Source organism: bacterium SCSIO 12844, assembly GCA_024397935.1.
Classification (GTDB): Bacteria; Pseudomonadota; Gammaproteobacteria; order Francisellales; family Francisellaceae; genus M0027.
On sequence record CP073743.1, the window covers coordinates 2477474 to 2592816 of the forward strand.

The following is a 115343-nucleotide window of genomic DNA, read 5'->3' on the forward strand; positions in this document are numbered from 1 at the left end:
AAAAACCAATATATCTTTAATTAAGGCAATAATATCAATCTCTCCCATTCGAGAATGAAAGTTTTCTTTTATAATTTGATAATGATTCTTTTCAAGCAGTGCTTTAGCTTTTAGTTCATAGGTTTTTCCTGCTTGAAGACTCATCGTTTAATAAAGCTTATAATGTTAGTTAACGCCAATACCACTATGACGTAAAAGCGCTTGAATATCTGGCTTACGTCCACGATAGTTAATAAATAAATCTAATGCTGGTTGTGAACCACCTTTTTCAATAATTGAAGTTAAAAAGTGTAAGCCCACCTCACGATCAAATACATTACCACTTTCTTCAAATAAACTAAAAGCATCACTGGATAAAACTTCAGCCCATTTATAGCTGAAATAGCCTGCAGCATAGCCACCTGCAAAAATATGTGAAAAACTATGTGTAAATCGATGATAATCGGGCGGTATAACGACTGCAACTTGATTTCTTACCTGTTTTAATAGTTCTAAACAATAATTCGTATTATCTTTATTTGCTTTATATTCTAAGTGTAATCTAAAGTCAAAAATGGCAAACTCAAGCTGTCTAACCATATGCATTGCCGAGTGGAAATAACGTGATGCGACTAGTTTATCAAATAGCTCTTCTGGTAAAGACTCACCTGTTTGATAATGCTTTGTCAAGCGCTTCAAACCCTCTTTATGCCAAGTATAGTTTTCCATAAATTGGCTTGGTAACTCAACAGCATCCCATTCAACACCATTAATTCCAGCAACTGGTAAATAATTAACTTGTGTTAAAATATGATGTAATGCATGACCAAATTCATGAAATAGAGTCAATACATCATTATGGGTTAATAATGCTGGTGCTTCATTTGTCACAGGCGGTGCAAAATTACATGCGATATAAGCTATCGGGGCTTGTAAATCACCATTATCTTTTAAGTAACGCGTTGTTATATCATCCATCCAAGCGCCACCACGTTTAACTTCTCTAGCATATAAATCGACATAAATAAGCCCACGTAATTGACCATCTAAGTCAGTAAAGCGGTATAATTCAATCGAATCATGATAGCGATCAAACTGATCAACTCTTTCAACATTTAGTCCATAAATTTCATTTAATATACTAAATAAGCCACTTAACACATGATCAACTGGAAAGTACTGGCGTAACTCTTCTTGTGTAAATGAGAATTTTTCCTTTTTAAGTTTTTCTGCATAATAATTCAAATCCCAAGGCTTAAAATCATCTAGCCCTTGCGCTTTTGCAAATTGACATAGTTCAGTATATTCTTTTTCTGCTTGTGGTTTAGCACGCTTGACTAAATCCTCAAGGAATGAAATTACTTGATCAGTTGACTCTACCATTTTAGGTGCAATTGAGACTTCTGCATAATTATCATAACCTAAGACTTCTGCCATCTCTTGACGTAGTTTTAATGTCTCATTAATAATCTCTGTATTATCCCATTGACTAGCATTACTACCACAATCTGATGCTCTTGTGGCATATTCATAATACATCGCCTCTCTTAAAGATCGATTTTCAGCTGTTGTCATGACACTAATATAAGTTGGTGCATCCAAACCTAAGATATACCCTTCCTTATCTTTAGCTTGTGCCTTAACTTGTGCAGCTTTTATCACATGCTCAGGCAAACCTTCTAATTCACCATTATCTTCTGTAAAGTAATGCCAAGCTTTTGTTGCATCTAATACATTATTTGAAAATGTTGTGGATAATACGGTTAAGCGCTCAGAAATTGCTTTAAAGCGAGCTTTTTTCTCTTTCGCTAAATGCACACCTGATAATTTAAAACTCTTTAATGCTTCGTCAATAACACGTTTTTGCGCCACATCATAATGATTTTGATATTCATCAGATTGACTAATTTGACAATAGGCTTGATATAACGCTTGATCTTGAGAGACTTCTGTTGAGTACTCTGATAGTTTAACAATACAACAATCATAGACTGCTCGTATATCATCATCACTTAAAACCGCATTTAATTGTGAAATGGGGGCAAATAATTTATTTAACTGGTCTTCACAGGCTTCTAATGGGTCAATCAAATTAGCCCAACTATAACTTGTATTATCCGATAATAATTTTTTGCGCAAATCGCGACAAGCACTTAATTGATGATCTAATTGTGATTCAAATTGCTTAATATCAATTTTTGAATACTCTGGCAATTCAATTATTGGCTTATGTATATTTTGTGTCATTTCTACTGTTGTCATATTTAAATACCATTACTAATCTTTAGCTACATATTCATTTTAGTGTATATAATTATCATGTAAGATTAAAGTATAAACTAGCTTATTTTAAGGCATACAATGACACAAATTCAATTTCTATTATTAGCAGCAATCCCGATTTTATTTGCAATTACTTTTCATGAAGTTGCCCATGGCTTTGTCGCTAAATTAAGAGGTGATAATACAGCCTATATGATGGGACGATTAAGCCTTAATCCAATTAAACATATTGATTTAATTGGTACAATTATCGTACCTGCGGTACTTTTTTTAATGGGTGGCTTTTTATTTGGCTGGGCAAAGCCTGTACCTGTCAATGAAGGGCATTTAAAAAAACCTAGATATGATAGCGCACTTGTTGCCCTTGCAGGCCCTTTTGCTAACCTTTTAATGGCCTTTTTTTGGGGCTTAATTGCTAAAATTGCTTTAGCTTTATCACAAAGCTCACCTGAAGTATCTGAAATTTTTACCTATATGGGCTATATTGGTGTCCAAGTTAATCTTGTATTAATGATCTTAAACTTAATTCCAATTCCACCTTTAGATGGCAGTCGTGTTGTCAGTGCATTTTTACCACTACATGCTGCAATAAAATATAATCGTATTGAACGCTTTGGCTTTTTTATTTTATTAGCTTTAATTATTATTCCAATCGGTGGTCGACCTATTCTTTGGTATATTATGGGACCATTTATCGCATTTTTTAACAGTCTAATTTTTTCATTATTTGGTTTACCTCACCTAGGGTAAGCTTGCTTTTTTTTATTATTTTTAGCATGATTGATTGAGGTTAGATTAATCACAGATGAGGTTTGAATAGCTACCATGAACAAATTTACTCAACTTATTGTAGGGTCAATGATTATTTTACCCATATCTACTTATGCCAGTACATTTTATGGTCCTTGTAATATAAAAAATGAAACTCAACAAAGCCTTACCTGTAATGGTCCAGCTAAGATTGAACAATCAACCATTACAGGTGATGTGACAATTAATGGGCCTGCTGAAATTGATGAAGTAACCATCGATGGTACATTAACCGTTCATGGCCAAGTATCACTCGATAAAACATCGGTTAAAGGTGCAACCATTGTTAATGGGCCGATTAAAGCCGATGACTCTAAATTTGCAGATTTAAAAGTTCATGGCCCTTTAAATATTGATGAAAGTACTGTCACTGGTAAAACAGTAATCTCTGGATTAATTGATGCAGATGAAACTACGTTTAATAATTCTGTAACAGCATCAACTAATATTATTAAACTTGAAGAATCAACTATTCGTGGCGATTTAGTGGTATCATCTGATGAAGCACCAATGGTTACTTTATCAGAACAAAGTGTTATTACAGGCAATGTCATTTTCAAAAAAGTTTCAGGTACTGTCTTAACAAAAGACAGTCAATCTAAAACAGGTGATGTTAAAAACGGCAGTAAAATTCAACATAATTCATAATCAAGTTAAAGATTAATTATGAGTGTTCAGCTATTCCCGCTTAATTTTTCATTTAATTATTAATTCCATTAGCATTCTCATTGACAATACTTACCGCTACAGCATATGCACCGTATATTAGATTTTTATGTCTCATTAATAAATAACCGGGTATAGTTAAAAACACGATGTTCATGGCAAAATATAATTAACCAGTGTCGATGATCAATTGGGCTTTAACTTTTCCTGATAGGTGTAAATATAGCGCTTCCCAACTATTAATCTGTGCTATAAAAAAAGCACTTCTTATTCTGTCCCATAAACGACTTCTTGTCTCTAATTTTTTTAATGCCGACTTAAATAATGGACAGCATAGTTCTTGAATTTGATCTACCAAAAATGCCAATAGCATCAAAAAGCCAAATACTGTACATAAGTTGTTTGCTCCATGACCAAAATTGTGTTCAAAATTATACCCTTGATTTTTTAATGTATTAAATGTCTCATTTTCAATTTTCCAGCGTGCACGTGCTCCTGTCATTATTTTAAATACATTGTTTGAATTAAGATCAAGGTCTGTCACCCAAGTAAAATGCTGTACTTTACCTTTTTTATTTGTCTGTTTATAAGACAAAAAGTTAACCTTAATATCACTTCTAGTTTCATTTAATTCAGCTTGATTAACCCACTCAAATTCATGTTTAACACCCTCTAGTGACATCGACAAAAACTCGGATTTACTTGCTTTAACCCAGTCAAAAAGCCAGGTATGATCACTTGGTTTTACTCCTAGAATATAATGAATATTATGTTTGTTTAGGTCATCAATATGAGGGCCATTGGCATATAAGGCATCTTCAACAAAAATCATTGCTAAGTGCGGGTGTTCTTGGCGAAGACGTTTAATTAAACGTTTCGCTGCATTTCGCTCACAATCATTTTTCTTTGTTCCATCACTTTTAATAATTGGCTCAGGCGCTAATGGAATCACTTGCTTTATATCAGGATGTACAATCGAAGCACACAACATTTGATGATAATAAGTTTTTGTTCCATTACGGTGATGTTTTACACAGCAATTATCACAATGCACTTCATGTGATGAAAACATCCCTGTGCCGTCACTGGAAATCAAATAATAATCATTATAAAAACAATATTGCTCTAGAACTTTACCTCTTTGTAGATTGCTTAGTAATGCATTAAATGACTGACGTAATTGAAGATAATCAATTTCATCTAAACGTTCACGTAAATATGTATCACATGGCACTTTTTCAACTTTATATAATGAGCTAATATTATTTTTAACCAAACTGCCCTCTGATCGCATATCTTTATCAAATTTAAGTAATGAAGGATACTTCATTCCAAATACTGCCATGCCACACATCAAACAATCAACAAGTGAGTAAATGCTGGATGACTTCCTATCAGTAGCTTTTGCAAAGCTATTTCTTAATGTGTGTAATAAACCTGGTATAGATAGATGTTTTTTAAATTGATTGTTCATTGTAAAATAACTAGGTTACGAAAAATAAATATATGATCGGTCTAAAAGTCTTTATTTGCAACCCGTGTCATTAATAGCGGGAATTGCTGTTGGTCTCATTAATAGTAAGCATCTTATATCTTATACAATAGATAACGGATTTTGATTATAACTTGCTTCTTAGATTTAAACGCATTAGAGTATCTTTTTCTAAAAAGTTCAAATGACTAGAGGTTACATATGCGCATTTTTAAAATTTTATCACTTATTTTTATTAGTAGCTTTATGCCACTATATGCCAATATTCAAGTAATTGCTGCTGAAAATTTCTATGGTCAAGTTGCTAAGTCAATTGGTGGTAAATACGTTGATGTGACAAGTATCATATCAAACCCTGATAGTGACCCGCACTTATTTACAACATCACCAAAGACGATGATGGCATTTTCTAAAGCCCAAGTTATTATTTACAATGGTCTTGATTATGACCCTTGGATTAATCAAATGCTTCAATCACAACAAACTAAAAGTACAGTTGAAACCATTAATGTAGGAAAATTAATGGGTATTAAATCAAGTAGTAATCCACATATCTGGTACAACCCATATACTTTTCCAACGCTTGCAAAAAAATTGACAAAAATTTATGCAAAAATTGAACCTGAAAATAAAGACTACTTTAAAGAAAATTTAATTAGCTTTATGAAAAATTATCATGTTGTATTTAAAACTATTCATCAATTAAAAATAAAAACTAATAAGCTACCTGTTACTGCAACTGAGCCTGTGTTTGGTTATATGGCTGATGCACTGGGTATGAATATGAAAGGTAAAGACGTTCAGTGGCAGATTATGAATGACACAACGCCTTCACCAAAAATGATGGCACAATATGAAGACTTACTCACTCATAGAGAAGTTAAACTACTTTTTTACAATAACCAAGTAAAAGAACCTGCAACAGAAACAATCAAAGCCTTGGCAGAAAAAAATCATATTGCTATTATTGGAGTAAGTGAAACCATGCCACCAAATGATACAGTAAGTCAGTGGCTACAAACAACATTAAATCAAATAAGTACAAAAGTTAAACAATGAATGAAACTGTTATTGACTGTAAAAATGTCGTACTTGGTTATGCAAATAAAAAGCCTCTGACAAATCCTTTTTCTTTCTCTATTACACCAGGTAGCTGGATTGGTATTATTGGTGATAATGGCTCAGGAAAATCAACATTTTTCAAAAACATACTTGGCGACTTAACGCCTAGATCAGGGAAGTTAACTGTCTTTAACCACCCTTGTGGTAACAAACATAACAATCGACAAATTGGTTATATTCCACAGTCAAGGCATACTGATATCCCTGATCATTTAACTGCTTTTGAATTACTTAAAGCAACACTGAATGCTTATCAATTTGGTATTGCATATTATAGCCAAAAAAAAATAAATAAAATTAAGCAGTATATTGATTTAGTTGGTGCTAATGACTATGCACATGCTACGTTTAAATCCTTATCAGGTGGACAAAAAAAACGAATTTACCTTGCCCAAGCTTTGATTAATCAACCAAAATTATTACTACTTGATGAACCATTAGCAGATCTTGATTTACAGGCTAAACATAACTTTATCCGCTGTTTGCAAAAAGTACATGCTGAAATTCCAATTACAGTTTTAATGATTACCCATGAGATGAATGAAATGCATCAATATTTATCTGATTTTATTCACTTTCATAACCAAAATGTTATATTAACGCCAAACTACCCATTCAGTAAGGCTTTTGAGGATCATTGCCACCATGTTTAATTATGTATTTATGCAATATGCATTTATTGCTGGCACATTAACTGCCTTAACCTGTGGCGTGATTAGCTTATTTGTTGTGACAAGAAAAGCTGCTTTTGCAGCACATGCATTAAGCCATATTAGTATTACAGGTGCTGCATTAGCACTACTTGTTGGCTTTTCTGCTATAACAGGCCAATTAGTTATCAATCTTATCTCAGCCATTTTAATGGGCTTAATTGGTGAGAAAACTGTCAAAAATGATCAAACCATTGGTATGGTATTAACCTTTTTTCTTGGAATTGGTGCATTAAGCTTATTTTTATATCAATCTGGCTATGCTGGTTCTGTTATGAGTATTATGTTTGGTAATTTACTCGCCGTATCATTACAACAAATTTATTTATTGATCATATTAAGTGTAACTTTATTAGCTATTCTTATTAGCGTTTTTCGCCCTTTATGGTTTTCAACATTAGAACCTGACTTAGCAACTGCAATGCGCTTACCAGTTAAATTATTAACGGTTATTTTTTTCTGTCTCGTTGCAATTACTGTCACAATGGCTTGTCAAGTTGTCGGTGCACTTTTAGTTTTTGCATTATTAATTGGTCCTGGGGTTATTGCAAATCAATGGGCAAAAACATTAACAAGTAACCTAATCACTAGTATTACAGTTTCAATTATTAGTGTATGGCTATCGCTTTATCTAGCCTTTTATTTGAATTTACCAATCAGCTTTTGTGTAACGTTTTTAATTACGTTATTCTATATCGCTGGCTTAACTAAAAACTGTATCATTAAGCAATAATACTACTGACAACTAGACGGGCTTAATTTACATTTTAAGCTATTTAATGAGTCTTTAATCTGATCAGTTGTTGAGTTGATACCTTCTTTTAATTCAGCTTGAGCAAATGCAGAGACAGCCTTTGTCGCTATAACCTTTAAAACTTGCTGAATAATCTGTCCTGTTGTTTCACCTGTTCCTGATTGTCCAACATCTGTCATCTGAATCTCATCAATGCTAAAAGTTAACTCTTTATTTGCTAAAGCAGGTATTTTTGCATTAACCGCTATATCATTAATAATTAGATTTTTTATGACAACTTTTTTCTTTGATGCTTCATCTGTTTGACTATCTGTCTGATTCGTTTGTGATTCATTTTGATCACTCTGATCATCTTCAGTAGAGGCTGTATTATTTTCAATATTACTTTGAAGTACACTTAAATTAGATTGATTATCATCATTTTGTTCATAGTATAAATGAGGTGCATCAATAATAAGTGACTTAATCACAACTGTATCACTTTTTATTGTACTTGTATCAACAACAATAGATATATTATCTAAAGTTAATATATCTGGATAAGTAAACCCTTTAGGGTTGCCTACTTTCAGAGAATTAATCGATGCCTCACCCCGAAATGCACTAATATCAACCCCACTGACTGTTATTTGCGTACCTGTAACTTGTGAACCATATTTTTCAATTAGGTAGCCTGCAACATAATTAATTGATAACCAAATAGCAACTACAACAACCACAAGAATTGCTATAATAACACCTAAAAACTTTAATCCCTTTCTCCTACCCATAAGTAATCTACCCTTATTAAGATTTTTGCCTATCTCTGATCTGTAAGTTTAGTTAATAATAAACATTTATAAAATAAAGACAAAAAATATAATTTGCCAAACTTAATTAACTGCACTGATAATTTTTTCATGCCAATTTAGTTGGGTTTGATAAAGCTTATTCTCATTAATCGTTAATAATACTCGATCTTTCATCAAACATTGCCCGTTCACCCAAGTATCATTAACTTGATTTCTACTTGCAGCATAAACTACCTGAGAAACTGGATTATAAACTGGTAATGTTTCAGGGTAAGCTAGGTTAATACTAATACAGTCAGCATGCTTACCAATTTCAAGTGAACCAATGCTTTTATCTAACTTAAGTGCTTTTGCGCCAGAGATTGTTGCCATTTCTAATACGGTTTCTGCTGATAAATCTTCAGGATCTAAATTTGCTACTTTAGCTAAAAAGGCTGCTGAACGCATCTCTGAAATCATATCAATATCATTATTACTAGCTGAGCCATCCGTACCTAAAGCAACATTAATACCTTGATCGATGAGTTTTTGTACAGGTGAAATACCACTAGATAATTTCATATTTGACTCTGGGCAATGTACAACATTGACAGCATGTTTAGCTAATAAATCAATTTCTTCATTATCTAATGCTGTCATATGCACTGCAATAAACTGATCACTTAACCAACCTTTAGATGCGTAGTGTTTTACTGGGCTTTGACCATAAGTCTGGATAAACTCATCAATCTCTTTTTGTGTTTCATGTAAATGAATATGTATTGGTAAATCATATTCATTGGATAATAAATGAACTCTCTGCATAATCTGGTCATTAACACCATAAGGAGAATGTGGACCAATTGCAACTGATAGTAAATCATTATCATTTAATAAATCAATCAACACCTCTTGATGATTAAAACATTCATCAGCGCTTGTTGCCCATGGTGTTTGAAAGTGATAAATACAATGAGCCAAACGTCCTCTAACACCTGCTTTCGTACAAGCTTTTGCCACTTCATCCATATGGAAATAATGATCATTAACACAGGTTACACCACCCCGAATACATTCAGCTAATGCATGTAATGTTGCATCATAAACATACTTAGCAGAAATGGTTTTTCTCTCTGCTGGCCAAATATAATCACTCAGCCAAGTTTGTAATGCGACATCATCTTTAAGGCCTCTATAATAGCTCATTGCAAGATGCGTGTGTGCATTAACTAGCCCTGGCATTAATACATGATCATGACGATTAAAAACTTCCGTTGCTAGATATGCTTTTGCTGCTTCAGCTTGAGGTAGTAAATCAATAATTACACCATTACTAATTACGAGTGCATAATTTTCTAATACTTCATTTTCAGGCCTAATTGGTAAAACCCAACGGGCATTGATAATTGAATCTACAGGTTTCATAACTTCACTTAACATTAACAAAATCAATTAGCTATCAATTTAACTGAAATTGTTAATGCGTCAAGTTTTATGTTTGAATAAATTATTTAACAACAAATTTAGCCATTTCACCTTTTGCGCGATACTGGTGATATTTAGTAAAGTTTTTCTGATCGTTGCTACCATAAGCTAAAATCACAGACATATTCTCACCTTTTGGGTTCGTCGTTGTAAAATCCTTACCATATTTTGTATCTTTTGGTTTTAGAGGTATGGTGAACTGAATAGTTGTCCAACCATCTTTATACTCCCCTGAAATTACTTTGACTTCACTTGTAGCACCTAATTTTGATAGTGATTTATGTCGCCATTTACTTACACCGTATTCATTTGAAATAACAACTTTATTATCCTTCTTATCTTGCTTAATATACCCCATAATAATATCAGCATCTTTCATATCATCTGTTGCACCAAAGCCAACAGCAACCCAACCTGAAGTTTTTGCAGATAGCGTTATCAATAACTCATTTGGATTTGATGCTTTTTGATAGGTAAAGTAAATATTCTCAGCAGAAACTTTGCATACATTACCACCATTTTGGCAATTAGTTGTTGCATTGGCTGCAAATAAATAACTACAACCACTTAAAAAAATAACGAGTAAAAAGCTAAATATCTTCAGTTGTTTCATTTTGTTTTTCTTATCCCTTAGGTTTTGTTTCATAAACACTTTTTGCTTTAACCGAACTTTTACCCGGTGGCTCATCCCACCAGCCTTCAAGTTTCCATTTTGCTATAATAATCTGTTTTACTGCATCACGTAAATGAACTTCTTTGATTAAATACCATGCATCTGCTAGGCCTCCTCCTCTTAATATTTCATCTACCGAATGGATATGATTATGTTTAGCTATATCTGCAACTGTATGCTTAAGCCAATTTAATGCTTGTTGTTTTACTTGTGCTTCATCCGCTGACGCCTCTGGCGCAACAACTTCTTCTGTTTGCTGAGTTTCTTTTGTCTGTTCATCTTCATCTGCCATAGTTCATCTCCTGATGTTCCCATCATTGACTATTAAACTATAGTTTGACTTAATCGACATTGCAATTTAATCATCGCTTTGATAATTAGCTTCAGTTACAATAAAATCCAATAAAAAAAGGATCAAAAGGTTTAATATCAATGCAGATTAGTTTAGATACGCCTGATACTGAAATTTATGTCAGATCTTATAAACCCACTGAGTATATCCAACTAAACCAACAGCAATATGAAAAATCATTAATAATTTCATCCAAGTGTATTTTATCATCTGAAAATTTACCACAATCATTTACTGAGTTAAGCATTAAAGATATTGAACAATTTTTATCTTTTGATGCTGATATTTATTTATTAGGCACAGGAGCTAGCCACCAAATTCCAAATCAAGATTTATTAAAGCTTGCCGCAAAGCAAAATAAAACACTCGATTTTATGGATACAAATGCTGCCTGTCGTACATTTAATGTATTAGCATCAGAGTATCGTAATGTAATTGCATTTTTATGCCTAAAATAAATATAAAATTTGCTGTAATTTAATTGATATTTCATTAGGTATTATTTTAAATATTTGTATTACTAAAAATATTTAAAGGTATCTCTCATGTCAAAAGAATCAATAAAAAAAATAGTAAATAATTTTTTAAAATACTGTGAAGCAGAAGCAAGTGATGCTTTAACTGGTGAAACCGTAATCTACTTCGAAAATATTTATCATAATATCCCACCAGCTGCAGCAGAAATTGTTCATAAAATAAAATGGCATGATTATGAAAAAAATGATTTAGAATTTAAAACCATGCTTTGTAATGAACTGCATAAATATAATGAAACAATTTCAGCACAAATTTATGACTTTTTTGGAATTAATAAACCATTCCAAAAGATTTGCAGTAATCCTGAAAAATTATTTGGTATGGAAGGACCTCTTGTTAAAGCAGCTAAAAGTCATAGTCCTCAGTAAGTTCAAATAAACCCTCTTATCATTAAAAATAAAAAAATTTGCACAAAATAAATTCTATCTACTATATTAAAAGTTACCTGATCAAAAAAGGGGGTTGCTATGAAATACTATAAATTAACACCAAGAGACGAAATCTTAGATAATGAACTGTGGAAAGCAAATAGTACGCATTATGAGCCAGCATTAATTCAAGCAACAGATGAAGATGAAGCACGAGAAATTGCTGAAATGTATTATGGTATTTGTTACGGTACATCATTAAGGACAAGTGGACTTTGGTTAGATGATGATTATGTTGAAGCGATTGAAATTAATGATTATCAATTTAAGCTTTTAAGTAAACAATTTAAAGTGCTAAGACAAGAGCCAATCACTAGTATTACAAGTCAGAGCTATCATTAAATGATCAGCTCTGATAATAAATATATCAGTTATATTCGTTCCGACTTAATCTGACACCTATAACAAACTACAAGAAATTAATTTTTTATACTGCTTTGCTTGACTAGAATTCATCATTAATAATGGCGCTTCTTTTTCTTCGATTTTTAGCTGCATAAATGCTGTGTTAACCTCATTTCCACCATTTTGAGAACTTAAAATAATGTCACATTCACTTGGCTTATCTAACAATAATTTTACATTTTCAGACAAATCTAAATTTAAATTTTTTAAGGTTTCAAGATTATTTAAGAAGCTTTTAGATTGAGCAGCCTTTGACAAATAAGAATAACCTTGAACTTGATAATGTTGCATAATTTTTTGAATGCCTGCACAACTCTTTTGGTTTATCTCACTTTTTATATCATTTCTATTAGACATGCTTTGATTATGGATAAACTTTTCATTCGCGGCTCTATGATCGTTATCAGTTAAACAAAACTGATTTAAATCATCACAAGGCGTGCCATTACTTTCAACAACTCTAGCAATATCTTTGAAAAAAGCTGATCGTTGTCTATAACGTTCTGGATGCTTACTTTTTCTTGTCTCTGTATAACTTCTAATTGCATCAATTGTATTATATGTTTTTAAATAGCCAACTGAAATACTTCGCCCATCTTGATCGCTTTTATGATTACAAGTTGTTTCTGACATATCCAGAATTTGCTTGTATACTTCGAAATGCTCTATTTCATCTGTTTCTGAGTCATATAAAACAATACCTCTTCTAAAAATACCTGGTTTGTTACAGTTTAGAAAATTATACTTTTCATTAAAGGAATCAATTTCATCTTCATTGTCTTTTGTTAGCATCACTTGTTCTTCAATAGAAATCGGCTTACCTTCAGCTAGATGTTGGTTTATTTTTTCAACAATAGCATCAAAGTCCATATCTTTAGTAAATGTATTTCCAGTGCCTTCAACACCATCAGTCTTAATCACGACTTTATTACTATATTTTTCTAAAAACGCTCTTATTGTTTCTTTTTCATCATGACTTAAGGGTGCTTTAGAGGTTCTATCTATAATCATAAAGTCAGGATTATATTTAGCAGTTTCCTGAAAGCTTTGTAACAAATATCTTTGATCTGTTTTACAATTAATTCGTCTTGGATTAATATTACCTAGTGGCGATGGTAAAGATTGATAGAATCTAGCTGTAATTATGCCATTATCTAACTCATTTTCAATTGTTTTAAACAAATTAGAATCTAATAGATTCTGGATTTCATAAACTCTAAAATCACCATTATCATTTGTAGTATAATCGACAATAAAAGCTCTTTTCATAACTAAATAACCCCATAAACTGATTAATAAGTCTGATTATATTATCAGCAAAATCGTTAGATTATGTAAAGCAAAGGTCAAATCATTTGACCTTAAAGTGCTAGAATAACTGGAAATTAGTAACCGCTGGTATTTAACTTTTAGAAAAGCTACTGTCCAAAAGTCTCAAAATTTGAAAGTGAAATAACAACAACAAACAACAGAAAAGCTTTCAAACTTTGTACCAGCGGATAGAACAATCAGCAAAGCTTGATTATATCTACTTTTATAAGCCTAGTAGAAGGCGTATATATTTGCGAGTTTAAATGATTTAGATAATACTAAAAAATCAAGCATCATATTTTTCACATTTTGATAATTCATCAGAAAGCCATACTTCAGCTGGTATGATTATATCATCATGCCTATGAATACTATGCACACAAAACTGATGCTCTTTCGCTGCTAATTTCCTTGCCTCTTCTTCACTACTTGCTTGTACTTTACATATTTTATCAGCGTCATTTACGAGTCTTTCAATAACTTCAAGATCAAGAATTGTTAGCTTCCAATCAAGCATATTTATAACCTATATTTTTGTTTAACGTGTTATTTTTTAGTTTAGCTAAAACTTAAATTTTCTCTAGCTACAAAAAAATCAATTAAATGAGACATGTTAAAAAATTATCGTTAAACAATAATTAATTATTGACTTAGGATAATTAAATTACTATATTGATTTTGGTTTACTGAATAATTTAGGAGATAAAATATGATAAATATAACAACAACAAGCCATCGATATAGGATTATTTTTCAGGCTCTTTTTTACATAACTGTTATTGGTTTTATTCTTTTTTGGCTAACCTATCAAACACCTTATGACATCTTTAGCCCATTTGGAGTTGCAACTCAATTATCTAATCTAGCTCAATCCCCTTTAACCCCATTGACTAGATTTTTAGCTTTTTTTGTCTCAATGATTCCTTGTTTGATTATACTTTATGGTCTTTATCAACTGATTAAGCTTTTTAAAAATTATGAAAAAGGTGATGTATTTAGTATCAAAAATGTCCTATGTTATAGAAAATTATGTTATACACTATTTGCATGGGTTATTGGAGGCCTAATCTATGATCCATTAATGTCACTCGTATTAACCTTTAATAACCCACCAGGTCATAGAGTAATTTCCATAAGCTTTGGCAGCTCAGATATTGTTGCATTAATTGCCGGCGCTATTGTATTAATCATTGCACATATAATGTATCAAGCTCATCAAATATCAAATGAAAATCAGTTAACAATCTAAAGGATTAGATACATGATAGAAGTAAACTTAAATGTTATGATGGCTAAAAGAAAAATTAAAGCCAAAGATTTAGCTGAAAAAATTGGAATTACTGAGCAAAATTTATCTATTTTAAAAAATGGTAAAGCTAAAGCTATTCGATTTTCTACTTTAGAGGCAATATGTGAACACTTAAACTGCCAACCTGGTGATATTCTTGTCTATACTTGCAATCAATCTCTATAAGCCTTAGCTTAGAGCTTAGATCAATTGAAATTATAGGCACATAAAAGAGTACTACGACTGACTTTCAGCTAAAATAAACTTCCTTACTTTTCTTGACTTAAAAGCAATAATAATTGTTAATAAAATAACTGATGTACTGATTATTGCTATATTTAAACCTGTTAAAAAAGTGTGATAGCATCTATCTGTAGATAGGTCAATCGCGCTAGTAGTAATAGCGATGGGCCACATCATAGATAAGACAAATAGTAAAGCATATAAATATGTACACAAGCGCCTTATTGCTTTATAACTACTATAATGCTTATATTGTTTTTTCAATGTTTGCGCTAAAACAAATAAAGAGGTAAATAAAAACAATGTCCCAACAAATGGTATTAAAGCCATCCAAATCAACCAGTTAGGCATTATTTTATCTTTTATACATTTTAATAACTCATATAGGTTATAAGTACAATAAACACTAATTAAAAATGCAATAATGAAAAATATAACAACGATAGTAATAAAGATAGCAGTTAAATTACTATTCAATTTGTTGATATTTTCTTTAGCTTCAGTATAACCATGATCAACTGCTTTTTGAAAAAAATACTGTGCTTTTTGATCATCTTGCGTCACGCCATGTCCATACTGGTATAAAACACCTATATTATTAAATGCCATGGCATTATTTTGCTTTGCCGATTTTTGATACCAATAGAGCGCTTTGGCATAATCTACATTAACGCCTATAGCAAACTGATACATATAGCCTAAGTTAAGCTGTGCAGTTGAATTACCTTGATTTGCAGCATCTTGATAATACTCTAGTGCTTTAATATAATTCTTTTTAACCGCTATACCATTATAATAAAAATCAGCTACTTGCACTTGAGCTTCATCATAGCCTTGTTTTGCTGATTTTAAGTAGTATTCAAAAGCTTTCTTATTATCTTTTTGAACACTAATCCCATATTGATAAAAACTGATCTGTCAACCTTTTACTAGACACTTGGCTATGGGATATTGTGGTTGATTAAAATAATTTCTTTCAAACTCCTCTGGTGATAAATAGTTTAACGTTGAGTGCATCCTTTGGCGGTTATAAAAAACTTCAACATATTCAAAGATACAGCGCATTGCTTGATTCCTAGTTTGGTATTTCTGATCATGTACAACTGCTAATTTCAAAGTATGGAAAAAACTTTCAGCTACAGCATTGTCATAGCAGTTACCCGTACTACTCATGCTTAATCTAATTCGATGCTTTTTAGTTAATTGATGATAAACTCGGCTTGTATATTGAGATCCCCTATCAGAGTGTAATATCAACCCTGAATCAGGCTGTCGCCTTTTAACTGCTTGATTAACTGCCCTTAAAACTAAATCAGCTGTAATACGCTGACTCATAGCCAAGCCAACAACTTTCCTTGAAAATAAGTCAACAACAGTTGCTAAATATAACCATCCTTCATTAGTTGGCACATAAGTGATATCACTCACCCATACCTCATTAGGAGCTTCTACCATGAATTTTTGTTTTAACAAATTAGGTGCAACATAATAAGGTCTTTTACTTTGATTGGTGGTTACCTTAAACTTTCTTCTTGCTTTAGCATAAAGCCCCAATTCTTTCATTAGCTTAGCAATACGTTTACGACCGACATAGATATCTAGTCGTCTAAGTAAAAGCTGTAACCGCCTTGTGCCATATTCTCCCTTTGAGTTTATGAATGCTTTGATTAACAGAGGGCGTAACTGGCTATTTATTATCTCTTTCTTAGACAAGTTACCACGACTGTACTGATAGTAAGCGCTACGACTAACACCAAAAATCTTTGCCATTCTCTCAATTGAGAAATCTCGCCGATACAAATTAATAAATTCATAAAGCTCGGCTCTTTTTACTTTTTCTTTGAGAAAATGGTTAACGCCTTTTTTAATATATCACGCTCCATGCTAACATCAGCTAATTGCTTTTTAAGCGCAAGTAATTCTTTTTCTTGTGCCGAGAGTTCTTTGGGTTTAAAGCTTTCATCTCCTCGTTGACGATACTCACTAACCCAGTTGTATAAAGTAGATTCTGCTACTCCTAATTGCTTTGTTAATTCTGATAAGCTTTTTTTACCATTAACATATAACGATGCTGCATTACGTTTAAATTCAGCATCATAAGAATGACGTTTTCTAGTTGTCATAAAGTTCTCCTGGTTTGTTGATAAGATGATAATTCATCCCATAACAAAGTATCTACCTAATGGTAACCAGATCATCATACTGATGTTATTAAAAAAATGGAAGATAGCTTAAGTAGAAAAGACAAAAGATATCTGATGAATATTCAGAGCATAACTTACCTAGTAGAAGAAGACAAGATATTGATCCATTACCAATATTTTGTATATCTTCTCAAACTTCAGCAGATAATGTGGATAATACTACTATATCTCATCACTAATATACATAGTTAATTTTTACAAAAATTTTCATAATGACGTACCCTTAGAAATTCGGACAATGCTACATATGAGAGATTTTTTTGATTTTTTGATGAAAATTATCAAACAATTGAAAAAGTCAAATCATCTATTTTTGAATATATTGAGGGCTACAGCTTCTAAGCTAATTCAAATAAAAACTAAAAATACTCAAACTTAAGATAATTCTTAACTTTCATATCAAGGTATTTAGCAAATAGTTTTGAATCATCCTCATTTAAAGGTTTTTTACCTTCTATGTCATAATTGATAATAATTTCTAGGATTTTTTTCTTAAATTCCATATCAATATCAGGCATATCACAAAATATAATATTTTCTGCATTACCATCTTTCACTATTTGTTTTCCCAACCCTAATATAAATTGACCAAAAGTAGAAATATTTTGATTATTATCAACATCACTACTAACGTTATTAGTTACTTCATCTATTGCTATCATAATAGTTCATCCCACCATTTGAATTAATATTGTTATAAGATATAACAATTGAAGATATTTAATATCGTAAGATTTACGTCAATTTTAATAGATGTAGTTATAGTAGTTTCAGTAACTAACTATAAATATCCCCCACATTAACATTTGATGCTGTATTACCCTTTTTGTCTGTTACCCAAGGGCATTCAGATTGACCTTGACTTGTTTGCTGACACGAAAATATAATTTCATTATTCAAATAAGTATAGCCAATACCTGGATCACAAGATAATAAGCGCCCATTTAATTGGCAAGTTTGTGTCGTTTTACTGAAATGTACAATATAAGGACCTTTATTTAAGTCTATATTACTTGAGTTTTCAGACTTACCGTAGCCATTTGTTAATTGTATACTACCTAAAGCAATACTTTTCATATCAGCAGATGAAATCTCATTTTGTAAGCCAATTGTTAAATTGTAATTAAAATCACCACTGATATAATACCAAAAATTCAAGCAGCTATTATCATTACACGTTGCTGATGTTAATTGAAAACCACCATAAGCTTCAGAAGTACTTACTTTACTTGCCCATTCATCATTATTACCCTGCTCTTGATGTGCTAACTCTATATTAGCACCAGCATTACCTGTATTATTTGATGTCACATAATATGCATAAAGTGTTAAGTTTTTAGGATCTCCATCACAATTATAAGGTAGCAAGCCATCAAGATCTTCAAATGTAAAAGAAGCCTGATCATGTGGCGATATGGTCATTGGTAATCCACTAACACTATCAATACATTTCTCACTTAACGATTGAACGTTAAGCTTTAAATTTGTATTATTTTTTATATAAACTACATAATCTGCTGAAGCATAAGATAGCTTTACAAATCCTAATAATCCACAAAGACTAATTAATATAATACGTATAATTTTCATTATTTCCCCCCACTTAGAATAGTCTACAATTTGGTTTTTTAATGATTAGCTATAAATATGACCCACATCAATATTTGATTCTATATCACCATTTTTACCCACTGTAATCCAAGGACACTTACTTTGGTTGGATGTAGTCTGACTACAAGCAAATACTAATTTATCACTACCACTGTCATCATCATTGATATAAGTATAATCAATCCCTTTATCACAACTAAGAAGCCCACCATTAAATCGACACTCAGCTTCTGTCTTACTAAAATGAATCACAAAGGGACCTTCACTTAAATCAAGGCTACCATCAGAATCAACCGATTTTCCATAACCATTTGTAACAGTTGCTACTCCAAGTCCTAATGTTTTAATATTTGTAGTTGAAATACTCCCTGCATTATAGTTAATTGTAAGTCTAATGGTAGAGTCATCATCAATATCTACCCATTTATTGAAACAGTTATCTCCTCCACAAGTAGCTGCATTTAAAATATAATCATTTGAGTCTGACGTTGAAGTTTGAGTTATCTCACTTTGCCAGATTTGTCGACCATTTATCATATTATAATCATGGTCCCATTTGATTGTAACGCTTTGATCTCCTGAAACAGCATCGGCATATATTGTTAAATACTTTTCACCAAAATAACAATGCGTAAATGCTGTATTTTTATCAGCAAAGGTAAATGATGTTTCTTGTTGTGCTTTCAATACAATAGGCATATCTGGATATGCATTAATACAATCAGATCTGTCTTCTGAATAATTCATTTTCATATCAATATTTGTATTATTTCTAACATAAACTGTATAAGTAGATTCGGCATAAGCTAAACTACTTAAGCCAAAAATAACAACTAATAAACTAATAAAACCTAAACGTGCTGTTTTCATTTTCTCCCCCCCAAATAATCTAATCGGAGGAAGAGAATAAACAACAAGCTAAATTAATATAAATCATTAACTCCCCCCGAATCTTTCAAGAATGATTATAAATCACCCTAAGCACAATATAAAGCATTTTTATTCAACGATACTTAAATTAACCTTATAACCAGAATATTTCCTAATATTAATCACTCCAGTATCTAATAATAAATACTGCCCCTTAATCCCCAATAGTTTTCCAGAAAATGTTTGATCTTTATCTAAATTAAACGTTTTAATTTTCTCAGGATAGACATCAACTGGATAATGAATATTAAATGCTTTTTCATCAAGTAACTCAAGCGCATCATTACCATGATCTTCTTTAATTTTAGCTAATTCATCTTTTGCTGAGACTAAGATACTATCTCGTATAACATCTAATGGTTTAGATTCTGGACTACCTTTTAGCATCTTTCGCCAATTGGTTTTATCAGCAATATGCTTTTTTAATGCTACTTCGACTAAGCCTGAAATTAAACGTGTTTTTACTTTTATAATCGGTAATACCTCAGATGCACCTTGATCAATCCAGCGATATGGCGTATTGGTAATACGCGTAATGCCAACTTTAACATCTCCAGTATTGGCCAAATAGATAATATGTTCCTGAAAGCAATGTGTTAAACCCCATTGAGGTTCACGACAAGTGCCTAAATGATAATGACATAATTCAGGTTTCATCAAACACATATCACATTGTGCTAATGAACGAAAACAAGGGAAACAATAGCCTTGACCAAAGCTTTTAGCAGTTTTGCGATTACAGTTGATGCAGTTAATTTCATTTAAATAATCAAAACGAATGGTTTTACCTAAAAAATTGCAAAGTAATACGGATTCATCACCTAATGGTAAATAATAATGTGCCTTTTCACCTTCAAGTGATGTTTTCATTTTATGTAGTGTTAATTGATATGAAGTCATTTTTATTTAATCTTGATTTAATATAGAAACTTTTACATAGCTTCCTGGTGCATCCTCAATGGGCTTAAGCTTTTTATTACCTGGTGATAATGCTTTAATTTTTTTACCAGAATGTTGCTTTAACCATTTCTCCCAATAAATCCACCAAGAACCCTCATGTACTTTGGCACTATCATACCACTGATTAGCTGTGCTAGCTAATGATTGGTTGGTTTTAAAGCCATATTTTTGTTTTAATGGTGGATTGATAATACCAGCAATATGTCCAGAACCTGCTAAGATAAATTCTGTTTCACCTGAAAATAATTTTGCACCATTATAAGTTGCCTGCCATGGCGCAATATGATCTTTTTCAGTTGATATAAAAATAGAGGGCACATCAATATCTTGAACATTAATCGTTTCACCATTAAATGTTAACGCATCTGGCTTTGCTAGTAAATTATTTAAATAGCATTGACGTAAATAGAATCCATGTGACTTTGCTGCCATATTGGTTGAGTCAGAATTCCAATACAATAAATCAAGCGGAAATGGCTCTTTACCACATAAGTAATTATTAATAAAATAGTTCCAGATTAAGTCATTACTTCTTAATAGGTTAAATGTAACCGCTAAGCGTCTACCATCTAAATAGCCTGTTTTTGCCATTTCTGCTTCTAGTAGTGTTAATTGTTCATCAGATAAGAAAATACCTAAATCACCGGAGTCTGAAAAATCAATTAGCGTTGTGAAAAATGTGGCTGATTTAAAATAGTCTTTCTTCTTTTTCTTAAGATAGGATAAGGCAACTGCTAATACGGTACCACCAATACAATAACCAATCACATTAATCGTTTTCTCACCTGTAATTAATTGTACTTGTTCAGCTGCTTCTAATACCCCTTCTGTCATATAATTTTCAAATTCAGTATCTTTATAAGAAGCATCTGGGTTAACCCATGAAATCATAAATACGCTATAGCCCTTATCAACAACCCACTGCACAAATGATTTTTTCTCAGTTAAATCCAAAATATAATATTTATTAATAAATGGTGGAATAATTAATAATGGCTTTTGATAAACTTCTTTCGTTGTTGCATTATATTGAATTAATTGAAAGAGCCGATTTTGATAAACGACCTTTCCCTTTGTTCTTGCAATATTCTCACCAATTTTAAATTGATCTAAATCTGTCATTTTAATATTTAGTACGCCAGAGCCTTGATTACGTTTTAAATCCTCTAGCATATTTTCAAAACCTTTAACTAAGTTCTGCCCATGTGAATCATAAGTTTCTTTTAGAACATCTGGATTGGTTAATACAAAATTACTTGGTGATATTGCATCTAAAAATTGACGTGTATAAAACTCAACTTCTTTAGTCGTTTTATCATCTAAACCTTCTATTTGATTAACTAGCCCTTGAACTCTTTCACTTGTATGTAAATAACAATTTTTTATAAATGAAAAGAAAGGCTGCTCTTGCCAGTTATCTGAATCAAATCGCTTATCATGCTTAATAGGTGTTTGCCCATTGGAAGTCGCATTATTTTGGTTTTGTTCAAAAAAGTCAAAAACCGCTTCTTGCCAAAGCTTGGTATAATCTTGCCATAAACTAATTTGTGTTTGCCATAGTTGCATTGGATCTCGACTTAATAGCTTTAAAAAAGCGCCACGCATAGTTTCTGCAACTTTAGTGATATGATCAAACTTCAAATCTTCTATTGGATAATCTTGATTCGCCAACTGCTCACTCCACTGTTGTAATTGTTTGCTCATCATCTGAAAATAAGCATCATTAGACTGAAAATATTCATTGAATTTTTCTGTGTCTGCTTTTTTATCTGAATCCTGCAACATCCTATCACCTTTATCACCTATAATTAGGTAATAGTTTCCGCTGTTATGCACAAAAAAACAATGGACAATTACGTATTTATTCGCATAAATTATCTTTTGCCTTGCATGTTACCTAAAATCTGGTTATAAACTCCTATACTTAAGCCATAAAAAGCAATTGTTTTAAAAACATTGGTGATATATTACAATGAAAAAAAATAGTCGTTATGCCGCTGGTGTCTGTTTTTTAGGTGGATTGTTTGTACTATTTCAATTTCTCCTTCAAGGCTCAGTTAGCCTTATGGTTCCTGAACTAAAAACTGACCTTTGCATTGATCAAATTGGCATTGGTTTTCTTTCATCAAGTTTTTTATATCCGTATATTATCTTACAAATTCCAGCCGGTATTATTGTTGATAAATTAGGTATACGAAAGACATTAACTGCTTCAACATTACTACTTGTTTTTGCAACTTTTGGTTTTGCTTTATCTTATAATGAACCAACTGCTGATTTAGCTAGAATCATTATGGGTATTGCCAGTGCTCCCGGTGTCGTTTGTGCCATGTGTCTTGCTGCTAATTGGTTTTCCAAAAAATACTTTGCCCTAGTTGCTGGGTTTATCGAAATGTTAGGCATGTTTGGTGGTGCCTTAGGTGATATGCTATTAAGTGCATCAGTTAGAGAATATGGTTGGCGTCATAGCATACTTTTTTGTACCATATTTTCAATTATTCTCTTTTTATTAATTGTATTTTTTGTAAAAGATAATCCCAAAAGCCATACCCATGAACACGACCTTAAAAATGATTGTGAGATTGCTAAAGAACAGAGTAAACTCTATTTTGCAGCCATTTTCAAATCTAAGGATATCTGGTTAAGCTGCCTATATGGTGGTGCCATTTTTGCAATTATTACAGCCTTTGCTTCCCTTTGGAGTATTCCATTTTTTAATCACCTCTATGGTAGTAAAGTTGCTGCGCATATTACAGCTTGTGTCTTTTTAGGTGCAGGCTTTGGTACAGTCTTTAGTGGCTGGTTAAGTTCAAAACTAGGTGCTATAAAACCAGTGATGATCTTATTTTCTATTGTTTCACTGATATTATTTTTACTTATTTTATATATACCATTAAATGCCATATTAGCAGGTTTAATCTCTTTTCTTTTAGGGCTTAGCATTGGTGCTTATGTGTTACCCTTTGCCTTAATTAAACGACTTGTACCTGAATCGGCTCGTGGCGTTGCCATGGGTTTTACCAATATGTCGGTTATTATTATTGGTGCTATTTTCTTACCATTAATTGGTAGTCTTTTAAAAACACTAACGGCAATTAACGATCATGGCTGTGTCATTGCCGATACGTCTATCTACCAAATTGCCTTTATCCCATTAACTGTTGGCTTATTAGCTGCTATTATCTTGGCATTATTCATTCGGGAGAAATATTAACGTACTATGTCACTATTTAATCTTAATCAGCGATTTCGAGGATTTTTACCTGTTGTTATTGATGTTGAAACAGGTGGCCTTGAACCTGATAAGCATGCACTACTTGAATTGTGTGCTATTTTTATTCACCTAGATAATCAATGCCATTACCGAGCATCTGAAACCATTCACTTTAATATAAAAGCCCACCCAAAAACAGAAATTGTACCTAAAGCACTAGAGATTAACGGCATTAAGCCAGGCCATCCTTTCAGAGCCGAAGTTGAAGAAGAACAAGCACTTAAACAAACTTTTACTTATATTAGGAAACAAGTAAAAAAACATAATTGCTCACGTGCTATTTTAGTTGGTCATAATGCACCATTTGATCTTACATTTATCCAAAAAGCAGCTCAAAGAAATGGTATTAAGCGCATTCCATTTCATTCGTTTAGTACCATTGACACTGTTAGCTTAAGCGCACTACTTTATGGAGAAACCGTTTTAAGTAAAGCACTTGAAAAAGCTAAGATTGAATTCGATGAAAATCATGCCCATTCTGCCCTTTATGATACCGAAAAAACAGCTGAACTATTTTGTCATATTTTAAACCATACGCCGTTTTTTCCGTTGAATGCGAATCAATAGTTGAATTTTAGCCTATTGACATAGCTAACGTGTTTTTATGTGGAAATATTAATATATTAGCAAATGTATTGGCAGTTATCTTAATTATTTTTTAACCCTTGATTTGCATTATAGTCACAGATAATGACGAAATTAATGAAATTGAATAGCACAGATATAAATATTGGTAAGATTTACTAATGATATTTAACATGATAATAAATATCATCAAATATTCAAAGATAAATTAGGGATTGCAATTATGAAGTCACCAAAAAGATTTAAACAGATCAAAATATTAAATAAATATAAAGGAAAACTATATGCTTCTTCAGCACCAGGTTATTATGGCAGCAATGAATCAAATATATTAAAAAATAAGAATTTTAATGTAGATAATGAATTACAAAAACAAATGACATTTTTAAAAGGAGAAGGAATCAAACAAATAGTATGTGTTGATAATACTAAAAATTTAGCAGAAAAAGGAGAAAAAATATGGAATGAATATGGTGATAAGTTTAAACATATTACAAAGATAAATTCAAATTCAATTATTGTAAGTGATTGGCAATCACCAACAATAAGTCAGTTATATGATGTTGCAGTTTTGATTAAAAAAGGATTGCAAAAAAAAGAGAATATATTGCTTCACTGTGGTGCTGGCTGTGGTCGAACTGGTACATTCTTAGTTGCAGCTATAATGTTGTTAGAAGATGATTATGACTATAAATCAATAATTAATAGGATTAGATGCCAATATGATAAAGATGCAGTTGAAACTACTGAACAAAAAAAAACACTGCGTCAATTTGTCCTTAAAATTATTGACGCAAAGATAAAAAAGCCATTACTAAATCTGAATGAAACGTATCAAGAAAAAGCACTTGATAATATTGATGCCTTTAAAAAAATACTATCACTAAAACTAAATCAAAAGTATCAAGAAAAAGCACTCAATAATATTGATGCATTTGAAAAAATATTATCACTAACACTAGATAAAAAGTATACCGAAAAAGCACTTGATAATATTGACGCATTTAAAAAAATGCTATCACTAAAATTAAATAAAAAGTATACCAAAAAAGCACTTGATAATATTGATTCATTTGATACGTTTAAAAAAAAGCAATCACTAAAACTAAACCAAAAGGATATCGAAAAAGCACTCGATAATATTGATGCATTTAGAGAATATTTAATTAAAAATACAGCCAAAATTAAAGTAAATGATGAAAATCAATCTAAATTAGTTGTTGACTCAATTGAAAAATATATTCTTTTCAAAGAAATGAAAAAAATAAATTTTACAAAGGACAATTATAATTTAGCTTTTGATTCAATAGCAAACCTTAAAACTTTTAAAGAAATGCAAGAAATTGGGTTTAATGAAAAGCAATTATCTCTAGCTTTTAATTCAACAGAAAACCTTAAAACTTTTAAAGAAATGCAAGAAATTGGGTTTAATGAAAGGCAATTCTCTCTAGCTTTTAATTCAACAGAAAACCTTAAAGCTTTTAAAGCGATGCAAGAACTTGGGTTTAATAATAATATATTACGTCTAGCTTTTAATTCAACAGAAAACCTTAAAAATATTAATTCAAAAGAAAGCTTTGGAGATTTAAAAGTAATGCAAATAATTGGTTTTACTAAGAAGAGTTCAGAGTTAGCTTTTGAATCAACGGAAAATCTTAATGCCTTTAAAAAAATGCTAACAAGTGGTTTTAATAAAAAGCAATTATGTCTAGCTTTTAATTCAACAGAAAACATTAAAGCTTTTAAAAAAATGCTAACAAGCGGTTTTAATAAAAAGCAATTATCTCTAGCTTTTGATTCAACAGAAAATCTTAAAGATTTTAAAGAAATACAAGAAATTGGGTTTGATAAAAAGCAATTATCCCTAGCTTTTAATTCAACAGAAAAACTTAAAACTTTTAATGAAATGCAAAAAATTGGGTTTGATGACAAACAATTATGTCTAGCTTTTGATTCAGCAGAAAATCTTAAAAATTTTAAAGAAATGCAAAAAATTGGGTTTAATAACGAGATATTATGTTCAGCTTTTAATTCAACAGAAAACCTTAAAGCGTTTAATTCAACAAAAAACATTAAAGCTTTTAAAAAAATGCAAAAAATTGGGTTTAATGAAAAGCAATTATCTCTAGCTTTTAATTCAACAGAAAACCTTAAAGCATTTAAAGCGATGCAAAAAATTGGGTTTAATAATGAGCAATTATCTCTAGCTTTTGATTCAATAGAAAACCTTAAAGCATTTAAAGCGATGCAAAAAGTTGGGTTTAATAATGAGCAATTATCTCTAGCTTTTGATTCAATAGAAAACCTTAAAGCGTTTAAAGAAATGCAAGAGACGAAATTTAATATAGATCAATTAAAATTAGTTTTTAAAGTAGATGATTCTTCTGATAAATTTATACAAAATGATGACGAATCCGATGATGACGAATCCGATGATGATGAATCTGGGGAATTTGCACCAGATGATGATGAATTAGAGTACGAATTAAATCTAAATCTTACAACTTTTAAAGCAATGCAAAAAATTGGGTTTAATAACGAGCAATTATCTCTAGCTTTTGATTCAACAGAAAACCTTGAAGCGTTTAAAGAGATGCGAAAAAAAGTTGGTTTTAATGACAAACAATTATGTCTAGCTTTTGATTCAATAGAAAACTTTAAAGCGTTTAAAGAAATGCAAGAAATTGGGTTTAATGAAAAGCAATTATGTCTAGCTTTTGATTCAATAGAAAACCTTAAAGCATTTAAAGAAATGCAAAAAATTGGGTTTAATGAAAAGCAATTATGCCTAGCTTTTGATTCAACAGAAAACCTTAAAAAATATACTTCAGAAGCTAAGGGATTTTATGATTTCTATAATACTTTAAAGAAATTATCTCAAGAAGGAAAAGAAAAATTTATTTTAAAAAACATAAAAAATAATCAATTAATAAGATTTGTTAATACAAAAGAGCAATTTAATCAACTTATTAACAACGTAAGTGATGAAATAAAACTATTTGCCCTTATTAATTTAACTGCTAAAGATTGGAATGTTAAGCTAGAGGATTACCAAAGCTATAATCAATTATATAAGAAATTAAAAAATTCAAATAGCTTTAAATGGTGTCAAAATAAATTTAATGAACTTAAATCTGTAGAAAACTTAAGATCATTAAAAGATAAATTAGATAAGGTTTCCTTTGCATTTTCTGAAAAACAAACATCACATTTAAAATATGAGCCAATAATTGAAGATGATGATGATTTAGATGAGGAAAGATTAGACGAAAATACTTCCTACGAAATAAAATTACCTTTCTATGACTTAATGAAGAATGCATCTAAATTAGATCTGCTTGACATAGAGAAAATAGGCGAATTAAACTAACAGGCTCTATCTAATGAGCTTGTTGCATATAGTTAACACGAAAAAAATTACAAATTAACATTTTTAAAAATATTAAGACGAGAAAATGAAAATAAACTCTATGGTATTCCATCTTCAAGCTTAGGTGCTGGTAATAAATGCTCTCGCTTTAAGCCAAATAATACTGCTAATACACCTGCTACATAAATTGAAGAGTAAGTCCCAACTGCAATCCCAAGCATTAATGCAAGTGAAAAATAATGAATACTTGGCCCACCTGCGATAAATAAAACTAATACCACAACAAAGGTTAACCCTGAAGTAATAATCGTTCGTGATAAGGTATCATTAACAGAACGATTTACAACTTCAATAACTGACGCTTTACGCATTTTTCTGAAGTTTTCACGTACCCTATCATAGATAACAACGGTATCATTTAGTGAAAAGCCAATGACAGCTAAAATAGCTGCTAATGATGTTAAATCAAACTCAAACTGAAATGCCGCAAATACACCTAAAATAATAATCGGATCATGTAAAAGCGCAATACCTGCTGATACAGCAAAACGAAACTCAAAGCGAAAGGCAATATAGGCAATAATACAAATCATTGCAATAACAATTGCTAATAAGCCATTAGTCGCTAATTCAGCACCTACTTCAGGACCAATATAATTAACCGCAGTAATACTCGCATCACTGCCAAGTGCTCTTTGTATTTTCTGCTTAATTAATTGTTGCTGTGATTGACCATCAGCTGAAACAATACCTTTCTGAGCTTCATTCATTTCTTTGGTTGGCATTAAACGAATCATTACTTCTTTTGCAGAACCAAAGGTAATCACTTCAGTTTGATTAAAGCCTGATTTTCTTAATTGTTGTTTAATTTGACTTAAATCAGCGGCCTTTGCATATTCAACTTGAATTTGATAGCCACCAGTAAAATCAAGTCCCCAGTTTAAACCTTTAATAAAAATAAAACCAAACGAGACAACGATCAGTAAAATAGAGATTACCGCAGTTATTTTGCGAATCCCCATAAAGTCAATATTGGTTTTTCGTTTGAAAAACTCCATACAAATAGCCTCTTAAATTCCAATTGAAAGTTTTTTAATTTGACGACGTTTGCCATAAATTAAATTTGTCATCGCTCTTGATGCCATCACTGCTGAAAACATTGATGTAATAATACCGATCATTAATGTTACGGCAAAGCCTTTAACAGCACCTGTACCAATGGCAAATAAAATCACTGCAACAATTAAAGTCGTTACATTTGAATCCACAATCGTACCCCAAGCACGCTCATAACCCGCATGAATTGCAGCTTGTGGAGTGGCGCCATTACGTATTTCTTCTCTAATACGCTCAAAGATTAAGACATTACCATCAATCGACATACCTAAGTTCAGTACAATACCGGCAATACCTGGTAAAGAGAGTGTAGCACCTGGAATAATCGACATTACAGCAACGATTAATACTAAATTTAAAATCAATGCAAGATTCGCAATCACACCGAATAAGCGATAGTAAATGGTCATAAAGATAATAACGACAATCAGCGCAATAATAACCGAGATCGCACCCATTTTAATATTATCAGCACCAAGTGAAGGACCGATTTGCTGTTCTTGAACAATCTGCACAGGTGTTGGTAATGCGCCTGATCTGATTAATAAGGCCAAGTTTTGCGCCTCACGCATATCAAGGCCAGTAATAACAAAGTGATTACCTAGTTGGCTATTAATCGTTGCAATACTAATAACCTCTTTAGTTGTACGCGGAACAGTGACTTCTTTACCATCAACAATCTGTTTTTGAAAATTGGTCTGTACCAATACAGTCGCCATTGGTTTACCAATATTTTTAGCCGTTGCCTCAGAAAAATAACTAACTCGTGGGCCACTTAAGCTAACTTGAACTTCTGGTTGTGCCGTATCTTGACTATAGCCTACACGTGCATCAACCACTGAATTACCATCGATTAATACATTATTTTTTAATATAACCGGCTGACCTTGAGAATCATAATAAAGACCAGAACCAATTGGCACGACACCTTTTTGTGCACTTTGGACATCAGCTTGTGTATTGACAAGCTGAAAACGTACCGTTGCTGTACCACCTAGAATCTGTTTTGCTCTCGCTGCATCTTGGACACCTGGAAGTTCAATCACAACACGATTAGCACCGGCTCTTGCAACTGATGCTTCTGCGACACCTAGCTCATTAACACGATTTCTCATAACCGTAATGACTTGTGAAAGTGCATTATTTTGAATATCTGCTAGTTGTGTATCTGATAAGCTAATTGTTAATATATGATCATTATTTCCTTTAGCAATCACAGCTGATTGAAAATGTGATTTTAAAAGATCTTCAGCTTGCTCTACTTGTGCTAATGAAGCTTTAGAAAAACTAACAACAATTTGATCATTTTTAATACTAATATTATCCGCACGTAAGCTACTTTTTCTTAATTGATCAACAACCTCACCACGGATTGATTCTAGGTTATTTTTGACCACTTGATCAATATCTGCTTCTAAAACAAAATACATACCACCACGTAAGTCCAAACCAAGACTCATTGGATTAGCGCCAATAAGTCTTAACCAGTTTGGCGTATTCGGAGCTAAGTTTAAAGCGACTGTTAGTGACTTATCATATTTGTCATCTAATAGCGTTTGTGCTTTAATCTGATCATTAACATCTTTAAAACGTATTTGTAATAAATAGTCTTCTTTTGTGATACCACCTGTTTGAATATTGGCTTTATTTAAAGTTTGTTCGATATTATCAACTAACTGAGTTGTAATTTTATCATTATTTTTAGGTGTAATCTGTAAAGAAGGTGTCTCACCAAAGATATTCGGCAATGCATAGACAATTGCAATCAATGTAACCACTAAGACCAATAAGTACTTCCACAATGGGAATTTATTTAATGGTACTTTATTTCGATTTTTATACATAAGATAACCTTTGTTTAAGATGCTTTAGTTGATCCTTTAGGTAAAATAGAAGTAACCGCATCTTTTTGAATTTGAATCGTAACATTTTCAGCCACTGTCACATCAATAAATGTTTCACCTACCTTAGAAACTTTACCAACAATACCACCATTAGTAACAACTTCATCACCTTTTGATACTTCAGATAACATTTGTCGATGCTCTTTATTACGCTTCATTTGTGGACGAATCAATAAAAAGTAAAAAATGGCAAAAAATACAACTAAGATAAGTATCATTTGTAAATTACTGCCTTCGCCTTGACCAGATGCTGAACCCTCTGCTAACGCATAAGAGCCAATAAATGGGGTCATTGATAAAGCTACTAACAATTTATTGATTAGTTTCATTTTATGTATCCTTTTAGTCTTTTAATTAACCTTTTTCAAAATCCAGCTATACCTTAAAGTTCTGGTATCATCATGTCACGCTTATGATAAAAGTTTGTGACAAACTGATCTAATGTACCTGAGGCAATGCTATTTCGCAAATTTTTCATCAGCCTTTGATAATAGGCGATGTTGTGAATGGTGTTAAGCCTGGCACCTAACATTTCTTTCATTTTATCTAAATGATGCAAATAAGCTCGTGAATAATTTTCACAAGTATAACAATCACACTCACTATCAATAGGTGAAGTATCATCCTTATGCTGACTATTTCTAATCCGAATCACACCAGTTTCAGTAAATAAATGTCCATTTCTTGCATTACGCGATGGCATAACACAGTCAAACATATCGACACCTCGTCTAACGCCTTCTACAATATCTTCAGGCTTACCTACACCCATTAAGTAACGCGGCTTATCTTTAGGCATAATGGGTGCTAAAAAATCCAAAATACGAATCATTTCATCTTTTGGTTCTCCCACAGATAAACCACCAATTGCATAACCATCAAAGCCAATATCCTGAAGCTTTTCTAATGATATTTCACGTAAATGTGTATACATCCCACCTTGAACAATACCAAATAATGCATTTGGATTATCACTATGCGCTTCTTTTGATCGCAGTGCCCATCGCATTGATAACTCCATTGAAACCTTTGTTTCATCTTCTGTTGCAGGATAAGGCGTACATTCATCAAAACACATGACAATATCCGAACCTAAGTCACGTTGAACTTGCATCGATATTTCAGGCGATAAAAATACGTTAGAGCCATTAACTGGCGATTTAAAATAAACCCCTTCTTCCTTTAATTTTCTTAACGCGCCAAGACTAAATACTTGAAAGCCACCTGAATCAGTCAAAATAGGACCTGACCAACGATTAAAATCATGTAATGTACCATGTGTTTTAATAATTTCCGTACCTGGGCGTAGCATTAAATGAAATGTATTACCCAAAATAATTTCTGCGCCAGTCGCTCTAATATCTTCTGGCGATAAAGACTTAACAGCACCATAAGTCCCGACTGGCATAAATACAGGTGTCTGTACAATACCATGTGTTAACGTTAATTGCCCACGGCGAGCAAACCCTGATGTCTGCGTTATATCAAATTGCATTCTAAATTATTCAAAAACCGTCATTCATTAATATGGCTTGACATTATGAGTCAATCAGTGCAAATCGTAAATAATTAATTTTATCTTCGATTAAAGATTTTACTTTATTACCTCCACAAGCATTTATTTTGATGCTTAGCAACATCTCTAAACTTAAGTTTTTTATTATTTTAAAGAATTAATATATCATTATCATAAATATTTGATTATTATCATATATATCAAAATTTATCTTATCTTACTTTAACTTAAATAAGTTATTGAATTAACACAAAATGCATAAAATTTGCACAAACAATCAATGCCAACTAACCTTAACGTTGAAGCTAGTAACCGTTAAGGAGACAATACAATGTGTAAATTACTCGATGTGATTGCCGTGGTACTAGTTATCATTGCAGCACTTAATTATGGCATTGGTGTGTTTGGTGTAGATGTGCTTGCTATGATCTTTGGCAAAATACACTGGCTTAATATGTTAGTACAAATTGTAATCGGTCTCTCAGGTGTCTATATGATTTTTCGATGCCCAAGGCTATGTAAAGGTGTCGCTTGTCCAACACAAAATGAGCAACCACCTCAAAAACATAATCATCCTCATGATGGTGGTGGCAACCAATAATATAAATATAGTGAATTCATTTTATCACTAGGGGGCAGTCTGCGCCGTATCTTTTTAGGTACGGCGTTTCTTATTTATTTGCTTCTAATCAATTAGCATCTAAACTTAATTTATATGATTTGATGTTTTATATTGGGGTATCAAGCATGCTTAATAACAAATATTTTTTAAAAATTATTATCTTATCAATAAGCTTATTATTTTATCAATTTGGCTACGCTAAAAAAGTAATCTATGTTGATATTAATGAAGAAATTGTTAAAGGCCCTACTGTTTTCTATGATGAAGATATTGCTTTTACAGAAATTGATAATATAACCAATACATCTAAAAAACCTGTAACATTATTAGATGTTCCTGAAAATGCACAACTTAATATTCAAAAGAAATTGAAAAATTTTGACCAAGAAATGGCTCAAGATAATGATGTTACCTATAGTATTTATGATAACTTTGATGTTAAACAAGACTATACAAGACTACCACTTAAAGTTGTTAGGCTTCAAGCATTAATGAGTAAAATGCCTGTTTTAGACCAAGGACCCGATGGGGCTTGTGTTACATTTGCATCAACCGGCGCTTTAAATATCTTATATAAAGGCGCAAATGATTCAATCTCACAGAAATGTTCCTTAAACCTTGGTCAGTGGCTATCTAATAAGGATGAAAACTTCTTTTTATCGAATAAACAAAAATACCCAAACCTTTTTAAAGCTGCAGAGTTTATCGATGAGATTGATGAAGAAGAATATTCATCAGGCTGGGATGGTTCTTATGGCTATATTGTCTTATCACAAATCAGTGAATTTGGAACAGTCGCTAAAAACCAACAAAATAGCCAGGTTTGTGGTAAAGGCCCCAAAAAGGAAAATGATAAAATTGTTAAACAAGCTGACAGCATTGCACCTGAAAAATATCAAACGTTAGTTGGTCATGCAAAAGATTATCAATGGCAAAGCTTATGCAACCCAATTAAGCCTTGTCAAAGACAAGTTATTGAGCAGATAAAACAAGCTTTAAATCAAGGTCACTTAGTCGTCTTTGGTGTCACTTTACCTGAAATTGGTTCTAATGGTACATCTTATAAATACTATCCAAACCTTCAGGCTAAAACGAATTATAACCTCAATGACAATGCTCAGTATGTTAATCTTGAAAAGAATGTCTTTGCTTATACTGATAAAGTTCACCAATGTATGAAAAATAAACAATGCGAAAAAAATTCAGGTGGTCATGAAATGTTTATCTATGGCTATCAAGAGAATCCAAATCAACCAGGTAATGGTATTTTTTATGTTAGAAACTCATGGGGTGATGATGTTGGTGATTATGGTGACTATTATATGACTTATAACTTTGCCGATAAAATGATGATGGAAGCTTATGAGATTAAGAGGCCATAATTTCTTTATCTACCTACTTCTGTCCCTAAATTTTCTAATACTTTTTCAGTAGCAGAAAGGTCATACCCACCACTAGTTTTATAAAAAATACTTAGACTTCTTGAAGTTTGACTTTCATTATGCCTATATGCTCTAGCACGCGTAATAAGGTCAACATCACAATCATACTGATGCCCCATCTTAGCTACCTCTCTAAGATGTAAAATAGTATCTGTAGCGCCACTAAAAGGGCTATGACGCCTAAAAAATCCTTTATCTTGATTATATTGATCATTGACAATTGTTGAAAATTGGCCGTTATCAATTTGAGTCTTATTTGTATACGCTAATCTATTTAACTGAACTGCATCATCTAGTGTAATTAAATCTGAATTAAATGCTTTAACCAAACGCTCAGTATAGTATTTTTTATTTTCTAAATAAAATAACCCTTCAAGCTCAGCACTTAAGTGTTCAAGTCTTTTAATTTGATTATAAATTCCTGACGCACCATATGAAGCACCTCCTGACTGCCCTAAAGCATTAATAAATTTATGATAACCTGCTATTTTTCTATCTAAAAAGTCTTTTACTTGTATGCCTGGTAACGGCCCATTGAGGTGTTGTGAGCATTTTCCTGTTCCAGCTAATAATTGACCTTGATCAACCGTAAACTGTTTATGATTAATAAAATCATTAACAGTAACTTTTCCATCTGCATGAAAAATAGATTCTGTACTTTTTAACAATGGAGTATTTCTTGTCGGGTTTGCCTTAGCAAACCTTAGTTGTGTATAAACTGGTTCTCCATCACTACTAAACCCCCATTCACCATAGCCTAATCGTACATAAGCTCGATCTTCTTGTTCACCTCTATAATCGTCAACACCATATACTTTATGTTTGCTTATCCCTGAACGTACATAAGGTGAATAAGCTTGCTGTGATTTAGCACCAAATAAACCATTCCTTTGGAAGAAATTATTCATTCCTTCTTGAGAGCCATTACCCTGAATAATTGCCATTGGTTGATTTTTTTGTGCTGCTAAATGTGCAAAGTGATCATGACCACTTTGGGTTGCAATTACACGTAGTTGGTCATCACATTGTTTTCTAACTTCTGAATAAATATATTTCAAACTTTCAGATATACGCTCATTCCAATTACCTTGGCTCGGAGCATACCTTCTATGTGGCTTGCTACTTGATATTTGATGGCTGTGATCTATATCTAAGCTAACAACATCTCGCTCATGCCTTTCATACTTACGTGAGTCTGAGTCTTTTGTTCTACGTTTATTATATGTTTCAGGTGCATGATGAAGACTAACAACAATATTACATTTATTATCAAAGCCTTTTTGAAGCTTACTAATCATTTCAGCGACTTTATCTTGATAAGCTTTATTTCCAGGTAATATATCACTATCTAAATGAAGCATAATAAAGGGCTGTTTCTCCCCAGTCTTATCAACAAAAATATCAACAAATGGCTCTGCAACGCCATCCTCATCAACCTGGTGCGTCATAAAACGCGGATCAACTCGAGATAAATTTTTTGATAAATAATCTATTTGCCTTGTATGACCGCGATCACTTCCTTCAACACCTCGCTCATGATTACCAAATTCCATTGAAATTGGAAGTTCTCCAGGAAACTTATCTCTTAAAAATGTTCCAATACGCTGATCATTTTGAAAACCACCACTAACCTCATAATCAAGATCACCTCCAAGTGTTAAGTGATCACAACGTTGAGATACCTTATAGCCCACAAAAGAACCTTTAGACCCACCACCATCAGCACTATATGCTAACACAGGTGATTCAGTATAAGAAAATGCTCTTAAATTAACACCTAAATCTTCAGATACTTGTTTTGTTAAACTTTCATCAATTTTTAATTTACCTGGCATATCTGCAACCTCCACAGCAAATGCAATTAAGCTTAACACCAATAATCACACTCTTTGTGTTATAATCACACATTTAATTATCTAATAATGAAATAATCACGCCTTAACTGTGCTGGTTATTCAAATAGATTTATTTGATTTACAAAAACTATTTCTTTGAAAAAACTGTAATATAATAAATGGTCGTTAGATTAATTATCTCTAATGGATAATTTTTAGCTATCTTTAGAAACACTTTTCTTTTTAGATTTCTTCGCTTGGGTTGATTTTTTCTTCTTTTTAGTTTTCTTAGTCTTTTTAGAATCTTTATCAGAGTCAGCTTGATAAGATTTTTCTCTTTCGGCAATTGCTTGTAGTGTATTACCTTTCGTTGATTTTTTAGATTTGGATTTTTTTGTTTTTGTTGTTTGATCAGTCACTTTGGATTTAGAGGATTTTTTAGACTTAGATTTTTTAATTGGAGTTGCTTCAACTAATTCAAAATCAATTTTTAAGCTTGTCATATTTACTGAAATAAGCTTAACTTTAACTTTTTGACCTAATGCATAAACTTTTCTTGTTCGCTCACCAATTAAAATTTGGCGCTCTGAGTCATAGTGATAGTAATCACCTTCCATTGTTGCAACATGAACCAATCCTTCAATTTGATTTTCATCTAACTGAACAAAAAAGCCAATGCCGATAATACTAACTATCTTTGCTTTAAATATTTCACCGGTTCGATTACGTAAAAAAGAACACTTTAACCAGTCTTCAACACTTTGGGCTGCATTATCAGCTTTTCGCTCAGCAATTGAAGCATGATCGCATAAGTCAACCAACTGGTGTATATCATAACGATGACCACCTAAATTTTGTTCATTTAAAATTTTACGAATAATTCGATGGGTTAATAAATCTGGATAACGGCGAATAGGAGAAGTAAAGTGCGAATAAGCGTTATATGCTAGACCAAAATGCCCTTCATTATGTGGCGAGTAAACTGCCTGCATCATACTGCGTAAAGTCATAAGCTGGATATTATGAAAGTCTTTATGCTCCTTTGCATCCTCTAACATTTTAGAAAACTCGATAGGGCCTGGATCATCTGCTCCTGACAAGCCCAAACCATGTGTTTTTAAATAATCCCTTAAACTGGTTATTTTTGCAGATGAAGGACCACCATGAACACGATATACACCATCATACTTATGCTTTAAAACAAAGCGTGCTGCAGCGACATTCGTTAATAACATACACTCTTCAATAAGACGATGAGCATCATTTCTAACTCTAGGTAAAATTGCTTCAATTTCACGACCTTCATTTAAAAGAATTTGCGTCTCTTCCATATCAAAATCAATGGCACCACGCTCTTTTCTACGCTCTGAAAGTATTAAATACATGCCATATAGATTATACATATGTGATACAAGCTTAGGATATTTTTTTTGAAAATCTTGGTTATTTTGATTCAATAAATCAGATACTTCAGTATAGGTTAAGCGCGCATGAGAACGAATTACAGCTGAATAAAACTGATAACGTGATAATCTACCATTAGCACTAATAGACATCTGACAAACTAATGCTAGACGATCTACATCTGGCTTTAATGAACATAACTCATTCGATAATGCTTCTGGCAGCATTGGAATAACATGCCCTGGAAAATAAACTGATGTTGAACGACTTTGTGCTTCTTTATCTAAGGCTGACTCAGGTCTAACATAATAAGAGACATCTGCGATAGCAACATACAAACGCCAACCGCCAGATTTTTTTGGTTCACAGTAAACTGCATCATCAAAGTCTTTTGCATCTTCACCATCAATCGTAACAAAAGGTAAATTTCTTAGATCTTTTCTATCTTGGCGATCAGCTTTAGTCACCGTATTTTTAAATAGACTAACCTGCTGTAATACTTTATCCGACCATTGATCATTTAAATCATATGATTTAACCGCCATATCAATGGCTTCATCAATCGATAACTGATCACCAATAATTTCAACGACATTCCCTAATGGCTGGGTCTTATACGATGGTTGTGAGATAATTTCAACCGTTACAAATTGGCCAGGTTTTACATCTAATTTATCTTGTGGCCATATCAATACATCATGTTTTAATAAAGGATTGACTGGCTCAACGTAACTGACACCAAACTCTTGTTGATAGCGACCGGTTAAACGAGATGTATTTCGCTTTAAAATTTCTACAATTGTCCCTTCTAAATGCCCTCTGCGACTAACACCTGAAGGTCTAACTAAAACCCAATCACCATGAAATACACAGCGCATTTGCTTCTGTGGCAAATAAATTAAACGTCCATCATCACCTAGTACTTCTCCTGGTCCATCTCGTGATGCAATTACAGTTCCCTTAATAAGATCCATTTTTGAAACAAGGCCATAATAGCCACCACGATTATATAATAATTGCCCATCACGCTCCATTGCCTTTAGGCGGCGCTTTAAAGCAACTCTATGTGCTTGTGTACTTAAATCAAGTGCCTCAAATACAATTTCAAATGTTGTTGGTATTCCCTTATCTTTAAAAAATTGTAAAATTAACTCTCTTGAAGGTATTGGATCTTCATACTTCTGCATTTCGCTTTCACGATTTGGATCCATTGAAATATCATATTTTTTTTCAATAATCGATGTATCTTCAACCTTCTTGTTACCTTGACTGAGAGATTTATCTACACTACTTTGCTTTGACATTTATACATTCCTAATCTATCAAAAGCTTTCTTGATTTCAAATGACCATGACTAAATTCACCAATACCTATAAATTTTTGATTCAATTTAAATACATGCCAACCATTTAACTGAGTATTTTCTCCTATCCAACGACCTGAACGCCTCAACTCTCCTATTTCTATTTCATTAATTTGATAGACAGGCCAATGATTAAAAATCGTGCCTGTTTCTATTAGTGTAGTTGATTTTTCAATCTCTGGTTTAGCTAATTGTTCTGAAAGCTTTTCTAATGTTATCATTTGATGTTGCTGATTAAACTGACCACAACTAATACGTCGCAACTCAATTAAATGAGCGCCACAACCAATTTGTTTGCCAATATCTTCAGCTAGTGTTCGAATATAGGTCCCTTTACTGACCTTAGTAAAAATTTTAAGTTGCTGAGAATTTAAGTCATATCCTTGATTTACTAACTCATAAATTACAACTTCTCTTGGTTTGCGTTCTACTTCAATACCTTCTCTGGCTAATTGATATAGAGGCTTACCTTCTCTTTTCAATGCCGAATACATCGGTGGAACCTGCTTAATTTGACCACGAAACGGATTTAAGTAATCTTCAATTAAGTCATCATCTAACTTAACCACTTCTTTTTTCTCAAGGACATTGCCTTCTTTATCTGCTGTATCTGTCGTGATACCTAATTGAATTATTGCCAAATAAGCCTTATCTGAATCCAACATATATTGTGAAAATTTAGTTGCTTGATTAATAAAAATGGGCAGCATGCCTGTCGCCATAGGATCTAAACTACCACTGTGCCCTGCTTTTTTTACATTTAAAAGACGCTTTACTTTCTGTAATGCGCTATTTGAGCTTATACCGTATGGTTTATCTAACAAAATTATGCCATTGGTAATTGAATCTTTATTTGAGCGACTCTTAGAATTTTGATTTCGTTTTAATGTCATTGATTAACTATTCTTTATTATTTTCAATTAATTTTTTTAGCGCTTTATCTGCTGCTTTTTGCTCCGCTCTTTTGCGAGAAGTATCTTCAGCCTGCTCATCTATATCTAAGGCTTTAATAATACAAGCAACATAGAAAATTTGTTCATGTGCTTGACCTTGTGTTTTTAACAACCGGTATTCAGGAAGGTCAATTGCTTGAGACTGTAAAGCTTCTTGCAATCGTGTTTTATTATCTTTAGGAACTTCCGTTAATCTTAATGCTTTAGTTTCAGTATCAAACCAATTTAAAATACATATTCTGACATCATCAAGCCCAGAATCAAGATAAATCGCACCAACTAATGCTTCTATTGCATCTTCTAAAATAGAAGCACGCTTTGCGCCACCTGATTTAACTTCACCTACACCCAATGCTAAAAAATCGCCCAAATTAAAAGATGCTGCCTTATCCGTTAATGTTTTACCCTTAACAATTGATGTTCTTAATAAAGATAACTGACCTTCTTTCGCCTCAGGAAACTGATGATAAAGTGCTTCTGCTATTACCATTCCTAAAATTGCATCACCTAAAAATTCTAAACGCTCATTATGCTTTTTACGTAATGAACGATGTGTTAATGCTTGAATTAACAATGCTTTATCTTTAAATTGATAGCCAATAATTTTATATAACTGATTATAATCTTTCATTTAATTAATATTACTACTTATCTTTTTTATTACTTAATAGGGCCTAGCTGGCTCCAACGAATGGAATAAGATGAATCATCAAAACTTAACCAAACGAAAAATGCTTTACCAACTAAGTCTTTTTCTGATACAAATCCCCAATAACGACTATCTTCACTATTATCACGATTATCCCCCATCATAAAGTACATACCCTTAGGCACAACCAAATCTTTAAAACTTAAACTGTTTTTAAATGGCATCGTTAAAATATCATGTTTAACGCCTAATAAACTTTCTTGGTACTTATTCGATTTTTGTGTTAGTGAATTAATTGGTTCAATTAAACTTGCTAATAATTTTTCTGGAATTTCTTTTCCATTAATTGTTAATCGCTTATTTTGATAACTAATTTTATCACCTGGCACACCAATAACGCGCTTAATAAAATCAACATTTGGATTAACTGGATAATGAAACACAACCACATCACCACGTTTTGGTTCACCCGTTGCAACCCATGTTTTATTAGTAAACGGATTTCTTATGCCATAAGAGAACTTATTGACTAAAACAAATGCATTTGTTTTTAATGTGGGATACATTGAGCCTGTTGGAATACGAAAATTCTCAACAACAAATGCACGCAGTAAAAATACAACAAAAAACACAACAAACAATGACCTAGCATAATCTGCTAAAAAAGGCGCTTTTAATAACTTTTGTTTCTCTTTTTTTGATAACCCTTCTAACTGGTCTTTATATTTGGCTTTACGTTTTTTTTCAAAAAATAACCAATCAACCATCATAATCACAAATGAAACAACGGTTAAAAATAACAACCAAAAATTAAAATCAATATTCATTTATAAATTTTCCAAGTGTTTGTAAAATTATTCACTTTAGGCATTATAAAATCTTTTTTAGTATTTGAATATAATAAATAATGGCTTCTTTTAAGCACAAGCTAATTGCTTCTTATCATTTTTAGTCTCCGCATAGCGAATCATTGCACTTTTACTAATAATTAAAGCACGGCTAACTGTATCATTTTTATCTTTATGGCATAGAGTTAATGTACCGTTACTACTAGATAATAAACTAACTGGTTTAAACTGAAGATAATTACCTCGAGGAAAGCCCTGCCACCTTAAAATAAACCCTTTTGGCAACCTTAGATGATGATTAATAAGCTTATCATCTCCATCAAAACGTTTATTGGCATTATGATCTATAAATACAAGTAATTGATTTTGCCATAAGCCATCAATACACGTTTTATTATCAACACTTGAACAAACAATAACTGGCAAACGACTCTGATATGATTTAGCTTTTGCATAGGTTAATAACATATAAACTTTATCTATTGTAACTGTTGCCTGATTTTTTTTAAAAAACAGATTCCAACTAATTATTGTTCCACCAACAAGTAAGGATAATATAGTTAATACAATTAACAATTCGATCAATGTTAAGCCAATCTGACCTTGAATCGATACTTTTTTTATTTTTTCACCGCCAAGTACTTGCATTTTCGTTTTTTCAAATTACAATAACGCCTCATACGGGTCGTTAGCTCAGTCGGTAGAGCAGCTGGCTTTTAACCAGTTGGTCATAGGTTCGAATCCTATACGACCCACCATTTATGTTTTAATTTATAAGATTCAATAATATATTTAAAGACTATTATAGTAGATTATAAAATTCATATTATTTTTTACGAATCAAATATAAACCATCACCAATGCTTAATAAACTTGCATCTACTCGATTATCAGATGCAACATACTGATTAAACTCACGTGCTAATTTTGCTCTTTGTTTTTGCTCCCAATCAAGTGCCACATTGCCTTTGTCCAATACATTATCTACTGCAATGACACCCCCTGTTTTTAGTAATTGAAGTCCCATCTCATAATAACGCTTGTTATTGCTTTTATCAGCATCAACATAAATAAAATCAAAAGTTCCTTGAAGGCCGTTAGCAATTAACTCACTTAAAGTCTCTGTAGCAGGTGCAACTCTTAAATCTATTTTATCAATAACCTGAGCTTCTTGCCAATAATGTTTAAAACCCTCAACATATTCATCAGTTACATCACATGCAATTACTTTACCATCTTGTGGTAGACTACTGGCAATTGTTAATGTTCCAATACCACGAAAAACACCTATCTCAATTGCATTTCTAGCGCCAATTACTTTAACTAAAAAGCTAATAAATTGTAATTGATCAAGTGCAGTATTCATTTGAGCATGTGGTTGCGAAATTGCATCATAAACCATATTTTTTTGAATATCTGACCAATTTGTTTGTGCCTGGTTGATAACATATTGATGTAGGACTTTACTTTCTAATAGCGTTGAAATGCTCATATTCATTACTCCTTTATATAAAGTGACCCTTTTAAAATACTTGATCGCTTTTTATTGCACAACACTTGATTATATAACAACCCTCTACTAATAGTATTTATAATAATGGGATTTTTTTAATCACAAGGACAGTGAGCAATGAATATTTACAACGCAAAAGAGTTATTCAAACTTTATATCCAGGAAAAAAATAAACCTAAAAAACATAAAATTATTGTTAAACATAAATTTAATCATATTATTCACCACACTTGGAATAAAAGCCCATTTTATCGTAATTTATGGCATGAACATGGCATTAATGAAAAACATTTAAACGACTTAGAGATTAATGATTTACCTTATGTTGATAAACCATTATTAATGGAGCACTTTGATCAAGTTGTTACTGATTCTAAAGTAAAAAAGTTACCCCTATCTAGCTGGATTAATGACAATAAAAACTACAACCAACTTTATTTAGATAAATATCACATTGTACATACTTCAGGCACTTCAGGTGAGCAAGGTATTTTTCCATGGAATAAAACCAGTTGGTCCAAAGCCTGGGCTGCATCTGTCATTAGAGCATTAAGGCCCAAATTAAGAACAAGTACAACTCGTGCAGCTGTTATCCTAGCAACTGATGGACGTTTTTGTGGTGCTGGATTCTCAAGAAGTGGAGAGAATACTTTTTTTAATGTTAAACTTTACTCTGTTTCAGATTCTTTAGAAAAAATTGCTAATGAGTTAGAAATTTATCAACCACATCAACTAGGTGGTTATGCTTTAATGATTGGGAATTTGGCAAGAATGCAATTAGCAGGTAAATTAAATATTAAACCTGAACGTATTTTCACATCAGGAGAGCCATTATTTGAAAGTGATGCAAATGTCATTGAAAAAGCCTGGCAAATTAAACCCATTAATTTATATATGGCTTCAGAAGGCTTACTAATAGGAGCACAATATAAACAAGGCCCATTTGATATTTTTGATGATTTAAACATTGTTAGTATTTGTAATGAAAATCAGCCTGATAAAGATATAGGTACTATTTGCTTAACCAATCTATCTAACCATATCTTTCCAATTATTAATTATAAAATGGGAGATTTAGGACGTTTAATTCCTGCTGATAGATATGACAAGTATCCTAAACTTGAATTATCAGACTGCCGTTTAAACTATGCTGTAGAAATTATTAACAATCATGGCAAAACAGATACAATTCATCCTTCATTATTTGAAGAATTTTATGTTCCAGATATGATTTCATTTCAATTTAAAATACAAAACAATCAAATTAATATCTATTATACAGCTAAAGAAGATATATCTTATCATATTATCAATAACTTTCATGATATTTTAAAGATAAAAGAAGCAGATATATCTGTCGATGTCAAAGCACATAAAGTTGAACAACTTCAAAGAGATGCAAAAGGTGAAAAGTTTCAATTAATTGAAGTTATTAACTAATATGATATTACAGTCAAAAAATAGCTAATTAATACCTACCTCTAAAATCAAAACCAATTGCATTTAACAACAACTTATGGTTTATTAATATGGTTAAAAGATAAAATCAATTGAATAATAAATTTCAAACTAAGGTACTTCTAACTATGTTTAAAGATTTAACTTACCCACAAGTATGGTCCCTATTTGATCAAATTAGACAAATTCCACGCCCATCATTCAAAGAAGAAGCCATTCGCCAATTTATTTATCAATGGGCCCAAGCTCATGACTTTAAAATCGTTGAAGATAAAGCACATAACCTTGTAATTTACATACCTGCAACTGAAGGTTATGAAAATGCAGAAATTATTGCAACACAAGGCCATTTAGATATGGTTTGTGAAAAACACTCAAATATTGAATTTAATTTCGAAACAGATGCAATCGATATCTATCGTGATGGTGATTGGATTAAAGCTCGTGGCACGACACTTGGTGCTGATAATGGTATTGGTGTTGCACTTGCTATGGCTGCTGCAACTGACCCTAGCGTTATTCATGGCCCTATGGAAATCCTATTAACTGCCACTGAAGAAAAAGGCCTTGTTGGTGCAAGAAACCTAGACCCTAATATCCTTAATGCTCATTATATGATTAATATTGACTCAGAGAGTTGGGGTGAGTTTTGTATTGGCTGTGCTGGTGGTGGTGATAGTATTGTTGAATTACCCGTTGAATCAGTAAAAAGTAATTTAAATGATCAGGCTTATAATATTAAAATCAGTGGTCTTAAAGGAGGTCATTCTGGCATTGATATTCATAAAGGACGGGGTAATGCATTAAAAATATTAACGCGTATTTTATCTTCAATCCCACATGCAAAACTTGTAAGCTTTGAAGGCGGTAATCTAAGAAACGCAATTCCTCGTGAAGCATTTGCTAGCATTTTACTTGAATCAACTCAGAAAGATAAAGAAATTCACATAATCAATGAAGCATTTAGCCTGACTCAGAAAGAGTTAAGTGCAATTGAACCTAACTTGTCATTAGAGATAACAGCACAAGATACAATACCTCAAAACTACTTAAAATTATCCAGCCAAATGAAACTTTTAAATTTAATTGAGGCTTTACCTCACGGTGTTGTATCCATGGATTATCATATGCCTGACTTAGTTGAAACATCTTCTAATCTTGCATCTGTCAAATACAACCAACAAAATAAGCAATTTATCATTACACTTTCTACAAGAAGTTCAGTTAGCTCAAAACTTGAAGCACAACGCCAACACATTACAAGTATTACTAAGCTTGCCAATGCAGCGATTGAACATGATGAAGCATATCCTGGTTGGCAGCCTAATCCACATAGTGATATTGTTAAAAAGTCAGCTAAAATTTATCAACAAACATTTGGCAATGATGTTAATATTGCTGCAATTCATGCAGGCCTTGAATGTGGTATTATTAATGGTAAATACCCTAATATGCAAATGATCTCATTTGGCCCTGATATTCGCGGCGCACACTCACCTGATGAAAAATTAAATATCTCTACAACCATAAAGTGCTATGATTTATTAAAAAATATACTTAAGGCATTAGCTGAAGAAAAAAAGTCGCTAACTCAAAATCAAAAAGAAGTTGCGCTCGCTTAAGTTAAATAACTTTCATGGAATAGAGAATGGACAAACAAAATACCTTAACACCTCTTTTACGCCATATTTTAATTGATAAAGGCACAGAACCCCCTAATAGTGGTAAATATAATTTATTTGATGCGCAAGGCACCTATATATGTAGAAGCTGTGGATTAGGATTATTCAGATCAGATGCTAAATTTATTTCAAGCTGTGGCTGGCCAAGTTTTGATGATGAGCTACCTGATGCAATTAAACGCCAATTAGATGCAGATGGCAGACGTACTGAAATTTTATGCAACCGTTGTGATGGTCATCTAGGTCATGTATTTCATGGTGAACAATATACCGATAAGAATTTACGTCATTGTGTTAATTCACTCTCTGTTGAGTTTGTTGAAGATACGGAAGTTACTGAAACGGAAGAAGCTATTTTTGCAGGCGGTTGCTTTTGGGGCGTGGAACATTTATTAAAACAACAAAATGGTGTTTTAATTACTGAAGTTGGTTATACAGGTGGCAATACAGATAACCCAACTTATCAAGATGTCTGTAATGGTAAAACAAGCCATATAGAAGCTGTGCGTGCTGTTTTTAACCCGAATAAAACAAGCTTTCGCAAACTCACTAAATTATTCCTTGAAATTCATGATCCAACACAAAGTAATGGCCAAGGGCCTGATATTGGTGATCAATATAAAAGCGTTATTTTTTACTTTAATGAAACGCAACGCCAGACTGCTGAAGATTTATTGAACATATTAAGTAATAAGGGCCTTAATATAGCAACAGAACTAGTTGAAGCAACTGTTTTTTGGCCAGCTGAAGACTACCATCAAGAATATTATATCAAAACAGGCAAGACACCTTATTGTCATCGTTATACTAAACGTTTTGATTAAGACTTTTTCACTTTACTAGCATAAAATTCTAACCTTTGTTTTACCCAACTTCTAGCTGGCCAAGCCGCAAATATAACTCCTGGTATTGCTGATATTGAACTAATTGAAATTAAGAATGATAATTGACCATAATTCGACAAAATACCTGGTAATGCAAAATAGCCAAATAAAAGTGCAATGCATAATATGCTTAACATTAGCTTAATAGTAAAGCTTTCACTAAAATTTAATACTGTAACTGTTTTCATTAATGTTCGAGTAAAAAAGAACCAAATCAACATAAAAACAATATAGCCGCCAATAAGATATACCCACCAAGGCGATACACCTAAACCAGTAGAAAAATGAGCTACATCTCCATGATTAGTTAAAGTACGAATTGGAATATAATCATAAAAATTACATAGATTCATAAAATTAAACCAAAAAATAAAATAATAAATAATTTTATGTTTATACAGGGACTTTAAGTTTAAAAGGATTAAAGAAATAACATACAATAAACCATTAGCTAGCCCTGGCCCTGCAAATGCAATTAGTGCCATTGCATATAGATGCCCATGACTAATTAAAAACTGGTAATTAACGTTTTCATCGATATTGATTAATAACAATATATTTAGCCAACTTGTGCCACCAAAATCAATTGCAAGTGGGTTATGCTTAAAACCTAACGCCCATGCCATAAAAGAATGTGAAAACTCATGTGGATAAACCGCTAAATAATGGCTTAATAATACAAACACTGGTGTTATCAATATAAAACCAATTACTTTTCTACAACTCACAATAGCTCCTGAAATAACAATCAAATAATCGGACACACTATAATTTAGTTAGGCGCTATAATGCAAATAGATTAGTTTATTTCTTTTGGTATCTCCTCACTTAGATATGGGAAAATTATTTCTTAGACACAATAAATCGATACCTCTACAGAAGATCTTAATTTACATAAAGTTTTTCCTATTAAATAACCAGCATCAATTGAAATGTCAACAGCCTCTGGCCTCCCTACATATAATAAAACAAACTATAAATATAGATAACATAACTGATTAGAAAAATAGCGCCTTGATAACGATTAATCTTATTCTTTCCAATCAAAGCAAATAAAAATAAGCATAAAGTTAAAATAACCATATAAAGCGCATCACGGTATAAAACTAATTGATTTAGAATTGTTGGTGAAATCAATACAGCAATGCCAACAACCATCAATGTATTAAATATATTTGAACCAATAATATTGCCTAATGCTAGATCATGCTGTTTTTTTAATGCCGCAACAGCAGAAGTAGCTAATTCTGGTAAAGAGGTACCAATGGCAATAATCGTAAGACCAATTGCAAGATCACTCATTCCTAGTCGCTTACCAATACTACTAGCACCCCATATCAAAATTTTAGCGCTGATAATTAATAAGATAAGCCCCAAAATAATATAAAGTATACTTTTGACTAAACTATGCTTAGAAGATTCATTTGATTTATCTTTCAGTTTAGATGCAGTCACTTTACTTCTATAAAACTTCACAGCCATTATAAGGCTAAAAATAACAAGTAAAATAATACCATCTAATCTTGATAAACTAAGATTCCATAGCATCCAAACCAACAATAAACTAATGGCAATTAGAATCATAAAATCTTTATAGAGTACATTAGAGTCTACTTTAATCGGTCTAACAACTGCAGTAACACCAATTACAAGGCCGATATTAGCAATATTCGAACCTATTGCGTTACCTATTGCCATAGAAGACTTATTTTCAAAGGCTGCAAAAGCTGAAACAACTATTTCAGGTAATGAAGTGCCAAAACCAAGAATAAAGATACCAATGACTAATGGCGATATTTTGAAAATCTCAGCTAACATAGATGCACCACTTACAAAGCGATCAGCACTCCATATAAGTAAAACAAAGCCAGCAATAATAGATACTATTTCTATAAACATATGGTTTCTTTATTACAAATTAAATTATTTATACTAATTTTCCCATCTCCTTGAGCGCTCAAGTGCTTGATGCCAACGAGATAAATACATTTTAGCTTGCTGTTGATCCATCTCTGCTTCAAATTTATGATCTAATTGCCACATTGCTTGTAATTCATCAACATCTGACCAATAACCTACAGCTAAACCTGCTAAGTAAGCAGCACCTAATGCTGTTGTCTCAAGTACCTTTGGCCGTATAACATCTAGCCGTAAAATATCTGCTTGAAACTGCATTAAAAAATTATTTTCAACAGCACCACCATCAACACGCATCTCTGATAATGACAACCCGGTATCATCGCTCATGGCATTAACAACATCGGTTACTTGATAATCAATTCCTTCCAATGCTGCACGCACGATATGTGCTTTTGTAGAGCCTCGAGTTAATCCAACAATAGTACCTCTAGCAGATTGGTCCCAGTAAGGCGCTCCAAGCCCTGTTAATGCCGGCACGATATATACATCGGCATTATCATTAACCGATAAGGCAAGTTTCTCAGTCTCTTTTGCATTTTTAATTAATTCTAAGCCATCACGTAGCCACTGAATAATAGCACCACCAATAAATACGCTACCTTCAAGCGCATAATTAACCTTATCACCAATTTGCCAAGCAATGGTTGTCAATAACTGCTTATTTGATACTTTTGGTTTATCGCCTGTATTCATCATTAAAAAACAACCGGTTCCATAAGTTGTTTTAATCATACCTTCTTTAAGACACATTTGACCAAAAAGTGCTGCTTGCTGATCTCCTGCAACACCTGATATAGGTAATTTACTTGAAAATAACGTCGTACGAGTTTGAGCAAAAATACTACTAGATGCTTTTACTTCTGGTAACATTGACTCAGGAATATCAAATAGTGCTAATAACTCTTTATCCCATGTTAAGCTATGAATATTAAAAAGCATGGTTCGAGAGGCATTTGTTACATCCGTTGCATGTACTTTTTGATTGGTAAATTTCCACATCAACCAACTATCTACTGTGCCAAAGCAAAGTTTGCCTTGAGATGCTTTTTCTCTCGCACCTTCAATATGATCTAAAATCCATTTTATTTTAGATGCTGAAAAATATGCATCAATAACAAGTCCTGTCTTATCTCTAATTAACTGAATAATCGATGAATCTTTTTTAAGTTCATTACAAAATTCAGCCGTTCTTCTGTCTTGCCAAACAATCGCATTATAAATCGGATTGCCTGTTTCTCTATCCCAAACTATTGTTGTTTCTCGTTGATTGGTAATACCAACTGCTGCAACTGATTTTCCATTAATATTCGCTTTTGAAATTACTTCAGCTGCAACTGAGGCTTGTGTATACCAGATTTCATTAGGATCATGCTCTACCCATCCAGGTTTTGGATAATGCTGCTTAAATTCTTTTTGGGCAATATCTACAATCTGGCCTTTATAATCAAAAATAATGGCCCTTGAACTTGTTGTCCCTTGATCTAAAGTAAGAATATAGTGGTTCATTGTATTATATAACTAAACTTTTTAATTTAGCTTTCAGTCTAGCAGTAATATTATAGTCACATCAAGCTAACCAAGCTATCAAGTTAAAAGTAAAATACATCATAAAAACAATAGTCGATTAAGTTATAAAATTGCACTGCTTCTTAAAATCAGTTAGAATACAATATTACGACTGGTTAATTTTTTTTAGGGGAATTGCATTATGCCTGATCAACCTGATGATCATAAAGAACTATATGCGCGTTTAAGGCAATTAAATTCCCTTGAAATCATTCAAGCAGACCTTATAAAGAAATACCCTGGTATACCTGGTAATATATTAACTAGTCATGCAGAGAAACTATATAACTTCAAGCAAAAACATATCACCTACCAAGCAGACAACGATATTGAATCTAAATTCAAGATGTTACCTGAATTAACCAAATTAAGTGAAGATATTCAACGTAAAACAAAAACATTTGATCGTTTACAAAACGCTTACCAAGAAGCTAAAATTTACTGCAAAGAACGTATGATGAGTGAAGAAGATAGCCATACAGCTGCAAAAGAAGCAATTACAGAGCTTATTCAATCACATAAAGGAGATCCTAAAAAGAAATTACCTATCTCAGAATTCATTAATCAGTTACATGAAGCAAACATTGATAAACTAAATGCAGGTGATCATCAGATTGTAACTAAACTTAAAAGTAAAGCTTGGGAGTGTGCCAAAAATACTGGCCTTAGTCATGAGAGTTTAATGGATCTATCAAAAAAAGTTAAAGATCACCACTTTGGTCACAGTGAACATGAACACTCAAGCCACCAGTCAACAAAACCTCAAAAAGAAAGCCAACAATCCTTATCATCTGCACGAATTAAACACGATCAACATACACGTAGAACTGGTAATAATCGTGTCCTTGAATTTATAGAAGAAGTTACCGCTGAAGTAAATAAAACTGTCAGCATGTATAATACATTATTAAGCACAAGGCCCCAGAAATCACCTGGTGTATTTAAAAGCATACTTGATAGTGTGAAAAACTTTTTTGGTATTGGTAGTAAGAAACTAATTGCTTCACAGCCTTCAGCATTATTTTTCCAAAGTGGGCAATCTGAAACTCAAAAACAACGAAGCCTTGAGCGATAAATAAACATTAAAAACTTATTTTGTCCCAAATATTTTATCACCAGCATCACCAAGGCCTGGAATAATATAACCATGATCATTTAAATGATCATCAATCGATCCACAATAAATATCAACATCTGGATTTTCACCATGTACTGCTCGAATACCTTCAGGCGCTGCAATTAAACATAAGACTTTAATACTTGAAGTACCTTCTTCTTTAACTAGTTTTATTGTTTCATTCATCGAGCCACCCGTTGCTAATAACGGATCAACAATAATTGCCATACGCTCATCCATTTGATGGGCAAATTTTTTAAAATAATTGACTGGCTCTAAGGTTCTTTGATCTCGATAAAGACCAACGACACTCACTCTTGCTGTAGGCAGGCATTCCAAAACACCATCTAACATACCAAGGCCAGCACGTAATATGGGTACAACGGTCAATTTTTTCCCTGATATTCGCTTAACTTTAGTATTACCTTGCCAAGAATCTATTTCTACACTTTGCAGTGGTAATTCTTTCGTTGCTTCGTATGTTAATAATGTCGCAAGCTCTTTTGCTGCCTCTCGAAAGTCTTTTGTACTGATATTTTTCTGGCGTAAAAGGCCAAGCTTATGCTGTACTAACGGATGCGTTACTTCAAGTACTTTACCCATATTTATTTAGTATCCTTTTCATATACTATTTTGAAGATTTAAATGACAAATAAGCCGCTTTTAAATAAAGCCACATTGAATAAATTGTTAAAACAACAGCGGCATAAAGTAATATTTTTCCTATTAATACCCACCACCAATAAGTTGTTTGAGTCTGATGGAATAATAATAAAATTAAAATCGCCAACATTTGTGTTGCGGTTTTTACCTTGCCAATAAATGATACTTGAACAACTGCACGCTTGCCTAATTCTGCCATCCACTCCCTTAGTGCTGAAACGACAATCTCTCTAACAATAATTGCAGCGGCAGGAATAGCAACCCATGCACTTGGATAAACATTAACAATTAAGACTAAAGCCGCTGCTACCATTAACTTATCTGCAACAGGGTCTAAAAAAGCACCTAATTGAGTTGTTTGTTCAAAATAGCGCGCAATAAAGCCATCCAGCCAATCTGTAATTGATGCGAATAAAAATAATAAAGCAACAACCCACTGGCTTCCATCAAAGTCAAGATAAAAGAAGACAACAAAAACTGGCACCAATATGATACGAATAACTGTTAATATATTCGGAATAGTCCAAATCAATTGCCTTACCTTCCCATACAGAACTAAACAACTTATTTTAGAGAACTATAGCATGTAATTATCTAAAACTAAACAGTTAATTATAACACCAATTTAAACCCCACTATGGCCAAAGCCACCACCACCTCTTTGACTTTGATCACTGAAGTTTTCAACGACTTTAAAGTTTGCTTGAACAACAGGAACAACAATTAACTGTGCGAAACGCATTCCTGGTAAAATTTCAATAACATCATCACTACGATTCCAGCAAGAAACCATTAATTCGCCCTGATAATCTGAGTCAATCAAACCGACTGAATTACCTAAAATTAAACCTTTTTTATGTCCTAAACCAGAGCGAGGCAAAATCATTGCTGCATAGAAAGGATTTGCAATATGAATTGATAATCCAGTTGGTAATAATTCGGCTGTATTTGGTCTTAAATGAATTGTCTCTTTAACATTGGCTCTTAAATCAATACCTGCTGAGCCTTCTGTAGCATAAGTAGGCATCTTACCCTCATATATGCTACTTTCACCAATAAAACGCAATTCAATTTCAGGTTTTTCAAACATAAACAATCCTCTTTTTATCCAAGTATACAGATTAACTCCAATCAACTTTATGATATAATACAGCAAATTTAAAACAACCATAAAATCATTATTATTTAAACTGCTTAATAATTAAGGAGCTTCCAAGTATATGAGTTCTCAAAATCATTTCGACTTAATTAGTTTTGGTGGCGGAAGTGGTGGCCTTGCTTGTGCTATTGCTAGTGCTCGCTTAGGTAAGCGTGTTGCTATTATTGAAGGAAAAGCACTGGGCGGCACTTGTGTTAATGTTGGTTGTGTACCTAAAAAAGCTATGTGGTATGCAGCTAATCTAGCTGAAAGTTTACACTTTGACCTAAAAGGTTACGGCTTTGATGCCGAGTTAAAAAATTTTAATTGGTTACAACTTAAAAACCAAAGAGATAAATATATCAGTAATATTCATAAATCTTATGACGATACATTAAACTCATTAGACATAACCCACATTCAAGGCTGGGGTAAATTTATCGATAATCAAACAATTGAAGTTGATAATGTACAGTATAGTGCTGATCATATTGTTGTTGCTCCTGGTGCTAAACCACAAATTCCTACATTTATTGAAGGCTATGAGCATGGGTTAACATCAGATGATTTCTTTAGCCTAGAAAAGCAGCCAAAGCGTGTTGTGATTATTGGCGGTGGTTATATTGGTGTTGAAATCGCCCAAGTTTTTCATGCTTTAGGCAGTCAAACAACCTTACTCGTTCGCAAAAGTAAACCACTTAGATTATTTGATCAAATGATTTCTGATGTATTAACTGAATGTATGGAAAAAACCAACTTTGACTTAAGAGTTAATACTCAAATTGACAAAGTTACCAAACATGACAATGGGCAATTAACACTTAGCTTAAATAATGGTGGCTCAATTGATCAAGTTGATGCTTTATTTTGGTGTACTGGCCGTATTGCAAATACTGATAAACTAAATTTAAGCGCAACTGATATTGAAATAAATTCAGATGGCACAATCAATGCAGATGCCTATCAAAATACCAATGTTTCTGGTGTTTATGCCATTGGTGATGTTACAGGCAAAGCCCAATTAACGCCAGTTGCAATTGCTGCTGGGCGACGATTAGCTAGGCGCTTATTTAATGGCGAAGACAATTTAAAACTGAATTATGATTTAATTCCTAGTGTTGTATTCTCTCACCCCCCAATAGGTAGTGTTGGCTTAACTGAAGAACAAGCTATTGAAATTTATGGTAAAGATAATATAAAAATTTACCAATCTAGGTTCTCATCACTTTACTCTGCTATCTCTGGATTTCGAATGCCAACAGTCGTTAAGTTGATTGTTACCCAAGATAATGAGAAAATAATAGGCTGTCACTTAATTGGTACAGGGGCTGATGAAATGTTACAAGGCTTTGCTGTTGCGATTAGTATGGGTGCTACAAAAGCTGATTTTGATAATACCATTGCAATTCATCCAACCAGTGCTGAAGAGCTAGTAACACTACGCTAAGATATGAGAAACTTTTTAAAATAGGTAGTTTAAAATCAATGAGTCAAGTTAAACCAATTAGAACTGTCAACGGACATACGCCAATGATGGGCCAAGGTGTTTTTATTGACCCTTCAGCAGTTGTATCTGGTCTTGTATTACTTGAAGATGATGTTTCAGTTTGGCCTTGTGTTAGTATCCGTGGTGATTTAGAAAAAATTACAATTGGTAAACGCTCCAATATCCAAGATAACACAGTTATACACACAACTCGACGCAGTAAGCAATACCCTGAAGGTTTCCCTGCTCATATTGGTGAAGATGTTACTGTTGGTCACGGTGCAATTATTCATGGCTGTACACTTAAAAATCGAATATTAGTTGGTATGGGTGCAATTATCCTAGATGGTGCTATTATAGAATCAAATATTATGATTGCAGCTGGCGCATTAATTCCACCTGGCAAACAATTAGATGAAGGTTATCTATATGTAGGCTCACCAGCAAAAAAAGCACGACCATTAACAGAAAATGAATTACAATTTTTAAAAATAAGCTCAAACAATTATATAGAAACTAAAAACCAACACCTGGAGGCTTCCAAATCATGGTAATGAAACAACTTAAATATTTAGCTATATTGATTATTGGAGCAGCTATAGTGCTTGTCACTGGCTGTGCAAGCAATCAAGCAACTAAATTAGCCCCAATACCAAACCCATCAACACAAAACATTCAAACAGCATGGAAAACAAATCAATCTATTCTTGAAAATGTCCACAGCTGGGAAGTATCCGGTGTTATTGGTATTCGCCTAAAAGACAAAGCTCAAGGTGCAAACCTCTTTTGGCGTCTAACAAATAAAAATGAATATATTATCCAAATCTATGGTACAGCTGGCTTAGGAGCCATATCAATTAAAGGTCGTAATGACGGCAGCATTATTTTTAAAGACTCTAATGGTAAGCAAACCTATGCAAAAGATATTCAAGCGTTAATGCAAGAGCGTTTAGGGTGGAGTGTTCCAGCTGTCGATATGTATTATTGGGGACGTGGCTTACCTGCACCAATTGCATCAAAAGAATTAAGCCTAAATCGCTTTGGTTTAATGTCTTCTATAGAACAATCTGGATGGTATATTCAATACGATAATTTTCATATGGTTCAAGGTAAATATCCACTACCTTTTAAACTCATTATGAAACGTGGCGATTTAACAATTAAAATTATTATCAAGTCATGGCTGATCAACTAATCTTACCTGCCTATGCAAAAATTAATCGTTTTTTGCATATTACTGGACGTATGCCTAATGGCTATCATCAACTACAAACTTTAATGCAGTTAATTGATTTAAAAGATATACTTACATTCACTCTACAAAATGATGATCAAATTACTATTCAATCCAATCGATTTATTTCACACTTAGAAGATAATTTAGTCTATAAAGCTGCACAGTCACTTAAACCTTATGCTGAAAAACCTTGTGGAATTAATATTTATATTGATAAACAAATCCCAATGGGTGGCGGCCTTGGTGGTGGCTCAAGCAATGCAGCAACTACCTTGATGGCTTTAAATCAGCTATGGCAATGCAATCTAAATCAAACTGAATTACTCAATTTAGGTGCTAAATTGGGTGCCGATGTACCTATTTTTATTTTTGGTCAAACAGCTTGGGCTGAAGGTATTGGCGAGATACTAACGCCTTTTGAACAAGAAGAGTCATTACTATTGATCTGCTCACCTAATATTCATATCTCAACTAAATCTATATTTCAGCATCCAGATTTAAAACGTAATTACCAACCGATCACACCCAAAGCATATCACTTTAATAACACTGAAAATGCATTTGAAAAAATCGTTAAAATACTCCACCCTCAAATGAAAGTGATAATGGATGAAATTGCGCAAGAAGCACCGGTACGCTTAAGTGGTTCTGGCTCATGTTTTTATGTGATCTGTCAAGATTTTAACCAATTAGAAAAACTTCAAAAAAAATTCGACAAACGTCTTGACACCATACCCTCTAAAGCCTTAAACTACGCCGCAGTTGCTTACGATGATCTCATAGAACGAGGGAATCTAAAACAATGTCAATAATTGGGCTGTCGCCAAGCGGTAAGGCAACGGGTTTTGATCCCGTCATACCCAGGTTCGAATCCTGGCAGCCCAGCCAAAAGTTTAAGATCAATTTTTTAAACAACAAACAGATTATATTGTATGACTATTTGTTTTTTATTACATACCCTTTTCACTCAACAACCGTATTTAAGGTGATCAACTGTGTCTGATTTAATGATTTTCTGTGGAAGCGCTACGCCTGAGTTAACTGAAGAAGTAGCTGACCTTTTAGGTATAGAAACTGGACGAGCTATCGTTGGTAAATTTAGCGATGGTGAAACACAAGTTGAAATTTTAGATAATGTTAGAGGACGTGATGTATTTATCATCCAATCAACTTGTCCTCCTACCAATGATAATTTAATGGAGTTAATTATTATGGTAGATGCATTAAGACGTTCATCAGCAGGTAGAATTACCGCAGTTACACCTTATTTTGGTTATGCACGTCAAGATCGTAGAGTACGTTCAATGCGTGTTCCAATTTCAGCTCGCGTAGTTGCTGATATGCTAACTGGTGCAGGTGTTGATAGAATATTAACCGTTGATATTCATGCCGAACAGGTCCAAGGCTTTTTTGATGTACCATTAGATAATGTTTATGGGACACCAATTTTGCTTGATTATATCCGTCGCCGGCATATTAAAGCCCCTGTGGTTATCTCACCTGATATTGGTGGTGTTGTTCGTGCTAGAGCTATGGCTAAAGCTTTAAATACAGACTTAGCCATTATCGACAAACGTCGACCGCGCGCGAATGAATCAGAAGTTATGAATATTATTGGTGAGATTAAAGGACGCCACTGTTTAATTATTGATGATATTATTGATACAGCAGGCACAATGTGTAAGGCTGCTCAAGCACTAATTGACCATGGTGCTGCAAAAGTATCCGCCTACTGTGTTCACCCTGTATTATCAGGCAATGCACTTGAGAATATACAAAGCTCTTGTCTTGATGAACTTGTTGTAACAAATTCAATTTCAGCGACTAGTAAAGCATTGAAGTGTGACAAAATCAAAGTTTTATCACTAGCGCCAATGTTATCAGAAGCAATCAGACGGATTAATAATGAAGAATCTATCAGCCTTATGTTTAGTGATTTAAAAGCTTAATGAATAGTTAACATTTAAATTTAAATCTGTTATAATCCATCACCGCGCTGTAGTCAGGGTCGCATGACTATCGTGGTAATTATTTAACTAAATATTGAGGATATATACAATGACATATCAATTAAACTCAGCCACTCGCACTGAGAAAGGTACGGGCGCGAGCCGCCGCCTTCGCCACCAAGATAAGGTACCGGCAATCGTTTATGGTAAAGATGTAAAGCCAATTTCTATTGTTTTAGAACATAATGAAATTTTCCATGCAATTGAAGATGAAAAAATCTTTTCATCCAATGTTGAATTAACAATTGATGATAAAAAAGAAACTGTTCAAATCAAAGCATTACAACGCCACCCTTATAAGCCTAAAATTACACATGTTGATTTTATGCGTGTGTAACAATTAATTATTATTACTAATAAAATGATTAAACTAATTGTTGGCCTTGGCAATCCTACAGATGAGTATTTAACTACTCGACATAACGTAGGCCAATGGTTAGTTAGTCGTCTTGCTGATTTCTTTTTTTCACCACTAAAACTAGAAAAAAAATTCTTTGGTGAATATGCTCGAGTTCAAAATAATCATTTCAATGGGCATTTATTATTTCCTACGACTTACATGAATCGAAGTGGGCTTTCTGTACGAAGTGTAAGTGAATATTTCAATATTAAGCCAAATGAAATATTAGTAGTGCATGATGAACTAGACATCCCGTGTGGCAACATTAAATTAAAGCATAATGGTGGTCATGGTGGTCACAATGGCCTAAGAGATATTCAAAGTCAATTGGCAACGGATCAATTCCACCGCTTGCGTCTTGGGATTGGCCACCCAGGTGATAAAACTAAAGTAACCTCTTTTGTCCTATCTTCACCCTCAAAACAAGAACTAATACTTATTAGTGATGCAATTGAAGAAGGTATAAATCATATTGATGATATTATCGCTGGACGATTTGACCAAGCAAAGCAAACATTACATACTAAACCAAAAATATAAATCAAAGTATCTGGAGAAGATCAACTATGGGATTTAAATGTGGCATTGTTGGCTTACCAAATGTAGGAAAATCAACACTTTTCAATGCATTAACAAAAGCTGGCATTCAAGCTGAAAACTATCCATTTTGTACTATTGAACCGAATGTAGGCGTTGTTGCAGTACCCGATCAACGCCTTAACGCCCTAGCTGATATTGTTAGCCCTCAAAAAATTCTACCTGCTACAATGGAATTTGTAGATATTGCAGGCTTAGTTGCTGGTGCTTCAAAAGGTGAAGGCTTAGGTAATAAGTTTTTAGCCAATATTCGTGAAACAGATGCCATTGCCCATGTTGTGCGCTGCTTTGATAATGATGATGTTGTACATGTTGCAGGCAATGTCTCTCCATTAGACGATATTGAAGTAATTAATACTGAATTATTACTTGCTGATATAGAAAGCGCTGAAAAAGCAATTACCAGAGTTAGTAAAAATGCTAAAAGTGGCAATAAAGATGCCAAAGCTCAAAAAGCATTCTATGAAAAACTAAAAGTACATCTTGAAAATGAAAACCCAGCTAGAAGCCTTGATGCTACAGATGAAGAAAAATTATGGTTGAAACAAATTCACCTATTAACTGCCAAGCCTACATTATATATTGCCAATGTTAATGAAGATGGTTTTGACAATAACCCTTACCTTGAACAAGTTACAGAACTTGCTAAAAAGGAAAATGCTAATATTGTTGCTATTTGTGCTGCTATTGAAGCTGAAATTGCAGAGTTAGATGATGATGAAAAGGATGAGTTTTTAAATGATTTAGGTCTTGATGAACCTGGCTTAAACCGCGTTATTAGAGCTGGCTATCAACTATTAGATTTACAAACTTATTTTACGGCAGGCGTTAAAGAAGTACGCGCCTGGACAATTCCTGTTGGTGCCACAGCACCTCAAGCAGCTGGCAAAATTCACACTGACTTTGAAAAAGGCTTTATTCGAGCTGAGGTTATTGCTTATAGTGACTATATTGCTAATAAAGGGGAACAAGGTGCTAAAGACCAAGGTAAATGGCGCTTAGAAGGCAAAGAGTATATTGTCAAAGATGGTGACGTTATTCATTTCAGATTTAATGTTTAAGCTTACTTTTATAAATATTTATAATATTTAATTATTAAAATAGTTTGATATTTGCGTCAACTTCTATAAAATGATCAAGATATTAACAAAAAATTATTTTCCTTAACGGTGAGGTTGCAAAAGTTATACATGATCAATACGACTAATCACAGAGATAATAACTTTGATTTTCTAAGATTTATTGCCGCATTATTAGTTATTATGACACATGCAGTTGTACTGACAGGTACTGGCATTCATCCACTGAAAATATTTTCAGGTAATCAACTTCGAGTCGGGGATCTAGCAGTTGATGTATTTTTTACTATTTCAGGCTTTTTAATCACTGCAAGTTTTCTAAGATCTCAAAATATAAAAAGATATCTTTATGCTCGAATTCTTCGTATTATGCCAGCGTTATTTTTTATGCTAATAACTGCAGCTTTTATTGTTGGTCCCATTATAACAACACTTTCTTATAAAGAGTATATGAGTTCTTCAGAAACATATACTTTTGTTTGCTCTGTATTTTTATATACCTTGCAATACCATTTACCTGGAGTTATATTTTCAGATACATCATTAACTTACCCTACAACTGTAAGTGTTTCAGTTTGGAGCTTACCTTATGAGTTTACATTTTATCTGTTAATTCCTGTTTTTAGTTATTTTAAACTATTGAAAAAAGAGATTTTACTATTTCTATTTGTATTTGTGATTTTATGCTATTCATTCGAACAAACAATCATACCTGACGCAAGATCTTTGGTCCTTTTTCCAAATATTAACCTATCTCTTTTTTTAAGAGTATCTAGTATGTTTTTATCTGGTATGTTATTTTATTACTATAAAGATGTAATTATTTATCGCTTAGAATACTTTTTAATTAGTATTCTTTTGTTAATTGTTAGCTGTTATTTAGGCATTGGCCTAAGGTTATTATTACCAATTTGTGGCACCTATTGTATTTTTTATATTGCTTATTCACCAAAATTAAAATTTTTAAATCACTTTGGAAAATATGGTGACTTTAGCTATGGGATGTATATTTATGGTGCTTTCATCCAACAAGTTGTTATTTGGTTTTTTGGTGGCAATATGAACTATATCCTAAATATTATTATTTCTATGCCTTTAGCAATAGTATGTGGCATTTTATCCTGGCACCTTGTAGAGAAAAAATTCTTAGCGCTGAAAAAAAGAAAACTTATATCGACTAAATTACTAGCAAAAACTGCATAGAAATTATAACTCTAAGGTGTAAATACCCAGCTACTTTTATCAATAGGCCCACTAGGAATATCCCATTGACTTAAACTTTGCCAAATAGCATTTGAAATCGTTTCAGGATAAAATCCTAAACATTTTTTATAAAGTGAAGGTGTCTCATAAATTGAATATGAATTTTTAGCACAGATTATTGCATAAAACCCATTAGGCTTTTGATTATATAATACTGTTCCTAATAATTTTTTTTGATTATTTTCACTTGCTTGGTAGCCAAGTATAATGGCTTTTAAACTGGCATTAAAATAATCAATTTGCTTAATATCATGAGGGTTTTCGTAAGCCTTACAAGCATTAATAAAGTTAGTAACCGCACTTGGTGAATGGCTACCATCAGCTAAAGTTAAAAACTGATTTAATATACTATCAGGTACATTATTAGTATCACACTCTGTAGGTGTTAACTCTAAACCTGGATTAACGCCTTGAGTAAAATTACTATTATAGACATCTAAATTTTCCCACAATGTTGTTGTAGCAGCTGCAGGTGAGACAAATAATACAGGGATATCTTTTCCATAGCCACCAAAGTAAGCTGCTACTGCATGATCTTGAGTATATTGTTGATATCTATTAACTCGAATTGGATTATAGGGTAAAGCTGGATTTAAGCCATAATCATATAAAGCAACTAAAGCAATGACATTCTGATACTGCTCACTTATTGAGGCTAATGCTTCTAAGTTTGCATCAAATATTGCAACTGCTTTATTACTTTGTTTAAGTTTAGCAGCTAAAGGTCCAATAAACTTTGTAATAACTGCTTCTGACATAGATGGGTTTTCTAAATCAAAAGATACTCCTGAAGCATTTGGATCATCATTAATTGCTTTAGCAATAATATCAGCTAATTGAACTAATTGTGTAGTATTTGCTGAATTTAATAATTGAGCACTTCCATTAATCATCGGCATAATAATACGATTTTGACTATAATTATCTAAGTTTCTATATAGTTTTGTTATCGTTAATCCACTGATACATTTACCTAATTGAGGCATACTCAATACACTTGATTTAATTAGTGGCAATGAATTGTAATTAAGTACATATTGATTCGTATTTAAGTCACAATTATCATTAATATTAGATAACCCTGATTTATGTAGCTGAACAATATTTGCAAAGTCAGGGAAAATATATAACGTTTTATTTTTACTTTTATAATATTGATTTACATCATCAATTAAACTTGAGTGACATTCTGATTTTTGACTATTACATAGCATATCTTGCGCTACATCATCTATAATCACTCCATTACCTTTTGGTAAAACTACCCCATCTGCCATCACAGCAAATGGTAATATAATAAATATCAAAAATACTAATAACTTATCCATTGATAATATACCTTATGAAATCACATATTAATTTAACTATAGTACAAAGTTTATTGCTTCTTTGATCATATTTAATTAACAACTTCGGCAAATATCTAGTGCAGTTATCCAAAATAATTTAAGTAATAGCCATACAAAAAAAGCCCAACTTAAATTAATCTGTTATTGTTTCCACAGAAACGAATTGACGGTTCTTCTCACCACCTTTATGAAATTTAATAACGCCATCAACTTTTGAATAAAGTGTATGATCTCGACCTAAGCCAACATTAACGCCATTGTGAAATTTAGTACCGCGTTGGCGAACAATAATCGAACCTGCTTTAACAAATTCACCACCAAAACGTTTAACACCTAAATACTTAGGGTTTGAATCACGACCATTACGGGTGCTACCACCTGCTTTTTTATGAGCCATTATAAATCTCCTTAGGCTTGAATTGATTTAATTTTAAGCGCTGTAAAATACTGACGATGACCTTGCTGCTTCATATGATGCTTACGGCGACGAAACTTAATAATTTTAATTTTCTTCGCTCTAGCTTGCTCAACAACTTCAGCAACGACTTTAGCACCCTCAATAAACGGTGCACCAACTTTAACTTCATCACCAGTAGAGCACATTAACACTTGATCAAACTCAATTGTCTCACCAATGCCTTTTTCAATTTTTTCTACTTTCAATGTATTACCTTCGGCAACTTTATATTGTTTACCACCGGTTTTAATTACTGCATACATCATGTATCTCCAAAACTTTTTTTCTATACGCTTTTAATGTCCACCATGACCGATATATCTCATACAAAATCATAGGGAAATAGGATTATATTGAAATTAGGCCCAAAAGACAAGTTTTGCTTATAATTAGTTAGCTATTTTAACTATTGATAGGTTAAATTTCCAATAACAGCATAATGATCAGATAGATCAGGTGCTTCTAACATTAATGATCTTAATGCTACAATCTCGGTTGATGAAGCATTTAAAAGTGGGCAAACATAACCATTAAAACATAATACATGATCTAATGTTTTTCTCTCACTACTTAAATTCATTGTATTGGTTATACCATCAAAACTAAAAGCTAATGTATTTTCTGAATAGCCTGCTGCTTGTTTTGCATCTAGCGCCATTAATAAATATTGATAATATGGATAGCGTATACTCGGCGATGTTATTTCACCAGCTGCTGATATACCACTATTTGCATTGACATCACCCGCTAAAACTAATGGTTCATCTGCTTTTAGATTTAAATTGGCAATCCATTGATTAAGTGCATTGACTTGTATTCGCCAGTGTAATGTTTGCTCTTCTTTATTTTCAGAATTAGAGTCAATACTTTGTAAATGTGCTGAAATGACATTATAAACTTTATTTTCTTTTTTAATTGCAGCAAATACAGCACCTTTATTTGAAATTGCCTCCCAACCATATGATTTAGGTAAGACAAAATATTGTGGTGGCTCTGCAAATGGATAGCGACTATAAATAATGACACCACCATTTAAAAGATTAATATGTTCAAAATCCCAACTACCAACAACATCTGTTTTATATTTAAAACCAACGCGCTTCATATGCTTATTTAAAATATAATACATAATTGGTGCAATATCTTCCTGAAAAACTACCACATCCGGATCATATTTAGCAATTTGATAGGGAATTAACCTTGCACGCTCATATGGGTGATTTAAATTCTGAGTTAAAGGTGAAATAGGAATATTAGGTAATAAATTCACATTATACGTCATTACTTTTAAACTAGATAACCCATAGCTTGTATTTACGTTAGCTAGGATTAAAGTTAATGTAGATATGAATATCAATCTTATCCATTGGTTTTTAAAAATTATACTCATTCGTTCACTCTCCTTGCTTTAAAATGAATAATAGTAGTTTATACATTCATTTAAAAAAGTGTTAATCATACATATAGCTAATTAATAGGTAATTCCTGTTGAAAATAAATAGAATTTTTGATTATCTAATTATTAAATACACTTTAATTTTTGGATTAACTAACTATGAAATACCCTATCGGTCGTTTAATAAAAATTCTAATCGCTATTACTTGTTTTTGTCTATTAACTGCCTCATTATTTGCTGATGAAAAAGCAACTACTGACACAGTCAAAAAAACGCCAACAGTCAATCTCAATAAGCCAATTGTTGTTGGTGATGATCAGTGGACAATCAACGTTAAACTACCTGCTAACTCAACAACAGGCTACCAGTGGTATCTAAAATCATACAATAGCACCCTTGTTCGTCCAAAATCGTACCGCTATGTTTTAAATAATGCAAAAGATACCAAACTTGTTGGTCAAGGTGGTAGTGCAGAATTTAAACTAACCATCTCAAAACGTTTTAAGACAGTACCACAAATGACACAGTTAACTTTCATCTATGCACGCCCATGGGATTTATCTGATCAAAGCTCAACTCAGGTAATTACTTTACTATCTAATTAAAAATTATTATTGTAGATATTGTGAAATGATTTTAGTTTCTTCATTTCTAAGCGTTAAAATATCACAACCTGTTTCAGTTACAAGGATAGTATGTTCAAATTGAGCAGATAACGATCTATCCTTAGTTATCACAGTCCAGCCATCATTTAGTTGTTTAATATCTCTTTTACCTAAATTTAGCATTGGTTCAATCGTAAATGTCATCCCTGCTTTAAGCTCAGTGCCTTTGCCTTTTTTACCAAAATGTGTAATTTGTGGCTCCTCCCACATCTGATAGCCTATGCCGTGACCACAAAATTCCTCAACAACACTTAAGTTATGTTTATGTGCAAATGTCTCAATAACATAACCGATATCCCCTGTGGTATTACCAGGTTTTACAACTGATATACCTTGATATAAAGCTTGTTGGGTTAAATTGATTAAGCGTATTGCATGTGATGCTACTCTATCACCAACTAAATACATTTTACTGGTATCACCAATCATACCATCCTTTTTAACCGTAACATCGATATTAATAATATCGCCATTTTTAAGCTTCTTATCTGATGGAATACCATGACAAATAACATGATTAATAGACGTACAAATACATCCTGGAAAACCATGATGATTCAATGTAGAAGGTATTGCCTTAAGTTCATTAACAATATATTGATGACAGATTACATCTAACTGTTTTGTAGTTACCCCAACTGTAATATGATCTTCAATCATTTCTAGAACTTTAGCAGCTAATCGAGAAGCTACTTTCATTCGCTTAATTTCATTACTATCTTTAATCTTAATCACTTATTAGTGCCTCTTTTTCTTTAAAGAGTAATCGTATTATTTCTCTATAAGTTAACTCTGGATTCATTTCAGCCATTTCACCAATTTTAAGCCAATGCTCACTTTGTTGGTTAATCGAGCGATCCATCACAGATGCCATTTCTTTGACTTTTGTATGTAAGTTATCTGAAATTTTAACAATGCCCATACTTATTGCCTTTTGTATATGTTTTGCTATATATCATATATAAATAATCAATTATTGCAATCAATTTTCTTTGCCATCATTAACCTACTTAACCCAATTAAATTATGTTATGATACAGTCACTTTAAGACTTAAAAAATTAATAGACATGGCAAATAAATCCTATCTTTTCTATGATTTAGAAACGACTGGTCTGGATGTTTCTTTTGACCAAGTTGTACAATTTGCAGCAATTTTAACGGATGAAAATTTGAATGAATTAAAGCGCTATAACTTTCTTATTCGTTTAAATCCAGATACCATTCCTTCAGCATATGCGCAAATAACCCACCAAATTTCGATTAATCAAGCCAATTCAAATGGCCTTAATGAATATGATGCAATCAAAAAAATACATCATCTTCTTAACCGCCCTAATACCATAAGCCTTGGTTATAATACACTTGGATTTGATGATGAATTTTTAAGATTCTCATTTTATCGTAACTTGCTTGATCCATATACGCATCAATATAAAGATGGCTGTCGACGTATGGATATTTATCCTATGACCATTATGTATTATTTGCATGATGAAAAACGTCTTAAATGGCCTAAAAATAATGATGGCCACATAAGCTTTAAGCTTGAAGATTTAAATAATGAAAATCAACTTGTCGCTGATGGACGTGCCCATGATGCCTTAACCGATGTTGAAGTAACCTTAGAACTTGCAAGAATATTAAAGCAAAATCAACCTATGTGGCAATATCTTGAAAATTTATTTATCAAACAAAATGACCAACAACAATTAGATAAACTAAATCATACCATCACCATTAATAATACGGCATATAGCCAAGGCCTTTTAACCAATGGAAAATTTGGTGCTAGAAATCAATATCAGTCACTTGGTTTATTGCTTGGTCAGCATCAGTATTATAAAAATCAAAGTGTCTGGCTTCGTTTAGATCTTGATCATTTTCCAGAAGCAATTAATCAATTTTTAACACAACAAAACCTTAATGAAGAAAATCAACAATTAATCACTGATAATTTTCATGAAAAACTAGCATTACCCTATGTTAATAAAAAGTTAGGTGAAACACCTTTTCTCTTACCATTATTAGATCGATTTACTGATAAATTAAGCACTAAAAAGATAGAAAATATAGAAAAAAATATAGAATGGTTACAACAAAATATATCGATATTTGGGCAAATCAAAAATCATTTACTTAACTATCAATATCCTACTTATGAGCATGTTGATAGCCAAAGTGCATTATATGTCGATGGGTTTTTAAAACCATTTGAAAAGGATCAGTGTAATCTCTTTCATCAAAAAAAGCTTGATGAAAAATCAAAAATGCTTAATCAACTTCATGGCAACTTAAAAACACGTGCTTTGAGAGTTATTGGTAGGGTTAAACCAGAATTACTAAACCCACATGAACTTGAAACTTTTCAGCAATACCTTGAGAGTATTATTGAATATGAACCATCTAAACGACCACTAAACTTTCGTGGTCAATATGCCAGGGGCCTTGATGAAGTCTATAATGAAATTAATATACTTAGAGATGAAAATAATTTAACTGATAAGCAAATACAACTACTAGATGAGTTAAGTAGCTATCTTAATATTTAAGGAATGAATAATGAAACCATCTTTTAGAAAGCGCTCAATGGGATTAACCCATGCTTTAATAGCCGTATTTTATTTAACAAACCCTACTGCAACTGCTAATACACAACCTAAATACCAGGCTGTTAATTTCAATCAACTACCTGGCTGGAGTCATGGCGATCAATCTAATACAATTACTGCACTTAAAGCATCATGCAAAAAAATGCTTAATGCTAAATCAATTTCAACAAATGATAAAACATGGGATAAAGCTTGCCAGTCAATTATTAAGCTACCCAAAAAATTATCTAATCAACAAGCTCGCCAAAGCTTAACACAGTTTTTTACACCGTATCAGGTTACTTTCAAAGGCTCAAATAATGGCTTATTTACTGGCTATTATGAGCCCTTGTTTAAAGGCAGCCCCACAAAAACTAATTATTATAAAATTCCTATTTATAAACGCCCTAAAGACCTTGTGGTTCGTAAAAAGCAATCAGGGAAATACCAATATGGCAGAGTCGTTAATGGAAAGTTTCAACGCTACTATTCCAGAGAAGAAATCGCCAAAAATAATTATTTTACTAAAAATGATATCATCGCTTGGGTACATAGCCGAGTCGATAGAACATTTTTACAAATTCAAGGCTCAGGACGAATCGAATTTCCAAATGGTTCAAATATATTAGTTAGCTATAATGGTCAAAATGGCTGGCCTTATCGTCCAATTGGTCGATATTTAGTACAACAAGGTGAGCTAACTACCAAAACTGTTTCTATGCAAAGTATTCGAAAATGGTTAGATCAACACCCTAATCGTGTCAATGAAGTATTAAATTATGACCCATCATTTGTCTTTTTTAAAGTTATGGGTCACGGCAATTTAATTGGCGCTGAAGGCACATCTTTAACACCAGGCTATTCAATTGCTGTTGACTGGCGTTATATTGACTATGGCACGCCTATTTGGCTTAATTCCTATTATCCAACACCAAAAGGCAATCAAACCTTAAACAGATTATTAATTGCTCAAGATACCGGTGGTGCAATACGAGGCCCAATACGAGGCGATATATTCTGGGGAAGTTCTGCTAATGCAGAATACACTGCAGGCCATATGAAATCTCAAGGCAAAATCTGGGTTTTACTACCCAAAGGCTATGAAATCTAATAAAAACGCCTTTCACCTTCAGGTCTTGTTTTAAAGCGACGATGTTGCCATAAATACTGATCTGGATATTGCTTGATCACTTTTTCTAAGTGTTGGTTATATCTTAATGCATCTTGATAATCATCGCCTGAAGCAAAATGCTCATCATATTCATCTAAGACGCCAATATAGCCTGAATAATCTTCTTTACGTCTAAAATGCCCCATTGCCATGACTGCATTACTTTTTTTAACAAGCCATGAAGTTGCTATTAATGTGGCAGCCGGTATATTAAAAAATGGCACAAAAATACTACGCTCATTACCTAAATCTTGATCAGGCGCATACCAAAGCGTCTCACCTCTTTTTAAAACCTTTAAAATACCACGTACATCTTTTCGTTCTACACCTTGACTATATTTTGCACGTGATGAAGACATAATATATTCAAAAAATGGATTTTTATGTTTCTGATAGACTAAGTTTAACCCCGGATAACACATCCCAACATGGCGACCAATCACCTCCATACACGTAAAGTGCCCACCCATAATGATCACTGGTTTATTTTCTTTATAATAACTTTCAAACTGCTCAAAATTAACTAAGGTAAATGGGATTCGCTTAAAACGCCAATCAGGTAAAAACCAGGCCATTAAGGTTTCTATGGCACTCATGCCAATCGACTCAAATGATTTTTTTGCTAACTTTTCAATTTCATCATCATTTTTTTCAGGAAAGCATAATTTTAAATTGATTCTAGTTATGTTTTTTCGTCTTTTTAAAAATGGATAAGCCACTCTTGCTAAAAGACGTCCTAAAGCTAAGGCAACTTTAAAAGGCAATATAAGAATGATCGTTTTTGCTAAAAAAACTAACAACCAACTAAACCAATAACGTGGATGATAAAGTGATTTAGTCTTGGTGTTCTTTTTACTCATAGTTGATGTGCCATAATACTAAAATAGCCACTATTAACCCACATATGAACCGCAATACTGACAAAATAACCAATTAATATAACCCATGACCATTTTAAATGACCAATAAAGGTATACTTACCTTTTGACTGTCCCATCACTGCAACACCAGCAGCAGAACCAATTGATAATAAACTTCCTCCCACACCTGCTGTAAGCGTTACTAATAACCACTGACCAGCTGACATATCTGGATTCATTGTTAAAACAGCGTACATCACAGGGATATTATCAATAATTGCAGATAAAATACCGACAAAAGCATTCGCTTGTGTTTGAACATCCATTAATGATGGTAGTATTAAAGGCGCATTTTGATAAATATAATCTGATAAAATAGCTAAATAGCCAAGCGTTGCTAAACCTTGAACAGCCAATAAAATTCCATAGAAAAATAACAGAGTATCCCACTCAGCATTGGCAATTTTTCTAAAAATCTCAAAACGTCCATTATCTGACTGATTTTTAGGATGCGCATGCTTAAACTCTCTTAAATAATAACTAAAGAACATTAAATAAGATAAGCCTGTCATCATACCTACCGCCGGTGGCAGATGAAAAAAGTTCTCAAAACTAACAGCTGTGGTGATTGTTAACAAAAATAAAATGATAACCCGTTTAGCACCAAGCTTTAGTTTTACATCCTCTCTTGCAATTTGTGGTTTTTCTTTAGGAACAAAGAAGTGAAATATAACAGCTGGTATAATAAAATTAACAGCAGACGGCAAGAATAAAGTAAAGAAATATTTAAATGGAATAATACCACTTTGCCAAACCATTAAAGTTGTAATATCACCAAAAGGACTAAAAGCACCCCCCGCATTTGCTGCAACAACAATATTAACACAGCTAAGTGACACAAAACGACGATTTGTACCACCAATTGCCATAACTACTGAACACATCACCAATGCTGTAGTTAAATTATCTGCAATGGGGGATAAGAAAAAGGCAACAATACCGGTTAACCAGAATACACCGCGATAACCAAAACCACAATTAATTAGAAACGCCCTTAATACTCTAAATACATTGCGCTCTTCCATAACATTAATATACGTCATCGCTGTTAATAAGAATAAAAATAACTCACCATATTCTAATAAGGCGTGTTCTAAGTTAGTTTGTACAATATCACTTTGGTTTTTGCTAACGGCAACAATTGCAACAACAATCCATATAAGGCCCGCACCTAGTATCACAGGCTTGGACTTTTTTAAATGTGTAACTTCTTCAATCATCACCAATAAATAAGTTAAAACAAAAATTACTAGTGCAACAATTGCCCAATGACTAGATAGTGCATCTAAATGCGCTTGACCAACTGGTGCAGATGCTGCAAATAATGAAGCTGGAATAAGTAGAATTCCAAACACCATGATAATTAAAGACAATAATTTTTGTTTCTGTTTCATCTATCAATAATCCTAATTTTTTAGCTCAAACCTTGTTTGACGATACAATTACCTCTAATTATACTACGAGATAGTGATGACAAATTGCAAATGGTAAATAGAAATGAATTATTTAGTCCTTTTTATTGGTGGTGGTTTAGGTACACTTTGTCGCTATTTAGTTTATCAGTGTTATAATCGTTTAGAAATTATTTTTCCACTCGGCACAATTACAGTTAATATAGCGGGTTCATTTATTATTGGATTTCTCTCTGTACTACTAATACAAAAACTTCATCTACACCAATTATATCAAAATTTGATATTAACCGGTTTTTTAGGTGGTTTTACAACTTTTTCAACCTTCAGCCTTGATACATTAAGCCTTATGCAACAAGGATATTATATGCGTGCACTTATTTATATCTTATTATCACTTGCTCTAGGTATCATAGCCGTTACAATTGGCTATGTTTTAGCGAAAAATATTTAACATCTTATACGTGACTTCTTTTAATATTTGGATTACACTGGCTAACTTTTAAACTAAAAATATCAAAATATTTTTAGTTTAGCATTTGATTTATGATTAATAAATATAGATTAGGGTAGCAAAAGTAAAGATGATTAACTCTATTAAACATTTTTTAATGCCATTTGGTGGTAAATACCATATTGATTTTTTATCTGGGTTAACGGTCGCATTAGCACTTATTCCTGAAGCCATTGCTTTTGCTTTAGTGGCCCATGTTTCACCTTTAGTTGGGCTTTATGCTGCATTTTTTATGTGTTTAATTACGGCTATTTTTGGTGGTAGGCCTGGTATGATTTCTGGTGCAACTGGTTCTATGGCCATTGTGATGGTTGCATTAGTCAGCCAACATGGCATCAATTATCTATTTGCAACCATTATCTTAACTGGAATTATACAGATTTTAATTGGTGTATTAAAATTAGGCAAACTCATTCGTATGATGCCTAAGTCAGTTATGGTTGGCTTTGTTAATGGACTTGCCATTGTTATTTTCTTAGCACAATTAGAGCAATTTAAAATAGGGCCCGTTGATCATAGAGTTTGGTTAGAAGGTTCTACATTATATATCATGATTGCTTTAGTAATCTTAGCAATGCTAATTACTCAATATTTACCAAAACTCACTAAATCAATTCCTTCAGCATTAACTGCAATTATTGTTGTTACACTCATTGCACATCTTAGTGGTTTAGATATTCGAGTCGTTAAAGACATGATGCAAGGCACTAGCCTTAGTGCAGGACTACCTGAATTTAGCATTCCAAGTATTCCATTTAACCTTGAAACCTTAAAAATTATTTTTCCCTATGCTGTTATTTTAGCCATCATTGGTTTGTCTGAATCATTAATGACCTTAGCATTAATTGATGAGCAAACCAAAACCCGAGGTCATGGTAATCGTGAATGCATTGCCCAAGGTTCTGCAAATATTGTTTGTGGATTTTTTAAAAGCATGGGTGGCTGTGCAATGATTGGCCAAAGTATGATTAATATCACATCAGGTGGTCGAGGTCGTTTATCTGGTATTACCGCAGGCATCTTTTTAATTATTTTCATTGTTGTAGCCTGGCCATTAATTCAAATGATTCCTTTAGCTGCATTAGTTGGCGTTATGTTTATGGTCGTAATTAAAACATTTGAGTGGGCAACTTTTAAATTTATTCGAAAAATTCCATTACATGATGCATTAATTATTATTACTGTGACAATCGTTACGGTATTAAGCGATCTTGCTATTGCTGTTATTGTTGGTGTTATTATGGCCTCACTTGTCTTTGCCTGGGAAAGTGCTAAAAATATTTATACCGAAGAAAAAATTAATAATGATGATAATGGTGAAAAACAAAAAGAATATATTTTGCATGGACCTTTATTTTTTGGTTCAACCACACACTTTAAAACCTTATTTAAATATGATGAAGATCCTAGTGAAGTCATTATTGATTTTAAATACTCACGTGTCTGTGATCACTCTGCAATCGATGCAATTAATAGTATTGCAGATACTTATACCAATTTAGGTAAAAATCTACATCTTAGACATCTAAGTTCAGAATGTTTAGAGCTTTTAGGTAAAGCCAAAAACCTTGTTGAAGTCAATGTATTAGAGGATCCAGATTATCATATCGCTTCTGATAAGCTTGGGTAATTTATTCACATTTTTTATCTGTTTCTTTCAGCCCAGGAAACTCCTTATAAAATGAAGGCGGTAAGATATCAATTTTTAACTTTTTAGCTGCATATAAGACTAAGGGTAAGGTTACAACTGTACCTGGAATTAAGCATAATGCACCTAAGCCCGCAGCTTTTAACAACTCACGAAACTTTTTGTTTGCTTGGTTCATATCTTCAGAACTTGCATGACCAAGCATATATTTGCCATAAATTTCAAGTACTTCTTTACTATTTTCACTTTCATTAACAAAGATGTTTTTTATTTTCAATAGCGTTGATTTTGCTGATAATCCTACCGAACGAATATGTTCAATAATATTTATATTAGGTTTCATATCTAACCATCTAAAAGTAATTACTTTACCCTTCTAGTTTAATGGCAGTCACTTTTAAATAGCAAGTTACATTTTATTGTATAAATATAGCTTATTAATATCATATTTAAAATATATTTTATTTATTTAAAAGCGCTTTGATATAATAAGCTTATTGAACAAATAACAATAAAACTGTAAGTATTAAGAGGGTCGTCGAATGAAAAATACAAAAAAAGCTTATATTAATGGTCAATGGGTTGATTCAATTACACAAGAGACATTTGAAGTTATTAATCCTTCAACTTTAGAAGTAATCGCTCAGGTAGCAGATTGTAATGAACAAGACACAAAAAAAGCAGTTGATGCCGCATCAGAAGCATTTAAAATTTGGTCTGTAACACCTGCTAAAATTCGTGCTCAGTATTTAAAAAAAGCTGAAAAGTTAATGCTTGAACAGGTTGATGAAATCGCAAAAATACTCAGCCTTGAAAATGGTAAACCTTATGAAGAAGCGAAACAAGAAGTTATTTTTTCAAGTGGTTATTTAGGCTTCTTTGCTGAACAAGCAAGAAATATTACAGGTAAAACGATTCCTTCACCATTTACACACAAACGCTTACGTACTGAATATTCACCGCTTGGTGTAGTTGGTGCTTTTACGCCATGGAATTTTCCAGCTAATATGATTACAAGAAAAATTGCCCCAGCATTAGCTGCTGGGTGTACCGTTGTCTTAAAACCAGCACCTGATACGCCATTAACTGCATTATATTTAGCGAAAATTTTTGATCAAGCAGGTTTTCCAAAAGGCATATTTAATATTATCCCTGCTTTAGATCCTCGCCCTATTTCAGAGACGATGCTTGCTGATAGACGTGTAAAAATGATTGGCTTTACTGGTTCAACTGCCGTTGGCAAAATGTTAATGGCTAAAAGTGCTGAGCAACTTAAACGACTATCTCTTGAATTAGGTGGCAATGCACCTGCAATTATATTACCTGATGTGGATATTGAAAAGGCAATAGATCGTACTTTAGCCATTAAATATTTACGTGTTGGCGGTGAATCTTGTATCTGTGCAAATAGAATTTTTGTTCATAGTAGTATCTATGATAAGTTTGTTGAAAAGTTCACAGAAAAAGTCAAAGCTTTAATTGTTGGTGATGCATTTACTCAAGGTGCACAAGTTGGCCCATTAATTAATCAAGCAGCCTTAAAACGAGTGAGTAAACTAGTTGATGATACAGTTAAACTCGGTGGTAACGTATTAACTGGTGGTAAAGCATATAACGACGCTAACTTAAATGGCCACTTTTATGAGCCTACTGTAATTGTTAATTGCCAAGATGACTGGCCTATTGCTCAAAATGAAACTTTTGGCCCAGTGGCTCCGATTTTTAAATATGACACAATTGATGAAGTCATTGAGCGCGCTAATAATACAGTTTATGGTTTAGCAGCTTATATCTTTGGCAAAGATATTAACCAAGTCAATCATGTATCCGAAAGTTTAGAATTTGGTTTTATTGGTATTAATGATGGTGATGGATATAGTCATGAAATACCTGTCGGTGGCTTTAAAGAAAGTGGCATTGGTCGTGAAGGCGGTAAAGAAGGTGTTATTGAGTATATGGAAGTTAAATCCATTCTCACAAACTTAGATTAACTTTCTTTTAATATACAATCACTTACTCCCAATAAATATACTACATAGCATCATAAAACTAACCATTAGTGCTAATATAATTAAAGAAATCAGATGACTGATATAATTACTAATTAAAGCGCCAGTAATTGCACCAATGACAAAACCAATAAAAACAATTAAAGGATTTAGCACTAATTTTAAATTCTCTCTACTAACATACGCTTTTGCAATTGCTTGCCCCAAACTTACCAATGTTCCAGAAATATAAGTTTTAACCAATAAGCTATTTTCTTTATATAATGAAGTATTATGTAATCCCATTGCAAAAGAAAAAATAGGTAAAAAGAAAAATTTTGAGCCACCTAAAAAGACAAATATAATCACTAACCACAATGCTATACTTTCAAGCAATAACACAATAAAAGTGAATCGCTTTTTAACCTTATGTCGAACTATCTCTCCTATAATTACACCGAAAACAAAACCTGTAATTACCACTATCATTGTTAAAGTAATAATTAAATTATTTTGAACCAGAGCAACCATTAATTGTGTGCTATTACCACTCATAAATGAAACAAACACATGTGCAACAATTAAAAATCCTGCTGTATCAGCCCAGCCAGCAACAGCAGTAAAAATAAATTGTACTATAAGGTTGGTAATTAAATCATTTCTAAACAATGTAATTCCTTTTACCTTGTAAGGATAAGCTAACCTAAGTCACGTTACAGTATTAATTTAAACTGGCTGCCTGATAAGAACCTAGTACTCTTAGTAAAGGTGTTTGAGCCTTTACTGCATTCAGTGCTTCTGCAATTAATGGCTGATTTTCATTACCCATAATATCGACTAAAAACATATATCGCCAAGGTCCTTCCCTAGATGGTCGTGATTCAATTTTTGACATATTAATATAACGTGATGCAAATTCTTCTAATACTTTAACCAATGCTTGAGGTTGATGCTCTACTAAAAATGCAATCGATGTTTTGTAAATACCATGTTCATTAAACGGTATCGTATCATTGCCTAATACAAAAAAACGCGTAAAGTTAAATTCTTCATCTTCAAAATCACCTTTTAAAATCTCTAAATTATAAGTCTCAGCCGATAAGTGTGATGCAATTGCGCAAGCTGTTTCATCTCGACTTTCAGAAATAAATTTTGCAGCGCCTGCTGTATCATAGTACGGTTCAGGCTTTAGGCCATGTTTTAATATATTATCATGACACTGCGCTAATGCTTGAGGATGTGACAATACGGTTTTAACATCATCAATACTAACGCCTGGCAATGCCAATAGATTATGCTCAATTCTTAATATTACTTCAGCTTGAATAGACAATGAATGCTTTAATAATTCATCATATGCTTGAATTACTGAACCTGCTAATGAGTTCTCAACTGGTAATATTCCATGCGTTGCATGCCCTTTAGTCACCATATCAAATACCTCAGCAAAGCTCTCACAGGGTAAGCCCTCAACGTCATTGCCAAAATAATGTCTTAATGCTTCCTCTGAATAAGCACCATGCGCACCTTGAAATGCTATCAATTTATCTATCATGAATTTGCCTCGAGTTTTTTTTCTATTAGACAATCTGTAACTGTATACTCCTGATAATATAGTCCCATCATTCGATTAAAGTGATCTATCAAATTTTGGCACTTTAGAGTAAACGCTTTTAATGGATAATTCCAAGTAACACAAATAATAGAACAAATAAAGGCATACAAACAGTGATCCATTAATGTTGGCACACTACCAAAACAAAAATCACGCCCACCTAAAAAATCTGCAACACTTCTGATATCATCTTGAGCTAATGCATATAAATCTGCTTTATTATGACGTCCCATACCTTGAGATTGCAGGCTTTTTTCAATATTTTTTCTAACACCTGAGAAAATTAATTTAAATGCAAGTTTTGATAATCCCATGGCTTCTTGTATTTTATCAGCCCAAATAGCAGTACCTTTATCATCAATCCATCTTGAATATAGTATTACCCAGTATAAATGCTCTTCCATTAAACGAATGAAAGCTAAAGAAATTGCTTTTTCAGTCGTAGATAAACTAGCTTGCATTGGTGATTGTGCTTGAGCTTCTAATTTTGAGATAATTAAACCACTATCTGCGATAATTTTACCATTTATATCAACAAATGGTATTTTACCCGTTGGTGACTTTCTTGGGTCAAAGGTCTCTATTAATTGATAAGATATATCCATTGCCTTTAGATAGCTTTCCAACTTCATACTAAATGGGCTGATACTTGGCATATTATCAACGCGTGGAAACTGATACAGTTTCATTATAATTTATCCTTTTTCTGTTCCGAACGAGGACGAAATACAATAACATTATCTTCTTTCATACTCGCATCAGATAAATTAGATTTATCCTTAAATAAACGTTCTGTATGATCAATGGCTTTATCTTCAAGATAGACATCTTTCAATAAGTTACCATTAAATATAATAACACCATAAATTCGCTCTATTCCTTCGCTACTACATGCAAATTGATAAATACGTACCATAATACGTTTGCCTGATAAACTCTTACTCATATACCATGACTTTAAAACAACAGAATCATCTAAAAATTGTAAGTTATGTTTATGGCAATAGCTTCTGGCAACATTAACCGCATACTCACGTCTTTTTGCACTTTTTAGCCAAATCAAAGCGATGACAATGACTAGTAAAATGATAATTAAAGTTAAATACCACATGTATTTTTTAAACTTGTTTATTCGTTAGCATAGTTGTTTTGGTTATCATAACGTGTATGTTATGATATGCCAATGAAATTTAGTAAAGGATGTGTTAATTAGATGTTAAAGCACTTACGTTATTTTTATGGGTCGTTTTTTGTCACCCTAGTCGGTATCATTGCTGCGATCTATTATGTTGAACGCCCTACATTGCTTGTGCTTTATCTTGTTGTTATTTTAGCGATATTAGAGATATCTTTAAGCTTTGATAACGCGGTAATTAATGCCAAAGTATTAGAGCAAATGCCTCCTTTATGGCAAAAGCTATTTATATGGATTGGACTACCAATTGCCGTTTTTGGTATGCGTCTTGTTTTCCCAATTATATTAGTTAATCTGACAACCACTATGTCATTAACGAAAGTCATTGATGCAGCGCTTAATCATCCAGCTGTATACCAACAAGCTCTAGAAGAAGGCTTTCCTATGATCTCTAGCTTTGGTGCTGCATTTTTATTAATGGTGTTTATCCGCTTTTTACTCTCTGATCATGAATATAAGTGGATTAAACCAATTGAAAATAGTTTTATTATTAATTACCTTCGCCGTGTTAAAGGCGCAAGTATTACTATTGCTGTTATTATTGGTATTATTTTATGCGCTATATCTTACCTTGATGGCTTAGATATTTATCGAATTATGATGGCTTATCTTATTGGTATTATTGTACATGAAGCACTTCATGTCATTAATCATTTAGTTGGTGGCAATGTGACAGAAGGTGCAATGCGTAATGGTTTAGCTGGATTTATCTATCTTGAAGTTTTAGATGCTTCTTTTAGCTTCGATGGGGTTATCGGTGCATTTGCTATTTCTACAAACATTATTATTATTATGATTGGTTTAGGCATTGGTGCTATGTTTGTGCGCTCTTTAACACTTTATCTTGTTGCCCATAAAACCTTAAGTCGTTTTCGCTACCTTGAACATGGTGCTCATTATGCCATTGGCTTTTTAGCTGTTATCATGCTAATTAAAATCTTTATGCATGTCCCTGAATGGTTAACAGGCCTTGTTGGTATTGGCTTTATTATTATTGCTGTTATTCACTCTTGTAAGAAAATTCCATCTCAATCTTAACCATTAAACTCTATCTGAACCTGCTTTTGACTATGGCTTGTTTGTTCTGAAAAATGCGAAGGCGCATGAGCTGATTTGACACAATTAGAATGCTTATGATTAAGTATCGCTTCACACTTACCAAGCTGACTTTCTAAATATTGAATATTTTTTCCCTGATTTTCAAAAGCTACAGGATTATAAAATTTCATATTGACAAAACATAGCATAAGAATTTTAGCACAATCACACAAAAAATTAAACATAACTTGCTGATTTTAATATCAGTAGTACAATTTTTTCATGTCTTTATACTCCGCAATTACTACTTTCAACATAAATACTAAAGGAAATTTCATGCCTACAATTAACGAAAGGACAGAGAAATTTAAAAATCAATTAAAACAGTTACATGCCATGATTAAAGATAATAAATTAACTGATAAACAAAAAAAGACAATTGAAAATATAATTGATTCGTCAATTACTAATTTTCTTCAAACGACTGAAAAAAATGACATGTCTGAGTTAGATTATTATCTTCTTGACACAACATGGCCAATTAATCAGAATTTAGAAGCAAACTCATTAATCAACAAGCTAACTGCCACTTTAGTATATGCTGCATTAATACACAATAATGGAAAAAAATGCATAAGCGAGCTTGCAGGATTAAAAAAACAAGAAACACCTAAAATCAGTAAACTGTTTGAATCTCTTGAAAATACTATCAATAACATCTTAATTAATGACAAAGACATCTCAGTGATAGTTAATCACTACTGTGACACTCCTCAAAAACAACCAAAAATTATAAACCCGATAAGAAATATTATTGCAGACTATTCAATGGATATGAAAGACACTACAGTCAAATCTGGTATAGAACTCTAATCATTTAATCTCAACTAATACTTCTCTAAACCTTGTCGTACCAATATTTTTTGCTGAATGAGTCTCACCTGCTTCTAACCAATAAGCCCCACCAACTTCAGTTTCTATAATTTCTTTTTCTCCATCTTGGCTAATCAACTCTAGTGGAGCAGCTTCATAAACATAAACCAAATATGGTAGGCGGTGATAGTGTTCTGGAAAAATTTCTCCTGGCTCAAGCGTCATTTCCCAAACACGGATCTTTTCATTTTCAAATATAATTTTTGTTGCAACTTTTTCAGAAATCATAATCAATTACCTCACAAAATAATACTAAGTATTATCTTAAAAGTATACCAATAGTAAAACTGAAAAATAAAAAAATAATTTTGGTGCGGAAGGAGAGACTCGAACTCTCACGGGGGTTACCCGCTGGAACCTAAATCCAGTGCGTCTACCAATTTCGCCACTTCCGCGTATTTGGGGTGATCGATGGGACTTGAACCCACGACAACCGGAATCACAATCCGGGGCTCTACCAACTGAGCTACGACCACCATCGTATCTTTATAGATGGCACGCCCGGCAGGATTCGAACCTGCTACCCTCGGCTTAGAAGGCCGATGCTCTATCCAGATGAGCTACGGGCGCATTGTTATTCTGCCGTTAAAGCCTTAACTAAAAAGACTTTAGATTGGTCGGAGCAGAGGGATTTGAACCCCCGACCCTCTGTACCCAAAACAGATGCGCTACCAAGCTGCGCTATGCTCCGCCAACGAAGCGTAATCTTACGCGCTCTGCTTGCGCTTGTCAATAAGCTTAAGGCGCATTTTTTAAAGAATTTTTTTGCGCTTCCAATAATTGGATAATTTTTTGATTTTGATTGATGATTCGTTGATTCTGAAGAATAACCATCTGGTTTTGACGAGCTTGGATAGCATTTAATAATAAGGTAACTTGTGCCACATCCACTTTTTTACCTTTTAGCTCTTTTTCTAAATTGACAAGCCCACCCTTAAAGCCTTTTAAAGCCTCAACAATAATTTGATTCGATGTATATTTTTCTACTTGGTATTGTGCATCAGGCTCAAATTTTGGTTGTGGTGTTGGTAATTTTGTTTCTGATGCAAAACTTACTGAACTAAAGGCTAAAACGATAAGCCCTAATACTAGTTTTTTTGTTTGTTTCATTATAATGCTCCCCTAGTTGCTCTATTTTTAATATTAACCTTACTCAAGCTCTAAATTATTTAAAACATTTTGTGTTTGATTCAATCGGTAATTTTTAATTGCTTCTTTAATATCCGAATATGAATTTGACAATATACTAGCGCTTAATAATGCTGCATTTACTGCACCTGCCTTACCAATTGCCAATGTCCCAACTGGAATACCTGCAGGCATTTGCACAATAGATAATAAAGAATCCTGACCACTTAATGCTTTTGACTGAATTGGCACCCCCAATACAGGTAAATGTGTTTTAGCGGCCAACATCCCTGGTAAATGAGCGGCACCCCCAGCACCTGCAATAATGATTTCTATACCTTTATTTTCTGCATTTTCAGCATAATCAAATAACAAATCTGGTGTTCTATGTGCTGATACAACTTGCACTTGATACTCAATGCCTAATGCTTTTAACGTCTCTGTTGTATGCTTCATCGTCTCCCAGTCAGATTGAGAACCCATGACAACACCAACTAATGCTTTTTGCTCACTCACAAGTATTTCCTATTTTAAATTATATTTACAACGCACATTATCATATTTTAGTATTATTGCAAGCATTTGCTGCAATTAATTTGGCTATATTACAGCCAAAGCTTATGATATACTCTCAAAGCTAGTAATTTTAAGTAATAGAAGGAATATTAATTGATGTTTACTCCTAACGTTATTTTTGCAATTGTCATTGTCATTGCAATTGCATTTGTTATTGTATTCGCTGTTAGAGTTGTACCTCAAGGTTTTGAGTGTGTTGTTGAGCGCTTTGGCCGCTATCAAAAAACACTAAAGCCCGGCTTAAATATAATTATTCCAATTATGGATCGAGTTGCGAACAAAATGAATATGAAAGAATGTGTACTGAATGTCTCTCGACAAGAAATTATCAGTAAAGATAATGCTAGTGTCGAAGTTGATGGTGTTGCTTTCTTTCAAGTATTAGATGCCAAACGTGCAACTTATACGATTAACAATCTTGTTTTCGCCCTTGACAATCTAATTATCACGAACATCCGTACCGTTCTAGGTGCTATGGATTTAGATGAAATGCTTTCCAATCGTGATGCTATTAATGCAAAGCTATTACGTGTATTAGATGAAGCAACTGATCCATGGGGTGTAAAAATTGTTCGTGTAGAAATCCGTGATATTCAACCACCTAAAGACCTACTAGATTCTATGGCAAAACAAATGAAAGCCGAACGGGAAAAACGTGCTGAAATTTTAAAAGCCGAAGGCATAAAGCAATCTAATATTTTACAGGCTGAAGGACAAAAACAATCTGAAATTTTAAAAGCTGAAGGCGAAAAGCGCTCACTTGAATTAAATGCTGAAGGTGAAAAGGCAGCTCAGTATAGACAAGCAGAAGCTAATGAACGTTTAGCTGAAGCAGAAGCCGCAGCGACAGGATATGTATCAAAAGCCATTAGCGAAGGTCGTCTTGAAGCAATTCAATTTTTTATTGCTCAAGATTATATTAAAGCTTTAGGTAATATTGCATCTGCTGATAATTCAAAAACCATCATGATGCCGGTTGATTCTAGTGGTATTATTGGCTCTGTCGGTGGCATTAGCGAACTTTTAAAACAAATTAATCTACAATCTAATGTAACGAACATCACAAAATAATATAGGATTAACATATGATATTTTGGCACTGGCTAATCTTAGGCGGCATATTTTTAATCGTTGAATTATTATCATTTACAGCCTTTTTCTTATTTTTTGCTATCGCATCGGTTGTAATGGCTGTAATTACTTGGATTTATCCAGGTCTTGATACTTGGGCTCAGGTTATTATTGCGGCCATTTTAGCTATCATTAGCTGTTTAATTTGGTATAAAATTTATCGTAGCTATAAAATGAGCAAACAAAATAAAGCTGCCCTAAATTTAAATGTCCGCTTAAGTCAATATGTTGGCAAAGAAGCAACACTACTAACGGATGTTACCAATGGCTATGCTAAAGCTAAAATTGGTGATACTCAATGGCGTGTTGAAGTCAATGCGTCATTAAAATCAGGAAATCGCGTTATGATTACTGCTTTTGATTCAACAACACTAAAAGCCAAGCCACTTGATAAAGATATCCAAAATAACCGATAATTTCATTTTAAATTTGCTTTTTGAGCTTTTCAATTGATTAAATTTTATAAATCAGTACAATTTAGCTACATTTTAAGTAAGAGCAATCAATTTAACAACTTATTATCAATTTTTATAGATTAAGGCATATCCTTATGGTAGATAAATTACGCAATATTGCCATTATTGCCCATGTTGATCATGGTAAAACAACATTAGTCGATAAACTATTACAACAGTCTGGCACGTTAAATACACGCAATCAACCCGTTGAACGTGTAATGGATTCCAATGATCTTGAAAAAGAACGTGGTATTACTATTCTAGCTAAAAATACAGCCATTCAATGGGGTGAATATCATATTAACATTGTTGACACCCCAGGACATGCTGACTTTGGTGGTGAAGTTGAACGTATTTTATCAATGGTTGACTCTGTTTTACTATTGGTAGATGCGGTTGATGGCCCTATGCCACAAACACGATTTGTTACTAAAAAAGCCTTTGAACAAGGTTTAAAGCCAATTGTTGTTATTAATAAAATTGACCGCCCTGGCGCCCGTCCCGACTGGGTTATGGATCAAGTTTTTGATTTATTTGATCGCTTAGGTGCAACAGATGAGCAGTTAGATTTTTCTGTTGTTTATACTTCAGCATTAGAAGGTTTTGCAACAATGGATCATGAAAATAAAACCGATAATATGGATGCATTGTTTCAGATGATTGTTGATGAAGTACCACAACCTCAAGTTGACTTAAATGGGCCATTTCAAATGCAAATTACCACATTAGATTATTCTAATTATGTAGGCACTATCGGCATTGGACGTATTACTCGTGGTGTTGCCAAAACCAATATGCCTGTTAGCATTATTAATGCTGATGGCAGTAAACGTCAGGGGAGAATTCTACAAGTCTTTAGCCATATGGGATTAGAAAGAAAAGAAGTAGCTGAAGCATTTGCAGGTGATATTGTTTGTATTACTGGAATTGAAGAGTTAAAAATCTCAGATACCTTATGTGATCCAGCGACACCTGAAAGCTTACCATCATTAAGCGTTGATGAACCAACCATTACCATGACATTTCAAGTCAATGATTCACCGTTTGCCGGAAAAGATGGTAAATATATTACTTCACGTCAAATTGCAGCACGCTTAGAAAAAGAGTTATTAACTAATGTTGCTTTACGAGTTGAACCAACAGATAACCCAGATAAGTTTAAAGTCTCAGGGCGTGGTGAATTACATCTATCGATTCTTTTGGAAAATATGCGTCGCCAACAGTATGAAATTGCTGTGTCTCGACCTGAAGTAATTATTAAAGAAATCGATGGCGCACTTTGCGAACCTTATGAACATGTAACTATTGATGTTGATGATACCTATCAAGGTTCTGTAATGGAAAAACTAGGTGAACGCCAAGGCGAATTAAAAGACATGGTCCCAGATGGAAAAGGTCGAGTTCGACTAGAGTATATTATCCCATCACGAAGCTTAATTGGTTTTCACACTGAGTTTTTAACGATGACATCAGGCACCGGCATTTTGCACCATGTATTTGATCATTATGGCCCAGCAATTAAGGGCTCTATTGAATCTAGGCGCAATGGTGCTTTAATCTCTAATGGTGCAGGCAAGGCCTCTGGCTTTGCTTTATTTAATTTACAAGAGCGTGGCAAATTATTTATTGACCCACAAACTGAAGTTTATGAAGGCATGATTGTCGGCATGAATTCTCGTGATAATGATTTAACCGTTAACGTTACCAAAGAAAAACAACTAACTAATGTTAGAGCTGCAGGCAAAGATGAGAATATTATTTTAACACCACCAATCAAAATGACCTTAGAAGGTGCACTAGAATTTATCAACGATGACGAATTAGTAGAAATCACACCAAGCTATATTCGCCTTAGAAAAAAACATTTAAGTGAAAGTGATCGCAAACGCTTATCTCGAAAACCCAAAAACGAACGCTAGAATAAGCATTCTATTTATTGATATAATCTCTTAATTGCTATATAGAAGGATTTAAACACTTTATGAGTTCTAAACAAATTGTATTAACTGGCATCACACCTTCAGGGATTCCTCATTTAGGTAATTATATGGGTGCAATTAAACCTGCACTTGATTTAGCCAATAATCCAAATTACCAAGCACGATATTTTATTGCTGATTATCACTCTTTAATTAAATTATGGGATCCTAAGTTACGTCAAGATTATATTTATGGTGTTGCTGCAACTTGGCTTGCTTGTGGCTTAGATCCTAAAAATGTAATTTTCTACCGTCAAAGTGATATCCCTGAGATTCTTGAATTAACCTGGATATTAAATACGGTTGCTGCTAAAGGATTACTCAATCGCGCTCATGCTTATAAAGCATTAGTTGCACAAAATGAAGAAGCTAATAAACAAGATCTTGATGCTGGTATTACCATGGGCTTATTCAACTACCCCATCTTAATGGCTGCGGACATTTTAGCTTTTCATACTAATTTAGTTCCTGTTGGTAAAGATCAAATCCAACATATTGAAATTGCAAGAGATATTGCCAATAGATTGAATCATATCTATCAAAAAGAGCTACTAACAGCGCCTGAAGCACTTGTTGAAGAAAAAACACAAACACTACCCGGATTAGATGGCAGAAAAATGTCAAAAAGCTATCAAAATACGATTCCCATCTTTATAGAACCTAAGAAGATGCGTAAGCTAATTATGAAAATTGTAACCAATTCCCAACCACCTGAAGAACCTAAAGAAACAACAGATTGTACCTTATTTAACTTATATCAGGCATTTGCCAGTGAAAGTGAAGCACAGGCAATTGCTAAGCGTTATGCAGAGGGTATTGGTTGGGGTGAAATGAAGCAAATTTTATATGAAAAAATTTCTATTAACCTTGCTGAACCATATAAACACTATATTGAATTAATCAATGATAAAAAAGCAATTGATGCTGTTTTAAAAGAAGGTAGTGAAAAAGCACGTGCAATTGCAAGACCATTATTAAATGACATTCGAAAAACAGTAGGAATTTAGATAAAAATGCATGTCATAATTGCAAATTTTGGTGATGATTCAATTGCTTTAATACAATGGGCATCTAAACAAAACTTATCTAATCTACAGGTTCTATATGTTGATACTGGTTGGGCTGCCTCAAATTGGCATCAACGAATATCACTCGTTCAAAATTGGTTAAATCGACTAGAAATACCACTTCATATCTTAAAAGCAAACGCTGGATTTGAAACACTTGTTAAAGACAGAAAACAATTTCCAAGTATCCGTTTTCAATGGTGTCCTGGATTATTAAAGGGTATCCCTATTTTAAATTGGTTGGAAGAAAATGATGAAGATGAGTCTTCAATTATCTTATTACCGCATCGACGTAGTATGTCTCAATCACAAGCAATGTTAGAAGAGTATGTTTATGAAAGTGAGCATTATGATGATAGAGTAATCTGGCAACCACTTTTTCAACATTCCCAAAGCGAACGTGATTACTTAATTAATGAAACATCAATTCCCTTGTTAAATCATCGATCATTAGAGTGTCAACCTTGTATTTTTAGTACTAAAAAAGACTTAATTAATTTAGAACATCAAGATATTCAAAAAGTTAAAACACTCGAAGATAAAATACAACAACGAATGTTTAATCCAAATGATTATCAAGGTGCTCAATCGATTAACGAAGTTGTCGTTAGTCTAAAAAATTCACAACCTGATGATAATGAAAACTATTATGAAAAGTTTGCTTTAGGCTGTGCCTGGCCCTATGGGTGTGGCTTATAGACCTTTTTATTATTAGCTTCACTTTTTCTCTTTCTTAGCTTGATACATTCTCTGATCAGCTACCTTCAATAACTGATCGACATCTTCACCATCAGCTGGGTAAACTGAATAGCCAAAACTAGCTGAATATTCAATGGCTTGTTGCTCATATTTAATTGGCATAGAAATTACTGCCTTATAAAGCTTCTCAATAATACTTATCGCATCATTTTTTGTTGCATGTGGTGCAAGTACGACAAATTCATCACCACCTAAACGTGCAACTTTATCTTCACATCTGATATTCTCTTTTATGCGGTTTGTAAAAGTCTGTAATAAGATATCACCAGCTTTATGGCCATATTGATCATTAATGGGTTTAAAATTATCAAGATCAATATAAAGTACAGCTAAAGATAAGCCATGACGTTTCGCAAGTGATAATTCATTTTTGAATGCTTCTTTAAACCCTCTGCGATTTAGAACTTGAGTTAAAGGATCTATAATAACTAAATGATTTAACTTTTTATTAGCTTCTTCCAGTTCTTTTTGACTCTTCTGAATTTGCTGTTTTAATTCATTTGTGTTCATTATGATTCGACCTGATAATGGGCGTAGGCATAAACTTAATCCAAGAACAAACAAAATTACAATAATAATGATAATACTTATAATAACCCATAATATAACTTGTATGGATGCAAATAAAGTTGACTGCTTAATAATAACGCCCACGGCCCACTTTGCTTGATGAAGTGGTGCATAAGCAATAAATACATTTTGATTATTAATATCTTTAAGTTCAACTCCCACAGCTTTAGTTTGCAGTGCGCGCCCTAATAAACTCTGTAATTTATTATCTGACGAATCACTATTTACCCATGGTGTTTTAATCGGGAAAAACACATCAATTAGCTGATTATTATCAATACGTGCAATTACGATTTCTCCAAGTTTATGATGTATTTCTTGATAAATATTTTCTTGAAGAGAGTCGATATCAAACAAAGTAAGGTCAATACCAATTGGCTGATTATTTTGGTTAAATATAGGCGATGAAAGTAAAACATAATAATGATTATCTCTTACAAAAGGCCCATATAAATATAACCTATTTTCTTTTAGGTCATATTTAAAATCAGAAGTAATGGGTTGGCCAACGCTTGCCATAACTTCATTTTTAAGATCAATTCTTGTAATACCAACTAATTGTCGGCTACCTTTTAATGCTGCTTCTAATATCGTATTTAAGTACTTTTGCATATCAGCTTTTGTAATTTTACCTTTTTGATAATCTTCTAATAACTGTTTTGCTTTAGTACGACTTGAAACTTGTCGAGCAATATCCTTAATTCGAGATAAGTATTCATTAACAATTAATACGCTTGTATCTCTTGCAAAAATAAGGCCTTGTTGTTCTGTTTGTCGTAACTTAGAATATAAAGGATAGATTGAAATACAGGCAACAATCACAGAAACCAATACAATTGCTAAAATCGAGTAACGCAAAATTAATTTCTGAAGTCTATGTGTACCATTTTTCATCAATTACCTTCCTCTAAGTTTAAACTATTAATTAAAATAGCTAAAAACTACCTACTTTCCACAGCTTATAATAAAATTGCAGAGAGAATCTTTTTAATTATAGACTAGAATTATTGATAAAAAATTTATTTCACTTAAACATATTGAACTTGTGAAATTTCATACTCTGTAACACCCGCTGGTGTTGTCACTTCAACAACATCTCCTTCAAACTTACCAATTAATGCCCTTGCAATCGGCGAAGAAACTGAAATTTTATTTAATTTGAGGTCGGCTTCATCATCACCAACAATTTGATAAATTTTTTCTTCATCATTATCTAAATTGAGTAATGTAATTGTTGAGCCAAACACCACTTTATCATTTGCTGGTATGTTAGCTACATCAATTACCTGTGCATTAGCAAGTTTAGACTCAATATCACGAATGCGCCCTTCTACAAAACCTTGCTGCTCTCTTGCTGCATGATACTCTGCATTTTCTTTTAAATCTCCATGCGCTCGAGCTTCAGCAATCGCTTCAACAACTTGAGGACGGACTTCAAATTTTAACTTTTCCAATTCATCTTTTAATTGTTTTTCACCATTGACTGTCATAGGAATGCGTTGCATCTCCAATTAACTCCTTTACTTTGAGCCTTTATCTACATACTAATAAAACAAAAAAGCAGCCATATAATAAGCCGCTTTTACCGATCATTTATCATACTCGCTTTAGCAAATAAAATCAATTAGCATCTTAAGCACGAATCTTTGTAATTCAATGGACAAATCTTAAGGATAATCACAATAAAATGATATCTACTCTAAAATAATAAAGCGAGATTACTTGACCTTCATGGTACACTTTCATATGCTGTAGGCAATCCATTTAAGTTGATGTTGATAATAAAAAATGACACTTGAAGCAATAAAATCTTTAATAACTGATGATATTCGACAAAATAACCGTGAAATTATCAAACATTTAGAATCAGATGTGGTGCTAATTAACCAAATTGGCCATCATATTATTCAAAGTGGCGGCAAACGTTTGCGTCCCTTAATTACAATGCTAAGTGCCAAAGCTCTAGGTTATCGTGGTGATAAACATATACTTGCTGCAACGATTATAGAATTTATCCATACAGCAACATTACTACATGATGATGTGGTTGATAACTCGTATAAGCGCCGTGGTAAAGACACAGCAAACGCCTTATTTGGTAACTCTGTTAGCGTCTTAACCGGTGACTTTTTATACTCCAGAGCATTTGAACTTATGGTCAGGCTTGATTCTATGGAAATTATGCAAATACTATCTTCAGCAACAAATAAAATTGCCGAAGGTGAAGTTCTACAGCTGATGAACTGTCATAACCCCCAAGTCACTGAAACGAACTATTTTGACGTTATTTACTGTAAAACAGCTAAATTATTTGAGGCTGCATGCCATATTTCTGCCGTTATCAGTAATACTTCAGATCACCATGCAATGATTGAATATGGCAAAAATTTAGGTATTGCATTCCAACTAGCTGATGATGTACTCGATTATACCGCATCTGAAGATGAACTAGGCAAAAATCTTGGTGATGATTTGGCAGAAGGTAAACCAACATTACCGCTTATTTATACAAAAACTAAAGCTGATAATGATGCTGTTGCATTAATAGATTCTGCAATTGAAAATGGTGCACTAGAACAAATAAATACAATTACTAACCTGATTAAACAATACCAAGGTATTGATTATACACTTAACTATGCGCTGGAATATGCACAAAAAGCCAAAGATGCAATTAAAGACTTAACACCATCACCTTATAAAGATGCACTAATCTCTTTAGCTGAGCTTGCTGTTAATCGATCAAACTAGACTAAACTTTAAAGAAAGTAGGTAAGAGCGATATCAACATCCTTGTTTGATTATTCTTTAATTCCTTAAGAAATTCGCTCTTTCCTAATTTTAGGGGGTTGCAAGTATATTTTCACATAGGACTTAATTTAATCAAATAGAAAATATCTCTTATTTATTTGAGAAATCACCCATAAAAACATTAAGCTTAAAATACTATAAGCAATTTTCGATTTATTTTGATATAATTAAATACACAACTGGTGTGATGAGGGAACATTACCAACACAAGGGAATCTATATTATTACACTGGCGTGCAAGCTCATCGTAAATTGAGAAGCCCAAAGTGTTATTGCGATTTGCCGTCTTAGCATACTATCCTCTTCAACCAGTTGTTTTTATCAAAAAAATATTATATTACTACCCGAATAATCTATTGCTTAGATCCCTTACACAAAAACAAATGAAATGTCAATTTAAAAAATCAAACATTATGTAAATAGCCAGCTCATTTTATATGTCTAATAATTATACCACTTATTTTAATTATCAAAGGTAAGGGGATAATCATGAATATAAATATGACAACTGTAACACCATCAGCATTATTTGATACCAGAAAACAACTATTTAAGTTAAAAGATTACGCTCATCTTGCTATTAAAAATCAAGGTGATTTTGAACAAGCTAAATTATTTTTACAATTAAATTCAAGAAGTGAAGGTACCTATACCTCATATAGAAGAGAAATTGAACGATTATTACACTGGAGCTGGTTAATTGCAGATAAAGACTTAGAGAAGTTATCATTGAATGATTTAATTAATTATATTGAGTTTTGCAAAACACCTCCAAAATCATGGATTAGCACTAAAAAAGTTAATAAATTCATTAGTGTTAATGATGCTAGAATACCTAATCCACACTGGCGTCCATTTGTTAGTATTTTATCAAAAAGTGAACATAAAGAAGGTAAAATGGCTTCTATTCATTCATTTAAAATTGGCCAAAATTCAGTTAAAGAAATCATTATGATATTAAGTACATTTTTTAATTTTCTCATTAAAAAACAATATATTAAACAAAATCCAACCATTCTTTTAAGGCAAAATTATAACTTAAGTGCAAAAACAACTAGTAAAAATATTAAGCTTAATCAACAAGATTTAAATGAAATTTTATCATCTAGTAAATACTTAGCAGATAAAAATCCAGCACTGTATGAACGCGCTTATTTTATTTTAAATTTAATGATTAATATGGGTATTAAACCATCAGAGTTAGTTACTAAGCACTATCGCACACCTTTAATGAGCGATATTACTAAAGATAGCAATAACTACTGGTATATTACACTAAATAATAAATATAAAAGAAGGCTTGATGAAGCTTCATTAAATGCTTTAAAACGCTGGCGTAGTTATTTATCACTTAGCCCATTACCCTATAAAAGTGAAAATATTCCATTAATACCTAAACAAAAAGGCATAGGTTCAGTTGAATCAACTGCACATATAAGACGTATAATCCAAGAAGTGTTAGATAGCATCGTTGATTCACTCAAACATTCTGGAAATTTAACTAAAGCTAAGCGATATCAAAAGATAACAGCAAGTGAACTTTGTAGTCATAAATATCAAAATCAAGATGTATTAACTGTTTAATAATTTGCAACTTCTAATAATTGTTGTTTAATCTCATCAGGAATCATCATAGATTTTTTGGTTAACAGGCTAAAAGCAACAAGCTTAGCATAAGCTTTAGCATAACTACCTGACTGATCAGATACTAAATTTAAATTATAATCTAGTTCAACACTACTTCTACCAATGGTTTTAAGTAGTTGAACAACCTCAATTTCACCAGGAAAGGTAAACGGTTTTATATACTCAATTGTTTGCTTAACCATAACAAATTGAATTTGATCTTTTTCAATCCACTGTTTTAATGATTCAATCTGATTAAACCAATGAAAACGAGCCTCAACCATAAAATCACAATAACGGCCATTATTTACATGGCCATAAGCATCCATATCCATCCAACGAATTGGTGTTTTAAATGTATACATTATCATTTTGCAATCCTTTTTAATTATTGTCCTTTAAAAAAACCAAGAACTGCTTTTTTTAGGAATATCACATCGTTTTAACTGACTGGCATACTGCCAAGCCCAACTTTGAACTTTTTTAGCTTTATTAAGTACTTGTCGATTGGACTTATAACTACCATTACTATAATTTCCTGGTCCTAGCCAATAGGCAACATATAAATGATAAGTATCAGTTTTTTTAATGCCTGTAACCTTAGATATATAATTACTGTACCAACCAATAAAATCAACAGAGTCTCTAAAATCACTTCTGGATGCGCTACTATTGCCTGTTGATTTTTTATACCAATCCCAAGTGCCATCAACTGCTTGTGCATAGCCATAAGCACTGGTTACCCTACCCCATGGTATAAAGCCTAAAGCATAATCTCTTGGTGGTTGTGCATCTGATCTAAAATCTGATTCAGCCCTTATAATTGCATATTGAACGCTAATAGGCACACCCCACTTTTTATATGAATCTAATGCATCGTAATACCAACTAGGATACTCATTTACAATGGCGCAAGCATTTTTAACCGTTTTAGGTGGTGCTGTAGCACAACCTGCAACTAAGATGACAAAATAGGTAATTAAAACTACACTGCCTATACGCTTTAGCATTTTTATTCCAAACCATTTAATAATCTACTCTTTTAAGGTTAGCATTTCCTTAATTTGAATGCCACTGTGGCCATCATTAACTATCTTTTAGCTAACACTTACTTGAAAAATAAACTTAAAGCCCAAATATATTAATTGCACGCCGATTATGGGTGCAAACAATAAGGCTTTAAAAGCTTAAACTAAAACTCGCTAAATAATAGGAGAAACAACATGACAAATTTTAATTTATCACCTCTTTTTAAAAGTACCGTCGGATTTGATCGTTTATTTGATTTGATGAACTCTGACTTTCAAAGTAATAATAATGGTTATCCTCCCTATAATATTGAAGTACTTGGAGATAACGATTACTTAATTAGCATGGCAATCGCCGGTTTTAAAGAAGATGAAATTGATATTACCTGGCATGATGGCAAGCTAGTTGTAAAAGGCACACATGCTGAGCAATCTAAACAAAGTGAACGTAAATTTTTACATCGTGGTATTGCTGAGCGCTCATTTAGTCAAACATTTGAACTAGCTGACCATGTCAAAGTAACTGATGCAAAACTAGAAAATGGCATCTTAAATATCAGCTTAATGCGTGAAGTTCCAGAAGCTATGAAACCTAAAAAAATTAAAGTCGCTTCATAAGAACATTACCCTAACTTAATAACCTAGGTATTCCGCTATGAAAGCGGAATATCTCATCTTGTGAGAGAATAAGCTCTTTTTCTTTATTTGCAAAAAGCTCAATTCGAGGTGTAATATCACAATCTGAATATTTTTGAGCAAAATCTAAATAAATACTAAAGTGACGTCGCTCTGATGCTAGTAATCCTTGATAAAATTTCTTTAATAAATCATCTAAATAAGGTGCTACTTTGCTAAAGCGCTCACATGAACGTGCTTCAATAAACGCACCAACAATTAATGTATCAACCAATTTCTGAGGTTCATGTTTGGCTACTAACTCTCTTAGACCTTGTGCATAACGTGATGGACTTATATATTGATAGCGTATATTTCTATCATTTAAAATTGCCATAACTTGTTCAAAATGTACTAGCTCTTCTCTTGCAATTTTGCTCATTCTTAAGGAAAGTTGTGACTCTTCTTGATAACGATACATTAAACTTAAAGCACTCGATGCTGCCTTTTTCTCACAATTAGCATGATCAATTAGCATAACTTCTTGATTTTCTAATGCTGCTTCAACCCAACTATCTGGCGTATCACAAGGTAGAAATGATGCTATATCATCAAACGCTTTATAAGTTACTTTTTTCATATTCATTAATCTTCGTTATGAATATCAAGCAGACTTCGAGTAACTTGACGTTGTCCATCATTGCGTAAGTTAGCCAACTCAACAAAATAGTCTTCGTTTATATCTCCGGTTGTATACTGACCATCAAATACTGAAGTTTCAAACTGCTTTAGAGTTGTATTTTCCTCACTAACTGATTCAATCAAAGCATCAAGATCTTGATAAATAACATCATCTGCGCCAATTAAATCAGCAATTTCACTATCTTTTGCATTATAAGCAATTAACTCATCATGTGTTGGCATATCAATACCATAAACATTTGGGTAGCGGATTGGCGGAGCTGCTGAGATCATCGTAACTTTTCTAGCGCCTGCTTTACGTGCCATTTCAATAATTTTACGAGAGGTATTACCTCTTACGATAGAGTCATCAACCAATAACACATGACGCCCTTGAAACTCACATGCCATTGTATTTAATTTTTTACGTATTGATTTAGTACGCTCACTCTGTCCTGGCATAATAAACGTTCGCCCAACATAACGGTTTTTAACAAACCCTTCACGATAGGGTAGATTTAATGTATCAGCAATACTTAAAGCTGCATGCCTGCCAGAATCTGGCACAGGAATTACTACATCAATATCATGTTCAGGCATAATACGTAACAGTTTTTCTGCTACTTTCTCGCCCATTCTTAAACGTGTATGATAAACAGATGCACCATCAATCACAGAGTCTGGCCTTGCCAGATAAACGTATTCAAATATACAAGGAATCAACTGATGAGTTTCAGTGCAAACTTTACGATGAATATGGCCATCTAAATCTACAAATATTGCCTCACCTGGCGCTACATCTCCAAGCATTTCATAACCATCACAATCAAGTGCTACACTTTCTGAAGCAACCATAACTTCACGCCCTTTTTCATTGGTTTTTGCACCTAAAACTAATGGTCGGATACCATAAGGATCACGAAAAGCAAATAAACCAACACCCGCAATAACACCACAAACAGCATAGCCACCACGTGTGCGTTTAAATACATTCTCCATTGCATGAAAAAAGTGCTCTGCCTTTAAGTCCGTAATTGAAACATCTTCTTTGGTTAATTCAGCAGCTAATACATTTAATAAAACTTCTGAATCTGAAGTCGTATTAATATGACGTTTATCAACAAGATTTAACTCTTCTCTTAAACTAATTGAATTGGTCAAGTTACCATTATGTGCCAATGCAATACCATAAGGTGAGTTGACATAAAATGGTTGTGATTCAGCATCACTATCAGAACCAGCGGTTGGATAGCGAACATGGCCAATTCCTGTATTACCTTTTAGTCGTAACATATGACGTGTTCTAATTGCTTCTACAACCAAGCCTCGAGCTTTTCTTAATGCCATCACTCGCTGATCACATGTTAATATACCTGCTGCATCCTGACCTCGATGCTGCAAAACCGTCAATGCATCAAACAATGCTTGATTTACATTTTGATAAGATAAAACGCCAACAATTCCACACATAATTAACTCAACTTAATGTTTAGTCATCTCTAAGGATGCTCTATTGTAGCAAAAAAATTCAAAGACACGAATGCTAAAATGAATATGATTTGCTACAGGCTTGATCATTAAGCTAATTTTTGCGCATAATACAATCATAGACTATATCATTAGGGAGCATATAACGCATGGCAGCTGCAGATCCAACTGTTGATACAACATTAATCACAAAAGAATACATACTAAATTCAAGCTTAACTATAGGTAGTAATTTACTCTATGCATTAATTATTTTTATTGTAGGTATTATTGTTGCTAAATTCATTCGTTACCTAGTTAAAAAACTCATGATTAAAGCTCAAGTTGAACCAATACTAACTAACTTTATTGCTCGAATTTTATTTTATACGGTTATTATTCTAGCACTGATCGCTGCTTTATCTAAGTTAGGCGTACCAACAGCAAGTATGATTGGCGTTTTCACAGCTTCTGTTTTTGCCATTGCATTTGCCCTACGTAACTCATTAAATCATTTTGCATCTGGTATGATTTTAGCAGCCACTCGCCCATTTCATATTGGTGACTTTATAGATATTAATAAAAATGCTTCAGGTACAGTCAAACGAATTACATTATTTTTTACAGAAATAATGACAACTGAAAATCAAAAAGTAACCATTCCTAATGGCAATGTACTATCTAGCACAATAACAAATTTTTCTTTTGAAGATAAACGTCGTACTGATCTAATTATTGGTATTGGCTATGGAGATGATATTAATAAAGCAAAACAGATTTTAGTGACGCTACTTAATCAGACAGACTCTATACTAAATGACCCTCAACCTGTGGTGGTTGTTAATGCATTATCTGCTAGTAGTGTTGATCTATTACTACGCTATTGGACGATGAGAGCTGATGCAATTAGCACTAAATGGGCTCTCTTAGAATCTGCTAAAAATTTACTCGATGAAAATCATATCAATATTCCCTTCCCTCAAACCGATGTACATTTATATAAACACCAAGAAAATCAGCTATAAATTTACCGCATCAATTGTTGCATTTTATGCAATAATATTTTGAATAAATGAGATATTATTCCATTTATTGATTAATAGTATAATCAATATATAAAATAAAAAATGAGGAATAATAAACATGAATAAATTATCAATTAACCATTACCAAATTAATTATATTGACTCTCAAAAAGGCAATAAAACATTCCTACTAATACATGGTACTGGAGCTAATCACCAACAGCTATTACCACAATATCATTATTTATCAAAATTCGCTCGTGTTGTTGCAGTTGATTTAAAAGGTCATGGTGAAAGTGACAAACCACAGAAAAACTATTCAATTAATGGTTTTGCAAATGATTTAGCTTATCTTATCAAAAAACTAGATTTACAAAATATAACAGCTATTGGTGCAAGTATGGGGGGTAATATTGCCGTTGATCTTGCATATCATTACCCGAAACTTATATCTTCAATCATTTTACTTGACTCAGGATTACTTTACTCAAAAGACATGTTAGCAACAATGATTGAATATAAAAATGAGTTAAAAACTAATTTTACTCAATGTATCAATAAAATTGCAGATAACAGCTTTTTAAAAACAGATCAACATAAGTCAAAATTATTACATACTATGTTAAATACACCAGAGTATGTTTGGTCAGGGTGTTTTGAAAATATGATTGCAATAGATCAAAGGACAATAAAATCTACATTAAATCAGTTAAAACTACCAGTTTTATATATACAAGCAACCAATTGTCTTACTAATTTAGATTTATTCAAACAACTAACACCTCAATTACAATATGCAAAAATCATTGGTGCTGGACATATTATTTCTTTAGAAGTAGCTGATCAAGTAAATGCTATGATTATGCAGTTTGAAAAAATAAATCAACAATCATTTTTATATCAACACTAATCTCTACATAACTCATTCTCAGACAATGACCTTTCATTAATATTTAAATTTTTATTAAAGAAAATATTAGTATTTAATGTGAATTTACCGACTCTTGATTTTATTTCTTTTAATCCAGGCTCAATATTGGTTGATTTAGAAGGATGATATTGCGTTAAATAATCATTATTATGTTGTATACGCGTAATGATATCCCCCGGAATTTCTTCTATATAAGCTCTTGCAATATGTTTGAAAATTGTTTGTTTAAAGTCACTTTCTAATTCAGTCATTGAAAGAGATGTATTAAAATGAACTGTTAATATGATAGGCTTATATTTTCTAAACATGTTATCTACACTTTCATAGATTTTAGCCCAACTAGCAGCTAGTTCAATTTTTGATAATCTACTTTTATAATTTATTAGATCACCCCTTTCACCATCACTTTCATAATCTAAATCAGATTCGTCATCTCTATTAACATAAGCACCTAAAATTTCAACTTGGTCTTTTATTGCTATCTTAAACCCACCATTATGTTTACTTACCCAATGATTAAGACCATTGATAGCATGTATTCCACCAATAGTTGGTCTAATTGGACATGGTTCAGCTATCCATGTTAAATCTTTTGACTGTAAAGGGTGAGAAGTCTTTACATCTTGATAGTTAATATTATCTGATGATATGGCATAGGTATTATGATTCCAATCTTGATGCCAACTAGCATCTTTTGCCATTTGACATTTTTGAGATTCATGTTGAAAGACACCATCAATTAATACTAAACTTGGATCTTCTAAACATCTCAATTTGATACCTGTTTTAAAAACAAGTATTTCACCACCATGATATAGATGATATGCCTGCAATCCATGACACTCTCCAATGATTGGGTGCCTCAATTGTTTATGACAATAGATTGCTGTTAAATCAGCTAATTCTTTATCAGACATTTTTTCAGGCTTATGTAAATGTAATAATGTATCATTTCTATGATCTTTATAATTTTGGCTAGATAGTCCACTCCACCCACCTGCAGGAATCGCCAAGATTTGACACTTTTCAGCAATGGACATCATTGTATCTAAATATGCTTTTTCTTTATCATCTAAACTACGTGTTTTCAATTTATTTAACCACTGAAGCCCAGTTATCGACTGTGACTCTATATATAAACTAGGTGATTGATTAATTATTTCATGATTGCCTAGTGAATCAAAAAATGGCTTACGATATTGTTCATTATTTTCATCAACTATTGTGTGAATTTTCATTATACTCCCCCCATTTTAGATATCAGAACCAAAAAAGCCCCCAATGAAGGAGGCTTTTTGAATTAAATCCCCGGTAATGCCCTACTTTCACATGGCAACTGCCACACTATCATCGGCGCAAAGTGGTTTCACTTCTGAGTTCGGCATGGAATCAGGTGGTTCACACTCGCTATACTCACCGGGAAACTTTTTAGGTTTGACCCTTAACAATCTAGTCTACTGATATAACCAATTCACTCGAATCATTAGTACTGGTTAGCTTCATACATTGCTGCACTTACACACCCAGCCTATCAACGTCCTAGTCTCGAACGTTTCTTAAGGGAATAAATTCCCGGGATGTCTTATCTTGAGGGAGGCTTCCCGCTTAGATGCTTTCAGCGGTTATCCCTTCCGTACATAGCTACTGGGCAATGCATCTGGCGACACAACCCAAACACCAGAGGTACGTCCACTCCGGTCCTCTCGTACTAGGAGCAGATCCTCTCAAACATCCGACGCCCACGGCAGATAGGGACCGAACTGTCTCACGACGTTCTAAACCCAGCTCGCGTACCACTTTAAATGGCGAACAGCCATACCCTTGGGACCTGCTTCAGCCCCAGGATGTGATGAGCCGACATCGAGGTGCCAAACACCGCCGTCGATATGAACTCTTGGGCGGTATCAGCCTGTTATCCCCGGAGTACCTTTTATCCGTTGAGCGATGGCCCTTCCATACAGAACCACCGGATCACTAAGACCTACTTTCGTACCTGCTCGAGCCGTCACTCTCGCAGTCAAGCGCACTTATGCCTTTATACTCTTGGTATGATTTCCGACCATACCGAGTGCACCTTCGTACTCCTCCGTTACTCTTTAGGAGGAGACCGCCCCAGTCAAACTACCCACCATACACTGTCCTTGGTATTTCTACCTAAGTTAGAACTTCAACCATACCAGGGTGGTATTTCAAGGTTGGCTCCATATAAGCTAGCGCCTATACTTCTAAGCCTCCCACCTATCCTACACAGATAGGGTCAAAGTCCAGTGCAAAGCTGTAGTAAAGGTTCACGGGGTCTTTCCGTCTAACCGCGGGTACGCAGCATCTTCACTGCGATTTCAATTTCACTGAGTCTCAGGTGGAGACAGTGTGGCCATCGTTACGCCATTCGTGCAGGTCGGAACTTACCCGACAAGGAATTTCGCTACCTTAGGACCGTTATAGTTACGGCCGCCGTTTACTGGGGCTTCGATCCAGAGCTTCACTTACGTTAACCCCTTCAATTAACCTTCCAGCACCGGGCAGGCGTCACACCCTATACTTCCTCTTACGAGTTCGCAGAGTGCTGTGTTTTTAATAAACAGTCGCAGCCACCTGGTATTTGCAACCCACTTCTGCTTAGAGAGTAAATCTCATCACATAATGTGGGCACACCTTCTCCCGAAGTTACGGTGTCATTTTGCCTAGTTCCTTCACCTGAGTTATCTCATCGCCTTAGTATTCTCTACCTGTCTACCTGTGTCGGTTTACAGTACGGTTTCTTGTGCTATAAGTTTAGCTGCTTTTCCTGGAAGCCGAGCATCAATCACTTCGTAAAACCTAAGTTTTACTTCGTCTCGTATCTCGTCTATAACATAGCGGATTTGCCTACTATGCCAAACTACATACTTTCACCTGGATAACCATTCACCAGGATGATCTAGCTTTCTCCGTCACAACATCACTAACACAATAAGTACGGGAATATTAACCCGTTTCCCATCGGATTCGCCCTTCGGCTACTCCTTAGGGGCCGACTAACCCTACGTTGATCAACATTGCGTAGGAAACCTTAGACTTCCGGCCAATAAGAATCTCACTTATTTATCGTTACTCATGTCAGCATTCGCACTTCTGATACCTCCAGCATGCTTCTCAACACACCTTCATCGGCTTACAGAACGCTCCCCTACCCAGTACTTAAAGTACTGCCGCAGCTTCGGTTGTTTGCTTTAGCCCCGTTGAATCTTCCGCGCATGCCGACTCGACCAGTGAGCTATTACGCTTTCTTTAAAGGGTGGCTGCTTCTAAGCCAACCTCCTGGATGTCTCTGCCTTCACACTTCGTTTTCCACTTAGCAAACAATTGGGGACCTTAGCTGGCGGTCTGGGCTTTTTCCCTCTCCACGATGGACCTTAGCACCCACCGTGTGTCTCCTATAATTAAACTTCATCGTATTCTGAGTTTGCATCGGTTCAGTAAGATACGAATATCCCCCTAGCCGATACAGTGCTTTACCCCGATGAGTTACTTATAAGGCTCTACCTAAATAGATTTCGGGGAGAACCAGCTATCTCTGTGCTTGTTTAGCCTTTCACTCCTATCCACATCTCATCCCATAATTTTGCAACATTACCGGGTTCGGGCCTCCAGGTGGTGTTACCCAACCTTCACCCTGGACATGGATAGATCGCTACAGTTTCGGGTCTATTCCCAGCGACTTAGACGCCCTATTAAGACTCGGTTTCCCTTCGGCTTCACTATTCGCTTAACCTTGCCACTGAAAATAACTCGCTGACCCATTATACAAAAGGTACGCCGTCACATTTCTTAAAAATGCTCCGACTGCTTGTACGCAAACGGTTTCAGGTTCTATTTCACTCCCCTTAAAGGGGTTCTTTTCGCCTTTCCCTCACGGTACTGGTTCACTATCGGTCAATTGGTCATATTTAGCCTTGGAGGATGGGCCCCCCATCTTCAGTCAAAATTTCTCGTGTTCCGACCTACTTATTCGTATGCTTAGTTCCTAATCAATACTTTCGTGTACGGGACTATCACCCTCTATCGTTAAGCTTCCCAACTTATTCCACTAACATCAATTATAAATCATACAAGGCTAATCCCCGTTCGCTCGCCGCTACTAAGAGAATCTCGGTTGATTTCTTTTCCTACAGGTACTTAGATGTTTCAGTTCCCTGCGTTCGCTTTCCAATCAAAGATTAGAATATCCACCTTACAGTGGATGGGTTCCCCCATTCGGACATCAACGGATCAACGCTCTTTTGCCAACTCCCCGTTGCTTTTCGCAGACTTACACGTCCTTCTTCGCTTCCAATTGCCTAGGCATCCACCGTTTGCGCTTTTACCCTTGGCTATATCAGTAAACTAAATTGTTAAAGATCAACTATGCTAAAAAATAGTTTCATATGTAAACACTTAACGTTCTTTTGTATTTTTACCTTTAAGGAGGTGATCCAGCCGCAGGTTCCCCTACGGCTACCTTGTTACGACTTCACCCCAGTCATGAATCACACCGTGGTGACCGTCCTCTAATAGTTAGACTAGCCACTTCTGGTGCAACCCACTCCCATGGTGTGACGGGCGGTGTGTACAAGACCCGGGAACGTATTCACCGCGACATGCTGATTCGCGATTACTAGCGATTCCGACTTCATGTTCTCGAGTTGCAGAGAACAATCCGGACTACGAACACCTTTGTGAGTTTCGCTCCAAGTCGCCTCTTCGCTTCCCTCTGTAATGCCCATTGTAGCACGTGTGTAGCCCTACCCGTAAGGGCCATGATGACTTGACGTCGTCCCCACCTTCCTCCGTGTTAACCACGGCAGTCTCTATAGAGTGCCCAACTCAATGATGGCAACTATAAATAAGGGTTGCGCTCGTTGCGGGACTTAACCCAACATCTCACGACACGAGCTGACGACAGCCATGCAGCACCTGTATCTGAATTCCCGAAGGCACCGATCTATCTCTAAATCGTTCTCAGTATGTCAAGGGTAGGTAAGGTTCTTCGCGTTGCATCGAATTAAACCACATGCTCCACCGCTTGTGCGGGTCCCCGTCAATTCCTTTGAGTTTTAGCCTTGCGGCCGTAATCCCCAGGCGGAGTACTTAGCGCGTTAGCTACGCCACAAGAACCTTAACACCGATTCCTACAGCTAGTACTCATCGTTTACAGCATGGACTACCAGGGTATCTAATCCTGTTCGCTAACCATGCTTTCGTCCCTCAGCGTCAGTATTCGGCCAGAAAGTTGCCTTCGCCATTGGTGTTCCTTCTGATATCTACGCATTTCACCGCTACACCAGAAATTCCCCTTTCCTCTCCTATACTCTAGATACACAGTTTCAAATGACATCCCAAGGTTGAGCCCTGGACTTTTACATCTGACTTATTTATCCGCCTACGGACCCTTTACGCCCAGTAAGTCCGATTAACGCTCGCACCCTCCGTATTACCGCGGCTGCTGGCACGGAGTTTGCCGGTGCTTCTTCTGAAAGTAACGTCACAGTATTTAACTCTTAATCTAATACCTTTCCTCCTTCCTGAAAGTGCTTTACAACCCTAAGGCCTTCTTCACACACGTGGCATTGCTGGATCAGGGTTGCCCCCATTGTCCAATATTCCCCACTGCTGCCTCCCGTAGGAGTCTGGGCCGTGTCTCAGTCCCAGTGTGGCTGATCTTCCTCTCAGAACAGCTATGGATCGCAGCCTTGGTGAGCCCTTACCTCACCAACTAGCTAATCCAACGCAGGCTCATCTCAAAGCGCCAGGCCCGAAGGTCCCCAGCTTTGGTTCGTAAACTTTATGCGGTATTAGCACGAGTTTCCCCGTGTTATCCCCAACTTTAAGACAGATTCCTACGCGTTACTCACCCGTCCGCCACTCGCCATCAATCTAGCAAGCTAGATCATGCTGCCGTGCGACTTGCATGTGTTAAGCATGCCACCAGCGTTCAATCTGAGCCAGGATCAAACTCTTCAGTTTGTATCTCTGTAATTCATTGACAAGAACGTAAGTGTCTACATATCAATCTATTTTTTAAACATCTTTCAGCCGAAGATCACTCTCTTCTGGCGTGGTGTGAATATTACTGGAATTGGCCAATGACGTCAACAGTTAATGGCATTTTTTTTTAAGATTTCTAATACCATTTGTTGTACTTGGTTAATACTCAAACTAGAAGTATCAATTATAATAGCATCTGCTGCTGGAATCAATGGTGCTACTTTTCGATTTCTATCTCGGCTATCTCTTTGCACGACCTGCTCTAATACATCTTTTTGATCCACACAAACGCCTTGAGTGGCTAATTGTTGGTAACGCCTACTCGCTCTTACTTCACTTGTAGCATCTAAAAATAATTTAATTTGTGCATTTGGAAAAACAATTGTTCCCATATCTCTACCATCAGCAATTAAGCCCTTATTCTGATCAAATGATCGTTGCAAGGTCATCAAATTATCTCTTACACTTTGATAAGCACTAATTTTAGATGCCAACATACCAATAGATTCATGGCGAATTAAATCCGTTACATCAGAACCATCAACAATCACTTTTGTTAAATTATCTTCTGATATAAAAGATACTGGTAAACTAAGTGCTGCTTGTGAAAGTTTGATCTCATTATTACTATCAATATCTTTTTGCTGACTATAATAAGCAAGTGCTCTATATATAGAGCCACTATCCAATAGCTGCCAATTCAAATAATTTGCTAAAAAACGTGCTAAGGTACCTTTACCAACACCACTTGGTCCATCCACTGTGATGATTTTATCTGTCATTTTTTTCATATTCCTTGAGATAGTCAATTAATGCTGTCGCCGCTTTTAATTCGATAGCATTATAAAGACTTACTCTAAAACCACCAACACTTCTATGACCATTAATACCATAAAACCCATCTTTTTTAGCTTGACTGATTAACTGATCAATTTTATTTTGATTTTCATCTTCTCTTGTGAAAACAGCATTCATTCTTGAACGAATAGCTTTTGGTACAAGTGGCTTAAATAACTTGCTCTGATCAAGGTAATCATAAAACATTGACGCTTTAACTTGATTAAGTGATTCAAATTGTTTAATGCCACCTTGTTGTTTAATCCACTTAAGTACCAAATAAGTAGTATACCAAGCGACAACTACTGGTGTATTAGCCATTGAGTTTTTTTTCATTGCTTGATAATACGATTGTACAGCTGATATTTTATCAAGTTTCTGAATTAAATCATCACGAATAATAACAATACTCAAACCTGGAATACCAAGGTTTTTCTGAGCACCGGCATAGACAAGACCATAACGATTGATATCAAACCATTTAGATAGTAAATTAGATGACATATCACAGACTAGCGGGATATGCTCTGTTTCAGGTATATATTGAAACTCTCTTCCATCAATGGTTTCATTATCAATATAATGCAAATAATCATAACTTCCATTGACATCATAGCATTGTTCTAAAAATAGTTTTTCATAAGGCTTCTCAATTATATTTAAGTCAATCACTTTTCTAGCTTCTGAAATTGCAAGTTTAGACCAATAACCACAATCTAAATATATTGCTTTATTTTGACGCTGTAGATTTTGTGGAATACTAAAAAATTGTGTTGTTGCACCACCATGAAAAAATAGGATCTGATAATGATCAGGAATATTTAATAAATCTTTAAGTAATCTCCGAGCTTTATAAGCAATTTCATGAAACCGATCATCACGATGGCTTAATGCCAATAATGATATACCTGTATTATCAAAATTATCCATAGCCTTAAATAGTTGATGTGTGACTTCATCAGCTAAGACAGCAGGCCCAGCACAATAATTATATGCTTTATGCGACATGAAATTTACCTTTATTTTATTTTTGTATTATAGCTTATTGAGCAACACCTGGTGTAACACGTTGCGGTTGAGTTGTTTTCAAGCCATCTGATACAGCATTAAGCTCTGTTTTAATTGTTTCACTTCTTGGTACACCCGCATTATCTGCTTCAGTTACCGCATCACCTAATTGTTTTGAAAAAACTTCACAGCCTTTAATATTGCCTGCGCCTGAAGTACACATAACATTACTTTGCTGAGTGGTATAAACCTTTTGTAGTGCTTGTTTTTGCTTTGCAGATTGAGGAGTTTGACTAGATGCATTGGCAAAAGAAATAGCAGAAACTATGCAAATACCAATACAACCAATTAATTTTCTTATATCCATTATATTCACTTACCTATTAATTCAGCACTATATCACTGATTATAGTTTTAAATAAGTATACCATTTAATGACATTAAGAAAATAATCTTCTTTTAAGATTTCAGCCATTATAAAATATAACGACTCAAATCTTGATCTTTGACTAGATCACTTAATTGTTTATTAACATAGGCCTTATTCACTTTAACTGGTGTCTCAGCTACATCTGGTGCATTAAATGATACTTCTTCTAGTAATCGCTCCATCACTGTATGTAGACGTCTTGCACCAATGTTTTCTACTTCTTCATTGATTTGCCATGACATTTCAGCAATACGTTCAATTGCAGATTTTTCGAATATAACATCAACACCTTCAGTTTTTAACAAGGCTTGATACTGCTTAACTAATGATGCATCTGGCTCAGTTAAAATACGCACAAAATCTTTAGTTGATAATGATTGTAATTCTACACGAATTGGCAAACGCCCTTGTAATTCAGGGATTAAATCAGATGGTTTTGCAACATGAAATGCACCTGAGGCTATAAATAGCATATGGTCCGTTTTAATCATGCCATACTTTGTTGAAACTGTACTACCTTCAACTAATGGCAATAAATCTCTCTGTACACCCTCACGAGAGACATCGCCACCACCTCTTGTATCAGAGCGTTTACAGACTTTATCAATCTCATCTAAAAACACAATACCATTTTGCTCAACTGATTCAACCGCTTTCGCTTTAACTTCATCTTCATTGACTAAACGAGAAGCTTCATCTTCTTCTAATAGTTTAAGCGCATGTTTTACTTTGGTTTTACGTTTACTTGTTTTCTTACCTGACATTGAAGAGAACATATCTTGGAGTTGGCTTGTCATCTCTTCCATTCCTGGCGGACCCATAATTTCCATATTCATCGCAGCTTGAGAGACTTCGATTTCAATTTCTTTATCATCTAGCTCGCCTTTTCGTAGTTTTTTGCGAAACATACTACGTGCAGAAGATTCTTTTTCTTCTGTTTTATCATCATTTTCAACACTAGGCTCATTTGCAAAACCAACACGAGACTCTTTAGATGGTTGTGGTAATAAGATATCTAAGACACGATTTTCTGCTGCTTCTTGCGCTTTTAATTTAACTTTTTCTTTCGCATCTTCACGTTCCATTTTCACAGCAACATCTGCTAAATCTCTGACAATTGAATCAACATCACGACCAACATAACCGACTTCAGTAAATTTTGTTGCTTCTACTTTAATAAACGGTGCTTTAGCTAATTTAGCTAATCTGCGAGCGATTTCTGTTTTACCAACCCCTGTTGGCCCAATCATTAAGATGTTTTTAGGCGTTACTTCAGGACGTAATTGATCATCTAACTGCATTCTTCTCCAACGGTTTCTTAGTGCAATTGCAACTGCTTTTTTAGCCTCATCTTGTCCAATAATAAAACGATCTAACTCATGTACAATTTCTTTGGGTGTCATCTGGGACATTGTATTCACCTTTTTATTTTTTTAATTTTCAAATTCAAACCTAACCAAATCAATGATTTCAATTAGTCTTTATCTTTTAATGCTTCAATGATTAAATTATGATTGGTATAAATGCAGATATCTGCGGCAATGGTTAAACTTTTCTCTACAATCTCTTGCGCACCTAGTTTTGTATTTTTAACCAATGCTCGAGCTGCAGCTTTTGCATAAGCTGAACCTGAACCAATTGATAATATACCCTCATCATCTGCAGCCATCACATCTCCAACACCTGAAATTAGAAGCGATGTTTTTTTATCAGCGACAATTATCATTGCTTCTAGTTTTTGTAGCATCTTATCCATACGCCACTCTCTTACCATCTCAACGGCAGCTCTTTCAAGCTGACCTTGATACATATCAAGCTTACCTTCAAACTTTTCAAATAATGTAAATGCATCTGCTGTAGCACCAGCAAAACCAGTTAATACACGATCACCATATAATCTTCTAACTTTAACAATATTATCTTTTGCAACCATATCACCCATTGTTGCCTGACCATCTCCACCAACGACCACTTCATCACCACGTCTTACACAAAGAATTGTTGTTCCACGCATCTGCATACTCTTTTCTCCAATTAATATCGAATTGTAAATTCATATATTGTGACAGATACTCAAAAGACAAGACTTGTTTCAGCAATTTCTTCAAAATATTCTGAAAATTCACTTGATTTCACAATAAAAATCGATAACATAAGGAGCTAGCTTGAAGTCGCGTAGCTCAGTTGGTTAGAGCACCACCTTGACATGGTGGGGGTCGTTGGTTCGAATCCAATCGCGACTACCATTTTTTTATTTTTCAATGAATTACAAAACCACAAATCATAATAAACCATACATAGTTACCCGCCGGATGGCCTATGGGGTGGTTTAGCTAAAGACTTTCTAACTTCCTTTTACAAACTAATTAATACCTTCTAAATAGCTACAATGTAGATATTTTTTGAATAACTTTAACTATAACAAATAATAGTATCAAATATATTTCAGAGATATGGAACATGGAAGAAACTAATGCAAATAACCTGCTGAATCAAATTAAAGACCAATATCCAGATTATCCAGAGCTTTATAACCTTATTGATTACATGCTTTATTGTAAAGAGAGAAGCATTCTCTTCAGTCTGAATGAAGAATTACAATGCCTTGATCCTACTATAGATAGCTTAACGGCATTAAATAAAAGCGAAATTGAAAACTTTATAAGTAATACTACTGATTCAAGTTTAGATACACTAAAAACAATTATAGAAAAACTTTTTGAATACGTAGAAAATAATAATATATTTTCTTATGATTCTATCTTATATACTGCTATTTTTAATTGCGCTAACAATCAGAAAAATACTAAAACTGCGTAAATAGCTAAAAATTAATAGCAAACAAACGGCCAACAGTGCGCCATTGACTTACTTTAAACTATACTGTATATTTATTATAGGGTTATAAGACTCGGATAATAACATTGATTTTTATTGAAACCGACATTTTTACTGAAGATTTGAAAGACTTACTTAGTGATGATGAATACTCAGATTTTCAAATGTATTTAGCAGAAAACCCACTAGCAGGTGATGTAATACAACAAACTAGCGGATTACGAAAAGTTAGATGGGCTATACAAGGTAGAGGCAAGCGTGGAGGTATTAGAGTTATATATTACTATGTCTTACCTGACTCACAAATTAGATTACTGTTAATCTATAAAAAAGGTAAAAAAGATGATCTAACGCTAGAGCAAAAAAAGATATTAAGGCAGTTAAATGAGAGGTGGCTGTGATGGAAGATAAACTTTTTAATCGATTGGTTGAAAGTATGCAACAAATGACTGAAATTATTGATGGCGAACGTTCACCATCTCGTGAATTTATAGTTGATGCAATGAAGGTTAAAGAAATACGCAATAAAACTGGGTTATCTCAGGCAAAATTTTCAAAACTTATTGATGTTAAATTAGCAACATTAAGAAATTGGGAACAAGGCCGTAGAGAACCCACTGGGCCTGCTAAAGCCCTACTCAAAGCAATATCCAATGACCCTAAACACGTTTTAACTGCATTATCAAAATAATATTGATTATCTACTTTCTTTATTAACCTTCCCACTATACACCAATAACTTACTAGCATTCTCACCATTTAATTGTAATGACATACAGCGTACACCACCCCCCATTTTACAAACCTGTGATGATAAAACAGGAATTACTTTTTTAGAAGTTAACGCTTGAACCTGTTTTAGTGCAATGGCATCTTCTGCAATACCAAACTGAGGTAAATAAATATGATCCTTAGTAACTAGCATATTGGTATATAAGCCACAAGCAGAACCAAAGCGACTATCATAAATATCACTACCATCATAAGGTGTCATAATTTCATGAATTTCGACTCCTGGCAAAGCGTTTTGTAAATCTGATTTTAATTCTTTCGAATAGGCTTTATCCTCTGGGTAGGCATTAATAACCAATACATTATTCTCAACAAAGCTTACAATACCATCGGCATGTTCAAGCCCCACTTGTTCATCAGCTTCTATAAAGGCTATATTTTTTAACCCCATTAAGCTTTTAAGCTCTTTTCTGGCTTCTTTTTCTGATAAATGATTATCTCTTAAGAATTTTCTACTTATTACCGCATTACCTATTTCATCACTGACAAAATTGCCACCATCATTTAATAAATCTGTTTTAGTAAAAGATAACTTTGCTTTTTTTGCTAATGCTAGAAAATTATCTTGTACTTCATCTGCTTGGGCTTGTCCTTCTATACCACTGCCCTGACCTTCAGCAGTATAACGAAACATGACTGGATGTAATGGATTAACAATCGTAAAATCACGCATCCAAATATCATCCATTGGATAAAGTAAAATATGTTTTGAATCAAGCGATGCATGATAACGTGAATAATTTTTACGATCACTTAAAATTAAGACATCATCACCATTAGCGATAATTTTTTTTGCATAATTTATTTGAAAATCAATAATATTTTCTTCAACATCATGATAATAGTCATCGTTACTAACAGGTGCTGCTAAAACGATTAATTCAGCAGTATAAGCGTTTGATAAAACCATAAAAGCTATTCCAAATAGTAGATAACTAAACCATTTAAATATACAACCATAACGCATGATTAGTCTCCATTTATTCTTAATTTACCCTTTCCATAGAGTAATCTCAATTACAGCATACTCATGCGCACAAAGCCAAACTTCAATTTTAACCAATACGTTATATCATATTTCTTTTATTTGTTTTATTGAATTTATTATAGTACAATTTACTCAAACAAAATAATCAAAATTTAAACTATCTCTACAATTCAAGGTGGGTTGCATGATTAGTATCGCAATTAATAAAGCATTAGGTTATAAGCCAAGTGCAGGACTTTGTTTTAGTCATGCTACACTTGCAGGACTAGCCAATGCTAGAGGTCCTGATGAATTTGCAACTTATATAAAACGGCGAGAATTACTCAGACATCCTTCTTTTGAAGACGCTTATACTACAGTCAAACAAATAGCATATGAAGCAGGATTTAATTCAATAGATGAATTTAAACAAATCTATACAGATGCTATGAAAAACCCTAAAGTACCTGAAAATGAAAGATTTCTTCGACAAATAGAACCCATTCAAGCTAAATACCTAGTCAATGCCATTTCAATCGCTGAGAAAAAACGCTTAGACCATGAAGACTTAACAGAACAAGATAAAATTTTATTATCAATTCGACCATTTTTCGATAGCGTCTCATTATATATGCATTTGTTTGAGCATGATGATTTAGATATAGTAACCAATTTAGAACCTCTACAAAATAAACAAAATATTACCCAAGCTAATGCAATTTTAAATGAAAGTAACGGCCACCCTATCAGTGATCCAAAAAATGACCATTCAAATCCAAAGGACTTTGGAATATACATACAAGCTGAATATATAGAACTATTTACCAAAAATACGCTTAAACAATTTCTAACTGATAATCTTAGGGCTGGCTTATCGTTTAATTTCTATTGTGCAGGCCATGCAATTAACGTAGGCTTTAATGGAAACACATATTATGTTATTAACCATGATAAAGAAATTTTAAGTGATCATATAGATGATATTTTACCATCGATTATGGCTGATCGGGCAATGTTTGAAAATGAACAAGGTGAAATTATTGTTTATGCCCAACTCTTAGGGGCTGAAAAGCCAAATTATATTCAAAAGCCTATTCCTAACCATCACAATATTAACGACTTAAAAAAAGAAACCCAAGTAGGAAAATTACTGAACCTTGCTTTTCGCTATGGAAATATTGAAGCAATACAAAGATATATAAATCTTATAAAACATTCTGACACTATAAGCCTAAATGAAAAACAAGAATTATTTCTATCTAAAGTACATAAAAACCCTGTAATATTAGGGTATAGAAACTGTTCTAAATTTAAAGGATTTAGTGGACTTTCCTACGCCCTTGGTAGAGAACATGAAGATGCTATTAGATTATTTATTCATGAAATTAAAAACTTTAATTTTTCTGAAGATGAAATTGAGGAGATTTTATTAGACTATGATCCCAATGGACTTCCTAAACTACATCATCTTATTCTATCTAATTACCAAAAATCGATTCATGCATTTATAAGTGCTTTAGCTGATATACAACTACCGAATCATCACAACAAAAACATTCTTTTAGCCTATGATAAAAATAAAATACCTGTACTACATTTTGCCTTTCTAAAAAATCGTCATCATATTATTAAACTATTTGTGAAAGGTATCGATCAATTTCCATCTGAAAATCTTAGTGATGAAGATAAAAAAGAGATTCTTTTAGCTAAAAATTCTATGGGAAAATCAGGATTACACCATGCTTTAGAAAATGAAAATATAAATACAATTGAATCATTTATATCTAGCATTAGTGAGATAAATTCATCTGATGCAATCAAGTTAGACATTCTTTTAGCATTCGATGGTAATATGCCAGGCCTTTATAAAGCCATTCAAAAAAATTATATACAGTCAGTTGATACCTATATAAAAAGTTTAAGTACACAAAATCTTTCAACTGAAATAAAAAAACAAATTATCTTAACAAATATTTATGCTGCAATTGAAGATAATAATTCCAGTTCTGTTATTAAATTACTTAATCTTTCAAAACAATTATTACCCAATTTACATGAAACACAAAGAGAGATTATTCTAAATACACTAAATTGCGCTTGTCAAAGAGGTAAAATTCAAACAATTACTGAATCATTAGCAATAATTCAAGCATCTAATCTATTTAGTAATACTGAAATAACAAATCTCTACTCTCAATATCTAGAACTAGGTATAAAGGAAGGGAATTTTAATATTGTCTCTCCTATTATACAATTTATAAGTCATTCTGAGTTATTTAAACAGAAAGAAGATATATTTAATCATATTTTAATCACAGCAATTGAACATAACCACATTAACATTATCGATTTATTACTTAGAACTTTAAATTGTTCAAATCTATCTAGTCCAGATAAAAAAGAGATTTACTCTAATACCTTAGAGCTAAGCATTAAAACAAATAAGCTTACAATTTGTAAATTACTACTAACATCATTAAATCAATCTATGCTATCTGATAATGAGAAAAAATCTATTTATAGCAATTTACTTTATAAGAACTTACCTATCATTACCCCAAAAATGCTAAGCATTATTTTTGATGTGCTTTGTCAATCAAGTCTACCTAATATTATTAATTTTCATTTACAAATACTAGAAACGGTGATTGATACAAATAGTCTCTTACTATTTGATATTACAATTAGCGCATTACACACGCTAAATCTTCCTAAAAGGAATTTATTTGATCTATATGCTAATAGCCTAAAAGCTATAATTAATTTTGAAAATATCCAATTGATCAATAAATTAATTAATAAGCTTAAGCATATAGATTTTGAGAGTTTTGAAAATAACAAAATAGCACTTTATAATGACCTATTCAAGCTAGCCGTTGATAAAAATAATCATAATATTATCAATATGCTATTAGATGATTTAAAAGACTCAAAATTAACAAAAGCTGCTCGGTTAAAAATAATTAATAATCTATTTAAAGTTGCTTGTGATAACTCAAACATCGTGTTAGTTGAACTATTAATAAATAAACTTAATCTATTTGAATTTACTCTGAATGATTTAACGTCACTATATAGTAATCTATTAGAGGAGAATATAAACTCAGTTATCACCCCTATTTTATTAAGTACTACAATCATAAGTGATCAGGCAAAAATACCGATTATTTGTCGAATTTATAATGCTCACCAAGATAATAAAGTAAAAGACAACTTAATCATTCAGTCTAATTTATTCGGTGATTCATTAGCTAAGCTATATACACTCTATAATAAACTCTGTGAAAGTCTACAAAATGACCTATTTAAGGTAATTGATTTTGGTGACTGCCCAGTAATTAATTTTAAAGGCCAACATAAAAAAGTACCTCATGGCATAGAAGAAATCTGGAGTAAATTAGTTGATAAAAGTGGTAATTTTAAATTATCCACACCTGAGGAGCTAAATAACACATTGAATTTCATTAAAGCATTAGGTGCTGAAAAATCTAATCGAACTTTAAGTATATTTTACACTTACCCAAAAACAACAGAGTTTTACCAACAAACTGCTAACCTATAAATAATCATTTAGATTGATTTTCCTATTAATGTCTAGTTGTATTTTCAGTTAAAATTATTAACAATAAGCCATATTACAACTTATCGTATTTAAATTTGCTTTAAATGAATAATAAGCTCAATAACAATCAAGATCCCGCTCCAATAGATTGGAATGCAATATCATTACCCGATAGCTGGAGTGATCAGTATAGGCTTTCTAATCCGCTTAGTTTATGTAAAGTTTTATCAATGATGGTGAAGAAAAAAAAACG

At 33.3% G+C, this 115343-nt stretch carries 115 protein-coding genes, 7 tRNA genes, 3 rRNA genes and 1 pseudogene (2 of these 126 running past the window's edge); 54 read left to right on the top strand and 72 right to left on the bottom strand.

The genetic code is table 11. From position 1 onward, the window contains the following. Both KFE69_11030 and KFE69_11035 read right to left on the bottom strand, forming a co-directional pair. Positions 1–144, bottom strand: the start of a protein-coding gene (locus KFE69_11030) for a YraN family protein (GenBank protein ID UTW42028.1). It extends 207 nt beyond the left edge of the window; only the first 144 of its 351 coding nucleotides appear in the window; it begins with the start codon at positions 142–144; its stop codon lies off the left edge, out of view. A gap of 21 nt (positions 145–165) precedes the next feature. Further along, positions 166–2214: a M3 family metallopeptidase gene (locus KFE69_11035; GenBank protein ID UTW44059.1), complete on the bottom strand. Its 2049-nt coding sequence runs from the start codon at positions 2212–2214 to the stop codon at positions 166–168. A 126-nt stretch (positions 2215–2340) separates the two neighbouring features. Here KFE69_11035 and KFE69_11040 point away from each other — a divergent pair, with 126 nt between their 5' ends. Then, positions 2341–3012 carry a site-2 protease family protein gene (locus tag KFE69_11040; GenBank protein ID UTW42029.1) on the top strand — a complete coding sequence of 224 codons (672 nt, stop codon included), beginning with the start codon at positions 2341–2343 and terminating at the stop codon, positions 3010–3012. A 75-nt stretch (positions 3013–3087) separates the two neighbouring features. Next, positions 3088–3720 carry a hypothetical protein gene (locus KFE69_11045; GenBank protein UTW42030.1) on the top strand — a complete coding sequence of 211 codons (633 nt, stop codon included), beginning with the start codon at positions 3088–3090 and terminating at the stop codon, positions 3718–3720. Between the two features lie 187 nt (positions 3721–3907). Here KFE69_11045 and KFE69_11050 read toward each other — a convergent pair whose 3' ends face one another. Further along, positions 3908–5212, bottom strand: a complete 1305-nt coding sequence (locus tag KFE69_11050) for a transposase (GenBank protein UTW42031.1) — start codon at positions 5210–5212, stop codon at positions 3908–3910. Between the two features lie 219 nt (positions 5213–5431). Between KFE69_11050 and KFE69_11055 the strand changes: the two genes are divergently transcribed. From KFE69_11055 to KFE69_11065, 3 genes are read left to right on the top strand one after another with little or no spacing between them, the layout of a single operon-like run. Beyond that, the gene (locus KFE69_11055) at positions 5432–6289 is read left to right on the top strand and encodes a zinc ABC transporter substrate-binding protein (GenBank protein UTW42032.1); all 858 of its coding nucleotides are present in this window, start codon (positions 5432–5434) and stop codon (positions 6287–6289) included. Next, the gene (locus tag KFE69_11060; GenBank protein UTW42033.1) at positions 6286–7005 is read left to right on the top strand and encodes an ATP-binding cassette domain-containing protein; all 720 of its coding nucleotides are present in this window, start codon (positions 6286–6288) and stop codon (positions 7003–7005) included. Before KFE69_11055 ends, KFE69_11060 begins: the two co-directional genes overlap by 4 nt. Then, positions 6998–7795, top strand: coding sequence for a metal ABC transporter permease (locus KFE69_11065; protein UTW42034.1), 798 nt, complete (start codon positions 6998–7000; stop codon positions 7793–7795). Before KFE69_11060 ends, KFE69_11065 begins: the two co-directional genes overlap by 8 nt. A gap of 2 nt (positions 7796–7797) precedes the next feature. On the opposite strand, the gene KFE69_11070 is transcribed toward KFE69_11065, so the two are convergent. From KFE69_11070 to KFE69_11085, 4 genes are all read right to left on the bottom strand, one after another. Beyond that, entirely contained in the window at positions 7798–8586 is a 789-nt protein-coding gene (locus KFE69_11070; protein UTW42035.1) for a hypothetical protein, read from the bottom strand. A gap of 102 nt (positions 8587–8688) precedes the next feature. Then, complete coding sequence (locus KFE69_11075) at positions 8689–10011, bottom strand: TRZ/ATZ family hydrolase (GenBank protein ID UTW42036.1); 1323 nt, start codon at positions 10009–10011, stop codon at positions 8689–8691. Positions 10012–10093: 82 nt separating this feature from the next. Further along, positions 10094–10684, bottom strand: a complete 591-nt coding sequence (locus KFE69_11080; GenBank protein ID UTW42037.1) for a hypothetical protein — start codon at positions 10682–10684, stop codon at positions 10094–10096. A gap of 10 nt (positions 10685–10694) precedes the next feature. Further along, positions 10695–11036: a hypothetical protein gene (locus KFE69_11085; GenBank protein ID UTW42038.1), complete on the bottom strand. Its 342-nt coding sequence runs from the start codon at positions 11034–11036 to the stop codon at positions 10695–10697. Between the two features lie 140 nt (positions 11037–11176). Here KFE69_11085 and KFE69_11090 point away from each other — a divergent pair, with 140 nt between their 5' ends. The 3 genes from KFE69_11090 to KFE69_11100 all read left to right on the top strand — a co-directional run bounded on the left by KFE69_11090 (position 11177) and on the right by KFE69_11100 (position 12403). Further along, a complete protein-coding gene (locus KFE69_11090; protein ID UTW42039.1) occupies positions 11177–11554 on the top strand; it encodes a hypothetical protein in 378 nt (125 codons plus the stop codon). Positions 11555–11641: 87 nt separating this feature from the next. Continuing rightward, positions 11642–12001 (top strand): hypothetical protein, encoded by a 360-nt coding sequence (locus tag KFE69_11095; protein ID UTW42040.1) that lies wholly within the window; start codon positions 11642–11644, stop codon positions 11999–12001. A 99-nt stretch (positions 12002–12100) separates the two neighbouring features. Then, on the top strand, positions 12101–12403 hold the full coding sequence (locus KFE69_11100) for a hypothetical protein (protein UTW42041.1): 303 nt from the start codon (positions 12101–12103) through the stop codon (positions 12401–12403). A 57-nt stretch (positions 12404–12460) separates the two neighbouring features. Here the strand turns inward: KFE69_11100 and KFE69_11105 are convergent, their stop codons facing one another. Continuing rightward, positions 12461–13735 carry a hypothetical protein gene (locus tag KFE69_11105; protein UTW42042.1) on the bottom strand — a complete coding sequence of 425 codons (1275 nt, stop codon included), beginning with the start codon at positions 13733–13735 and terminating at the stop codon, positions 12461–12463. A gap of 328 nt (positions 13736–14063) precedes the next feature. Further along, complete coding sequence (locus KFE69_11110; protein ID UTW42043.1) at positions 14064–14294, bottom strand: hypothetical protein; 231 nt, start codon at positions 14292–14294, stop codon at positions 14064–14066. A gap of 192 nt (positions 14295–14486) precedes the next feature. Between KFE69_11110 and KFE69_11115 the strand changes: the two genes are divergently transcribed. Both KFE69_11115 and KFE69_11120 read left to right on the top strand, forming a co-directional pair. Continuing rightward, positions 14487–15026: a DUF2975 domain-containing protein gene (locus KFE69_11115; GenBank protein UTW42044.1), complete on the top strand. Its 540-nt coding sequence runs from the start codon at positions 14487–14489 to the stop codon at positions 15024–15026. A gap of 12 nt (positions 15027–15038) precedes the next feature. After that, the gene (locus KFE69_11120) at positions 15039–15251 is read left to right on the top strand and encodes a helix-turn-helix transcriptional regulator (protein ID UTW42045.1); all 213 of its coding nucleotides are present in this window, start codon (positions 15039–15041) and stop codon (positions 15249–15251) included. 51 nt (positions 15252–15302) lie between these two features. Here KFE69_11120 and KFE69_11125 read toward each other — a convergent pair whose 3' ends face one another. The 9 genes and pseudogenes from KFE69_11125 to phaC all read right to left on the bottom strand — a co-directional run bounded on the left by KFE69_11125 (position 15303) and on the right by phaC (position 22798). Continuing rightward, positions 15303–16124 carry a sel1 repeat family protein gene (locus KFE69_11125; protein UTW42046.1) on the bottom strand — a complete coding sequence of 274 codons (822 nt, stop codon included), beginning with the start codon at positions 16122–16124 and terminating at the stop codon, positions 15303–15305. A 12-nt stretch (positions 16125–16136) separates the two neighbouring features. Next, a pseudogene (locus KFE69_11130) lies at positions 16137–16223 on the bottom strand (SEL1-like repeat protein). A 3-nt stretch (positions 16224–16226) separates the two neighbouring features. Then, positions 16227–17177 (bottom strand): IS3 family transposase, encoded by a 951-nt coding sequence (locus KFE69_11135; GenBank protein ID UTW44060.1) that lies wholly within the window; start codon positions 17175–17177, stop codon positions 16227–16229. Continuing rightward, positions 17138–17431 carry a transposase gene (locus KFE69_11140; protein ID UTW42047.1) on the bottom strand — a complete coding sequence of 98 codons (294 nt, stop codon included), beginning with the start codon at positions 17429–17431 and terminating at the stop codon, positions 17138–17140. Before KFE69_11140 ends, KFE69_11135 begins: the two co-directional genes overlap by 40 nt. 440 nt (positions 17432–17871) lie before the next feature. Further along, complete coding sequence (locus KFE69_11145; protein ID UTW42048.1) at positions 17872–18174, bottom strand: hypothetical protein; 303 nt, start codon at positions 18172–18174, stop codon at positions 17872–17874. Positions 18175–18289: 115 nt separating this feature from the next. Then, positions 18290–19102 (bottom strand): hypothetical protein, encoded by an 813-nt coding sequence (locus tag KFE69_11150; GenBank protein UTW42049.1) that lies wholly within the window; start codon positions 19100–19102, stop codon positions 18290–18292. Positions 19103–19147: 45 nt separating this feature from the next. Next, the gene (locus KFE69_11155; protein ID UTW42050.1) at positions 19148–19993 is read right to left on the bottom strand and encodes a hypothetical protein; all 846 of its coding nucleotides are present in this window, start codon (positions 19991–19993) and stop codon (positions 19148–19150) included. Positions 19994–20122: 129 nt separating this feature from the next. Further along, complete coding sequence (locus KFE69_11160; GenBank protein ID UTW44061.1) at positions 20123–20923, bottom strand: DUF2797 domain-containing protein; 801 nt, start codon at positions 20921–20923, stop codon at positions 20123–20125. Between the two features lie 36 nt (positions 20924–20959). Next, the gene (gene phaC, locus KFE69_11165) at positions 20960–22798 is read right to left on the bottom strand and encodes a class I poly(R)-hydroxyalkanoic acid synthase (protein UTW42051.1); all 1839 of its coding nucleotides are present in this window, start codon (positions 22796–22798) and stop codon (positions 20960–20962) included. 187 nt (positions 22799–22985) lie between these two features. Between phaC and KFE69_11170 the strand changes: the two genes are divergently transcribed. The 3 genes from KFE69_11170 (at position 22986) to KFE69_11180 (ending at position 28242) form a co-directional block, all read left to right on the top strand. Continuing rightward, positions 22986–24227: an MFS transporter gene (locus tag KFE69_11170; protein ID UTW42052.1), complete on the top strand. Its 1242-nt coding sequence runs from the start codon at positions 22986–22988 to the stop codon at positions 24225–24227. A gap of 6 nt (positions 24228–24233) precedes the next feature. Beyond that, the gene (gene rnt / locus KFE69_11175; GenBank protein ID UTW42053.1) at positions 24234–24854 is read left to right on the top strand and encodes a ribonuclease T; all 621 of its coding nucleotides are present in this window, start codon (positions 24234–24236) and stop codon (positions 24852–24854) included. A 241-nt stretch (positions 24855–25095) separates the two neighbouring features. Next, on the top strand, positions 25096–28242 hold the full coding sequence (locus KFE69_11180) for a dual specificity protein phosphatase family protein (protein UTW42054.1): 3147 nt from the start codon (positions 25096–25098) through the stop codon (positions 28240–28242). Positions 28243–28340: 98 nt separating this feature from the next. On the opposite strand, the gene secF is transcribed toward KFE69_11180, so the two are convergent. From secF to tgt, 4 genes are all read right to left on the bottom strand, one after another. Beyond that, positions 28341–29300 carry a protein translocase subunit SecF gene (secF, locus tag KFE69_11185; protein UTW42055.1) on the bottom strand — a complete coding sequence of 320 codons (960 nt, stop codon included), beginning with the start codon at positions 29298–29300 and terminating at the stop codon, positions 28341–28343. Between the two features lie 12 nt (positions 29301–29312). Then, a complete protein-coding gene (secD, locus tag KFE69_11190) occupies positions 29313–31202 on the bottom strand; it encodes a protein translocase subunit SecD (GenBank protein UTW42056.1) in 1890 nt (629 codons plus the stop codon). A gap of 14 nt (positions 31203–31216) precedes the next feature. Next, positions 31217–31582 (bottom strand): preprotein translocase subunit YajC, encoded by a 366-nt coding sequence (gene yajC / locus KFE69_11195; GenBank protein ID UTW44062.1) that lies wholly within the window; start codon positions 31580–31582, stop codon positions 31217–31219. A gap of 62 nt (positions 31583–31644) precedes the next feature. Beyond that, entirely contained in the window at positions 31645–32757 is a 1113-nt protein-coding gene (tgt, locus tag KFE69_11200) for a tRNA guanosine(34) transglycosylase Tgt (GenBank protein ID UTW42057.1), read from the bottom strand. 352 nt (positions 32758–33109) lie between these two features. On the opposite strand from tgt, the gene KFE69_11205 reads away from it, so the two are divergent. Together KFE69_11205 and KFE69_11210 are read left to right on the top strand one after the other, a co-directional pair. Next, positions 33110–33379, top strand: a complete 270-nt coding sequence (locus KFE69_11205; GenBank protein ID UTW42058.1) for a DUF378 domain-containing protein — start codon at positions 33110–33112, stop codon at positions 33377–33379. A gap of 146 nt (positions 33380–33525) precedes the next feature. Beyond that, the gene (locus KFE69_11210) at positions 33526–34782 is read left to right on the top strand and encodes a hypothetical protein (protein ID UTW42059.1); all 1257 of its coding nucleotides are present in this window, start codon (positions 33526–33528) and stop codon (positions 34780–34782) included. Between the two features lie 5 nt (positions 34783–34787). Here the strand turns inward: KFE69_11210 and KFE69_11215 are convergent, their stop codons facing one another. The 6 genes from KFE69_11215 to KFE69_11240 form a co-directional block, all read right to left on the bottom strand. Next, positions 34788–36716, bottom strand: coding sequence for a hypothetical protein (locus KFE69_11215; GenBank protein ID UTW42060.1), 1929 nt, complete (start codon positions 36714–36716; stop codon positions 34788–34790). A gap of 176 nt (positions 36717–36892) precedes the next feature. Next, a complete protein-coding gene (gene rnr / locus KFE69_11220; GenBank protein UTW42061.1) occupies positions 36893–39385 on the bottom strand; it encodes a ribonuclease R in 2493 nt (830 codons plus the stop codon). A 10-nt stretch (positions 39386–39395) separates the two neighbouring features. Beyond that, positions 39396–40337 (bottom strand): tRNA pseudouridine(55) synthase TruB, encoded by a 942-nt coding sequence (gene truB, locus KFE69_11225; GenBank protein UTW42062.1) that lies wholly within the window; start codon positions 40335–40337, stop codon positions 39396–39398. 7 nt (positions 40338–40344) lie between these two features. Further along, a complete protein-coding gene (gene rnc / locus KFE69_11230; protein UTW42063.1) occupies positions 40345–41028 on the bottom strand; it encodes a ribonuclease III in 684 nt (227 codons plus the stop codon). Between the two features lie 29 nt (positions 41029–41057). Then, complete coding sequence (lepB, locus tag KFE69_11235) at positions 41058–41873, bottom strand: signal peptidase I (GenBank protein UTW42064.1); 816 nt, start codon at positions 41871–41873, stop codon at positions 41058–41060. 90 nt (positions 41874–41963) lie between these two features. Further along, complete coding sequence (locus KFE69_11240; GenBank protein ID UTW44063.1) at positions 41964–42542, bottom strand: GspH/FimT family pseudopilin; 579 nt, start codon at positions 42540–42542, stop codon at positions 41964–41966. A 34-nt stretch (positions 42543–42576) separates the two neighbouring features. On the opposite strand from KFE69_11240, the gene KFE69_11245 reads away from it, so the two are divergent. Then, positions 42577–42652 (top strand) — tRNA-Lys (locus KFE69_11245). A gap of 68 nt (positions 42653–42720) precedes the next feature. On the opposite strand, the gene KFE69_11250 is transcribed toward KFE69_11245, so the two are convergent. Continuing rightward, the gene (locus KFE69_11250; protein ID UTW42065.1) at positions 42721–43386 is read right to left on the bottom strand and encodes a class I SAM-dependent methyltransferase; all 666 of its coding nucleotides are present in this window, start codon (positions 43384–43386) and stop codon (positions 42721–42723) included. Between the two features lie 138 nt (positions 43387–43524). On the opposite strand from KFE69_11250, the gene KFE69_11255 reads away from it, so the two are divergent. The 3 genes from KFE69_11255 (at position 43525) to KFE69_11265 (ending at position 47371) form a co-directional block, all read left to right on the top strand. Further along, positions 43525–44847 carry a hypothetical protein gene (locus KFE69_11255; protein ID UTW42066.1) on the top strand — a complete coding sequence of 441 codons (1323 nt, stop codon included), beginning with the start codon at positions 43525–43527 and terminating at the stop codon, positions 44845–44847. Between the two features lie 146 nt (positions 44848–44993). Next, on the top strand, positions 44994–46487 hold the full coding sequence (locus KFE69_11260; protein UTW42067.1) for an aminoacyl-histidine dipeptidase: 1494 nt from the start codon (positions 44994–44996) through the stop codon (positions 46485–46487). 26 nt (positions 46488–46513) lie between these two features. Beyond that, the gene (locus tag KFE69_11265; protein UTW42068.1) at positions 46514–47371 is read left to right on the top strand and encodes a bifunctional methionine sulfoxide reductase B/A protein; all 858 of its coding nucleotides are present in this window, start codon (positions 46514–46516) and stop codon (positions 47369–47371) included. On the opposite strand, the gene KFE69_11270 is transcribed toward KFE69_11265, so the two are convergent. The 3 genes from KFE69_11270 to glpK all read right to left on the bottom strand — a co-directional run bounded on the left by KFE69_11270 (position 47368) and on the right by glpK (position 50857). After that, on the bottom strand, positions 47368–48159 hold the full coding sequence (locus KFE69_11270; protein UTW42069.1) for a hypothetical protein: 792 nt from the start codon (positions 48157–48159) through the stop codon (positions 47368–47370). The genes KFE69_11265 and KFE69_11270 overlap by 4 nt on opposite strands. A gap of 226 nt (positions 48160–48385) precedes the next feature. After that, positions 48386–49330 (bottom strand): calcium/sodium antiporter, encoded by a 945-nt coding sequence (locus KFE69_11275; protein UTW42070.1) that lies wholly within the window; start codon positions 49328–49330, stop codon positions 48386–48388. Between the two features lie 33 nt (positions 49331–49363). Then, positions 49364–50857 (bottom strand): glycerol kinase GlpK, encoded by a 1494-nt coding sequence (gene glpK, locus KFE69_11280; GenBank protein UTW42071.1) that lies wholly within the window; start codon positions 50855–50857, stop codon positions 49364–49366. Positions 50858–51059: 202 nt separating this feature from the next. On the opposite strand from glpK, the gene KFE69_11285 reads away from it, so the two are divergent. Further along, a complete protein-coding gene (locus KFE69_11285) occupies positions 51060–51992 on the top strand; it encodes a hypothetical protein (protein ID UTW42072.1) in 933 nt (310 codons plus the stop codon). A 15-nt stretch (positions 51993–52007) separates the two neighbouring features. Here the strand turns inward: KFE69_11285 and upp are convergent, their stop codons facing one another. The 3 genes from upp to dut all read right to left on the bottom strand — a co-directional run bounded on the left by upp (position 52008) and on the right by dut (position 53787). Further along, entirely contained in the window at positions 52008–52637 is a 630-nt protein-coding gene (upp, locus tag KFE69_11290; GenBank protein ID UTW42073.1) for a uracil phosphoribosyltransferase, read from the bottom strand. Positions 52638–52662: 25 nt separating this feature from the next. Next, a complete protein-coding gene (pgsA, locus tag KFE69_11295; protein ID UTW42074.1) occupies positions 52663–53229 on the bottom strand; it encodes a CDP-diacylglycerol--glycerol-3-phosphate 3-phosphatidyltransferase in 567 nt (188 codons plus the stop codon). 93 nt (positions 53230–53322) lie between these two features. Further along, positions 53323–53787 carry a dUTP diphosphatase gene (gene dut / locus KFE69_11300; protein UTW42075.1) on the bottom strand — a complete coding sequence of 155 codons (465 nt, stop codon included), beginning with the start codon at positions 53785–53787 and terminating at the stop codon, positions 53323–53325. Positions 53788–53917: 130 nt separating this feature from the next. Between dut and gorA the strand changes: the two genes are divergently transcribed. The 10 genes from gorA (at position 53918) to KFE69_11350 (ending at position 61846) form a co-directional block, all read left to right on the top strand. After that, positions 53918–55282 carry a glutathione-disulfide reductase gene (gene gorA / locus KFE69_11305; GenBank protein ID UTW42076.1) on the top strand — a complete coding sequence of 455 codons (1365 nt, stop codon included), beginning with the start codon at positions 53918–53920 and terminating at the stop codon, positions 55280–55282. A 38-nt stretch (positions 55283–55320) separates the two neighbouring features. After that, entirely contained in the window at positions 55321–55875 is a 555-nt protein-coding gene (locus tag KFE69_11310) for a gamma carbonic anhydrase family protein (GenBank protein ID UTW42077.1), read from the top strand. Then, positions 55869–56516 (top strand): outer membrane lipoprotein LolB, encoded by a 648-nt coding sequence (gene lolB / locus KFE69_11315; GenBank protein UTW42078.1) that lies wholly within the window; start codon positions 55869–55871, stop codon positions 56514–56516. The genes KFE69_11310 and lolB overlap by 7 nt, the downstream gene beginning before the upstream one ends. Then, positions 56501–57370, top strand: coding sequence for a 4-(cytidine 5'-diphospho)-2-C-methyl-D-erythritol kinase (ispE, locus tag KFE69_11320; GenBank protein UTW42079.1), 870 nt, complete (start codon positions 56501–56503; stop codon positions 57368–57370). The genes lolB and ispE overlap by 16 nt, the downstream gene beginning before the upstream one ends. Before the next feature lies 1 nt (position 57371). Continuing rightward, positions 57372–57446 (top strand) — tRNA-Gln (locus KFE69_11325). A gap of 107 nt (positions 57447–57553) precedes the next feature. After that, entirely contained in the window at positions 57554–58507 is a 954-nt protein-coding gene (locus KFE69_11330) for a ribose-phosphate pyrophosphokinase (GenBank protein ID UTW42080.1), read from the top strand. Positions 58508–58616: 109 nt separating this feature from the next. Beyond that, complete coding sequence (gene rplY, locus KFE69_11335; protein UTW42081.1) at positions 58617–58904, top strand: 50S ribosomal protein L25; 288 nt, start codon at positions 58617–58619, stop codon at positions 58902–58904. A 24-nt stretch (positions 58905–58928) separates the two neighbouring features. Next, the gene (gene pth / locus KFE69_11340) at positions 58929–59507 is read left to right on the top strand and encodes an aminoacyl-tRNA hydrolase (protein UTW42082.1); all 579 of its coding nucleotides are present in this window, start codon (positions 58929–58931) and stop codon (positions 59505–59507) included. A gap of 26 nt (positions 59508–59533) precedes the next feature. Further along, complete coding sequence (gene ychF / locus KFE69_11345) at positions 59534–60625, top strand: redox-regulated ATPase YchF (GenBank protein ID UTW42083.1); 1092 nt, start codon at positions 59534–59536, stop codon at positions 60623–60625. Positions 60626–60754: 129 nt separating this feature from the next. Then, positions 60755–61846 (top strand): acyltransferase, encoded by a 1092-nt coding sequence (locus KFE69_11350; GenBank protein UTW42084.1) that lies wholly within the window; start codon positions 60755–60757, stop codon positions 61844–61846. Positions 61847–61857: 11 nt separating this feature from the next. Here KFE69_11350 and KFE69_11355 read toward each other — a convergent pair whose 3' ends face one another. From KFE69_11355 to KFE69_11370, 4 genes are all read right to left on the bottom strand, one after another. Then, positions 61858–63234, bottom strand: a complete 1377-nt coding sequence (locus tag KFE69_11355; GenBank protein ID UTW42085.1) for a hypothetical protein — start codon at positions 63232–63234, stop codon at positions 61858–61860. A 154-nt stretch (positions 63235–63388) separates the two neighbouring features. Beyond that, positions 63389–63652, bottom strand: coding sequence for a 50S ribosomal protein L27 (rpmA, locus tag KFE69_11360; protein UTW42086.1), 264 nt, complete (start codon positions 63650–63652; stop codon positions 63389–63391). An 11-nt stretch (positions 63653–63663) separates the two neighbouring features. Beyond that, positions 63664–63975 (bottom strand): 50S ribosomal protein L21, encoded by a 312-nt coding sequence (gene rplU / locus KFE69_11365; GenBank protein UTW42087.1) that lies wholly within the window; start codon positions 63973–63975, stop codon positions 63664–63666. A 143-nt stretch (positions 63976–64118) separates the two neighbouring features. Beyond that, the gene (locus tag KFE69_11370; GenBank protein ID UTW42088.1) at positions 64119–65102 is read right to left on the bottom strand and encodes a sphingomyelin phosphodiesterase; all 984 of its coding nucleotides are present in this window, start codon (positions 65100–65102) and stop codon (positions 64119–64121) included. Positions 65103–65267: 165 nt separating this feature from the next. On the opposite strand from KFE69_11370, the gene KFE69_11375 reads away from it, so the two are divergent. After that, positions 65268–65714, top strand: a complete 447-nt coding sequence (locus KFE69_11375; protein UTW42089.1) for a protease inhibitor I42 family protein — start codon at positions 65268–65270, stop codon at positions 65712–65714. A 6-nt stretch (positions 65715–65720) separates the two neighbouring features. Here the strand turns inward: KFE69_11375 and map are convergent, their stop codons facing one another. Together map and KFE69_11385 are read right to left on the bottom strand one after the other, a co-directional pair. Next, on the bottom strand, positions 65721–66500 hold the full coding sequence (map, locus tag KFE69_11380) for a type I methionyl aminopeptidase (protein ID UTW44064.1): 780 nt from the start codon (positions 66498–66500) through the stop codon (positions 65721–65723). Between the two features lies 1 nt (position 66501). Further along, on the bottom strand, positions 66502–66696 hold the full coding sequence (locus KFE69_11385) for a ParD-like family protein (GenBank protein UTW42090.1): 195 nt from the start codon (positions 66694–66696) through the stop codon (positions 66502–66504). A gap of 147 nt (positions 66697–66843) precedes the next feature. On the opposite strand from KFE69_11385, the gene KFE69_11390 reads away from it, so the two are divergent. Both KFE69_11390 and KFE69_11395 read left to right on the top strand, forming a co-directional pair. Continuing rightward, positions 66844–68325 carry an exodeoxyribonuclease I gene (locus tag KFE69_11390; protein UTW42091.1) on the top strand — a complete coding sequence of 494 codons (1482 nt, stop codon included), beginning with the start codon at positions 66844–66846 and terminating at the stop codon, positions 68323–68325. Positions 68326–68362: 37 nt separating this feature from the next. Next, complete coding sequence (locus tag KFE69_11395; GenBank protein UTW44065.1) at positions 68363–69475, top strand: MltA domain-containing protein; 1113 nt, start codon at positions 68363–68365, stop codon at positions 69473–69475. Here KFE69_11395 and lpxL read toward each other — a convergent pair. Continuing rightward, on the bottom strand, positions 69472–70395 hold the full coding sequence (gene lpxL, locus KFE69_11400; protein ID UTW42092.1) for an LpxL/LpxP family Kdo(2)-lipid IV(A) lauroyl/palmitoleoyl acyltransferase: 924 nt from the start codon (positions 70393–70395) through the stop codon (positions 69472–69474). The genes KFE69_11395 and lpxL overlap by 4 nt on opposite strands. Continuing rightward, on the bottom strand, positions 70392–71849 hold the full coding sequence (nhaD, locus tag KFE69_11405) for a sodium:proton antiporter NhaD (GenBank protein UTW42093.1): 1458 nt from the start codon (positions 71847–71849) through the stop codon (positions 70392–70394). The genes lpxL and nhaD overlap by 4 nt, the downstream gene beginning before the upstream one ends. 103 nt (positions 71850–71952) lie before the next feature. Between nhaD and crcB the strand changes: the two genes are divergently transcribed. Together crcB and KFE69_11415 are read left to right on the top strand one after the other, a co-directional pair. Continuing rightward, positions 71953–72321, top strand: coding sequence for a fluoride efflux transporter CrcB (gene crcB, locus KFE69_11410; GenBank protein ID UTW42094.1), 369 nt, complete (start codon positions 71953–71955; stop codon positions 72319–72321). Positions 72322–72451: 130 nt separating this feature from the next. Beyond that, complete coding sequence (locus KFE69_11415) at positions 72452–74011, top strand: SulP family inorganic anion transporter (protein ID UTW42095.1); 1560 nt, start codon at positions 72452–72454, stop codon at positions 74009–74011. 1 nt (position 74012) lies between these two features. On the opposite strand, the gene KFE69_11420 is transcribed toward KFE69_11415, so the two are convergent. Then, entirely contained in the window at positions 74013–74372 is a 360-nt protein-coding gene (locus KFE69_11420; protein ID UTW42096.1) for a hypothetical protein, read from the bottom strand. A 199-nt stretch (positions 74373–74571) separates the two neighbouring features. Here KFE69_11420 and KFE69_11425 point away from each other — a divergent pair, with 199 nt between their 5' ends. Continuing rightward, the gene (locus KFE69_11425; protein ID UTW42097.1) at positions 74572–76020 is read left to right on the top strand and encodes an NAD-dependent succinate-semialdehyde dehydrogenase; all 1449 of its coding nucleotides are present in this window, start codon (positions 74572–74574) and stop codon (positions 76018–76020) included. Positions 76021–76038: 18 nt separating this feature from the next. Here KFE69_11425 and KFE69_11430 read toward each other — a convergent pair whose 3' ends face one another. The 4 genes from KFE69_11430 to KFE69_11445 are packed head-to-tail and all read right to left on the bottom strand — an operon-like array spanning position 76039 to position 78743. After that, positions 76039–76686, bottom strand: coding sequence for a DUF1275 domain-containing protein (locus KFE69_11430; GenBank protein UTW42098.1), 648 nt, complete (start codon positions 76684–76686; stop codon positions 76039–76041). Positions 76687–76738: 52 nt separating this feature from the next. After that, on the bottom strand, positions 76739–77572 hold the full coding sequence (pheA, locus tag KFE69_11435; protein ID UTW42099.1) for a prephenate dehydratase: 834 nt from the start codon (positions 77570–77572) through the stop codon (positions 76739–76741). Further along, positions 77569–78321 (bottom strand): glutathione S-transferase family protein, encoded by a 753-nt coding sequence (locus KFE69_11440; protein UTW42100.1) that lies wholly within the window; start codon positions 78319–78321, stop codon positions 77569–77571. The genes pheA and KFE69_11440 overlap by 4 nt, the downstream gene beginning before the upstream one ends. Further along, positions 78321–78743: a DUF3301 domain-containing protein gene (locus KFE69_11445; GenBank protein ID UTW42101.1), complete on the bottom strand. Its 423-nt coding sequence runs from the start codon at positions 78741–78743 to the stop codon at positions 78321–78323. Before KFE69_11445 ends, KFE69_11440 begins: the two co-directional genes overlap by 1 nt. A gap of 102 nt (positions 78744–78845) precedes the next feature. On the opposite strand from KFE69_11445, the gene KFE69_11450 reads away from it, so the two are divergent. Next, positions 78846–79865 (top strand): DUF475 domain-containing protein, encoded by a 1020-nt coding sequence (locus KFE69_11450; GenBank protein UTW42102.1) that lies wholly within the window; start codon positions 78846–78848, stop codon positions 79863–79865. On the opposite strand, the gene KFE69_11455 is transcribed toward KFE69_11450, so the two are convergent. Next, on the bottom strand, positions 79862–80056 hold the full coding sequence (locus KFE69_11455; protein ID UTW42103.1) for a hypothetical protein: 195 nt from the start codon (positions 80054–80056) through the stop codon (positions 79862–79864). The genes KFE69_11450 and KFE69_11455 overlap by 4 nt on opposite strands. A 145-nt stretch (positions 80057–80201) precedes the next feature. Between KFE69_11455 and KFE69_11460 the strand changes: the two genes are divergently transcribed. Further along, entirely contained in the window at positions 80202–80738 is a 537-nt protein-coding gene (locus KFE69_11460; protein UTW42104.1) for a hypothetical protein, read from the top strand. Here the strand turns inward: KFE69_11460 and KFE69_11465 are convergent, their stop codons facing one another. From KFE69_11465 to purE, 7 genes are all read right to left on the bottom strand, one after another. Continuing rightward, complete coding sequence (locus KFE69_11465) at positions 80739–81026, bottom strand: cupin domain-containing protein (GenBank protein ID UTW42105.1); 288 nt, start codon at positions 81024–81026, stop codon at positions 80739–80741. A gap of 81 nt (positions 81027–81107) precedes the next feature. Further along, a tRNA-Leu gene (locus KFE69_11470) sits at positions 81108–81193 on the bottom strand. 5 nt (positions 81194–81198) lie between these two features. Beyond that, positions 81199–81274 (bottom strand) — tRNA-His (locus KFE69_11475). A gap of 17 nt (positions 81275–81291) precedes the next feature. Then, positions 81292–81368, bottom strand: a tRNA-Arg gene (locus KFE69_11480). 44 nt (positions 81369–81412) lie between these two features. Further along, positions 81413–81489: transfer RNA gene (locus KFE69_11485), tRNA-Pro, on the bottom strand. 47 nt (positions 81490–81536) lie between these two features. Then, positions 81537–81908: a hypothetical protein gene (locus KFE69_11490; GenBank protein UTW42106.1), complete on the bottom strand. Its 372-nt coding sequence runs from the start codon at positions 81906–81908 to the stop codon at positions 81537–81539. A 39-nt stretch (positions 81909–81947) separates the two neighbouring features. Then, the gene (gene purE, locus KFE69_11495) at positions 81948–82409 is read right to left on the bottom strand and encodes a 5-(carboxyamino)imidazole ribonucleotide mutase (protein ID UTW44066.1); all 462 of its coding nucleotides are present in this window, start codon (positions 82407–82409) and stop codon (positions 81948–81950) included. A gap of 189 nt (positions 82410–82598) precedes the next feature. Between purE and KFE69_11500 the strand changes: the two genes are divergently transcribed. The 5 genes from KFE69_11500 to KFE69_11520 all read left to right on the top strand — a co-directional run bounded on the left by KFE69_11500 (position 82599) and on the right by KFE69_11520 (position 87836). Beyond that, on the top strand, positions 82599–83573 hold the full coding sequence (locus KFE69_11500) for an SPFH/Band 7/PHB domain protein (GenBank protein ID UTW42107.1): 975 nt from the start codon (positions 82599–82601) through the stop codon (positions 83571–83573). A gap of 14 nt (positions 83574–83587) precedes the next feature. After that, complete coding sequence (locus tag KFE69_11505; GenBank protein UTW42108.1) at positions 83588–84049, top strand: NfeD family protein; 462 nt, start codon at positions 83588–83590, stop codon at positions 84047–84049. A gap of 134 nt (positions 84050–84183) precedes the next feature. Then, a complete protein-coding gene (gene typA / locus KFE69_11510; protein ID UTW42109.1) occupies positions 84184–86010 on the top strand; it encodes a translational GTPase TypA in 1827 nt (608 codons plus the stop codon). Between the two features lie 62 nt (positions 86011–86072). Then, the gene (trpS, locus tag KFE69_11515) at positions 86073–87077 is read left to right on the top strand and encodes a tryptophan--tRNA ligase (GenBank protein UTW42110.1); all 1005 of its coding nucleotides are present in this window, start codon (positions 86073–86075) and stop codon (positions 87075–87077) included. 6 nt (positions 87078–87083) lie between these two features. Beyond that, the gene (locus KFE69_11520; GenBank protein ID UTW42111.1) at positions 87084–87836 is read left to right on the top strand and encodes a phosphoadenosine phosphosulfate reductase family protein; all 753 of its coding nucleotides are present in this window, start codon (positions 87084–87086) and stop codon (positions 87834–87836) included. Positions 87837–87854: 18 nt separating this feature from the next. On the opposite strand, the gene KFE69_11525 is transcribed toward KFE69_11520, so the two are convergent. Both KFE69_11525 and greA read right to left on the bottom strand, forming a co-directional pair. Further along, a complete protein-coding gene (locus tag KFE69_11525; protein UTW42112.1) occupies positions 87855–89360 on the bottom strand; it encodes a GGDEF domain-containing protein in 1506 nt (501 codons plus the stop codon). 134 nt (positions 89361–89494) lie between these two features. Then, positions 89495–89971: a transcription elongation factor GreA gene (gene greA / locus KFE69_11530; protein UTW42113.1), complete on the bottom strand. Its 477-nt coding sequence runs from the start codon at positions 89969–89971 to the stop codon at positions 89495–89497. A gap of 283 nt (positions 89972–90254) precedes the next feature. Between greA and KFE69_11535 the strand changes: the two genes are divergently transcribed. Together KFE69_11535 and KFE69_11540 are read left to right on the top strand one after the other, a co-directional pair. Further along, entirely contained in the window at positions 90255–91217 is a 963-nt protein-coding gene (locus KFE69_11535) for a polyprenyl synthetase family protein (GenBank protein ID UTW42114.1), read from the top strand. A gap of 549 nt (positions 91218–91766) precedes the next feature. After that, on the top strand, positions 91767–92861 hold the full coding sequence (locus tag KFE69_11540; protein ID UTW42115.1) for a site-specific integrase: 1095 nt from the start codon (positions 91767–91769) through the stop codon (positions 92859–92861). Here KFE69_11540 and KFE69_11545 read toward each other — a convergent pair. Next, positions 92858–93274: an acyl-CoA thioesterase gene (locus KFE69_11545; GenBank protein ID UTW42116.1), complete on the bottom strand. Its 417-nt coding sequence runs from the start codon at positions 93272–93274 to the stop codon at positions 92858–92860. The genes KFE69_11540 and KFE69_11545 overlap by 4 nt on opposite strands. Before the next feature lie 27 nt (positions 93275–93301). Further along, positions 93302–93913: a transglycosylase SLT domain-containing protein gene (locus KFE69_11550; GenBank protein ID UTW42117.1), complete on the bottom strand. Its 612-nt coding sequence runs from the start codon at positions 93911–93913 to the stop codon at positions 93302–93304. Positions 93914–94126: 213 nt separating this feature from the next. Here KFE69_11550 and KFE69_11555 point away from each other — a divergent pair, with 213 nt between their 5' ends. Beyond that, positions 94127–94549: an Hsp20 family protein gene (locus tag KFE69_11555; GenBank protein ID UTW42118.1), complete on the top strand. Its 423-nt coding sequence runs from the start codon at positions 94127–94129 to the stop codon at positions 94547–94549. Between the two features lie 10 nt (positions 94550–94559). Here the strand turns inward: KFE69_11555 and KFE69_11560 are convergent, their stop codons facing one another. Then, complete coding sequence (locus tag KFE69_11560; protein UTW42119.1) at positions 94560–95186, bottom strand: tRNA-(ms[2]io[6]A)-hydroxylase; 627 nt, start codon at positions 95184–95186, stop codon at positions 94560–94562. Between the two features lie 5 nt (positions 95187–95191). Continuing rightward, the gene (gene purF / locus KFE69_11565) at positions 95192–96697 is read right to left on the bottom strand and encodes an amidophosphoribosyltransferase (GenBank protein UTW42120.1); all 1506 of its coding nucleotides are present in this window, start codon (positions 96695–96697) and stop codon (positions 95192–95194) included. Between the two features lie 167 nt (positions 96698–96864). Here purF and KFE69_11570 point away from each other — a divergent pair, with 167 nt between their 5' ends. Together KFE69_11570 and KFE69_11575 are read left to right on the top strand one after the other, a co-directional pair. Next, a complete protein-coding gene (locus KFE69_11570; protein UTW42121.1) occupies positions 96865–97719 on the top strand; it encodes a mechanosensitive ion channel in 855 nt (284 codons plus the stop codon). Between the two features lie 118 nt (positions 97720–97837). Continuing rightward, positions 97838–98629, top strand: a complete 792-nt coding sequence (locus KFE69_11575) for an alpha/beta hydrolase (protein ID UTW42122.1) — start codon at positions 97838–97840, stop codon at positions 98627–98629. Here KFE69_11575 and KFE69_11580 read toward each other — a convergent pair. The 9 genes from KFE69_11580 to hslV form a co-directional block, all read right to left on the bottom strand. Next, positions 98626–99888, bottom strand: a complete 1263-nt coding sequence (locus KFE69_11580; protein ID UTW42123.1) for a hypothetical protein — start codon at positions 99886–99888, stop codon at positions 98626–98628. The two genes, KFE69_11575 and KFE69_11580, sit on opposite strands and share 4 nt — an antisense overlap. Positions 99889–99956: 68 nt before the next feature. After that, a 5S ribosomal RNA gene (gene rrf, locus KFE69_11585) occupies positions 99957–100071 on the bottom strand. Between the two features lie 41 nt (positions 100072–100112). Beyond that, positions 100113–103004, bottom strand: a 23S ribosomal RNA gene (locus tag KFE69_11590). An 88-nt stretch (positions 103005–103092) separates the two neighbouring features. Next, positions 103093–104635, bottom strand: a 16S ribosomal RNA gene (locus tag KFE69_11595). The 16S, 23S and 5S rRNA genes sit together here, the layout of an rRNA operon. A gap of 125 nt (positions 104636–104760) precedes the next feature. Next, the gene (locus KFE69_11600; protein UTW42124.1) at positions 104761–105438 is read right to left on the bottom strand and encodes a (d)CMP kinase; all 678 of its coding nucleotides are present in this window, start codon (positions 105436–105438) and stop codon (positions 104761–104763) included. Further along, positions 105428–106501 (bottom strand): 3-phosphoserine/phosphohydroxythreonine transaminase, encoded by a 1074-nt coding sequence (gene serC / locus KFE69_11605; GenBank protein UTW42125.1) that lies wholly within the window; start codon positions 106499–106501, stop codon positions 105428–105430. The genes KFE69_11600 and serC overlap by 11 nt, the downstream gene beginning before the upstream one ends. Before the next feature lie 34 nt (positions 106502–106535). Next, positions 106536–106868, bottom strand: coding sequence for a hypothetical protein (locus tag KFE69_11610; protein ID UTW42126.1), 333 nt, complete (start codon positions 106866–106868; stop codon positions 106536–106538). A gap of 107 nt (positions 106869–106975) precedes the next feature. Continuing rightward, positions 106976–108343 (bottom strand): ATP-dependent protease ATPase subunit HslU, encoded by a 1368-nt coding sequence (gene hslU / locus KFE69_11615; protein UTW42127.1) that lies wholly within the window; start codon positions 108341–108343, stop codon positions 106976–106978. A 62-nt stretch (positions 108344–108405) separates the two neighbouring features. Beyond that, complete coding sequence (hslV, locus tag KFE69_11620; GenBank protein UTW42128.1) at positions 108406–108951, bottom strand: ATP-dependent protease subunit HslV; 546 nt, start codon at positions 108949–108951, stop codon at positions 108406–108408. 149 nt (positions 108952–109100) lie between these two features. On the opposite strand from hslV, the gene KFE69_11625 reads away from it, so the two are divergent. The 4 genes from KFE69_11625 (at position 109101) to KFE69_11640 (ending at position 110460) form a co-directional block, all read left to right on the top strand. Beyond that, positions 109101–109177, top strand: a tRNA-Val gene (locus KFE69_11625). Positions 109178–109391: 214 nt separating this feature from the next. Continuing rightward, positions 109392–109751, top strand: coding sequence for a hypothetical protein (locus KFE69_11630; protein UTW42129.1), 360 nt, complete (start codon positions 109392–109394; stop codon positions 109749–109751). 104 nt (positions 109752–109855) lie between these two features. Beyond that, entirely contained in the window at positions 109856–110170 is a 315-nt protein-coding gene (locus KFE69_11635) for a hypothetical protein (GenBank protein ID UTW42130.1), read from the top strand. Further along, positions 110170–110460 carry a helix-turn-helix domain-containing protein gene (locus tag KFE69_11640; GenBank protein ID UTW42131.1) on the top strand — a complete coding sequence of 97 codons (291 nt, stop codon included), beginning with the start codon at positions 110170–110172 and terminating at the stop codon, positions 110458–110460. The genes KFE69_11635 and KFE69_11640 overlap by 1 nt, the downstream gene beginning before the upstream one ends. Before the next feature lie 6 nt (positions 110461–110466). On the opposite strand, the gene KFE69_11645 is transcribed toward KFE69_11640, so the two are convergent. Next, positions 110467–111471 carry an agmatine deiminase family protein gene (locus KFE69_11645; protein ID UTW42132.1) on the bottom strand — a complete coding sequence of 335 codons (1005 nt, stop codon included), beginning with the start codon at positions 111469–111471 and terminating at the stop codon, positions 110467–110469. 262 nt (positions 111472–111733) lie between these two features. Here KFE69_11645 and KFE69_11650 point away from each other — a divergent pair, with 262 nt between their 5' ends. Then, complete coding sequence (locus KFE69_11650; protein UTW42133.1) at positions 111734–115090, top strand: hypothetical protein; 3357 nt, start codon at positions 111734–111736, stop codon at positions 115088–115090. 104 nt (positions 115091–115194) lie between these two features. Then, on the top strand, positions 115195–115343 hold the 5' end (the start) of the coding sequence (locus tag KFE69_11655) for a class I SAM-dependent methyltransferase (GenBank protein UTW42134.1). 718 nt of this gene lie beyond the right edge of the window; the window shows 149 of its 867 coding nt (coding positions 1–149); the start codon lies at positions 115195–115197; its stop codon lies beyond the right edge, outside the window.

Bases quoted from the DNA above. Each gene is read 5' to 3' on its own strand.
- KFE69_11580 (UTW42123.1), bottom strand. From the start codon at position 99,888: ATGAAAATTCACACAATAGTTGATGAAAATAATGAACAATATCGTAAG.
- purE (UTW44066.1), bottom strand. From the start codon at position 82,409: ATGGGTTCTCAATCTGACTGGGAGACGATGAAGCATACAACAGAGACG.
- KFE69_11390 (UTW42091.1), top strand. From the start codon at position 66,844: ATGGCAAATAAATCCTATCTTTTCTATGATTTAGAAACGACTGGTCTG.
- trpS (UTW42110.1), top strand. From the start codon at position 86,073: ATGAGTTCTAAACAAATTGTATTAACTGGCATCACACCTTCAGGGATT.
- typA (UTW42109.1), top strand. From the start codon at position 84,184: ATGGTAGATAAATTACGCAATATTGCCATTATTGCCCATGTTGATCAT.
- KFE69_11450 (UTW42102.1), top strand. From the start codon at position 78,846: ATGTTAAAGCACTTACGTTATTTTTATGGGTCGTTTTTTGTCACCCTA.
- truB (UTW42062.1), bottom strand. From the start codon at position 40,337: ATGACATTAAAACGAAATCAAAATTCTAAGAGTCGCTCAAATAAAGAT.
- lolB (UTW42078.1), top strand. From the start codon at position 55,869: ATGGTAATGAAACAACTTAAATATTTAGCTATATTGATTATTGGAGCA.
- crcB (UTW42094.1), top strand. From the start codon at position 71,953: ATGAATTATTTAGTCCTTTTTATTGGTGGTGGTTTAGGTACACTTTGT.
- KFE69_11420 (UTW42096.1), bottom strand. From the start codon at position 74,372: ATGAAACCTAATATAAATATTATTGAACATATTCGTTCGGTAGGATTA.
- rplY (UTW42081.1), top strand. From the start codon at position 58,617: ATGACATATCAATTAAACTCAGCCACTCGCACTGAGAAAGGTACGGGC.
- KFE69_11540 (UTW42115.1), top strand. From the start codon at position 91,767: ATGAATATAAATATGACAACTGTAACACCATCAGCATTATTTGATACC.
- KFE69_11100 (UTW42041.1), top strand. From the start codon at position 12,101: ATGAAATACTATAAATTAACACCAAGAGACGAAATCTTAGATAATGAA.
- KFE69_11350 (UTW42084.1), top strand. From the start codon at position 60,755: ATGATCAATACGACTAATCACAGAGATAATAACTTTGATTTTCTAAGA.
- KFE69_11645 (UTW42132.1), bottom strand. From the start codon at position 111,471: ATGGTTTTATCAAACGCTTATACTGCTGAATTAATCGTTTTAGCAGCA.
- KFE69_11065 (UTW42034.1), top strand. From the start codon at position 6,998: ATGTTTAATTATGTATTTATGCAATATGCATTTATTGCTGGCACATTA.
- KFE69_11145 (UTW42048.1), bottom strand. From the start codon at position 18,174: ATGATAGCAATAGATGAAGTAACTAATAACGTTAGTAGTGATGTTGAT.
- KFE69_11415 (UTW42095.1), top strand. From the start codon at position 72,452: ATGATTAACTCTATTAAACATTTTTTAATGCCATTTGGTGGTAAATAC.
- secD (UTW42056.1), bottom strand. From the start codon at position 31,202: ATGTATAAAAATCGAAATAAAGTACCATTAAATAAATTCCCATTGTGG.
- KFE69_11250 (UTW42065.1), bottom strand. From the start codon at position 43,386: ATGAGCATTTCAACGCTATTAGAAAGTAAAGTCCTACATCAATATGTT.
- KFE69_11610 (UTW42126.1), bottom strand. From the start codon at position 106,868: ATGGATATAAGAAAATTAATTGGTTGTATTGGTATTTGCATAGTTTCT.
- KFE69_11545 (UTW42116.1), bottom strand. From the start codon at position 93,274: ATGATAATGTATACATTTAAAACACCAATTCGTTGGATGGATATGGAT.
- KFE69_11370 (UTW42088.1), bottom strand. From the start codon at position 65,102: ATGAGTATAATTTTTAAAAACCAATGGATAAGATTGATATTCATATCT.
- gorA (UTW42076.1), top strand. From the start codon at position 53,918: ATGAGTTCTCAAAATCATTTCGACTTAATTAGTTTTGGTGGCGGAAGT.
- KFE69_11150 (UTW42049.1), bottom strand. From the start codon at position 19,102: ATGAAAATTATACGTATTATATTAATTAGTCTTTGTGGATTATTAGGA.
- KFE69_11630 (UTW42129.1), top strand. From the start codon at position 109,392: ATGGAAGAAACTAATGCAAATAACCTGCTGAATCAAATTAAAGACCAA.
- KFE69_11425 (UTW42097.1), top strand. From the start codon at position 74,572: ATGAAAAATACAAAAAAAGCTTATATTAATGGTCAATGGGTTGATTCA.
- dut (UTW42075.1), bottom strand. From the start codon at position 53,787: ATGTTTGAAAAACCTGAAATTGAATTGCGTTTTATTGGTGAAAGTAGC.
- KFE69_11465 (UTW42105.1), bottom strand. From the start codon at position 81,026: ATGATTTCTGAAAAAGTTGCAACAAAAATTATATTTGAAAATGAAAAG.
- KFE69_11310 (UTW42077.1), top strand. From the start codon at position 55,321: ATGAGTCAAGTTAAACCAATTAGAACTGTCAACGGACATACGCCAATG.
- KFE69_11505 (UTW42108.1), top strand. From the start codon at position 83,588: ATGATATTTTGGCACTGGCTAATCTTAGGCGGCATATTTTTAATCGTT.
- KFE69_11520 (UTW42111.1), top strand. From the start codon at position 87,084: ATGCATGTCATAATTGCAAATTTTGGTGATGATTCAATTGCTTTAATA.
- upp (UTW42073.1), bottom strand. From the start codon at position 52,637: ATGGGTAAAGTACTTGAAGTAACGCATCCGTTAGTACAGCATAAGCTT.
- hslV (UTW42128.1), bottom strand. From the start codon at position 108,951: ATGCAGATGCGTGGAACAACAATTCTTTGTGTAAGACGTGGTGATGAA.
- KFE69_11120 (UTW42045.1), top strand. From the start codon at position 15,039: ATGATAGAAGTAAACTTAAATGTTATGATGGCTAAAAGAAAAATTAAA.
- rnc (UTW42063.1), bottom strand. From the start codon at position 41,028: ATGAAAGATTATAATCAGTTATATAAAATTATTGGCTATCAATTTAAA.
- KFE69_11050 (UTW42031.1), bottom strand. From the start codon at position 5,212: ATGAACAATCAATTTAAAAAACATCTATCTATACCAGGTTTATTACAC.
- KFE69_11110 (UTW42043.1), bottom strand. From the start codon at position 14,294: ATGCTTGATTGGAAGCTAACAATTCTTGATCTTGAAGTTATTGAAAGA.
- KFE69_11445 (UTW42101.1), bottom strand. From the start codon at position 78,743: ATGTGGTATTTAACTTTAATTATCATTTTACTAGTCATTGTCATCGCT.
- KFE69_11070 (UTW42035.1), bottom strand. From the start codon at position 8,586: ATGGGTAGGAGAAAGGGATTAAAGTTTTTAGGTGTTATTATAGCAATT.
- KFE69_11080 (UTW42037.1), bottom strand. From the start codon at position 10,684: ATGAAACAACTGAAGATATTTAGCTTTTTACTCGTTATTTTTTTAAGT.
- KFE69_11045 (UTW42030.1), top strand. From the start codon at position 3,088: ATGAACAAATTTACTCAACTTATTGTAGGGTCAATGATTATTTTACCC.
- KFE69_11275 (UTW42070.1), bottom strand. From the start codon at position 49,330: ATGTTTATAGAAATAGTATCTATTATTGCTGGCTTTGTTTTACTTATA.
- KFE69_11375 (UTW42089.1), top strand. From the start codon at position 65,268: ATGAAATACCCTATCGGTCGTTTAATAAAAATTCTAATCGCTATTACT.
- KFE69_11285 (UTW42072.1), top strand. From the start codon at position 51,060: ATGCCTGATCAACCTGATGATCATAAAGAACTATATGCGCGTTTAAGG.
- lepB (UTW42064.1), bottom strand. From the start codon at position 41,873: ATGAATATTGATTTTAATTTTTGGTTGTTATTTTTAACCGTTGTTTCA.
- KFE69_11140 (UTW42047.1), bottom strand. From the start codon at position 17,431: ATGACAACTAGAAAACGTCATTCTTATGATGCTGAATTTAAACGTAAT.
- KFE69_11385 (UTW42090.1), bottom strand. From the start codon at position 66,696: ATGGGCATTGTTAAAATTTCAGATAACTTACATACAAAAGTCAAAGAA.
- KFE69_11460 (UTW42104.1), top strand. From the start codon at position 80,202: ATGCCTACAATTAACGAAAGGACAGAGAAATTTAAAAATCAATTAAAA.
- KFE69_11085 (UTW42038.1), bottom strand. From the start codon at position 11,036: ATGGCAGATGAAGATGAACAGACAAAAGAAACTCAGCAAACAGAAGAA.
- serC (UTW42125.1), bottom strand. From the start codon at position 106,501: ATGTCGCATAAAGCATATAATTATTGTGCTGGGCCTGCTGTCTTAGCT.
- ispE (UTW42079.1), top strand. From the start codon at position 56,501: ATGGCTGATCAACTAATCTTACCTGCCTATGCAAAAATTAATCGTTTT.
- KFE69_11455 (UTW42103.1), bottom strand. From the start codon at position 80,056: ATGAAATTTTATAATCCTGTAGCTTTTGAAAATCAGGGAAAAAATATT.
- rnt (UTW42053.1), top strand. From the start codon at position 24,234: ATGTCACTATTTAATCTTAATCAGCGATTTCGAGGATTTTTACCTGTT.
- greA (UTW42113.1), bottom strand. From the start codon at position 89,971: ATGCAACGCATTCCTATGACAGTCAATGGTGAAAAACAATTAAAAGAT.
- KFE69_11210 (UTW42059.1), top strand. From the start codon at position 33,526: ATGCTTAATAACAAATATTTTTTAAAAATTATTATCTTATCAATAAGC.
- KFE69_11535 (UTW42114.1), top strand. From the start codon at position 90,255: ATGACACTTGAAGCAATAAAATCTTTAATAACTGATGATATTCGACAA.
- KFE69_11180 (UTW42054.1), top strand. From the start codon at position 25,096: ATGAAGTCACCAAAAAGATTTAAACAGATCAAAATATTAAATAAATAT.
- KFE69_11205 (UTW42058.1), top strand. From the start codon at position 33,110: ATGTGTAAATTACTCGATGTGATTGCCGTGGTACTAGTTATCATTGCA.
- KFE69_11575 (UTW42122.1), top strand. From the start codon at position 97,838: ATGAATAAATTATCAATTAACCATTACCAAATTAATTATATTGACTCT.
- KFE69_11490 (UTW42106.1), bottom strand. From the start codon at position 81,908: ATGAAACAAACAAAAAAACTAGTATTAGGGCTTATCGTTTTAGCCTTT.
- purF (UTW42120.1), bottom strand. From the start codon at position 96,697: ATGTGTGGAATTGTTGGCGTTTTATCTTATCAAAATGTAAATCAAGCA.
- KFE69_11240 (UTW44063.1), bottom strand. From the start codon at position 42,542: ATGCAAGTACTTGGCGGTGAAAAAATAAAAAAAGTATCGATTCAAGGT.
- KFE69_11640 (UTW42131.1), top strand. From the start codon at position 110,170: ATGGAAGATAAACTTTTTAATCGATTGGTTGAAAGTATGCAACAAATG.
- tgt (UTW42057.1), bottom strand. From the start codon at position 32,757: ATGCAATTTGATATAACGCAGACATCAGGGTTTGCTCGCCGTGGGCAA.
- KFE69_11560 (UTW42119.1), bottom strand. From the start codon at position 95,186: ATGAAAAAAGTAACTTATAAAGCGTTTGATGATATAGCATCATTTCTA.
- KFE69_11160 (UTW44061.1), bottom strand. From the start codon at position 20,923: ATGAAAACATCACTTGAAGGTGAAAAGGCACATTATTATTTACCATTA.
- rpmA (UTW42086.1), bottom strand. From the start codon at position 63,652: ATGGCTCATAAAAAAGCAGGTGGTAGCACCCGTAATGGTCGTGATTCA.
- KFE69_11355 (UTW42085.1), bottom strand. From the start codon at position 63,234: ATGGATAAGTTATTAGTATTTTTGATATTTATTATATTACCATTTGCT.
- rnr (UTW42061.1), bottom strand. From the start codon at position 39,385: ATGTCAAAGCAAAGTAGTGTAGATAAATCTCTCAGTCAAGGTAACAAG.
- KFE69_11260 (UTW42067.1), top strand. From the start codon at position 44,994: ATGTTTAAAGATTTAACTTACCCACAAGTATGGTCCCTATTTGATCAA.
- KFE69_11055 (UTW42032.1), top strand. From the start codon at position 5,432: ATGCGCATTTTTAAAATTTTATCACTTATTTTTATTAGTAGCTTTATG.
- KFE69_11555 (UTW42118.1), top strand. From the start codon at position 94,127: ATGACAAATTTTAATTTATCACCTCTTTTTAAAAGTACCGTCGGATTT.
- nhaD (UTW42093.1), bottom strand. From the start codon at position 71,849: ATGAAACAGAAACAAAAATTATTGTCTTTAATTATCATGGTGTTTGGA.
- KFE69_11440 (UTW42100.1), bottom strand. From the start codon at position 78,321: ATGAAACTGTATCAGTTTCCACGCGTTGATAATATGCCAAGTATCAGC.
- KFE69_11060 (UTW42033.1), top strand. From the start codon at position 6,286: ATGAATGAAACTGTTATTGACTGTAAAAATGTCGTACTTGGTTATGCA.
- KFE69_11500 (UTW42107.1), top strand. From the start codon at position 82,599: ATGTTTACTCCTAACGTTATTTTTGCAATTGTCATTGTCATTGCAATT.
- KFE69_11255 (UTW42066.1), top strand. From the start codon at position 43,525: ATGAATATTTACAACGCAAAAGAGTTATTCAAACTTTATATCCAGGAA.
- KFE69_11170 (UTW42052.1), top strand. From the start codon at position 22,986: ATGAAAAAAAATAGTCGTTATGCCGCTGGTGTCTGTTTTTTAGGTGGA.
- KFE69_11075 (UTW42036.1), bottom strand. From the start codon at position 10,011: ATGAAACCTGTAGATTCAATTATCAATGCCCGTTGGGTTTTACCAATT.
- pth (UTW42082.1), top strand. From the start codon at position 58,929: ATGATTAAACTAATTGTTGGCCTTGGCAATCCTACAGATGAGTATTTA.
- KFE69_11650 (UTW42133.1), top strand. From the start codon at position 111,734: ATGATTAGTATCGCAATTAATAAAGCATTAGGTTATAAGCCAAGTGCA.
- rplU (UTW42087.1), bottom strand. From the start codon at position 63,975: ATGTATGCAGTAATTAAAACCGGTGGTAAACAATATAAAGTTGCCGAA.
- KFE69_11525 (UTW42112.1), bottom strand. From the start codon at position 89,360: ATGAAAAATGGTACACATAGACTTCAGAAATTAATTTTGCGTTACTCG.
- KFE69_11090 (UTW42039.1), top strand. From the start codon at position 11,177: ATGCAGATTAGTTTAGATACGCCTGATACTGAAATTTATGTCAGATCT.
- hslU (UTW42127.1), bottom strand. From the start codon at position 108,343: ATGTCCCAGATGACACCCAAAGAAATTGTACATGAGTTAGATCGTTTT.
- KFE69_11600 (UTW42124.1), bottom strand. From the start codon at position 105,438: ATGACAGATAAAATCATCACAGTGGATGGACCAAGTGGTGTTGGTAAA.
- KFE69_11155 (UTW42050.1), bottom strand. From the start codon at position 19,993: ATGAAAACAGCACGTTTAGGTTTTATTAGTTTATTAGTTGTTATTTTT.
- KFE69_11395 (UTW44065.1), top strand. From the start codon at position 68,363: ATGGGATTAACCCATGCTTTAATAGCCGTATTTTATTTAACAAACCCT.
- secF (UTW42055.1), bottom strand. From the start codon at position 29,300: ATGGAGTTTTTCAAACGAAAAACCAATATTGACTTTATGGGGATTCGC.
- KFE69_11095 (UTW42040.1), top strand. From the start codon at position 11,642: ATGTCAAAAGAATCAATAAAAAAAATAGTAAATAATTTTTTAAAATAC.
- ychF (UTW42083.1), top strand. From the start codon at position 59,534: ATGGGATTTAAATGTGGCATTGTTGGCTTACCAAATGTAGGAAAATCA.
- glpK (UTW42071.1), bottom strand. From the start codon at position 50,857: ATGAACCACTATATTCTTACTTTAGATCAAGGGACAACAAGTTCAAGG.
- lpxL (UTW42092.1), bottom strand. From the start codon at position 70,395: ATGAGTAAAAAGAACACCAAGACTAAATCACTTTATCATCCACGTTAT.
- KFE69_11550 (UTW42117.1), bottom strand. From the start codon at position 93,913: ATGCTAAAGCGTATAGGCAGTGTAGTTTTAATTACCTATTTTGTCATC.
- KFE69_11040 (UTW42029.1), top strand. From the start codon at position 2,341: ATGACACAAATTCAATTTCTATTATTAGCAGCAATCCCGATTTTATTT.
- KFE69_11570 (UTW42121.1), top strand. From the start codon at position 96,865: ATGGCAGCTGCAGATCCAACTGTTGATACAACATTAATCACAAAAGAA.
- KFE69_11105 (UTW42042.1), bottom strand. From the start codon at position 13,735: ATGAAAAGAGCTTTTATTGTCGATTATACTACAAATGATAATGGTGAT.
- KFE69_11265 (UTW42068.1), top strand. From the start codon at position 46,514: ATGGACAAACAAAATACCTTAACACCTCTTTTACGCCATATTTTAATT.
- phaC (UTW42051.1), bottom strand. From the start codon at position 22,798: ATGTTGCAGGATTCAGATAAAAAAGCAGACACAGAAAAATTCAATGAA.
- KFE69_11115 (UTW42044.1), top strand. From the start codon at position 14,487: ATGATAAATATAACAACAACAAGCCATCGATATAGGATTATTTTTCAG.
- pheA (UTW42099.1), bottom strand. From the start codon at position 77,572: ATGATAGATAAATTGATAGCATTTCAAGGTGCGCATGGTGCTTATTCA.